Below are 96,167 nucleotides of genomic sequence, written 5' to 3' on the forward strand. Positions count from 1 at the left end.
TTATTTTTAAGGAATGTCTGGTAGCAATAGCGGAGAGGTCACACCTGTTCCCATGCCGAACACAGTAGTTAAGCTCTCCAGCGCCGATGGTAGTTGGGGCTTTGCCCCTGCAAGAGTAGGACGCCGCCAGGCCATTTCATAAACTGACCGTAAGTACTACGGTCAGTTTTTTGTTTATATAGACTAAGGTTTTTAAGCATATATATGGTGGGCATACCATATTTTGATATATATTATTTTATAAAATAAAACAGGAGGTGCGAAAATTTGGAGGAAATCCTAGATGACTTATTAGGTGAACATTTCTATCTCATTATGACACGTGTGTTAATTGCACTGGTTTTATCTGGATTAATTGGATTTGAAAGAGAGATTAAGAATCATTCAGCGGGTTTTCGCACACACATCTTAGTTGGTGTGGGTTCTTGTTTAATGATGCTTCTTTCGCTATTTGGTTTCGAATCATTTATGGAAGAATATGATCAAGTTCAATTTGACCCAGCGAGAATTCCTTCATATGTTATTAGTGGGATCGGCTTTCTTGGAGCGGGTACGATTATTGTTTATGGTGGAACCATTCGTGGTTTAACAACTGCTGCTTCTATATGGACCGTAGCTGGACTAGGTTTAGTAGTCGGAGCAGGAATGTACGCAGCAGCTGTTTTTACAACGTTGATTATTTTATTGAGTTTAATTTTTCTTAATAACTTTGAGCGATTGTTTAGACGTGGTGGCAGCTCGAATTTAATACAAATTGTTACATTACCTGGTTTACATGTAAATGAAGTTGTTGCTGCTTTTGAAAAATTTAATTTAACAATAAAAGAAGTAGAGATCATCAAAATAGAAAATGACTTGCGAAATATATTTATTAAAATCGAAAAAAAGCCAGACTTAGATCGTATATCATTATTCGAGGAGATCTCAAAGGTTGATCATGTTAAAAATATCACGGAACTTAAATAAGAAAGACTACAAAAAGAACCTTACAACATACAATAAGTTGTAAGGTTTTTAAAAAATTTAAGGATGATACCACTCTTAGGTTTTGTATCTTTGTTTTTTGTCAAAAATAAGCTTAGACAATGTATTTGCATCTTTAGTATTTTGCCGTATAATAAAGGTATAGTCAAAGATAGTCAAAGTCAAAGGATAATAATCTAAAAGGGGGTGGGCATATGAGTAATATATCAGATATAATTGAAAATTATCTAAAGCAAATACTCCAAGCAAAAGGGAAAAATGTAATTGAAATAAAACGAAGCGAGATTGCTGATCAATTTCAATGTGTCCCCTCACAAATTAATTATGTGATTAACACTAGGTTTACCGTGGAAAAAGGATATATAGTTGAAAGTAAACGTGGAGGCGGTGGATATATTCGAATCATGCGAGTTATTCATCAAGATAAATCGGATCTAATTGATGAGATTATTAGTATGGTCAATCCAACCGTCTCGCAACAAAAAACCATAGATGTCTTAGAAAGGTTATTAGAGGAACAAATTGTTACGCAGAGGGAAGCAAAGATTATGCTTAGTGCAATAGGAAGAGAAACGCTAGCTTTCCAACTGCCATTACGTGATGAGATCCGTGCACGCATATTAACTTCTATGCTTCGTACGTTAAAGTATTTAAATAAGTAAAGGGGGTAATCAGAAAATGAAGTGCCAGGAATGTCATGAGCGACCTGCGACACTCCATTTTTCCCAAGTAATTCAAGGGAAGAAAATGGAAGTCCATGTTTGCAATGTTTGTGCAAAGGAAAAAGGGTATATGAATTATCCTGAAGATGGTTATTCCTTGCATCATTTGTTATCTGGACTCTTTAACTTTGATACATCTAATATTGCAAGCGCACAAGGAACTACTTACCAGCAGGTAAATGAATTGCAGTGTCCAAAATGTGAATTGACTTTTTCTGAATTTAAACAGATTGGTAAATTTGGGTGTGCAGTCTGTTATGAAACGTTTAATGAACGTCTTGACCCTATTTTTCGCCGAGTACATGCAGGAAATACAAAGCATAATGGTAAAATACCGAAACGTCAGGGTGGGGACTTGCATAAAAAGAAACAGGTAGAAGCTTTAAAAGATCAATTAAAATCCTTAGTTGAAAATGAAGCGTTTGAAGAAGCTGCAAAAGTCCGAGATAAAATTAAAGCATTGAATCAAGACCAGGATAAGCCAGAGGCAGGTGATCAGTCTTGACTTTACAACAGTTTATGAATGAAGCGCTTAGCCCGTGGATGAGAAAAGAAGGCCCAGATAGCGATATTGTATTAAGCAGTCGGATTCGGCTTGCTAGAAACTTTGCAAATGTAGCTTATCCTATTCTTGCTGATCCAGATCAATTAGAAGAAATTCGCAATTTCTTTAAAGAGAAATATGAGAATCAATCTTTTGAGGAATATAAACAGTTTGCTTTTATCTCTATTCGAGATTTATCATCAGTAGAAAAACGGGTATTAGTAGAAAAACATTTAATTAGCCCTTTATTGGCAAAATATTCCGAATCAGCAGCCACTTTAATATCAGAAAATGAGCAAGTGTCATTAATGATTAACGAAGAAGATCACATTCGAATGCAATTATACTTCCCAGGTTTTCAGCTATCCAAAGCACTTAATAAGGCTTTTGAATTTGATGATTGGCTAGAAGAGAAAATTAATTATGCATTTGATGAAACAAGAGGGTATTTAACCAGCTGTCCTACAAATGTGGGTACCGGTATGCGTGCTTCTGTTATGATGCATCTTCCTGCACTCGTTTTTACAAAGCAAATTAATCGTATGATTCCAGCAATTAATCAATTAGGTTTAGTAGTTCGCGGAATCTATGGGGAAGGCAGTGAGGCTCAAGGTAATATTTTTCAAATTTCTAACCAAATAACCCTTGGAAAGTCGGAAGAAGATATTGTTGAGGATTTGCAAAGCGTGGTACAGCAGCTTATTGAGCATGAGCGACATGCACGGGAACAGTTAATGGATCAAATGCGTACAAAATTAGAGGACCGGATATGTCGTTCATATGGTGTACTAGAATATGCAAGAATTATTGAATCGAAAGAAGCTGCTCAATGTTTATCAGATGTTCGATTAGGGATAGACTTAGGATTATTAGGAAATGTTTCTCGAAATATATTAAATGAATTAATGATACTTACGCAACCAGGATTCTTACAACAATATGCCAAAAAAACGTTGACAGCAAATGAACGTGATGTGTTACGAGCGTCACTCATTCGCCAGCGATTAGAATTAGAGAAATAGATAGGAGGAATTATTATATGATGTTTGGACGTTTCACTGAAAGAGCACAAAAGGTACTAGCGTTATCACAAGAAGAAGCTGTACGACTTGGACATAATAATATTGGTACAGAACATATCCTTTTAGGACTTGTCAGAGAGGGCGAAGGGATAGCTGCTAAAGCCTTGCAATCATTAAACCTTGAAATATCTAAAATTCAAGAAGAGGTGGAGAAATTAATTGGAGTTGGCAAACAGCCAATGCAGTCGATTCACTACACGCCTCGTGCCAAAAAGGTTGTGGAACTTTCACAAGACGAAGCAAGGAAACTAGGGCATTCCTATGTAGGTACAGAGCATATTTTACTGGGACTTATCCGAGAAGGCGAAGGCGTTGCGGCACGCGTATTGAATAATTTAGGTGTTAGCTTAAATAAAGCGAGACAACAGGTGCTTCAATTGCTTGGAAGCAATGAATCACAGACAAATCGTCAAGGTCGTGGTCAGCAATCCAATGCAAATACGCCTACATTAGATTCATTAGCTCGTGATTTAACTGTAAGTGCAAAAGAAGGGAATATTGATCCGGTTATTGGACGTAGTAAGGAAATCGAAAGAGTAATTCAAGTTTTAAGTCGCCGGACAAAAAACAATCCAGTACTAATTGGAGAACCTGGTGTTGGGAAGACAGCTGTAGCAGAAGGGTTAGCCCAACAGATTATTAATAATGAAGTTCCGGAAATATTACGCGATAAACGCGTGATGACCCTGGATATGGGTACAGTAGTTGCAGGAACAAAATACCGTGGTGAATTCGAGGATCGGTTAAAAAAAGTGATGGAAGAGATTCGCCAGGCAGGAAACATTATTCTGTTTATCGATGAATTACACACATTGATCGGTGCTGGTGGGGCAGAAGGAGCAATTGATGCTTCCAATATACTTAAACCATCTTTAGCTCGTGGAGAACTACAATGTATTGGTGCTACTACATTGGATGAGTACCGTAAATATATTGAAAAAGATGCTGCTCTGGAACGTAGATTCCAGCCAATCCAAGTAGATGAGCCGACATTAGAGGAAACCGTTCAAATATTAAATGGTTTACGTGATCGTTATGAAGCGCATCACCGTGTAACGATAACAGATGAAGCAATAGAAGCAGCTGCTAACCTATCTGATCGCTATATTACTGATCGTTTTCTCCCGGATAAGGCAATTGATTTAATTGATGAGGCTGGTTCAAAGGTTCGTTTACGCTCTTATACCGTTCCACCAAACCTAAAAGAATTAGAACAAAAACTTGAAGAAGTCCGAAAAGAAAAGGATGCAGCTGTGCAAAGTCAAGAATTTGAAAAAGCGGCATCGCTTCGTGATTCAGAACAACGTCTTCGTGAAGAGTTAGAAGAAACAAAGAATGAGTGGAAAGAAAAACAAGGCCAAACCGATTCAGAAGTCACCATCGAAGATATTGCTAGTGTTGTTTCTACCTGGACTGGTGTGCCTGTTTCGAAATTAACCAAAGACGAAAGCGATCGATTATTAAATATGGAAGGAATACTACACAATCGTGTAATTGGGCAAGAGGAAGCTGTAAATGCTATTTCCAAAGCTATTCGAAGAGCACGTGCTGGATTAAAAGATCCGAAGCGGCCAATTGGTTCCTTTATTTTCTTAGGCCCTACTGGTGTTGGAAAAACAGAATTGGCTCGTGCCCTAGCAGAAGCAATGTTTGAAGATGAAGATGCTATGATTCGAATAGATATGTCGGAGTATATGGAAAAACACGCTACTTCTCGCTTAGTTGGTTCTCCTCCAGGATACGTTGGTTATGACGAGGGAGGACAATTAACAGAAAAGGTACGTAGAAAACCATATTCTGTTGTTCTATTAGATGAAGTAGAGAAGGCACATCCAGAAGTATTTAATATTTTATTACAAGTGTTGGAAGATGGTCGACTTACAGATTCTAAAGGGCGGGTTGTAGATTTTCGTAATACCGTCCTAATCATGACTTCTAATGTAGGTGCAAGCGAATTAAAACGAAATAAATATGTTGGCTTTAATCTTGAGGAGGAAGGCCAAGAATATAAAGATATGAAATCAAAGGTGATGGATGAGATGAAAAAGTCATTCCGTCCAGAGTTTCTTAACCGAATTGACGAAACCATTGTATTCCATTCCTTAGAGAAAAAGCATATGAAGAATATTGTAACCTTAATGGTAGAGCAGTTACAACGACGCCTTAAGGGCCAAGATATTGATTTCTCACTAACAGATAAGGCAGTTGAAAAAATTGCTAATGAAGGATTTGATCCAGAATATGGCGCTAGACCACTTCGTCGTTCCATCCAGAAAAACATCGAAGATTTATTATCAGAAGAACTGCTTAAAGAAACAATAACAAAAGGTCAAAAAGTGAAAATAGGTTTAAATAATAAAGGGGAATTTATTATTCTTCCTTAAATCCTATAAGGAAAAATGGTCTTCATGAGAGTAAGGTGCTCTTATGGAGACCCTTTTAGATATACTTTATAAAAAATGCAGAATGGAAGAAATGCCCTAATCGTATAACGTTCATCCGCACCATATGGTATGTTAAAATAGAAAAGAAAGATGAAATTCAAGTAGCTACGCTTCAAAACATATAAACTTCTTATTAAAGTGAAACCGATAGGCATGTAGAAACTCCATTGTAATTTCCCTCAAAACTATTCATTACTGATATGCCAGTCAACTAAATTGTGGCAAGACTATGGAAATATTTGATTAAATTGATAGGAACCTGTAACTTTCTTATTGCTAAAATCGTTTATAATAGATAAGTGAAGGGGTAGAGGAATTTGGCGAAACGAAAAACAAAATATGTTTGTCATGAATGTGGGTATGAATCCGCCAAATGGATGGGTAAATGCCCTGGTTGTAATAATTGGAATACATTCATTGAAGAAATTGAAGTTACTGGCGGCAGACATAAACAGTCTTTCCAAACAGGAGCAAGATCTGTTGGTAAACCAGAAAAGATTACGTCAATTGAAACAAAAGAGGAGCCAAGGATCACTACAACGATGAAAGAGTTCAATCGTGTACTAGGTGGTGGAATTGTTCCGGGATCTTTAGTACTTATTGGTGGTGATCCTGGTATAGGGAAGTCTACCTTGTTATTACAGATTTCATCGCATTTAGCGGATAAACAATTGCCAGTTCTTTATATTTCAGGTGAGGAATCGACAAAGCAAACAAAACTAAGAGCCGATCGCTTAGGTGTTAAATCAGGCTTATTATATGTGCTAGCGGAGACAAATTTAATGGATATAGCCAATCAAATAGAAGCAGTAAAGCCTTCTTTTGTGGTGATTGATTCCATACAAACCATCTTTCGCGAAGAAGTCTCAAGCGCACCGGGAAGTGTTTCACAAGTACGAGAATGTACATCCGAATTGATGAAGCTTGCAAAAACAAATGGAATTCCAATATTTATTGTGGGACATGTAACCAAAGAAGGGGCTATTGCTGGTCCCAGACTATTAGAACATATGGTTGATGCTGTGCTCTATTTTGAAGGAGAACGTCATCATACGTATCGGATATTACGCGGTGTGAAAAACCGGTTTGGCAGTACGAATGAGATGGGTATCTTTGAAATGAAAGAGGAAGGATTACGAGAAGTACTAAACCCCTCTGAGATATTTTTAGAAGAACGTTCACAGGGTGCTGCTGGATCAACTGTTGTTGCATCGATGGAAGGAACTAGACCTGTACTTGTTGAAATACAAGCATTAATATCTCCGACTGCTTTTGGAAATCCACGTAGGATGGCTACTGGTGTGGATCACAACCGTGTTCCGTTATTAATGGCAGTATTGGAAAAGCGTGTTGGACTAATGCTTCAGAACCAAGATGCTTATATAAAGGTTGCTGGAGGCGTGAAATTGGATGAACCAGCTATTGATTTAGCAATAGCTGTAAGCATTGCTTCTAGTTTTCGAGATCAACCTACAAAACCAGATGATATTTTTATAGGTGAAGTAGGCTTAACAGGCGAAATTAGGCGTGTGTCTAGGATAGAACAACGTGTTCAGGAAGCAGCGAAGCTTGGATTTAAACGGGTAATTTGCCCAAAAAATAATTTAGACGGTTGGACAACCCCTGATAATATTGAAGTCATTGGTGTTAATTCGGTACAAGAGGCATTGAATTTAGGTGTAAGTCGATAAATGGAATAATATTTATTGTAATATGTTTTTTTATTTGATATAATAATATGTTTATATATTTGAATTAGGATGATAGCTATGCTATGCTTTAATTGACATTATAATATTTTATTACTTTCGAAGGATTATTTTTTTTGAACCTCGGCAATAATATAGGTTAGGAGGTGGCAGTGGTGCTGAAAAAGATAGTTCATTTATTCTTTATTATATTAGGCGGTACCGTTGGGTATTTATATGTCCCTGATATCTTGACTTTATTAGATTTTACAGATGCAAATTGGGTGTTTTCACCATATGTAGGAACGGTAATTGGTGCAATTATTTTCTTTCTCCTTTCATATTGGCTTGTTGATTATATTGTCGGTTTTTTAAAGTGGGTAGAAGAAGCGCTTATAAAATTGCCTGTTGGTGATCTGTTTTTTGGAAGTTTAGGTTTAATGGCAGGATTAATTATTGCCTTTTTAGTTAATATACCATTAACGGATATTAATATTGAATTAGTATCTCAAGTACTTCCGTTGTTTACAACAATATTGCTAGGTTACTTTGGTTTTCAAGTTGGGTTTAGAAGAAGAGATGAATTTTTAAACTTATTGAATATCAATAAAAAGGAACGTGAAAAACGCAAGCCGGCTGAAAATGAGCAGCAACAAGTTTCTGCCATTTCACCGAAAGCTAAAATTTTAGATACGAGTGTTATCATTGATGGGCGTATTGCTGATATTTGCCAAACAAATTTTTTAGAGGGGACCATTGTAATCCCTCAGTTCGTTCTAGGTGAATTGCAGCATATTGCCGATTCATCCGATGTGCTAAAAAGGAATAGAGGCCGTAGAGGGCTTGATGTATTAAACCGTATCCAGAAGGAATTGCCTGTTAAAGTGGAAATTTACGAAGGTGATTTTGAAGATATACATGAAGTGGATAGTAAACTTATTAAGTTAGCAAAAGTAATTGATGGCATCGTTGTGACGAATGATTTTAATTTAAATAAAGTCTGTGATTTACAAAGTGTGCATGTGTTAAATATCAATGATTTAGCGAATGCGGTTAAACCAGTTGTTTTACCTGGAGAAGAACTTGTCGTCCAAGTCATTAAAGACGGTAAAGAACACAATCAAGGTATTGCTTACTTAGATGATGGTACTATGATTGTGGTTGAAGAGGGTAGAGATTATATTGGCAAAACCATAGAGGTATTAATTACGAGTGTGTTGCAAACATCTGCCGGTCGAATGATATTTGCTAAACCAAAATTACTTGAAAAAGCACTGTAAAAAAGGTATAACTTATAAAGGATAGATAAAGTGATAACATCGATTGTTATCACTTTTGTTATACTGAAGAGGGAAGTATAATTTTATTTAGAAATCATCTTAGACTATCACCGCAGTTAACGCAGGATGTAACGTTGCCTGTGCCATTAAAGCCGGATGAGTCTATTAGTTACTTATTTTATGTATTGATATAGAAAGGGGCAGAACCATGACAAACCAGGTTCGAGTACGTTATGCGCCAAGTCCAACTGGTCATTTGCATATCGGGAATGCACGTACAGCATTATTTAACTATTTATACGCCAAACATTTTAATGGGAAAATGGTCATTCGAATAGAAGACACAGACGATAAAAGAAACGTAGCTGGTGGGGAAGAAAGTCAGCTCAAATTTCTAAAATGGCTCGGTGTTGATTGGGATGAGGGAGCAGACATAGGTGGTGATTATGGCCCTTATCGCCAAATGGAACGACTTGACATCTATCAGAAATATGTAGACGAACTCTTAGAGAGGGGTTTAGCATATAAATGTTATATGACAGAAGAGGAATTAGATGAAGAAAGAGAGGAGCAGCGTGCAAAAGGACAAGTTCCTAAATATTCAGGTGCACACCGTGATTTAACAGCCGAACAGATTGCAGTGTTTGAAGAGGAAGGGCGTAAGCCAAGCATTCGTTTCCGTGTACCAGATAATACGACGTATACGTTTATGGATGTGGTTCGTGGCAAGATCACATTCGAATCCAGTGATTTTGGTGATTGGGTCATTGTAAAGAAAAGCGGAATACCTACGTATAATTTCGCAGTTGCCATTGATGATCATTTAATGGAAATTACAAATGTTTTGCGTGGGGAGGAGCATATCTCGAATACTCCGAAACAAATGATGGTTTATGAAGCGTTTGGTTGGGAGCCGCCACAGTTTGGACATATGACGCTTATTCTTAATGAAGAGCGAAAAAAATTAAGTAAACGTGACCAACATATTTTGCAATTTATTGAGCAGTATCATAATCTTGGGTACTTACCAGAAGCTCTCTTTAATTTCATTGCCTTATTAGGCTGGTCACCAGTTGGAGAGGAAGAGATCTTCGATAAAGAAACATTGATTTCTATTTTTGATCCAGAAAGACTTTCAACGTCTGCCGCAATATTTGATCGTCACAAATTGAAATGGATGAATAATGAGTATATAAAAGCAGCAGATTTAGGGGATGTAATTGAACTTGCAATGCCGCATTTAGTGGAAGCTGGTAAGCTATCAGCAAATATGGATGCAGCTACAAAGGAATGGGTAGAAAAGGTAATTGCGCTTTATAAAGATCAATTAAGGTATGGTGCGGAGATCGTGGAGTTAACCGATATGTTCTTTAATAAAGAGATCGCTTTTGATGAAGGTGCGATGGATGTTCTGCAAGAAGAACAAGTTCCAGAAGTGTTACAAGTATTCACAGATAAGCTTATCCACTTAGAGGATTTCTCAAAAGACGCTATTAAAGCACAAATCAAGGCAACGCAAAAAGAGACCGGACACCGCGGTAAACGTTTATTTATGCCGATTCGTGTAGCAACAACAGGTCAAACGCATGGTCCAGAGCTTCCGATGGCAATTGAATTACTGGGAAAAGAAGATGTGGTTGCTCGTCTTGATCAAGTTTTAAATAAATTAGATGCTTAATAATTCACATTCCGCATAATATATAATATAGTATTATTACAATATGGAACGATGAAGAGGGAAAGTAGGAAGTAACCCGCTTATACAGAGAGAATCACCTAGGCTGCGAGTGGTTTTAAGCATTGTTTCCGAAGTGCTCCTCAGAGTCTGTTATGGAAATTAGTACATAACGGCGGTTCTCTACCGTTATAAGAGCTAAGTTGGTAGGGGTTTGTGCTCTTTTCTCCCCCTTCAAACAGAGTGGAACCGCGCATAAGCGTCTCTGTGTATTGTACACAGGGACGCTTATTTTTGATATAAGCACTAGATATACAAATGTTAACGGTGAGGAGGATACGAAATTGGGGATATGGAAGCGGATGAGAGAAGATATGGATGTAGTTTTTGAGCAAGATCCGGCAGCACGAACGTATATCGAAGTTTGCCTAACCTATTCAGGATTACATGCCGTGTGGTCTCATCGCATTGCACATGCTTTTTATAAACGGAGAATGTTTTTTATTGCCCGTGTGATATCACAAGTGAGCCGTTTTTTAACTGGAATTGAAATCCACCCAGGAGCGATCATTGGCCGCCGTTTGTTTATCGACCATGGCATGGGGGTGGTCATAGGGGAAACATGTGAAATAGGAGATAATGTAACCATCTTCCAGGGAGTGACCTTGGGCGGTACTGGTAAGGAAAAAGGGAAGCGTCATCCTACCGTTAAAAACAATGCATTAATTGCAACTGGTGCCAAGGTGCTTGGGTCCATTACGATCGGTGAAAGTGCAAAAGTAGGTGGTGGTTCCGTGGTACTCCGAGATGTACCAGATCATGCTACTGTTGTAGGAGTTCCAGGAAAAGTAGTTAAGCAAAATGGGGAAAAAGTAAGAAGAGATCTGGACCATCATAAGATGCCGGATCCTGTTTCCAACCGCTGTGAATATTTACAAAACGAAATAGATGCGTTAAAAGGTGAAATTGCAGAATTGAAGGAAGGGAAAAAACATCATGTCGATTAAAATTTATAATACACTTACTCGCCAAAAAGAAGTATTTAAACCCTTAAATGAAGGCAAAGTAAGCATTTATGTATGTGGACCTACTGTATACAATTACATCCATATAGGCAATGCTAGACCGGCTATTGTGTTTGATACCGTTCGACGTTACTTTGAATATAAAGGTTTCACTGTTGATTATGTACTTAATTTCACAGATGTGGATGATAAATTAATTAAGGCTGCAAATGAACTAGGGGAAGAAGTGCCGGAGGTTGCAGGCCGATTTATTGATGCTTATCTTGAAGATGTTGGTGCGTTAGGAGTGAAGAAAGCAACAAGAAACCCACGTGTAACGGAGACGATGGATGATATTATTCAATTCATAGAAAAGCTTATTGAGAAGGGTTACGCATACGAGGCTGAAGGTGATGTATATTTTAAGCCTCGTCAATTTGATGGGTATGGTAAGTTATCACATCAATCCATTGATGAATTGCGGGCAGGTTCTCGAATTCAAGTTGGAGAAAAGAAAAAGGATCCATTGGATTTTGCTCTTTGGAAACAAGCAAAGGAAGGAGAAATAGCTTGGGATTCTCCTTGGGGCAAAGGGCGTCCAGGGTGGCATATAGAATGCTCTGCTATGGTAAAGAAATATTTAGGTGATACCATTGATATTCATGCTGGCGGACAAGATTTAGCATTTCCTCATCATGAAAATGAAATAGCACAGTCGGAAGCAATGAACGGAAAAACATTTGCTAATTATTGGATGCATAATGGATATATTAATATAGATAATGAAAAAATGTCTAAATCACTAGGGAATTTTGTGCTAACGCGAGATTTAATTAATCAGCATGATCCGCAAGTACTTCGTTTCTTTATGCTCAGTGTACATTATCGTCACCCAATCAATTTTACAGAAGAGTTGCTTAAGAGTGCAGAAAACAGTTTGGAAAGAATTACAACAGCATATGATAATCTTGCACATCGTAAAGCTTCCAGCATGGACTTAGTTGACCATAAAGATAGATGGATGGAAAAAATATCTAAATGGAAGCAGCAATTTGAAGATGAAATGGATGATGACTTTAATACTGCAAATGGAATATCAGTGCTTTTTGATGTTACAAAAGAAGCAAATGTTTATTTGCAATCACATCAAACATGCAGCCATGTAATTGAAGCATTTCAAGAGACGATACAGTCTTTCTTAAATGTGTTAGGTATTGAAATAAAAGAAGACCAGCCGTTACTTGATGAAGATATTGAGGCATTAATTGAAGAGAGGAATGAAGCTAGAAAAGCCCGTAACTTTGAACGAGCAGATGAGATTCGTGATATGCTAAAGGATAAAAATATTCTACTAGAGGATACACCTCAAGGAGTACGATGGAAGAGGGGCTAATATGAAGGACGATGTGAAACAGATGAAAAGCTTAGCCCTTGCTTATATGGGAGATGCTGTCTATGAAGTGTATATTAGGGAGCATCTCTTGCAACATGGTCAAGTAAAGCCGCAACAATTACACAAAGAAGCAATTAAATACGTTTCAGGGAAAGCACAGGCAAATGTTGTCATGCAGTGGTTGGAAATAGGGTATCTCAGTGAGGAGGAACAACGGGTAGTAGCTAGGGGCCGAAATGCGAAGTCTGGTTCGGTTCCTAAGAATTTAAGTGTCCAAGCCTATCGTTATAGTACAGCATTTGAAGCACTCATCGGGTATCATTACTTGTCAAAACATCAAGCGCGTCTGGATGAACTAATAGAGGATGCCATTAAAGTTACAGAAAGGAGTGAGGCTTAATGGATCAAGAATTAATTATCGGTAAGAACCCGGTGATAGAAGCATTGAATTCGGGTCGGTCAGTTAATAAAGTGTTAATTTCGGAACAATTGAATGCGACCACACAAGGTAAAATTATTCAATTCGGTAAAACTGCAGGGACAATTGTACAGAAAGTGCCAAAGCGTAAATTAGATCAGCTATCCAATGGTAATCATCAAGGGGTGGTTGCCTATGTAGCTTCCTATAGCTATGCTACGTTGGATGACTTGTTCCAGAAAGCACAGGAGCGGTCAGAATCACCTTTCTTTATCATCTTAGATGAATTGGAAGACCCTCATAACTTGGGTTCTATTCTCCGTTCTGCTGATGCTGTGGGAGCACATGGGGTTATTATTCCTAAACGTCGCTCCGTAGGATTAACAGCAACCGTTGCTAAAACTGCGGCAGGTGCAATTGAGCATATTCCGGTAGCTAGAGTGACCAATATTGCAAATACAATTGATGAATTAAAAGATCGCCATATATGGGTGGTTGGGACAGAAGCAAATGCGACGGAAGACTACAGGAAGCTGGATGGTACATTACCGATTGCGATTGTGATAGGTAACGAAGGAAAAGGGATGAGTCGTTTAGTTCAAAAGAAGTGCGATTGGACGGTCAGCCTTCCGATGAAAGGAAAAGTTTCCTCTTTAAACGCGTCCGTTGCCTGTGGGCTACTATTGTACGAGGTTTATCGCAAAAGGTTTCCTGTTGGTGAATAAAGATGATTGTAGTAATTGTTGATGGATATAACATAATTGGAGCATGGGAAGAACTTCAGAAACTAAAAGAGAAAGATGTTGGACAAGCTAGAGATCGCTTAATCGAACTAATGGCAGAATATCAAGCTTATTCGGGGTATCGAGTGATTGTTGTTTTTGATGCTTACTATGTTAGAGGAATTGCCAGTAAACTAAAGGCATACGATGTGGAAGTTATCTTTACTAAAGAGAAAGAAACAGCTGATGAATGTATAGAGAAGCTAGTAAAAGAAGTGAAAAACATTCAAACCCAAGTGTATGTTGCAACTTCGGATTACGCTGAACAACGTACAATATTTGGTAGTGGAGCTTTACGAAAGTCGGCAAGAGAGCTATTTATAGAATCGAAAAATATAGAAAAAGAAATAGAAGCAACAATCGATCTGCATCATAAAACCCAGGCTCATACGAAAATTGAGTTGGACCAAGCCGTTCTGGAAAAATTTGAGAAGTGGCGAAGGGGAGAAATGTAAAAATAGGGTTAAACCGCATCATTCTCCTCTTTTGCTGTGTTGACGATTATAAAGCGCTTCCTGTATAATAAGTTTTAAATTGACTGCGTGGTAGTCAGGGGGTCATCTTGGTGAGTGCCAACCATATGGAGATTGACGAGAAGCATTTGAGTATGTTGGATGATGAGGGGATATTGCAGCTTATCCATCAAGGAAATAGTCAAGCGCTGGATTATTTAATACATAAGTATAGGAATTTTGTACGGGCAAAAGCTCGAACCTATTTCTTAATAGGCGCTGATAAAGAGGATATTATTCAGGAAGGGATGATTGGCCTGTATAAGGCGATCCGTGATTATGACGGGGACAAGCTATCGTCTTTTAAAGCTTTTGCAGAATTATGTGTTACTAGACAAATTATTACAGCGATTAAAACCGCCACTCGGCAAAAGCATATTCCTCTTAATTCCTATGTATCTTTGGACAAGCCAATTTATGATGAAGAGACTGACCGCACTTTATTAGATGTGATTGCAGGATCAAAAGCCATAGACCCGCAGGAGCTTTTGATAAATAGAGAGAAGTTTGGGGATATGGAACTAAAATTATCAGAATTGTTAAGCGAATTAGAGAAGAAAGTGCTTCATCTTTATCTGGACGGCAGGACGTATCAGGAGATATCTGTGGATCTTAACCGGCATGTGAAGTCTATTGATAATGCGCTTCAACGAGTGAAGCGCAAATTAGAGCAGCTCATAGAAGGGAATGAGCTTACACATTAGGAGATATATTGACACGATATTGCAAGCGTGCTAGAGTTGATAGTAGATTATTCCCTCGTTTGAGGTGACGTTATGAACAAAAAGATAACTTTGGCATGTGCAGAATGTTCAAGTAGAAATTATACCACACATAAGAATGTATCCACACAACCTGCACGGCTGGAAGTGAAAAAATACTGCAAAGTTTGCGGTAAGCATACGCTGCACCGTGAGACGAAATAGACTCCGATGCGCTGAATATAGTATGGGGTTAGCTAGTAAGGGTCAAAAATAGATAAGGTGACCCACGATTTTCAGGTTAGGTAGGGGGTACAAGTATGTTTCGTTTCTTAAAAAATGTTTCAAGAGAAATGAAAAAAGTTAGCTGGCCAAGCGGCAAGGAATTAACTAGTTATACAATTACGGTTATTACAACAGTAGCTTTCATGGCATTATTTTTCTTTTTAATTGATCTTGGAATTACACAAATTTTGAATCTGTTATAATATTGATTGAATATTTATAGGATAAATATGCTATAATGAAGAATAATATACGACTTTTTAGAAAAACCCGGAGGAAAACGGGTTTTTTAAATTGGCAAATAAATGTAATGAGAATCAATTGAAAATTAAGGGGATATCCCCTCATTTCATATAAAATGACTAATAGTAAAAGGGAGGGAAGGACAAAGTTAGATTGTCCTAATAAAATGGAGAAAAATTGGTATGTCGTTCACACATACTCTGGTTATGAGAACAAAGTAAAAATGAATTTAGAAAAACGTGTCCAATCAATGGGGATGGAAGACAAGATCTTCCGTGTTATTGTCCCAGAGGATGAAGAAACGGAAATAAAAAATGGGAAGAAGAAAGTAACGAAGAAAAAGTTCTTTCCTGGTTATGTATTAACAGAGATGGTTATGACTGATGATTCTTGGTATGTGGTAAGGAATACACCTGGTGTAACTGGCTTTATTGGTTCAAGTGGCGGTGGAACGAAACCAACTCCATTGCTGCCAGATGAAGTAGAGAGTGTGCTAAAACGTATGGGTGTGGATGAAGCTGTCGTACAGTTTGACTTTGAATTAAAAGAAAATGTACGAGTAACAGATGGCCCCTTTACTGATTTCACAGGCAGTATTGAAAATATAGATACGGATAAACAAAAAGTGAAAGTTCACGTAAATATGTTTGGCAGAGAGACACCTGTAGAATTGGACTTCTCTCAAATTGAAAAACTATCATAAAACAACAAAAGAAAATTAGACAAACCTTGCATTATTTTAAAATCCATGCTAAAATTCTTTTGTTATTCATGTATCTACCCCATAGGTAGAACAAATTTGAGTGGGAGGGCACCACAAGGACCCTATTACCACATCACGGACTTTAAGGAGGTGTGTCTCGTGGCTAAAAAAGTAATTAAGCTTGTAAAATTACAAATCCCGGCTGGGAAAGCAAATCCAGCTCCGCCAGTAGGTCCTGCATTAGGTCAGGCAGGTGTGAATATCATGGGATTCTGTAAAGAATTCAACGCACGTACGCAAGATCAAGCGGGTATGATTATCCCTGTTGAAATTACGGTGTTTGAAGACCGTTCATTTACATTTATTACAAAAACTCCACCTGCAGCTGTGCTGTTGAAAAAAGCAGCTGGTATTGAAACTGCTTCAGGTGAGCCTAATCGTAATAAAGTCGCTACAATTAAACGCGATAAAGTAAAAGAAATCGCAGAAACAAAAATGCCTGATTTAAATGCTGCTGACGTAGAAGCAGCGATGCGCATGGTTGAAGGAACCGCACGCAGCATGGGTATCAACATCGAAGACTAATCATGATGACCTATGTGCAGTCAACAGTAGCTATTTAGCTTGTTGACTAGTCAGCATTCTTACTTTGCGAAGCCAATCTTTGCATTGGAATGTTTACTGAGAGTACGGTATAGGTTGCGGTTGGGTTGCCTCTCGCAACCTTTTTCGTGAAGATGATAATTCGGTTTGGTACCAAATTATCCTCTTAAGCTTTATAAAAGCCGGGTCGTGCTTTTATAAGTGGGAGGTATAACCGTTATAACCACATTAGAGGAGGAAATAAAATGGCTAAAAAAGGAAAAAAACATCAAGAAGCTTTGAAGCTTGTTGATCGTTCAAAATCATATGAAGTAGCTGAAGCAATTGCTCTAGTTAAAGAGACTGCAAAAGCTAATTTCGATGAAACAGTAGAAGCTGCTTTTCGTTTAGGAGTAGATCCGAAGAAAGCAGATCAGCAAATTCGGGGAGCAATGGTGCTTCCTCATGGAACAGGTAAATCACAACGAGTGCTTGTTTTCGCTAAAGGTGATAAAGCGAAAGAAGCGGAAGCTGCTGGTGCTGATTATGTTGGAGAATCTGACTATATCAACAAAATTAACCAAGGCTGGTTTGAGTTTGATGTAGTAGTTGCTACTCCAGACATGATGGCAGAAGTTGGTAAACTTGGACGTGTATTAGGACCAAAAGGTCTAATGCCGAATCCAAAAACAGGAACAGTTACATTTGAAGTAGAAAAAGCTGTTCAAGATATTAAAGCGGGTAAAGTTGAATACCGTGTAGATAAATCTGCTAACATTCATGTTCCAATCGGCAAGATTTCATTTGATAATCAGAAACTTGTTGAGAACTTTGAAGCTATTACAGATACGCTTGTTAAAGCGAAGCCTCAAGCTTCTAAAGGGACGTACATGAAAAATGCATCTGTCGCTTCAACGATGGGGCCTGGAATCCGTGTTGACGTTTCAAATATGGTTCGTCGATAAAAAGTTATTGACTTTTTATTAAGAATTCGTTATACTGATTTTTGGCGATAAAAGAATATGTTGTACCGTAGACAGCAGGGACGCGCAGACGTTTAATTCATCCTGCCGAGGTGTTTATAAATAAATTGGTAATCGACTGATGTGTGATTCCAATAAAAATAAGCTCCCATGTCTGCGTGGGAGCTTTTTTAATAACTATAATTGCTTTGAGAATACGGTATAATAAGTAACTTTTAGGAGGTGGAAGAATGTCTGATATTATCGAACAAAAGAAACAACTTGTCGAAGAAATTAAAGATAAATTCTTGGCAAGTGAAACTTCAGTAGTAGTAGATTACCGAGGTTTGAATGTTGCAGAAGTAACAGAGCTACGTCAGCAACTGCGTGCAGAGGGGATAGAATTCAAAGTGTACAAAAACTCTATGACTCGCCGCGCGGTAGAGGCTGCTGAATTAAATGATCTTAGTGAAACGCTTGTTGGACCGTCTGCTGTTGCATTTAGTAATGACGATGTAGTAGCTCCAGCAAGAGTCCTGAATGAGTTTGCTAAAAAACATGAAGCACTTGAAATCAAAGGTGGCGTAATTCAAGGGAATGTTGCTACAATTGATCAAATTAAAGAATTAGCAGATCTTCCAAATTACGAAGGTATGGTATCTATGCTTCTTAGTGTGCTTCAAGCACCAATTCGTAATCTTGCATATGCTACTCAAGCAGTTGCAGATCAAAAAGAGGAACAAGGCGCTTAATTGGACCGTTTCGGTATAAACAATAAATAATTTATAAAAATTAGGAGGAAAAATATCATGACTAAAGAACAAATCATTGATGCAGTTAAAGAAATGTCTGTATTAGAACTTAATGATTTAGTGAAAGCAATTGAAGAAGAATTTGGAGTAACAGCTGCAGCACCTGTAGCAGTAGCAGGTGGAGCTGCTGGCGGTGGCGAAGCTGCTGAAGAACAAACTGAATTTGATGTAGTGCTTAATGATGCTGGCGCTTCTAAAATTAAGGTTGTTAAAGCAGTACGTGAAATCACTGGTCTAGGTCTTAAAGATGCAAAAGACCTTGTTGATAATGCACCAAAACCAGTAAAAGAAGGCGTATCTAAAGAAGACGCTGAAGAAGTTAAAGGTAAGCTAGAAGAAGCAGGTGCAACTGTAGAAGTTAAGTAATTAATTTCAATATCTGGAGCTCGTCGTATTACTGCGGCGGGCTCTCTATATATCTTATAATAGAAGCTATGGAATATGCGGCTTTTAATAATAATGAATACAGCCTTCAATTTTTAATTAAAAGTAGGTGCCAAATGACAGAGCATTACTTTTCGCAAAAACCTCAAACAAAAAGTTCACCAGAAACTTGGGATTATCTATTAAACGGTAAAACTTTTACATTTACAAGTGACATCGGTGTGTTCTCTAAAAATGAAGTAGATTTCGGGAGTAAACAGTTGATTGAACAATTTAAAGAACCGGCTATTACAGGTGATCTATTAGATCTTGGTTGTGGTTATGGACCAATTGGTATCGCAATTGCAGACAAGTATAAAGATCGCCATCTTGTTATGGTTGATATTAATGAACGTGCAATTGCATTAGCTGAGCAGAACGCTTCTCGAAATCAAGTTACTAATGTTGAATGTATGGAGAGTGATCGTTTATCCGCTGTTAAAAACAGAAGTTTTGCAGCCATCCTCACTAATCCTCCTATACGGGCGGGTAAAAAAGTAGTACACCAAATGTTTGTGGAGGCTCAACAAGTATTGAAAGAACATGGTGAATTATGGGTGGTCATTCAAAAAAAGCAAGGAGCTCCCTCTGCCAAAGAGAAACTAGCAAGTCTGTTTGGTGAAGTTGAAGTGGTTGCAAAAAACAAAGGTTATTATATCTTTCGGGCCACGAACGTTTGACCCGCCACCTCACTTGTGATAAGATAGAAAAATGCTAACATGGGGGTTCTTATGTCAAGGATTTAATTCATGAATTCACTAGGTATATTTCATTGAACTTCGGAAACAATGGTAAAATCGGAAAAAATTGGCTTTTGTTTCGCTAATTTTAATAAGTTCATAAAGTGAGGAATTTGTTTCATGAATGATCTTTCTAACTTGTTATCAGATGAACCAATAGTATACGCTTGTAATGATAAAGTATTGCAAGTCTGTTAAGTATGTTTAGCGATTTATGTTAATCGATATTCGAAAAACCAAAGGGAGCTTTTGCTTCTATTTCGGTTTTTCTAATTATATTAAATTTGGAGTAGAATTACAATCTACGAAAAAAATGTATGATTTAAGGGGTGAAGCAGTTGACAGGACAATTAGTTCAGTATGGACGGCACCGCCAGCGTAGAAGCTATGCACGTATCAGCGAAGTATTAGAGTTGCCGAATCTAATCGAGATCCAAACCGCATCATATGATTGGTTTTTAGAAGAGGGTCTACGAGAAATGTTTCAAGATATTTCACCAATTGAAGACTTCACAGGTAATTTATCACTTGAATTTGTCGACTACAGTTTAGGAGAGCCTAAATATCCAGTGGATGAATCGAAAGAAAGAGATGTAACGTACAATGCTCCGCTTCGTGTGAAGGTTCGTTTAATTAACAATGAAACTGGTGAAGTGAAAGAGCAGGAAGTGTTCATGGGTGATTTTCCATTAATGACAGATACAGGTACTTTTGTAATTAATGGTGCAGAACGTGTTATCGTTTCGCAGCTCGTACGATCACCTAGTGTTTATTATAATGAAAAAATAGATAAAAATGGGAAGAGGGGCGTTGCTGCAACTGTTATTCCTAACCGAGGAGCTTGGTTGGAGTTTGAAACAGATGCCAAAGACGTTGTTCACGTCCGTATCGATCGTACACGTAAATTGCCAATCACTGTGCTCTTACGTGCACTTGGTTTTGGTACGGATCAGGAAATAATTGACCTGATAGGTGATAATGAGTACCTAAAAAACACACTCGAAAAGGATAACACAGAAACAACAGAAAAAGCGTTGCTGGAAATCTATGAGCGCTTACGTCCTGGAGAGCCACCAACTGTTGAAAACGCCAAGAGTTTGTTAGTTTCTCGCTTTTTTGATCCAAAACGTTATGACCTTGCACATGTAGGTCGTTACAAAATGAACAAAAAGCTTCATATAAAAAATCGCTTGTTTAACCAAGTGCTAGCAGAATCGGTTGTCGATCCAGAAACTGGTGAAGTATTAGCTGAAAAAGGTGACAAGTTAGAAAGAAAATTACTAAACAAAATCATTCCTTACCTAGAACGTGAAGAAGAAAAAATCGGTGAAAAAGTACTTGAACCAAAAGATGGAGTACTGGATGATGAGATTTTACTTCAATCCATTAAAATCGTTGACCCTACTGACCCGAGCGGAGAAAGAGAATTAAATGTAATCGGAAATGCGGGTATTGATGCAGGTGTTAAGAATATTACACCAGCTGACATTTTATCTGCAATCAGTTACTTCTTTAATTTACTTCATCAAGTAGGAGACACAGATGATATCGATCATTTAGGTAATCGTCGCTTGCGTTCTGTTGGGGAATTATTACAGAATCAATTCCGTATCGGCCTGTCTCGTATGGAGCGTGTGGTTCGGGAGAGAATGTCGATCCAAGACACATCGAGTATCACGCCACAACAGTTGATTAATATTCGTCCGGTTATTGCTTCTATCAAGGAATTCTTTGGTAGCTCGCAATTGTCACAATTCATGGATCAAACCAATCCGCTTGCTGAGCTAACACATAAACGGCGTTTGTCTGCACTAGGTCCTGGTGGTTTGACGCGTGAACGCGCAGGATTTGAAGTACGTGACGTTCACTATTCTCACTATGGACGTATGTGTCCAATTGAAACACCGGAAGGTCCGAATATTGGTTTAATTAACTCGTTATCAAGTTTTGCCAAGGTCAATAAATTTGGGTTTATCGAAACACCTTATCGCCGCGTTGATCCAGAGACAGGTAAAGTAACGGCACAGATCGATTACCTTACTGCTGATGAGGAAGATAATTATGTTGTTGCTCAGGCAAATGCCAAACTTACAGAAGATGGTCGATTTGCTGATGAAGAAGTAATTGCTCGTTTCCGTGGGGAGAACACGATTGTTCCACGTGAAAAACTTGATTATATGGATGTGTCACCAAAACAGGTGGTATCAGCTGCGACTGCTTGTATTCCTTTCTTAGAAAACGATGACTCTAACCGAGCCTTAATGGGTGCAAACATGCAGCGTCAAGCTGTACCGTTGATGCAACCTGAAGCACCGATTGTCGGCACTGGAATGGAATATGTAAATGGTAAGGATTCTGGAGCTGCAATTATTTGCCGTCACGAAGGTGTTGTAGAGCGCGTAGAAGCTAAGCAAGTACATGTTCGTAGAATCTCAAATGTAGATGGAAAAGAAGTTAAAGGTGATCTTGATGAATATAAAATGCAAAAGTTTATTCGTTCTAACCAAGGTACGTGTTATAACCAACGCCCAATTGTCAGTGAAGGTGACCGTGTAACGAAAGGTGAAATCCTAGCCGATGGTCCATCAATGGAGGACGGTGAACTTGCGCTTGGACGCAACGTTCTTGTCGGTTTCATGACATGGGAAGGTTATAACTACGAGGACGCCATTATTATGAGTGAACGACTTGTAAAAGATGATGTTTATACTTCCATTCATATTGAGGAGTATGAGTCCGAAGCACGTGATACGAAGCTTGGACCGGAAGAAATCACTAGAGACATTCCAAACGTTGGAGAAGATGCCTTGAAAAACCTAAACGAATATGGAATTATTCGCGTTGGTGCTGAAGTCTCTGATGGAGATATTCTAGTTGGTAAAGTAACACCAAAAGGGGTTACCGAATTATCAGCTGAAGAACGCCTCCTTCATGCCATCTTTGGTGAAAAAGCTCGAGAAGTTCGTGATACTTCATTACGTGTGCCTCATGGAGCTGGTGGTATTGTTTTAGATGTTAAAATCTTTAACCGCGAAGACGGTGACGAATTACCTCCAGGAGTGAATGAATTGGTTCGTGTATATATTGTGCAAAAACGTAAAATACACGAAGGAGATAAAATGGCCGGTCGACACGGTAATAAAGGTGTTATTTCAAAAATCTTACCAGAAGAGGATATGCCTTTCTTACCAGACGGTACGCCAATTGATATTATGCTTAACCCATTGGGGGTACCATCACGAATGAACATCGGACAGGTGTTTGAATTACATTTAGGTATGGCTGCAAGAGCTCTTGGTCTTCATGTTGCTACACCAGTATTTGATGGTGCGAGGGAAGAAGATGTTTGGGAGACACTTGAAGAAGCTGGCATGCCTAGAGATGCCAAAACCATTCTTTACGATGGAAGATCTGGTGAACCATTTGACAATCGTGTGTCAGTAGGTGTCATGTATATGATCAAACTTGCGCATATGGTTGATGACAAGTTACATGCTCGTTCAACAGGTCCTTATTCTCTAGTAACGCAACAACCACTTGGTGGTAAAGCACAATTTGGTGGTCAGCGTTTCGGTGAGATGGAGGTATGGGCACTTGAGGCTTATGGTGCTGCTTATACACTGCAAGAAATCTTAACAGTGAAATCGGATGATGTTGTCGGACGTGTTAAAACATACGAGGCAATTGTAAAAGGCGATAATGTACCAGAACCCGGAGTACCTGAATCCTTTAAAGTACTAATTAAAGAATTGCAAAGCCTTGGTATGGATGTCAAAATGCTGTCTAGCGATGAAGAAGAAATAGAAATGCGTGAATTAGAGGAAGAAGAAACACAGCAGGCAAGTAAGCTTAATATTGAAGTAGAAGAAAATTAAAAGCTAAATAGGTTGGCTTTACAGGAGTCAACCTAAAAGCTTTCAATTATAAATCAGATACATTGGTAGCTTGGTAAAATCGGACACTAAAAGGGAGGTTGGCCCCTTGCTAGATGTAAATAATTTTGAGTATATGAAAATAGGTTTGGCTTCACCGGAGAAAATTCGTTCATGGTCATATGGTGAAGTTAAAAAGCCTGAAACGATTAATTACCGTACACTAAAGCCTGAAAAAGATGGATTGTTCTGCGAACGAATTTTTGGGCCGCAAAAAGATTGGGAATGTCATTGCGGGAAATACAAACGAGTACGCTATAAAGGTGTTGTTTGTGACCGTTGTGGAGTAGAGGTAACGAAAGCTAAAGTTCGTCGTGAACGTATGGGTCACATTGAACTAGCAGCACCAGTATCCCATATTTGGTATTTTAAAGGAATCCCAAGCCGAATGGGTCTTGTTTTAGACATGTCGCCACGTGCGTTAGAGGAAGTAATTTACTTCGCTGCGTATATTGTGACAGAAACTGGGAATACACCTTTAGAAAAGAAACAATTATTGTCTGAAAAGGAATACCGGGCTTATTACGATAAATACGGAAAATCTTTTAAAGCCCAAATGGGTGCAGAAGCAATCCGTAAGTTACTGCAAGACATTGACTTAGAAAAAGAAGTAGATGTATTAAAAGAAGAGTTAAAAACAGCACAAGGACAGCGCAGAACACGTGCTATTAAGCGATTAGAAGTATTGGAGTCTTTCCGCCATTCTGGGAACGAAGCATCTTGGATGATTTTAGATGTTTTACCAGTTATTCCACCGGAAATTCGTCCAATGGTTCAACTAGATGGCGGTCGTTTTGCTACATCAGATTTAAATGACCTATATCGCCGTGTAATCAATCGGAACAACCGACTAAAACGTTTGTTAGACCTAGGTGCACCGAGCATTATTGTTCAAAATGAAAAGCGTATGCTACAAGAAGCGGTAGATGCATTGATTGATAATGGCCGCCGTGGTCGTCCGGTAACCGGTCCTGGAAATCGTCCACTAAAATCTCTTTCCCATATGTTGAAAGGGAAACAAGGACGCTTCCGTCAAAACCTATTAGGTAAACGTGTAGACTACTCTGGACGTTCAGTAATCGTCGTTGGGCCACATTTGAAGATGTATCAATGTGGATTGCCAAAAGAAATGGCGCTAGAGCTTTTCAAACCATTTATCATGAAAGAACTTGTAGAAAAAGGGATTGCACATAATATTAAATCGGCAAAACGGAAAGTTGAACGCGTGCATCCGGAGGTTTGGGATGTTTTAGAAGAAGTAATTAAAGAGCATCCAGTATTGCTTAACCGTGCACCAACGCTACACAGGTTAGGTATTCAAGCTTTCGAACCTACACTAGTGGAAGGTCGTGCGATTCGACTGCATCCGTTAGTATGTACAGCTTATAACGCCGACTTTGATGGTGACCAAATGGCTGTTCACGTACCGTTATCTGCAGAGGCGCAAGCAGAAGCAAGAATTCTTATGTTAGCTGCGCAAAACATCCTTAACCCGAAAGATGGGAAGCCGGTTGTTACTCCATCTCAGGATATGGTATTGGGTAACTATTATCTTACACTTGAACGCGAGAATGCTATTGGCGAGGGTTCTGTGTTTAATGATTTAAATGAAGCATTGCTAGCTTACCAAAATGGATATGTTCACTTGCACACTAGAGTGGCAGTGCACACTTCTGGATTAAGCAATAAATCTTTCTCAGATGAACGCCAATCTCAATTATTGATTACGACAGTTGGTAAGTTAATTTTTAACGAGATTTTACCAGAGTCGTTCCCGTATATTAACGAACCTACACAGGCTAATCTGGAGGAACGTACCCCAGAAATGTACTTTGTGGAAAAAGGAACAGACATTAAAGAGGTTATTCAATCTCGCGAAATCATAAAACCGTTCAAAAAAGGATTCTTGGGTGATATTATTGCTGAAGTCTTTAAACGGTTTAAAATTAGCGAAACCTCAAAAATGTTAGATAGAATGAAAGACCTTGGCTTTAGTTACTCTACAAAAGCGGGTATGACCGTAGGTATTTCTGATATCGTGGTACTTCCAGAGAAAGAAGAAATACTCGAAGAAGCACAAATGAAAGTAGATAAAGTCCTGAAACAGTTCCGTCGTGGTCTGATTACAGATGATGAACGTTATGATCGAGTTATTTCTGTCTGGTCACAAGCGAAAGATACCATTCAAGATAAGTTAATGCACTCACTTAGCAGTAGAAACCCTATCTTTATGATGAGTGATTCTGGTGCAAGGGGTAACGCATCTAACTTTACGCAGCTTGCCGGTATGCGTGGGCTAATGGCAAACCCAGCTGGTAAGATTATTGAATTACCGATTAAATCAAGCTTCCGTGAAGGGTTAACTGTATTAGAGTACTTTATTTCTACGCACGGTGCTCGTAAAGGTCTTGCTGATACAGCATTGAAGACGGCCGATTCTGGTTACCTAACAAGACGACTTGTTGATGTTGCACAAGATGTTATTGTTCGCGAACAAGACTGTGGTACGGATCGAGGGTTAACCGTATCTGCTTTACAAGAAGGTTCGGAAATGATTGAACCATTAATTGATCGTTTAATCGGACGTATAGCATTCTATGAAGTGAAACATCCTGAAACCAACGAAGTACTTGTTGAAGCTGACGCCTTAATTTCTGAGGATCAAGCGAAACAAATTACCGAAGCGGGTATTGAGAAGGTAACGATCCGCAGTGCGTTTACTTGTAACACCAAACATGGTGTTTGCCAAAAATGTTATGGTCGAAACCTAGCAACTGGTGCTGACGTTGAAGTTGGTGAAGCAGTAGGAATTATTGCCGCTCAATCTATCGGTGAACCAGGTACACAGCTAACGATGCGTACATTCCATACTGGTGGTGTTGCTGGAGACGATATTACTCAAGGTCTACCGCGTATCCAAGAATTATTTGAAGCGCGTAATCCGAAAGGGCAAGCGGTTATTAGTGAAATTTTCGGTACGGTACATGAAATCAAGGAAGTAAAAGACCGACAAGAAGTGGTTGTTCAAGGTGAAGTCGAACAACGTTCCTATACCGTTCCTTATAATGCTCGACTTAAGGTTACTGTGGGCGATGAAATCATTGCAGGTCAAGAACTAACAGAAGGTTCGATTGATCCAAAAGATCTCTTACGCATTCAAGGTGTAGAAGGCGTGCAAGACTACTTGCTACGGGAAGTTCAACGAGTTTACCGAATGCAAGGGGTAGAAATTGGTGATAAGCACGTAGAAGTAATGGTACGCCAGATGCTTCGTAAGATCCGTGTAACAGATTCTGGAGATACGAATGTACTGCCAGGATCGTTGTTAGAGCTTCATCAATTTAGAGATGCCAACCACACGGTGCTAAATGAAGGATATCAACCTGCTATTGGAAAACCGGTATTACTTGGTATTACAAAAGCATCTCTTGAAACAGATTCATTCTTATCTGCAGCATCCTTCCAAGAAACAACAAGAGTTCTTACCGATGCAGCAATTAAAGGTAAGCGCGATGAATTACTTGGTCTTAAAGAGAATGTTATTATTGGTAAACTTGTACCAGCTGGTACGGGAATGCAGCGATATCGTAAAGTACAACCAGCAACTGATGAACCAATAGAAGTTGAAGAAGTAGAAGAAACAACAGAAACTGTACAATAAGAAAATGACTCCTTGCATATCGTAATTGATATGTGAGGAGTCCATATAGTACAGTATAAAAAGGACAAGTGAGCTTGACGGAAGTGTAAAAATATCTATTTTTATATTGACATAAAAAAATGCCAGTGATAGAATATTCAAGGTGCTTCCGATTATACTTGTTGCTTTGGAGGATATGGAATGTCTTATGAAAAAGTAATGCAAGTTCAATCAAGGGTAATTATCGGATTAAAGCAAACACTTAAAGCCATGAAAAATGGTGAGATAAGTGAAGTGTTTATTGCTGATGATGCTGATCAACATATGACACAAAAAGTTTCAAGTTTGGCTAAAGAGCTTGATATCCCATGTCATTATGTGGATTCTAAAGAAAAACTCGGAGCTGCATGTGGCATTGAGGTGGGGGCATCAACAGTGGCAATTAAACATGGATAGTTTTGACGAAAAATCGTTAAAACTTTGTTTTTTGCCAAAAGATGAACCACCTGGATGTGTGGAATTAAACATCCCGCTAAGATCATTAGTTGAACAGATGATATAGATAAAGAAAGGAGGAAAATAGAATGCCTACTATTAATCAGCTTGTACGCAAAGGACGCGTAAGCAAACCAAAGAAGTCTGACTCTCCAGCACTTAATAAAGGGTACAATAGCTTCAAAAAGAAATTCACAGATCAAAATTCTCCACAAAAACGTGGCGTTTGTACTCGTGTTGGTACACTAACACCTAAGAAACCAAACTCAGCGCTTCGTAAATATGCACGTGTACGTCTTTCTAACAACATGGAAGTAACTGCATATATCCCTGGAATTGGTCACAATCTGCAAGAGCACAGTGTTGTACTTCTACGTGGAGGTCGTGTTAAAGACTTACCTGGTGTACGTTATCACATTGTTCGTGGTGCGCTAGATACTGCAGGTGTAGAAGGACGTAAACAAGGTCGTTCTAAATACGGTACGAAAAAATCAAAAAAATAAGTAAGTGACTATATACCAGACAGAAGAAAGGAGGAAGGACATATGCCACGTAAAGGACCAGTACCTAAACGCGATGTCTTGCCAGATCCACTTTATCAATCAAAATTAGTGACTCGTTTAATTAACCAAATTATGGTTGATGGAAAAAGAGGGAAAGCTCAAAAAATTCTTTATCGCGCATTTGAACTTGTTTCAGAAAGAAGCGGTCAAAATGCAATGGAAGTATTTGAGCAGGCAATGAAAAATGTAATGCCAGTTCTTGAGGTTCGTGCACGTCGTGTTGGTGGATCTAACTACCAAGTACCGATGGAAGTACGCCCGGAACGTCGCCAAGCATTAGGTCTACGTTATATCGTGAATTATTCTCGCCTACGCGGGGAAAAAACAATGGAAGAACGCCTTGCAAACGAAATTTTAGATGCTTCTAATAATACAGGCGCTTCTGTTAAAAAACGCGAAGAAATGCACAAAATGGCGGAAGCTAACAAAGCATTCGCACACTATCGCTGGTAATTTAAAACAAACCCAAGCTAGGAAGGAGAAGAATACATGGCTAGAGAATTCTCCTTGGAAAAGACGCGTAATATTGGTATTATGGCACACATTGATGCAGGTAAGACCACTACTACCGAGCGTATTCTTTTCTATACAGGACGTATTCATAAGATTGGTGAAACACATGAAGGTGCTTCACAGATGGACTGGATGGAGCAGGAGCAAGAACGCGGAATTACAATTACTTCCGCAGCAACGACTGCTGCTTGGAAAGAACATCGTATTAACATCATCGATACACCTGGACACGTAGACTTCACTGTAGAAGTTGAACGTTCTTTACGTGTACTTGATGGTGCAGTAACGGTTCTTGATGCCCAATCTGGTGTTGAACCACAGACAGAAACAGTATGGCGTCAAGCAACAACTTATGGTGTACCTCGTATTGTATTCATTAACAAAATGGATAAAGTCGGTGCTGATTTCCTTTATTCTACCGGAACATTAAAAGAGCGCTTAGGTGCTAATGCACATCCGGTTCAGTTACCAATCGGTGCTGAAGATGATTTTGAAGGTCTGATTGACTTGATCACCATGAAAGCATTCTATTATGAAGATGATCTTGGTACTCGTGCAGAATCACGTGAGATTCCTGCAGAATATAAAGATAAAGCTGAAGAACTTCGTGCTAGCCTAATTGAGGCTGTTTCTGAACTTGATGAAGACTTAATGATGAAGTATTTAGAAGGGGAAGAAATTTCTAACGAAGAACTTAAGCTGGCAATTCGTAAAGCTACACTAAATGTTGAGTTTTATCCAGTTTATGCTGGATCAGCATTTAAAAACAAGGGTGTGCAATTAATGCTTGATGGTGTTATTGATTATCTTCCTGCTCCAACGGATGTAGCTGCTATTGAGGGTATTGTACCTCAAACAGAAGAAGAAGTAACTCGTCCTTCTGATGATAATGCACCATTCTCTGCGTTAGCATTTAAGGTTATGACGGACCCGTATGTAGGGAAACTTACTTTCTTCCGCGTATACTCTGGGACATTAGATTCCGGTTCTTACGTGAAAAACTCTGTGAAGGATAAACGTGAGCGTGTAGGACGTATTTTACAAATGCATGCGAATTCGCGTGAAGAGATCTCTAGAGTTTATGCTGGTGAGATCGCAGCTGCAGTTGGTTTAAAAGATACATCTACTGGTGATACTCTTTGTGACGAGAAAAACCTAGTTATTCTTGAATCCATGGAATTCCCAGAACCAGTACTTGGTGTAGCAATCGAACCAAAAACAAAAGCAGACCAAGATAAAATGGCAATTGCTTTAGGAAAATTAGCCGAAGAAGATCCAACATTTAAAACGGAAACAGATGAAGAAACAGGGCAAACCATTATCTCTGGTATGGGTGAACTTCACCTTGATGTCATTGTTGACCGTCTAAAACGTGAGTTTAAAGTAGAAGCGAATGTTGGTGCTCCACAGGTTTCTTATCGCGAAACATTCCGTTCATCTGCTGAAGTTGAAGGGAAATTCGTACGTCAGTCTGGTGGTCGTGGACAATACGGTCACGTTTGGGTTAAATTTGAACCAAACGAAGAAGGCGCTGGCTTCGAATTTGAAAATAAAATTGTTGGTGGGGTAGTTCCTAGAGAATATATTCCTTCTGTACAAAATGGTATCGAAGAAGCATTGGAAAATGGTGTATTAGCTGGCTATCCATTAATCGATGTGAAAGCAACACTATATGATGGTAGTTACCATGACGTTGACTCAAACGAGATGGCGTTTAAAGTTGCTGGTTCATTAGCACTAAAAGCTGCTAAAAACAAATGTAGCCCAGTTCTACTTGAGCCTATTGCAAAAGTAGAAATTGTTATCCCAGAAGAGTACATGGGAGATATTATGGGTGATGTTACAGCACGTCGTGGTCGTGTAGAAGGAATGGAAGCGCGTGGACCACTTCAAGTTGTTAAAGGTTTCGTGCCTTTAGCTGAAATGTTCGGTTATGCAACGGCTCTACGTTCTAACACACAAGGTCGCGGAACATTCACAATGCATTTTGATCATTATGAAGAAGTACCTAAGAGTATTTCTGAAGAAATAATTAAGAAAAATGCAGGCGAATAATTGATTTTTTAATTAATCTAAAGTATAACTTGTATTAAAGGCTAAGAAATGATAGGAAGTATTGTTTCTTAGCTAACCATAAATATTAAAAAAACACTTTTACTTATTTAAAGGAGGAACTATAAATGGCTAAAGAAAAGTTCGATCGCTCTAAAAGTCACGTGAACGTTGGTACAATTGGACACGTTGACCATGGTAAAACTACGTTAACTGCAGCAATTACAATTGTAATGCACAAAAAATCTGGTAAAGGTACTGAAATGGCTTATGACCAAATCGATAACGCGCCAGAAGAGAAAGAGCGTGGAATCACTATCGCAACTTCTCACGTAGAATATGAAACTGACACTCGTCACTATGCACACGTTGACTGCCCAGGACACGCTGACTATGTTAAAAACATGATCACTGGTGCTGCTCAAATGGACGGCGCTATCCTAGTAGTATCTGCTGCAGATGGTCCAATGCCACAAACTCGTGAGCACATCCTACTATCTAAAAACGTTGGGGTACCTTCCATCGTTGTATTCCTTAACAAAACAGATATGGTAGATGACGAAGAGCTTCTTGAACTTGTTGAAATGGAAGTTCGTGACCTATTAACAGAATACGATTTCCCTGGTGATGATGTACCAGTAATCAAAGGTTCTGCCCTTAAAGCAATTGAAGGAGATGCAGAATACGAAGAGAAAATCGTTGAACTTATGGCTGCAGTTGATGAGTACATTCCAACTCCAGACCGTGACAAAGATAAACCATTCATGATGCCAGTTGAGGACGTATTCTCAATCACTGGTCGTGGTACAGTTGCTACTGGTCGTGTAGAACGTGGTGAAGTACGTGTTGGTGATGATGTTGAAATCATCGGCCTTAACGAAAAAGCTGCTAAAACTACTGTAACTGGTGTAGAAATGTTCCGTAAGCTTCTAGATTACGCTGAAGCTGGCGATAACATTGGTGCACTACTACGTGGTGTAGCACGTGATGATATCAACCGTGGACAAGTGTTGGCTAAACCAGGTTCAATCACTCCACACACGAAATTTAAATCTGAAGTTTACGTACTATCTAAAGAAGAAGGTGGACGTCATACTCCGTTCTTCCAAAACTATCGTCCACAATTCTATTTCCGTACTACTGACGTAACTGGTGTTATCACTCTACCAGAAGGTACTGAAATGGTTATGCCTGGAGATAACATTGAAATGACTGTAGAGCTTATTTCCCCAATCGCTATTGAAGATGGTACTCGCTTCTCTATTCGTGAAGGCGGACGTACAGTTGGATCTGGCGTTGTAACTGAAATTAACGAGTAATTAAATAAAAAAACCGTAGATGTAACATTCATCTGCGGTTTTTTATTATGTTGATTTCGTATTATTTTTTTGAACTTCTCAACAAGGTCTAAACCTATTTATAGCATGCTTTTTAGTGCAAGAAACCTTAACTCAGAAATGAAACTTGCAGATTGCTAAAAATTTCTGCTTACTACTAATAGAAAATTTCTTTCATCCCTTGCAATCACTAGCTATAACAAGTATAATACATAAATGTGCAATTACCTATAAATTATCGATAAAGGGTTGCATTGACCAGCTATATTCTATATAATAAGAATGTTGGTCATCAGAGGCGATGAAGCGGAAGGTTGTTGGCACACCCGGCCCCTTTGCCATGGCGAGTGGTTAAGAAATTTCCGCGGAGTATGTCTGTACGAAATATGGGCGAAAAAAGGAGGGAAAATAATGGCAAAAGAAAAAATTAGAATCCGTTTGAAAGCTTATGATCACCGTATTTTAGATCAATCAGCTGAAAAGATTGTAGACACAGCGAAACGTTCCGGAGCAAATGTTTCTGGTCCAATTCCGTTGCCTACAGAAAAATCAGTTTACACTGTATTACGTGCGGTTCATAAATACAAGGATTCACGTGAGCAATTCGAAATGCGTACACATAAACGTCTAATCGATATTGTTAACCCTACACCGCAAACGGTCGATTCACTAATGCGTCTTGACTTACCATCTGGTGTGGATATTGAAATCAAATTATAATTCTTTTTTATAAATAGGAGGTGTAACGGATGACGAAAGGAATCTTAGGTCGTAAAATCGGCATGACTCAGCTTTTCTCTGAAACTGGTGAATTAATTCCCGTAACAGTAATTCAAGCTGAGCCAAATGTTGTTTTGCAAAAAAGAACAATGGAAAATGACGGTTATGAAGCACTACAACTCGGTTTTGCTGATGTAAAGGAATCACGTACTAATAAGGCGGAAAAAGGTCATGCTGAAAAAGCAAACACAACCCCTAAGCGCTACGTTCGTGAAATCCGTAACGCAAATCTTGACGAACATGAAGTAGGTCAAGAAATCAGCGTGAATGTTTTTGAAGCAGGAGAAAAAATCGATGTTACTGGTACAACGAAAGGGAAAGGATTCCAAGGTTCAATTAAGCGTCACAACCAACAACGTGGCCCAATGTCCCATGGTTCCCATTTTCACAGAAGTCCTGGTGCACTTGGTTCTATTGACCCAATGCGCGTATTTAAAGGAAGACCTCTTCCGGGACGTATGGGTGGAGATCAAGTAACGATTCAAAACCTTGAGGTTGTAAAAGTAGACGAAGAAAGTAATCTTCTATTAGTGAAAGGGAATGTCCCTGGAGCGAAAAAATCATTTGTGAAAATAACAAGTACTATTAAGGCTAACTAATCATACACACGAAGGGAGGATATGTCATGCCTAAAGTAGCACTATTGAAACAAGACGGTACACAAGCTGGCGATTTAGAATTGAACGATGCTGTATTCGGTATTGAGCCAAATACGCATGTTTTACATGAAGCAGTAGTTATGCAAGGTGCATCTACACGCCAAGGGACGCATGCGGTTAAAAACCGTTCTGAAGTTCGTGGCGGTGGTCGCAAACCATGGCGCCAAAAAGGAACTGGTCGTGCACGTCAAGGATCTATCCGCTCACCGCAATGGGTAGGTGGTGGAACTGTATTCGGACCAACTCCACGCAGCTATAGCTATAAATTACCGAAGAAAGTACGTCGTTTAGCAATGAAATCTGCATTGTCTTCAAAAGTAAAAGAAGATAATCTTGTTGTTTTGGAAGGTATTGCAATGGATGCTCCAAAAACAAAAGAAGTAGTAAAAATGTTAGAAGCTTTGAGCATTGATACGAAAGCTTTGATTGTAGTTGCTGAGAAAGACGAAACAGTCATCCGTTCAGCAAATAATCTTCAATCAGTAACTGTATTAACTGTTGAAGAATTAAATGTTCTAGACTTGCTTGGACATGACAAGCTGATCCTAACGAAGGATGCAGCTGAAAAAGCAGGGGAGGTGCTTGCATAATGAAAGATCCACGTGATATTATAAAGCGCCCTGTCATTACGGAGCATTCAGCTGATTTAATGGCAGAAAAAAAATACACGTTTGAGGTAGCTCCAAAAGCAAACAAAACAGAAATTAAGAATGCTGTAGAATTAGTTTTCGGAGTGAAGGTTGTAAAAGTTAACACATTAAACCTAAAAGGTAAGTTTAAGCGTATGGGTCGTTACGGTGGATATCGCCCAGATCGTAAAAAAGCTATTGTCGAGCTTTCGGAAGATAGTAAAGAACTAGACTTCTTTGAAGCATAAAAAAAGAAATTCGTAAAAGGAGGGAAAAAAGATGGCGATTAAAAAGTTTAAACCAACGTCCAATGGTAGACGTAATATGTCCGTATCTGACTTTGCTGAAATCACTACAGATACGCCTGAAAAATCCCTTTTAAGCCCTGTTTACAAACGCGGCGGTCGTAATAATCAAGGGAAATTAACTGTTCGTCATCAAGGTGGCGGCCACAAGCGTCAATACCGTATCATTGACTTCAAACGTGATAAAGATGGTATACCAGGACGCGTTGCTACTGTTGAATATGATCCAAACCGTTCAGCTAACATTGCGTTAATTAACTATGCTGATGGTGAAAAACGTTATATCCTTGCTCCTAAAGGAGTAAAAGTAGGTCAGGAAATAGAGTCTGGCGAAAATGCTGATATCAAACTTGGTAATGCTTTGCCACTGGCTAACATTCCTGTCGGTACAATTATTCACAATGTCGAGTTGAAACCAGGTCGTGGTGGACAACTAGCACGTTCAGCTGGAGCGGATGCTCAAATTCTTGGACGTGAAGACAAATATACGTTGGTTCGTCTAGCATCAGGAGAAGTTCGTTTAATTCTATCTACTTGTCGCGCAACTGTAGGTCAAGTTGGTAATATTGAGCATGAACTTGTACGTGTTGGTAAAGCAGGTCGTTCTCGTTGGTTAGGCAAACGCCCAACTGTACGCGGATCTGTAATGAACCCTAATGATCACCCGCACGGTGGTGGTGAAGGACGTGCTCCTATCGGTCGTAAGTCACCAATGTCACCTTGGGGTAAACCAACACTTGGATATAAAACGCGTCAACGTAATAAGCCAAGTGATAAATATATCGTTCGTAAGCGTAAAAAATAGTTAAATCTAGTGGCGGGACATCACCCGTCTCTCAATTGCGAAAGGAGGTTTATCCATGGGTCGTAGTTTGAAAAAAGGACCTTTTGCAGATGACCATCTGATGTCAAAGATTGAAACGTTAAATGAAAGTGACAAAAAACAAGTAATTAAGACTTGGTCACGCCGTTCTACTATATTCCCTACTTTTGTTGGCCACACCATTGCTGTGTATGACGGACGCAAACATGTACCGGTTTACATCACAGAAGATATGGTTGGACATAAATTAGGAGAATTCGCGCCAACACGCACTTACAGAGGGCACGGTGGCGACGATAAGAAAACAAAACGCTAATGAGAGGAGGCACACAACATGCAAGCTAAAGCCGTTGCTAAATCGGTTCGTATTGCTCCTCGTAAAGTACGTTTAGTCGTTGATCTTATTCGAGGAAAAAATGTTGGTGAAGCAATTGCGATATTACGCCATACACAACGCGGTGCTTCTCCAGTCGTAGAAAAAGTATTAAATTCTGCTGTAGCTAATGCAGAACATAATTATGAGATGGATACAGACAATCTAGTGATTTCAGAAGCATATGTCAATGAAGGTGCTACTTTGAAACGTTTCCGTCCACGTGCACAAGGACGTGCAAGTAGAATCAACAAACGCACTAGCCACATTACAGTTGTGGTAACAGAAAAGAAGGAGGGATAGTCAGTGGGTCAAAAAGTAAATCCAACGGGTCTTCGTGTCGGTATTATTAAAGACTGGGAGTCTAAATGGTACGCAGGCAAAGATTATGCAGACTTACTACATGAAGATATTAAAATAAGAGAATATCTTGAAAACCGTCTATCAATTGCTGCTGTTTCTTCTATCGACATTGAGCGTGCAGCAAACCGTGTAAACATTACAATTCATACTGGGAAACCAGGAATGGTAATCGGTAAAGGCGGTTCAGAAGTAGAAGCGCTACGTAAATCATTGAACAGCTTAACTGGCAAGCGAGTTCATATCAATATCGTAGAAATTAAAAAAGTAGACTTAGATGCGACGTTAGTTGCTGAAAATATTGCTCGTCAATTAGAGAATCGTATTTCTTTCCGTCGTGCTCAGAAACAATCTATTCAACGTGCAATGCGCGCTGGGGCTAAAGGGATTAAAACACAAGTATCTGGTCGTCTTGGTGGAGCAGATATCGCTCGTGCGGAACATTATAGCGAAGGAACAGTACCACTACACACACTTCGTGCTGACATCGATTATGGCACAGCAGAAGCAGACACAACCTATGGTAAATTAGGTGTTAAAGTGTGGATCTATCGTGGAGAAGTCCTTCCAACTAAATCAGAAAAATAAGGAAGGGGGCAATGCATTATGTTAATGCCTAAACGTGTGAAATATCGTAAACAACATCGTGGTAAAATGAGAGGCCAAGCTAAAGGTGGCACTACTGTGGCTTTTGGTGAATATGGTTTACAAGCAACAGAAGCTACTTGGATCACTAGTCGTCAAATCGAAGCTGCTCGTATTGCAATGACACGTTACATGAAACGTGGCGGTAAAGTTTGGATCAAAATCTTTCCTGATAAACCATACACTGCAAAACCCCTAGAAGTTCGTATGGGTTCCGGTAAAGGTGCTCCTGAAGGATGGGTAGCAGTAGTGAAACCAGGAAAAATTATGTTTGAAATCGCAGGTGTATCAGAAGAGGTTGCTCGCGAAGCGTTGCGTCTTGCTTCTCATAAACTTCCGATTAAAACTAAGTTTGTAAAACGTGAAGAAATTGGTGGTGAAAGCAATGAAGGCTAATGAAATTAGAGAACTAACCACTGCCGAAATTGAACAAAAAGTTAAATCGTTAAAAGAAGAGTTATTTAATTTGCGTTTCCAACTTGCGACTGGTCAATTGGAAAATACGGCACGTATTCGTGAAGTAAGAAAAACAATTGCTCGCCTTAAAACTGTTGTACGCCAACGTGAACTTAGCGTAAATAACTAGAAATCTGAGAGGAGGTTACCCTCAAAATGACTGAACGTAATAATCGTAAACTTTACACAGGCCGTGTTGTTTCTGACAAGTCGGATAAAACAATCACTGTTTTAGTTGAAACTTATAAGTTTCATAAATTGTACGGTAAACGTGTTAAGTATTCTAAAAAATTCAAAGCACATGATGAGAATAACCAAGCAAAAACTGGTGATATCGTAAGTATCATGGAAACTCGTCCGCTATCAGCTACTAAACGTTTTCGTCTCGTTGAAATCGTTGAAGAAGCGGTAATTATATAATAAAGTTCGCTCGGAAGGTATCCGAAGGGAGGTCACAGCGATATGATTCAACAAGAAACTCGTTTAAAAGTTGCAGATAACTCTGGTGCACGTGAATTGTTGACCATTAAGGTGTTGGGTGGATCTGGACGCAAGACTGCTAATATTGGTGATGTTATTGTTTGTACTGTAAAAGAAGCAACACCAGGAGGCGTTGTCAAAAAAGGTGAAGTTGTTAAAGCTGTCATCGTACGTTCAAAATCTGGTGCACGCCGTAAAGATGGATCATATATTCGTTTTGATGAAAATGCAGCGGTAATTGTCCGTGATGATAAAAGTCCAAGAGGAACTCGTATCTTCGGACCAGTCGCACGTGAATTACGTGAAGCAAAATTCATGAAAATCGTATCTCTTGCTCCAGAAGTATTATAAGCTTAAAAATTAGCCTTGTTAGGAGGTGCGTTAAGCATGCATGTAAAAAAAGGTGATAAAGTAAAAGTTATTTCCGGTAAAGACCGTGGAAAAGAAGGCACTATCTTAGAAGCATTTCCCAAGAAGGATCGTGTGCTCGTAGAAGGAATCAACATGATTAAAAAACATGCGAAACCTTCACAAGAGAATCCGCAAGGCGGTATTCTGAATCAAGAAGCAGCTATCCATGTTTCTAATGTAATGCTAATAGACCCTAAATCCGGAGAACCAACTCGTGTTGGCCATGAAGAACGTGATGGAAAGAAAGTCCGCATCGCTAAAAAATCCGGTGAAGCGTTAGATAAATAGTTTCAGGCGAAAGGAGGGCCACATGATGAATCAATTGAAAACAAAGTACCAAGATGAAGTATTACCATCTTTAATGAATAAATTTAATTATGAATCTGTTATGCAAGTACCAGCAATCGAAAAAATTGTTATTAACATGGGTGTTGGTGATGCAGTACAGAACTCGAAAGCTTTGGATAACGCTGTCGAAGAGCTTGCGTTAATTTCTGGTCAAAAACCAATGATAACTCGTGCTAAGAAATCTATCGCTGGATTCCGTCTACGTGAAGGTATGCCAATCGGCGCTAAAGTAACCCTTCGCGGAGAGCGTATGTACGAATTTCTTCAAAAGCTAATTGCAGTATCACTTCCACGTGTACGTGACTTCCGTGGTATCTCTAAAAAGGCTTTTGATGGTCGTGGAAATTACACATTAGGTGTTAAAGAACAACTAATTTTCCCAGAAATTAATTATGATAAAGTAAACAAGGTTCGTGGTATGGATATTGTTATCGTAACAAGCTCTAATACTGACGAAGAAGCTCGTGAACTTCTGGCTCAACTAGGCATGCCTTTCCAAAAATAAGCCAAAGAGCTAATACAAGGAGGGAAAATTGTGGCTAAAAAATCCATGATTGCAAAACAAAAACGTCCACAAAAATATCAAGTACGTGAGTATACACGTTGTGAGCGTTGTGGTCGTCCACATTCTGTAATCCGTAAATTTAAACTTTGCCGTATTTGTTTCCGCGAACTTGCCTATAAAGGTCAAATTCCTGGTGTCAAAAAAGCAAGCTGGTAAACCCCGATTCGGGAAGGAGGTAATGATTAATGGTTATGACAGATCCAATCGCAGATATGCTAACTCGTATTCGTAATGCTAACATGGTAAAACATGAAAAGTTAGAGCTTCCTGCTTCTAAAATGAAAAAAGAGGTCGCAGACATCCTGAAACGTGAAGGTTTTGTTTCTGACTATGAGCTTGTTGAAGACAGCAAGCAAGGTATTCTGCGTATTTTCCTTAAATACGGTGTAAACGAAGAGCGAGTAATTACAGGTATCAAACGTATTAGTAAACCAGGACTACGTGTCTATGCAAAAGCTAATGAAGTACCTCGCGTACTTAACGGTTTAGGTATTGCTATCGTTTCAACTTCTAGAGGTGTGCTTTCTGACAAAGAAGCTCGTTCTCAAGCAGTTGGTGGCGAAGTAATTGCATATGTCTGGTAATTGAACATTTATTGATGAGGAGGTGCATGGGATGTCTCGTATAGGACTTAAACCGATTGAAATTCCCCAAGGTGTAGAAGTAAAATTCGATGGAACGGTAGTAACAGTTAAAGGACCTAAAGGTGAATTAACTAGAGATCTACATCCAGATATTAAAGTTAATATGGAAGATAACGTGATTACGTTAGAACGTCCAAGTGATCACAAAGATCACCGCGCTCTACACGGAACGACTCGTAGCCTTATCAACAACATGGTTGAAGGTGTAAGTAAAGGGTTTGAAAAATCTCTTGAAATTATCGGGGTTGGTTACCGTGCTCTAAAACAAGGCAATAAAGTTGTGATTAACGCGGGTTACTCACACCCTGTTGAACTAGATCCAATCGACGGAATTGAAATTGAAGTACCGAAGAATACACAAATCGTTGTAAAAGGTATTGATAAAGAATTAGTTGGCGCTGTTGCTTCTAACATTAGAGCAATTCGTCCTCCTGAACCGTATAAAGGTAAAGGGATTCGCTATGAAGGTGAATATGTACGTCGTAAAGAAGGTAAAACTGCTAAGTAAGAATAGTTAGGGAGCAGAAAGGAGTGACCTAAATGATTACAAAACCTGACAAAAATGTTGTACGTAAAAGAAGGCACGCACGTGTACGTAAAAGTCTTTTCGGCACACAAGAGCGTCCGCGTCTAAACGTATATCGTTCAAATAAACACATCTATGTACAATTGATTGATGATATAGAAGGAGTTACTGTTGCAAGTGCTTCTACGAAAGATAATGAACTGAATGCAGGCTCTACAAGCAATGTAGAAGCGGCAAAGCAGGTCGGAGAAATGATTGCTAAACGTGCTCAGGATAAAGGTTACAAATCGGTTGTTTTCGATCGCGGAGGCTACCTTTATCATGGACGTGTGAAAGCTTTGGCAGATGCTGCAAGAGAAGCAGGTCTTGAATTTTAATCGATAAAGGAGGGACATACATGAGTAAAAACATTGATCCGAACAAATTAGATCTTGAAGAACGTGTTGTTACGGTCAACCGTGTTGCAAAAGTTGTAAAAGGTGGACGTCGTTTCCGTTTTGCAGCTCTAGTAGTTGTCGGTGATAAAAATGGTCATGTAGGTTTTGGTACAGGGAAAGCTCAAGAAGTACCAGAAGCAATTAAAAAAGCAGTTGATGATGCAAAGAAAAATTTAATTTCAGTACCAATTGTTGGAACTACTATTCCGCATGAAATTCATGGTCAATATGGTTCAGGTAATGTATTATTAAAACCAGCAACAGAAGGTACTGGAGTTATCTCTGGTGGACCAGTTCGTGCAATCTTAGAACTTGCTGGTGTAGGTGATATTCTAACGAAATCACTCGGTTCAAATACACCGATTAATATGATCCGTGCAACATTAAATGGACTATCAAACTTGAAGCGTGCAGAAGATGTAGCAAAACTACGTGGAAAGTCTGTAGAAGAACTGTTAGGATAAGGAGGGAACTGTTATGTCTAAAAAACTAGAAATCACCCTCACGCGCAGTGTTATTGGTGGAACAGAAGCACAAAAGAAAACTGTTCAAGCATTAGGATTAAAAAAAATTCGTCAATCAGTTGTTCATGAAGATACTCCAGCGCTTCGCGGCATGGTAGATAAAGTATCTCATTTACTAACGGTTAAAGAAGTTTAATTTTAAAATCAGCGTAAAGAGGAGGTGCTCGAATGAAACTTCATGAATTGAAGGCTGCAGAAGGTGCACGTAAAAACCGTAATCGTGTAGGTCGCGGTATGTCATCAGGTAACGGTAAAACTTCAGGACGTGGACATAAAGGACAAAAAGCACGTTCAGGCGGTGGAACTCGCCCAGGTTTTGAAGGTGGTCAAATGCCACTATTCCAACGTTTACCAAAACGAGGATTTACAAACATCCATCGTAAAGAGTTTGCTATTGTAAACTTAGATACGTTAAATCGTTTTGAAGACGGCACAGAAATTACACCTGAGCTATTACTGGAAGAAGGTGTCGTAAGCAAACTAAAAGCCGGTATTAAAGTACTAGGCAATGGTGCTATCGAAAAGAAACTAACAGTAAAAGCTCATAAGTTCTCGGCTTCAGCTAAAGAAGCAATCGAGGCAGCGGGCGGTCAAACAGAGGTGATCTAATGTTCCGTACAATCTCCAATTTTATGCGCGTAGGTGACATTAGACGGAAAATAATCTTCACATTACTTATGTTAATTGTCTTCCGTCTAGGCACATTTATTCCTGTGCCGTTTACAGATAAGCAAGCACTTGATCAATTGATGAGCTCACAAAATGTGTTTGGTTTTCTAAATACATTTGGTGGGGGAGCACTACAAAACTTTTCAGTTCTTGCCATGGGGATTATGCCTTACATTACAGCGTCTATTATTATGCAACTCTTGCAAATGGATGTTGTACCTAAATTTGCAGAATGGAAAAAGCAAGGTGATGCGGGTCGGAAGAAATTGGCACAGGTTACGCGTTACGGCACGATCGTACTTGCATTTATCCAAGCAATTGCGATGTCAATTGGCTTCAATGCAATGGCAGGTGGTATGTTAATCTCAGACCCTGGCGTAATGAAGTTCCTTGTTATTGCAATTGTCTTAACAAGTGGAACAGCATTTCTGATGTGGCTCGGCGAACAAATCACTGCAAATGGAGTAGGTAATGGTATTTCCATTATCATTTTTGCAGGTATCGTTGCAGCTGTGCCAAATGGAGTGAAACAATTATACAGCCAGTATTTTGTAAATCCTGGTGATGATTTGTTTATTAATATTGTTATTGTTGCACTAATTGCTTTGGTAGTTGTAGCAGTGACGGTTGGTGTTATCTTTATTCAACAGGCATTGCGCAAAATACCAATTCAATACGCCAAAAAACTTGTTAATCGCTCTCCGGTTGGCGGACATTCTACACATTTACCATTAAAAGTAAATGCTGCTGGAGTAATCCCAGTCATCTTTGCGATTGCATTTATAATGGCACCAAGTACGGTTGCCGGTTTCTTTGAAGGTAATGAAATAGCGGCTACGATTCAGCGTATATTCGATTATACACAGCCAATTGGTATGGTTATCTATGTGGCATTAATAATTGCTTTCACTTATTTCTATACCTTTGTTCAAGTTAATCCAGAACAAATGGCCGAGAATTTACAAAAACAAGGTGGTTACATCCCGGGGATTCGCCCAGGTAAGAACACAGAAACGTATTTAACAAGAGTTCTTTACCGTTTAACGTTTGTAGGTGCATTGTTTTTAGCGGCTGTATCTGTACTACCTATTGCCCTTGGTGGAATGGCGAATCTACCTGCTTCTGTACAAATTGGCGGAACGAGTTTGTTAATCGTTGTAGGTGTAGCCCTGCAAACGATGAAACAATTGGAAAGTCAGTTAGTAAAGCGTCACTACAAAGGGTTTATAAAGTAATTTTTGCTGACAATGAGAGCGAGGGGAAATTTGTTGAACTTGATTTTAATGGGTCTGCCAGGTGCTGGTAAAGGTACGCAGGCTGAGAAAATAAATGAAAAATATAACATCCCTCATATTTCAACAGGAGATATGTTCCGTTTAGCTATTAAAGAGGGAACAGACCTAGGAAAGAAAGCAAAAGAATATATGGATCAAGGCGAACTTGTTCCAGATGAAGTTACGATTGGAATTGTCAGAGAGCGCTTGAATAAGGACGACTGTAAAAATGGTTTTCTATTGGATGGTTTCCCAAGAACGATCAACCAAGCCGAAGCCTTACAAGACTTATTACAAGATATGAACGAAACCATTGATTATGTACTTCATGTAGATGTACCAGAAGAAAAATTAGTGGAGCGTTTAACTGGTCGTAGAATTTGTCCGACATGCGGAGCAACTTATCATGTGGTTTATAACCCTCCTAAAGAGGATGGGATTTGTGATAAGGATGGTTCACAGTTAATCCAACGAGATGATGATAAAGCTGATACGGTGAAAAAGCGTCTATCTGTTAATATAGAACAAACAAAACCGTTATTAGATTTTTATGAGGATAAAGGATATCTTGTAACCGTTGATGGAAACCAAGATATTGATCAAGTATTTCGTGATATTCAATCCAAAATTGAGAAATAAGCATCTAAGCTGTTTTTAGCACACAAGGGATGCATTTCTATTTGCTAAAAGTTATAATTAGTTGTGAGTAACATACGCTTAAGACGTGTATTACTTTATAATATAAGTGACACAGGATAAAAAGTAGTAAACCTTTTTCCTATAAATAGTTGTTCTAATAGAGGTTAAAGTAGTGTGTCTAACGCTTGCTTCACCCTCTTGGGACATCATCTAAAAGGTAGCCATATAAACTATAGCCTAAGTGAAGGTGATCGTTGTTGAACGAAGATGATTCGATTCCGCTAATAGGTCAAGTTGTTCGTATTATGCAAGGACGAGAAGCGGGTCAATACGCAGTGGTAATTAAATTTATCGATGACAAGTATGTCCTTCTTGCAGATGGGGAAAAACGTAAATATGATCGACCAAAGAAAAAGAATATGCATCATATTGAATTAATGGATTACGTTTCTCCGGAAGTCCAAAACAGCCTTCTAGAAACTGGTCGTGTCACAAATGGTAAATTGCGATTTGCCATAGCAAAATTTGTCAATGAAGTTGTGACTGATTTGAAGAAGGGAGATCAACACGATGGCGAAAGACGATGTAATTGAAGTGGAAGGAACCGTAACAGAAACGTTGCCGAATGCGATGTTCAATGTTGAGCTAGAAAATGGCCATACCGTATTGGCCCATGTGTCTGGTAAGATTCGCATGCATTTCATTCGCATTCTTCCTGGCGATAAAGTAACGGTTGAACTTTCTCCGTATGATTTAACAAGAGGACGAATTACGTACCGTTATAAATAAGCTCTGCTCCATTTAAAGGAGGTAAAGATGATGAAAGTAAGAGCATCTGTAAAACCCATTTGTGAAAAATGTAAAGTAATTAAACGTAAAGGCAAAGTAATGGTCATTTGCGAAAATCCAAAGCATAAGCAAAAACAAGGATAATAAACAGGAGGTGTTTAAACGATATGGCACGTATTGCAGGTATTGATGTTCCACGTGATAAACGTGTGGTAATTTCACTAACATACATTTATGGAGTTGGTAAAACTACTGCACAGCAAATCCTTAAAGAAGCAGGCGTTTCTGAGGATACACGCGTACGCGACCTTACTGAGGATGAATTAGGTAAAATCCGTAAAGCAACGGATGAATATACAATTGAAGGTGACCTTCGTCGTGAAGTATCCCTTAATATTAAACGACTAATCGAAATTGGCTCTTATCGTGGGGTTCGTCATCGCCGTGGTCTTCCTCTTCGTGGACAAAAAACGAAAAACAACTCACGTACACGTAAAGGACCACGTCGTACGATCGCTAACAAGAAGAAATAACGAAAAAGGAGGTATATATAACCTATGGCACGTAAAACAAACACACGTAAACGTCGTGTGAAAAAGAATATTGAGTCAGGTATAGCACATATCCGTTCTACATTCAATAACACGATTGTTACGATTACGGATAAACAAGGTAACTCTATTGGATGGAGTTCAGCTGGTGCACTTGGCTTCAAAGGCTCTCGTAAATCTACGCCTTTTGCTGCACAAATGGCAGCTGAAACTGCTGCTAAGTCTGCAATTGACAATGGTATGAAAACACTTGAAGTAACGGTTAAAGGACCTGGAGCTGGTCGTGAAGCGGCTATTCGTTCACTTCAAGCAGCAGGATTGGAAGTTACAGCAATTGTTGACGTAACTCCAGTTCCTCATAATGGTTGTCGCCCACCAAAACGTCGTCGTGTATAATTATACCGTATATAATTTGTCACCCTGTCTATAATGGGTTATGATAGCTAAAAATGCAAAGGAGTGTATCCTTAGCGAACAGCATCCGAGAGACAAGAACGTACGAAAGAACTGCAGGTAGTGCAGAAACGCCAACTGCCTATTTGAGGAATTTCGGTTAGACAGTGGTCTAACCGGGGTTTCGACGTTTTAAAGGAGGGTTTTATTGAATGATCGAAATTGAAAAACCAAAAATTGAAACGGTAGAAATCAGCGATGATGCTACATTTGGAAAATTCGTAGTCGAACCGCTCGAACGTGGATATGGTACCACTCTAGGAAACTCCTTGCGTCGTATCCTACTATCCTCACTTCCAGGTGCTGCTGTTACATCAGTTCAAATTGATGGAGCGCTACATGAATTTTCAACAATCGAAGGTGTTGTTGAAGATGTGACAACGATTATTTTGAACCTGAAGAAGCTAGCTCTAAAAATTTACTCTGACGAAGAGAAAACATTAGAGATTGATGTGCAGGGAGAAGGAAAAGTTACGGCTGCAGACTTAACCTATGATAGTGATGTAGAAGTCTTAAATCCTGATTTGCCTATTGCTACATTAAACAGCAAAGGTAACTTGCATATGAAGATTACAGCAGAACGTGGACGTGGCTATCGTCCAGCTGATGCTAATAAAAGAGATGACCAACCAATTGGAATGATTCCAATTGATTCTATTTTTACTCCAGTGTCACGTGTTACCTATCAAGTAGAGAATACACGAGTAGGGCAAGTAGCTAATTTTGATAAATTAACAATGGATGTATGGACAGACGGAAGCATTCGTCCTGAAGAAGCCGTTTCTTTAGGCGCGAAAGTCTTTACGGAGCATCTTAATATTTTTGTAGGTTTAACAGATGAAGCACAAAACGCAGAGATTATGGTCGAGAAAGAAGAAGATCAAAAAGAAAAAGTGATGGAAATGACCATCGAAGAACTTGATTTATCTGTTAGATCTTATAACTGCTTAAAGCGTGCTGGTATTAATACAGTTCAAGAGCTTGCAAATAAATCTGAAGAAGATATGATGAAAGTTCGTAATCTTGGTCGTAAATCACTAGAAGAGGTAAAAGTTAAGTTAAATGATTTAGGTCTAGGCTTACGAGATGATGACTGATCATATAGACACCTAGATTAGGGCAATATGCTGAAATCACTATTATTCAAGCAGGTTGTTCGTTTAACTTTAGATTTAATCATAGTCATCAAGAAAGGGAGGGATAGTCCATGGCTAGAAAATTAGGTCGTACAACCGATCATCGTATGGCTTTGCTTCGTAACCTTGCTTCTGATTTAATTATTCATGAGCGGATCGAAACAACAGAAGCAAAAGCAAAGGAGCTAAAATCCGTCGTTGAAAAAATGATTACCTTGGGAAAACGTGGAGATCTTCATGCACGTCGCCAAGCTTCATCATTTTTATATAACCAGGAAGCTAACGAAAACGAAAGTGTAATTCAAAAGCTTTTCGATGATGTGGCTCCACGTTACGAAGACCGTCAAGGTGGATACACTCGTGTTCTTAAATTGGGTGCTCGTCAAGGTGATGGAGCAAACATGGCAATTATTGAACTAGTTTAATGTAACCACAACGACAAGGGCAGGACTGAATCTCTTCTACGAGGTGCATCCAAGCCCTTTTTTTGTAGTGGGAAGCGACTGTTTAGAGACGTTGCCATAAGTAAAAGGAATAACTCCGCTTCTTTTACTTATGGCCTCGGTTACATAAGATCCCAAGGTAGAGACGAGGAGGAGAAACAGATGAGAAGCAAATTAATCGAGTTTAGAAATGTGTCATTTCGATATGGAGAAGAACAGCCTTGGGTACTAAAAGATTGCTCATTTGAAATCTATGAAAATGAGTGGGTAGCAATTATTGGACATAATGGTTCGGGTAAATCCACGATTGCTAAGTTAATGAACGGTTTATTATTTCCTCAAAGAGGAGAAATATTCATAGATCAGAAGCCAGTTACACCAGATACGATCTGGGAAGTGCGTAAAGATGTAGGTATGGTATTTCAAAATCCAGATAATCAATTTGTCGGTACCACCGTACAAGATGATGTTGCGTTCGGTATGGAAAATAGAGGTTTTACAAGGACAGAGATGTTAACTCGCCTGGAGGAAGTATTGGCTGCTGTTGGCATGCCAGCATATCGACAAACAGAGCCTCATCGTTTATCGGGAGGCCAAAAACAGCGTGTGGCAATTGCGAGTGTCCTAGCAGTATCTCCCCAAGTAATTATCTTAGATGAAGCCACAGCTATGCTTGATCCAAAAGGTAGACAGCGTATTATGCAAACAATCAAAGATGTGCAGCATAGCAAAGATATTACGTTATTGACGATTACCCATGATTTACACGAAATCGTCCAAGCTGATCGTGTTATTGTGATGAATGATGGACAACTATGGGACGAAGGATTACCAAGAGAGGTATTTTCTAAAAAAGATGGGCTTAAAGAAATAGGATTGGATACGCCATTTATTTCCAGTTTAGCAGAAGAATTAAAGCTGGCTGGTATTTCTCTTACACAAGAACCATTAAATCACGAAGAACTTTTGGAGGACTTATGGACATTACATTCAAGAACGTAAGCTTTGTATATCAGCAACATTCACCATTCGCTCATCGTGCATTAGATAAGTTAGATTTGCATATTCCTTCTGGTTCATTTGTAGCTGTTGTCGGACACACAGGTTCTGGTAAATCTACGCTTATTCAACATTTAAATGGGTTAGTTCGTCCAACAGAAGGGGATGTGTGGATTGGAGATTTTCACCTGAATGCAGAACATAAACCAAAGAATATGAAGGAATTAAGAAGTAAAGTTGGTGTTGTATTTCAATATCCGGAGCACCAACTTTTTGAGGAAACGGTAGAAAAGGATATCCGATTCGGTCCCAAAAATTTTGGTGTTGGGGATAGAGAAATACAAAGGCGCGTGAAAGAAGTACTTCCATCTGTTGGTCTAACAGAGGATTTCTTGGACCGTTCTCCGTTTGACTTAAGCGGAGGGCAAATGCGCCGAGTTGCCATTGCAGGTGTGTTAGCTACCAAACCAGATGTCCTCGTATTAGATGAACCGACTGCTGGATTAGACCCACGTGGTCAAAAGGAAATGATGGAGATGTTTTATGCTGCACATCAAGAGCAAAAGCTAACCACGATTCTTGTTACTCATAGCATGGAAGATGCGGCAACCTATGCTGACCATGTGATTATTCTTAATAAAGGTACTAAATATATGGAAGGAAAGCCTGAAGCAGTTTTTGTTCAAAAAGAAGCATTGCAGCAAGTGCAATTAGATGTTCCTGAGGTTGTTCGGTTTCTTGATCTATTTGAGAAGAAGTTTGGAATGTCTATTCCATATAGACGGCAATCCGTGAAAGACATAGCTAAAGCTATTGAGAAGGTAATGACGGGAGGCAGCGGCCATGAATAATGCGCTCGTAATTGGTCAGTATGTTCCTGGAAATTCTCTCATTCATCGGCTAGACCCGCGTACAAAAATAACGATAATCTTTTTCTTTGTGTTTATTGTGTTCTTTGCGAATAACTTTTGGAGTTATGCTATATTAACCGTTTTTGCCTTGGCCAGTTTGTTCACATCGCGGGTACCTATTCGATTTATTCTAAAAGGGTTAATGCCAGTATGGTTCTTAATTATTTTTACTTTTATTCTCCATATGATTGTAACAAAAGAGGGAACGCCAGTCTTTAACATCTTTACATTCACTGTTTATTCCGGTGGTATTCTTCAGGGGTTTGCAATCTCGATGCGTTTTTTCTTGTTAATTCTAGTAACTTCATTATTAACGTTAACGACTACCCCTATCGAGATAACAGATGCAATCGAAGAATTGCTCCATCCATTAAAAAAGGTAAGGTTCCCTGTCCATGAACTAGCCTTAATGATGTCAATCTCCCTACGGTTTATCCCGACCTTATTACAAGAAACAGAGAAAATTTCAAAGGCACAAGCATCTAGAGGGGTTGATTTTCGAACTGGACCAATCAAAGAAAGGGTACAAGCAGTGGTACCATTATTAGTGCCTCTTTTCGTTAGCGCGTTTAAACGTGCCGAAGAACTAGCAATGGCGATGGAGGCAAGAGGTTATCAAGGTGGACAAGGTAGAACAAAGCTGCGTGAATTAAAAATCGGCAAGCGCGATATTTTTGTCTATTGCTTATTTATTGGTGTGGTTATCGGTCTATTGTTTATACGAAATTAAGAGAGAAAGGCTAGAGCAATATGGTTAGAGTGAAATGCATTATTAAGTACGATGGATCACAATTTTCGGGGTTCCAGATACAGCCTAAAAAGCGAACCGTACAGGGGCTACTTGAGCAGGCATTAACAAAAATGCATAAAGGAAAGCCTGTACGAATCCAAGCTTCAGGACGAACCGATTCAGGGGTGCACGCAAAAGGACAAACCATTCATTTTGATTCTCCCTATGATATTCCTTTATACAACTGGAAGCAGGCGTTAAATACGTTACTGCCAAACGATTTATATGTAAAGCAGGTGGCTTTTGCTTCAGATACATTTCATGCTCGTTACGATGTAGTTGAAAAAGAATATCGTTACTATGTATGGAACGAGAAGGAACCTGACGTATTTAAGCGTAACTATGCGTATTTCTTTCCCTATTCCTTGAATATAGAAGCGATCCAGGAGGCATGCGGCTATCTTGAAGGAATGCATGATTTTACCACTTTCTCTTCTGCAAAGGCATCAGCAAAAGGAACAAAACAACGGACGTTATACGCTGTATCTTGTGGAAAACAGGGCTCTGAGATCGAATTTATATTTCGAGGAAGTGGTTTTTTATATAATATGGTACGAATCATTGTTGGTGTCTTATTAGATATAGGCCAGGGAAGGCGTCAGCCGTCCGACATTCATGATTTACTAGCTAAGAAGGATAGAAGGCTTGTTGGGGAGACAGTGCCCCCAGAAGGGCTCTATTTGTGGAATGTCAGGTATGGGGAAGTTGACTAAGGGGATTTACAAAGAAATTGCAACTCATATGCATCAGAGCTTGACAAAAATCTAGTTATTGGTGTATTATGATCTATGGCATTTTATTTCTAAACCATGATTAGCCCCGGAAACTAATTATGTTGAAATAGACGAATGAATATGGAAAAATGATTTTTTAAATATGGAGGGAAACACTCATGCGCACAACTTTCATGGCAAATGAAAATAACATTGAACGCAAATGGCTAGTTGTTGATGCAGAAGGTCAGCGTTTAGGTCGCTTAGCGAGTGAAGTTGCTGCGATCCTTCGTGGAAAGCACAAGCCAACTTATACACCACATGCAGACACAGGTGACCATGTGATCATCATTAATGCAGATAAAATCGAATTAAGTGGTAAAAAAATTACGGACAAAAAATACTACCGTCATACAAGCTATGCTGGTGGATTAAAAGAACGTACAGCATATGAAATGCGTACGAAATATCCAGAGCAAATGCTAGAGCTAGCTGTAAAAGGAATGCTTCCTAATGGCTCTCTAGGTCGTAAAATGGCTAAAAAACTTCATGTATTTAGAGGTTCTGAACACAATCATCAAGCACAAAAACCGGAAGTTTATGAGCTTCGCGGGTAACTAAAAGGAGGTAATTAATTTGGCACAAGTACAATACTATGGTACAGGTCGTCGTAAAAAATCAACTGCACGCGTACGTTTAGTACCAGGCTCAGGTAATGTTACTATTAACGGACGTAATGCATCTGATTATTTCCCATACGAAACACAAATCTTAATTCTTAATCAACCACTTGCAGCTACAGAAACTCAAGGAACGTATGACGTAATGGTAAACGTTCATGGTGGAGGATTCACTGGTCAAGCTGGCGCTATCCGTCATGGAATTGCACGCGCACTACTTGAAGCAGATCCAGAGTACCGTTCTTCTCTTAAAACAGAAGGTTACCTAACTCGTGATGCTCGTATGAAAGAACGTAAGAAATACGGTCTTAAAAAAGCACGTCGTGCACCTCAGTTCTCAAAACGTTAATAAATCAACACTTGAAAATCCCTCAACCACGTGTGGTTGGGGGATTTTACTGTATATGCGGTGTTCTAAAAACAGGGGAAAATTCACACGTAGCATACACATATCATACAAGTAGCAGACAAATAATTTAGAGAAAAAGAAGCTGTGATTTTGAAATAAAGTTTGATACAATTCATTGATAAGATGGATTGGGATAGTGCAACAAACGGGCCAGTTAATTGAATAATTAGTTCTGGATCCTTATGAAATTTGCGATACTTGTTATCTGGTTAATGAAGCGCAGGTTGACCAAAGAGAAGCTCATATTATAGAGGGTTAATAAAACCCCATTTGAAAGTGGCCCCGATTTTGAGGCGCTTTTTAATTGTTGCCCAAAATTGAAACTGAAAAAGCAATAGTAAAATACAAAAATAGTTGTGCTAACCCAGTCTGAATTGTTTTACATATTAGTTTCACATGAAGTCCTTTGCATTCCTCATAGTTAACAGCTTTCTTAACCATCCCATACAACCTCTCCCGAAAATATTAATGAGTAAACTTTTCTTTTGTTTAAGAGTAAATAATTTATTTGACAAACAATAAATAAAACGATAATGTAAGTAAGTGATAACTTACATTGTGATCTGTGTTTTTACTTACAGGGGGGATGACAAATGAGGATACTAAAATTTATTGCGAACGGAATCGTGAAGTATCCAATCAGAGTGTTGACAATTACGATAGTCGTTATTTTATTGTTCGCCGTCGGAGCACAGCAGGTGGAATTGGCAACGGGCAACAACACACTTATTGAGGAGGATACCGAGGTTTATCAGAATAACCAAACATTGGAACAAGAGTTTGGTGGTGAATCGATAATTGTGCTGTATGAAGCTGATAATAAGTCCAGCCTATTGACACCTGAAACATTGCACCAAATGGAAAATCTTGAAAGCCAGCTGAGCAGTCAAGATGGTATTTATACAATTGTCGGTCCTCATACGGCAGTCGAAAACATATCGAAAAAAAAGGCGGAAAAATATAAAGAAGGCCTGACAGAAATGGCTGATGGGATGAACGGCATGGGTGAAAAACTTCAAGAAATCAGTGTAAACATCAAAGAAAATGCCACCGGACAGTCATTGCCGGATTTCGAATCAAAAATTTCCGAAATGGAAAAGCTCATCGGCAGGATGGTCGAAGGTCAGAAAAAACTTGAGCGGGGTTCAGGTGAATTGCTGGATGGCTATTCCAACATGGGAAGCCAGCTAAAAGATGTTGCAATGAAACTGCAGCAATCCGCAATACAAATGGAGAACAATGCTGAGGGCCCTGCCGGACATAAACAGGCTGCAAAGTTCAAACATTTTGGTGTGAAGCTTAATGCGATGGGAGATAAAATGATTGATGCATCCGTGAAAAGCGCTGGGCTTCCGAATGTATCGGGAAACACCATTAATGGTCTGCAAGGTCTGGACAAAGGTTTGAAGAATCAGCAGAGTCAGTTGCACGAAATAAGCGAGCGACAGGGTCAACAGCAAAAAGATCTGCAAGAACTTGCGGGCGGACTGGCAAAAATGGGAGAAAACCTTGTTTCCATGAGTGAAAATCTTAGGGAAATGATTGCTTTTTCTGACAGCATGTCCCCTGTCATCCCGAAAAAACTGAAGACACTTGAAAAAATGATTTATGAAGATGACGGATCACTTCGCAGCATATTTGATGACATGCTTATTGATGGACAATATATGACTTTCATGGTCAAGTTTACGGGTGATGCTACAGACACCAATAAAAGTAAAGCAGTTGCTTTTGTAAAGGATTATATGGAAGAGAACCCGATTGAAGGAATAGACACAATGGTGTCGGGAAAGCCGGTTTTGGATGATTCCATCCGGACAGAGATGAAAAATAGTATGCAAAAAATGATGGGTCTTTCGATTTTATTCATGATTATCGTGCTTGGACTTGTGTTTCGGGTGAAATGGCGCATTCTGCCACTTGTGATAATCTTGATTGCTGTAATTGGAACAGTGGGATTAATGGGATGGATCAGTGTGCCGATCACAATGGTTTCAATGGCGGTTTTCCCGATTTTGATTGGCCTCGGCATTGACTATGCTATTCAATTTCAGGCCAGGTATACAGAAGAAATGAAAGGGGGGAAACACTAAATGATGAAAAACAGAAGCACTGAAGGCGTCAAAAAAACTGTAACAAAGATGGCGCCTGCTGTTCTTACCGCTCTTTTGGCAACAGCAGTAGGTTTTTTATCCTTGTATACTTCACCGGTACCAATGATACAAGACTTTGGAAAAATGCTTACCATTGGTATGCTAATCAGTTTTATCGTTGGTTTGTTTATCCTGATTCCAATACTATTTACACGTGATTATTTTTTCACAAAATCGACGACAGAGAATGTAAAGATAAATACCGGGGAGTCAAAGGTGAACACCGGTTTTAGAAAAATCACTAATTCAATCATTAAACTCAGATGGCTAATCCTTTTTTTAGCAATTGTTACAGCAGCTTCCGGGATCTGGGGAGATATGTATACAGGTGTTGAAACAGATGTGGAAACTTTTATGCCTCAGGATACGCAGGAACTGGAGGATATCCACAAACTGCGTGATATTCTGGGTACAACCGATCAAGTTTCCATCATGTACGGCACAGACAATGTGCTTGATGAAAAAACATTGAAATGGTCGGAAGAAATGACTAATTCCCTTGAACAGGAATTCCCATCCGTTATAGTTGACACCAATTCCTTGTCAGCACTTTTAAAGAAAATGAATGAAGGTGAAATGCCGAATCAGAAAAAAACAGCTGACATTATTGAAGACATGCCGGAAGAACAGTTAAAACTATTTATAAACGAAGAAAGAAACAAATCTGTTATAAATGTTGGTATCAAGCACCTGGAAGCAGAGCAACTGCAGACTTTTATCACGGAAACAAAAGAATATGTTGCAGGTAATAAGCCAGATGATATCAGTGCGACAATAACTGGTAAAGCGGTTGTAGATGTGGAAATGGTAACTGCACTAACGACAGGCAGATATAAAATGACCCTGTTGGGCATGGGTCTTGTTTTTCTTGTCTTATTACTGATTTACCGGCACCCGATAAAGGCTTTCATTCCCCTGCTGCCAATTGTGTTTATAGTTGGCTGGTCAGGCGGGGTTATGTACTTGTTTAATATTGATTACACTCCTTTAACAGCAACACTTGGCGCACTGATTATCGGTATTGGAACAGAGTTTACGATCCTTATAATGGAGCGGTTTTACGAGGAACGCAAAAAAGGTTTCAAAAGCCGGGAAGCAATCTTAACAGCCAATGAAAAAATAGGTAAAGCTATATTTGCTTCAGCCTTCACAACAATTGGCGGATTCAGTGCTTTGCTTATATCTGATTTCGTGATTTTAAGCAATTTTGGTATGATGATATTAGTGAATATTTCCTTTGCCCTTTTGAGTACGATCATTGTACTGCCCACAATATTGGTAATCCTTGACCGATTTGTGCGTACAAAAAGTGATAAGGGAACAGAATTTGTAACGGGGTGAAATAGGTATGCGAGATAAAACGGATCAAATTTTGAATGCAGCAATCAAGGTATTCATTTCAAAAGGGTTCCTACAGTCCACCACTCAGGAAATCGCTAAGGAAGCCGAGGTGGCCGAAGTAACACTTTACCGCAAATTTTCTACGAAGCAGAAGCTCTTTGAGACTGTGGTGAAAAAAGCACTGGAGAATGAATTTCATGCCAAAGTCATGAAGTTCGCGGAAGAACCGGGAACAAAGGAATTTTTTAAACGCATTCTGGATGATCGATTTACAGCTTTGTCAAAAAACCATATGCTTGCAAAGACACTGCTTGCTGAAAGTTTTATGGGACATTTAGCTGACGAAATTAATTTTCCCGTTATTATTTTTAATGGATTAAAAAAAGGATTGGATATACACTTTGCCGGATTTGAAAATAAACCTGATACAAACCTTCTTGCAAGGCAAATAGGGGGTATTCTTCTCGGCAGTCTGACATTCCCGCCGGAAGTGCCTTATCATAAGCAGTCCATACAGCAAAAGGCAGAGCTGTTAAACGTGCAGGTGCATGCTTTGGAAACTTTTATCCCCCGTGGTAATTGAATGGTTGCAGGAACACACGAGAGACTGAGACATTATTGTTTTTTCGAGAGAGATACAAAAGTAACTGAAAACAAACTTGGGACATATTATGATTTTGTAATATATAATCACAAGAAAGGATTGAAGAATATGTCTCAGTATGAATATCCTTATTCCTACCCTTCAATTTGTAATTGTGGCAGGGTACCATATAGCTGGGGGGCAGCAAATGAATTTTATGCAAACCAACATTGGCCATACGCAGACCCCCGCAGCTATACGGGGCCCATGCTGCAGGATCATGGAAAAGAGCCATTTGTTCTGAATATAGATCAGGCTGCCAAGCAAAACAGTACTTTTCGTACAGCCATATGGACCGGGGATAACTTACAGGTTACATTGATGAGTATTGGAGTCGGGGAAGATATAGGTTTAGAAGTACATCCTGATGTGGATCAATTTTTACGTGTTGAAGCAGGCCAAGGAGTCGTTCAAATGGGAGATAGGAAAGAAAGTTTATATTTTCAGGATAGAGTTTTTGATGATTATGCAATTATGGTACCTGCAGGCGTATGGCACAATCTGATTAATACGGGTCGTACACCGCTTAAACTTTACACAATCTATGCCCCGCCTGAACATCCGTTTGGCACTGTTCATCGTACAAAGGCAGAGGCAATGGCTGCTGAGGAAAATTAAATCAGTTTTATTAGACGTGCAAACTTGAGAATGCTGATCAAAAAAATTGATTGCATGTCATTAAAAGTCAGGTTTCGACCGGGGGTGGATCTGGTCGTTGCCTGATCTTTTGTCTAAAACTTAACTTTTTCAAATAGGTTAGAGCACCGTTTTATTATTTTCATCAAGTTTTCATATTCATACTTTACTATGAATCATAAGAAAAAACCGGTTCAAGTGGAGGCGAAATCACCTCACCACCGCCTGCCGGTGAAAAGGATGATGTCAAAGAGATAGATAAGGTGGGGGTTTCAGTAGGACAAATTGCTCCGGACTTTAAATTAAAGATGCTCGAAGGAAAAATAGTGCGCTTGTGAAATTACCGGGGTGAACGTGTTATCGTCAATTTTTGGGTTACATGGTGTCCCTCTTGCAGAGCAGAAATACCTGATTTTCAAAAGCTCTATAAAAATAAGGATGTGGAAATATTAGCGGTTAATCTGACATCAACGGAAGAAAGGAAAGAAGGTGCAAAAAATCAAGTAGCATTGGTTATCACAAAAAAATGGGATATGCGCTTGACAAAATACCTGGCAGGGTATATAGTGTAACATGTAATGTTTTTAAAGGGGTTCAGCAAAAATGCGAACCCTATTATTAAACGGTATATAATACCCATACGGGTATTCGTAAATAAAAGGAGTTGAAAATTAATCAATGCAGGACAAAAAGAAAACAACAATTGTTTTGTTCAGTGGTGATTATGATAAAGCAATGGCTGCATATATTATCGCAAACGGCGCGGCAGCCTATGACCATGAGGTGACTATATTTCACACATTCTGGGGATTAAATGCGCTCCGGAAAGATAGTCAGGTTCCGGTAAAAAAGAATTTTCTCGAAAAAATGTTTGGAAAACTCATGCCGCGTGGTACAGATAAAATGGGCATATCCAAAATGAATTATTTGGGAATGGGACCAAAAATGATTAAACGTGTTATGAAAAAGCACAATGCTATGCCTCTTCCCCAATTGGTGGATATGGCTCAGGAACAGGATGTTAAACTGATTGCGTGTACCATGACAATGGATTTGCTCGGCCTTCAAAAAAAAGAACTTCTGGATGAAATTGAATACGGCGGTGTGGCTGCTTATGTTGGAGAAGCAGAAGAAGGCAATATCAGTCTATTTATTTAGAATAATTTAATACCCCTACCCATATTGGGGGTTGATTTAAGGATCAGTTAAATAACACTATCAAGGAGGTAAATTCAATTGAAATCAGTAAAGACGAACAAACTGGAAGAAAGAATCAAAAACAAAAGTGATGTAAATGTTATTGATGTACGCGAGGATGATGAGGTGGCACAAGGGAAAATAACGGGTGCGAAACACATTCCGCTTGGTGAGATTTCGGATCGAATCAATGAAATAGATAAAAACAAACACTATTATATGGTTTGCCGTTCGGGCGGCCGTAGTAGTAAAGCATGTGAAATTCTTATGAACCAGGGATTTGATGTAACAAATGTTGATGGCGGTATGCTCGCCTGGACAGAGAAAGTGGAGAAATAAATTAAAGGAGGCATTGATTCATGGGAATTACAGCAAATGAAACAGTGGATGCAAAGGGACTTGCTTGTCCAATGCCAATTGTCAAAACAAAAAAGGCTATTTCTGATTTGGCTCCTGGGCAGGTTATGGAAGTACAGGCAACCGATAAAGGATCCACAGCCGATATTAAGGCCTGGGCGGAAAGTACAGGTCACCAGTACTTGGGCACTGTTGAAGAAGATGACGTGCTGAAGCATTATTTGCGCAAAGCAAGTGATGATGAAGTGAAAAATGAAGCAAACTATGATGATGTGATTGATTTACAGGTGTTGCGGAATAAAGTCGATGGACTTGAAGATGTAACGATTCTTGATGTTCGTGAACAAGCAGAATATGCATTTAATCATATTCCGGGCGCAATCAATGTTCCGCTTGGGGAATTGGAAAACCGAATGGATGAAATAAATACTGACAAAGAGATTCATGTTATTTGCCGTACGGGGAGCCGAAGCGACCTTGCAGCCCAAAAGCTGTCACAAAAAGGTTTCAAAATCGTAAAAAATGTGGTGCCGGGCATGGCTGAATGGGATGGCCCAACGGAGAAATCCACAAAATAATTGAAGGAGGAATAAACAATGGAAAACAATAACACACGCGTAGCAATAATAGCAGCAAATGGTGGTATGTTCGATGCCTATAAAGTATTTAACATTGCAACAGCAGCCGCCGCATCGGATAAAGAGGTAGGGATATTCTTCACATTTGAAGGACTCAACCTGATTCATAAGGAGGCTCACAAAAACCTGGCGATGCCGGAAGGGAAAGAGCACTTCAAAGAAGGCTTTGAAAAAACGAACGTTCCATCCATCAGTGAGTTGTTGGAAATGGCTCAGGAAATGGGTGTCAAAATGATTGGATGTCAAATGACAATGGATGTTATGAATCTGGAAAAAGACGATTTTGTGGAAGGAATTGAAGTCGGCGGGGCAGCTTCATTCATTGAATTTGCCAAAGATGCTGATATTTCACTGACATTTTAAACAGTAGGAGGCTAATTGTATGACAAAAAGTATTACGACTGATGAACTCGCAAAACGGGTTGTCAACCGTGAGGAGACTCTCATCCTGGATGTTCGGAATACGGATGAGTTTGATGATTGGAAGATCGAAGGGGACAGCGTTGAAATAATCAATGAACCTTATTTCAATCTGCTCGATGGCGTTGACGCTATAGCGGATAACGTTAATAAAGATCAGGAAATAATTGTGGTTTGTGCCAAGGGGGGCTCATCAAAAATGGTGAGAGACCTTTTAGAAGAAGAAGGTTTTACACATGCTTATGACTTGGAAGGTGGCATGAAAGCCTGGAGTGAACATTTGGAGCCTGTCAAAATAGCAGACTTGAATGACGGTGGAAGTCTATACCAGTTTGTACGTCTTGGAAAAGGCTGCTTGTCATATATGGTCGTTTCCGACAAAAAAGCAGCGGTTGTTGATGCTAATCGTATGACAGGTATTTATGAACGTTTTGCTGAAGAAAAAGGTGTATCGATTGAGCATACGATTGATACGCATCTTCACGCTGACCATATTTCGGGTGGACGTCAACTCGCTGAAAATACCGGAGGCACGTATCATTTACCGGATAAAGATGCGGAAGAAGTAACATTTGATTATGCATCATTGGAAGAAGGAACAGATATTACTGTCGGCAACACAACTATTCAGGTACAGCCAATCTATTCACCGGGACACACAATTGGAAGCACATCGTTGATGATTGATAACAAATACCTGCTGACCGGAGATATTCTATTTGTGAAATCGATTGGCCGCCCTGATTTGGCTGGAAAGGCTGAAGATTGGGTCGGAGATTTGCGGGAAACGTTATACAGCCGTTATAAAGAACTGTCTGACGATCTGATTGTATTGCCCGCTCACTATTCATTTGTGGATGAACTTGGAAATGACGGAAGTGTCAAGGCACGGCTTGGTGATTTGTATCAGCGTAATTCAGGTCTGCAGGTGGAAGATGCACAGGATTTCCGGAAAATGGTAACGGAGAACCTGCCGCCGCAGCCAAACGAGCACGATAATATTCGTCAGACCAATATGGGTAAAATGAACCCGGAAGCTGAAAAACAGCGCGAAATGGAGATTGGCCCGAATCGCTGTGCAGTACACGGTTAATACATTTAACTGAATGGATGGGTCCAGAAACAGCACGGTGATTAAAAAATTACAAGGAGGAACTTATGATGGAAGCAGTAAAAGTATTAGATGCAAAAGGAATGGCATGTCCTATGCCGGTAGTAAAAACGAAAAAGGCAATCGAAGAAATTGAATCGGGTGAAATTCTGGAAGTTCATGCGACAGACAAAGGTGCAAAAAGTGATTTAACAGCTTGGACTAATTCAGGTGGTCACGAGCTGGTGGATCAAACTGAAGAAAATGACGTACTGAAGTTCTGGATTAAGAAATCCTAACGAGGGGCCCCTTATTCAGGGGTCTTTTCTTTTTATGAAAGGAGTATGGCTATGGAATACAGTTTAATGTTCATATTAGTCCTGTTTTTAATTGGATTTGGTGGTTCATTCCTATCCGGGATGGTTGGTATCGGTGGTTCCATTGTTAAATATCCGATGCTGCTATACATTCCGCCTTTATTAGGACTATCAGCGTTTACAGCGCATGAAGTTTCCGGCATTAGTGCCGTTCAGGTTTTGTTTGCTACAATTGGCGGGGTATGGGCATACCGGAAAGGTGGATACCTAAATAAAACACTGATTATTTATATGGGGATAAGTATCCTGCTTGGAAGTTTTATTGGTGGTTATGGTTCCCAGTTCATGACGGATGGCGGCATCAATTTTGTGTATGGTGTAATGGCTACCATCGCAGCCGTTATGATGTTTGTTCCTAAAAAAGGGATCGACGATACCCCGCTTGACCAGGTTACATTCAACAAGTGGCTGGCTGCATTTTTTGCATTTGTAACCGGTATTGGGGCCGGAATTGTAGGTGCGGCAGGCGCATTTTTATTGGTTCCAATTATGCTGCTTGTGCTGAAGATACCGACACGTGTGACGATTGCATCTTCACTTGCCATTACATTTCTTTCAGCCGTTGGTTCAACGGCAGGTAAAATAATGACGGGCCAGGTGTTACTTATTCCGGCTGTGATCATGATTATTGCTAGTCTGATTGCATCTCCGCTTGGTGCAAATGCCGGTAAGCGAGTAAATACGAGAGTATTACAAGGCATTCTTGCCGTTCTGATTCTGGCAACAGCTGTTAAAATATGGTCGGATTTTTTCTAGGATAACCAGTTACCTAATGGATTAGGAGGGAGTTGGATGGAAATTTTACAATGGATTTTTTTCATTATTATAATTGCATTTGTGGTGAACTTTTTTCTTCCGACAAAAGGAGTTTCGAATATAACCGCAAAAGAAGCAAAAGATAAGTTTGCGGAAAAAGATGTACAGTTCGTTGATGTAAGAACACCGGGTGAGTATAAAGCCAATCATCAGAAGAAATTTGCAAATGTGCCATTAGCCCATTTATCAAAACGTACCGGAGAATTGGATAAAAATAAAGAAGTAGTCGTTATTTGTCAAAGCGGTATGCGAAGCGCAAAGGCAGCCAAAATGCTTAAGAAACAAGGTTTTGAAAAAATATCTAATGTTAAAGGCGGAATGAATGCCTGGGTATGATGATTGATAATGAAGAAGTTTAACATTCCGTCGTATGGGTTAATATTAAACGTTGGATAAAAATTACCAAATATAATTTTATCTGTTTATGGCAGGTAACTTTTTATAAAAAGGGAGTTGTTTAAGGTTATGTTTCATTATACAGTTGAAACGGAAAAATCAATGGAGAAAGCGATTCATGCACTGGAGGAAAACCTAAAGGAAGAAAAATTCGGTGTGCTTTGGCAATTTGATGTTAAAGAAACGTTAAACAATAAAGGGTTTGATTTTGAACAAGCCTATCAGGTTTTGGAAGTTTGTAATCCAAAAGAGGCGAATAATGTATTATCTCAAAATCAGCTTATAGGTTATTTTCTCCCATGTAAAATGGTTGTGTACCAGGATATTGAAACAAACAAGGTTAAAATCGGCATGCCAAAGCCAACAGCATTAATTGAAATGGTTCATGATGCTTCATTACAAAAGTTTGCAGCTGATATAGAGGAACGACTGATTGTTTGTATAGATAAGACAAAATAATATCTAATTACGAAAAAATTTCATCTTTTTTTGTGAATTTTAATACCCCATCATGTATAATAGTGTAAAGGAAATGAATGTATAAAACTGGTTTATGTACAATACAAATACCAGATTCAATAGAGAAAAGGGGTGCCGTCCAATGGATTATGATGATCAGATGAAAAATCGAATGAAACGTATTGAAGGTCAAGTCAGGGGATTATTGAAAGCAATGGATGAAGGGAAAGAATGTCGTGATGTAGTGAACCAGATGACTGCTGCCAGAAATGCGCTTGACCGTACAGCAGCATTGGTTGTTAGCAGAAATCTGGAAGCGTGCATTCGTGAGGCGAAGGACTCCGGTGAAAGTTCGGAAGATCTTATTAAGGAAGCAGTAAACCTGCTTGTGAAAAGTCGGTAATTCTCCTGCAGATGTGTTGAGGGGAAGGAGATAACAATGACTGATAAACGCTTTAACCTAGAAAGAAAGAGCAGATAAGCTTATGAGTGTCGATCGCAGAAAAAACCACCGGAGGAAAATAATCCGGTATTTGGAATTAGATAAAAATGACACGGTTGGCGACCTTGGTAGCAGACACTGGGTTTTTCACGATTCCCATGGCTAAACAGGTACAGGAAGTTTTTGCGGTGGATATTGAACCGAAAATGCTAAGGATGTTGAAGGAAAATGCGGCGAAAGTGCAACTTGAAAACATTCACTATGTTGAAAGTGATCTGGGCCATATCCGGCTGGATTGTTGTTCATCATTGAGTGGGAAGCCGTTAAAACGGGTTCTGATCCGCCGCTTGATCACCGAATTCCTTCCAATGACATGGAGAATTCATTGTAAAATAACTGTTTCAAACCTGAACTTGATTCATTTGAATCCGGAAAATTACGCATTCAAGGCTGTATTGAAATAATAATCTGATAGGCAACAAGTGTTTTATTTTAGATATATGCTTGTTCCGTTAACGGGCGCGATTGTTTAACAACAAAAGGAGGAAAATGGTCAAACCTTTTTATAAAAATTGTATATCATTTCACAAAGAGAGAATCCATTTTGATCAATCCTTTTTTCAAAATGGATTCGTCTTGATTAGGGTATTATCCGGGCTTGTCATGCCTTTCTGTTCAAACTTTGTTTTAAAGCTACAAAAAGCAGCTTTCTTATAGCCTGTCAATTGCCATAAGAAGCTGCTTGATATCTTTATGCGTATAAACTTTATCAGTGATATCTTTAGCTGCGTGACCCATGATCCGTTTGATTGATAGTTTATTTGCATCAGCATTATCCATAAGGGTTGCGAAGGTATGTCTGCAATCGTGTGGTCTATGATTTAATTCTAGTTGCTGCATAATCTTTTTAAACTTCTCGTGATAATAAACATAATAACTCAACTTACTACCCTCAAAGTTTGTAATCAGATATTCATTATTAGGATCCATACGATTTTCAATTAATTTATGGATTTTTTTATGAATTGGTATGACCCTATTCGTCCCAGCTTCCGTTTTGAAGCCACCCCGAAAATACCTTTCATCTAATTGAATACTTTTATTTTTCACTTCCACAAGTTCCCCAGGGCGCAAACCAGTGTAAATCATAATTAAAACAGAATCAATGTCATCGAAGCGGTCGATGTTTTCCCAAAGAATATTAATCTCATCCAAAGTAAATGGTTTTCTGGAATTCTTTGTATCGTTTTTTGGGAGCTCGACAAATCTAGCATAATCTTTATGTGTTAAATCGTTTTCTAAAGCATGTTTATACATTTGATTAAATAATACTTTTATTTTTTTCTTTGTACCCCATGATTTATCACAGTTATCAATTACAGATTGTAGATGAGCCTTTCTTACTTCATTAAATTTCATATCGTGTAAAGGTTCGGATCTTCTAAAAGCCATTTCATAGCCAAGTTGATTTGACTTTGAAATTTTAAGGAAACGTTCTTTTATTAACCGTTCATATACTTCTTTAAATGTGAGCTTGCCAGCTGATAAATCATATGGGTTATTATTGTAATCAGCTAATGCTACCATTGCCTCTTTTCTACTTTTATAATATCCTAGATACTCCCGTCTTTGTTTTCCTTCGTCATTCCATCCAGTAGTGACTATGACCGCGAATGGTTTTCTTCGTTTACCGGATAATTTGCATACGGAGCCGTATCCATTTGGATTTTTCAATTTCCTTACCACCTTTCATATCAGCAGGATAGACATATGGGAATATATGTTCTATATATGTGTTAAAAAAAAGAATGCAATATTTGCATACCTACTTTATATGATCAATTTTTTTCAGATTGCACATTTCTTCTGGAACGCCATACGTTTGAGCTACTTCATTTATGGTAACGCTTGTATCTTTAAATTCATAAATACATTTATCTGGAATAAGCAATTCAACTGCAAATGTATTAGCCTCTACCTCATTTTTGTTTGTAGTAAAGAAGGTGTTCTTCTTTAAAAAAGGTGCATTTTCACTTTTATGCAATAACGAATGGCCTAATTCATGAGCACAGACAAATCTTTGCAATGTCTCATCTATATTATCATTAATATGGATAGATTGAATCCTTTTGTAGCACGTGTAGTATCCCAAAGATCCCCCCAGAGATTCAAAAATAATGATGATACCTTTACGCTCTGCTATTTCAAAAGGGCAATTTGTTCCATATTTATCAATAAGTTTTATTGCTGTATTCCTAGGCATTAAATGCGCCATAGAATACCTTATTTTTTATATTTGTTGGGGGTAAACTTTTGTTTTGCCATTCGTTTAGCCATGCGAAGTGAATTTTCCAATGAAGCAATTAGTAGTTCTCTATCTTCCTTATCCATTTCATCTATCGCCCTTCCATCGAATTGTGAGTATGCATCATCATTAGATAAGTTATTTATCATCTTTTCTAGATCCTTAGCTATATCACGCCCTTCCTTATCTGACAGCTCAGGAAGATCTTCCTCTTGCTTGGTGTTGTTTGGTTTGTAATAACCAGCCACCCTCATTATTTCATCATAAGGAATGGATAGTGCATCCGCAAGTTTTTGGATATTCTCGGCTTTGGGAATGCCTCTTTTTCCATTTTCGATTCTGGACAATTGCGCAGCGCTAATACCTGAATACAAAGAAAGTTGATTGATGGTGTAACCTTTTTCATCCCTTTTTGCTTTTAGATACTCTCCAAATTGATTGGTCATAGTTTTCTCTCCTAAACACTGATACCCTTCTACACTTATATTACTAAAAATAATTACCAAAAGGAAATTTATTTAAGAAAAATATAAAAAAGTATTGCCAAATGGTAATTGCTGATGTTAAGGTGTTACCATAAGGTAATTACCAAAAGGTAAAAGGAGGGTTCATTTGAAAGATGTAAATGTCATTTTAATTAATTTAGACTTTTTGAAGGCATATTTGAAAGACAAGGATATTTCTCAAAGTCAATTTGCGGATAAGGTAGGAGTTACGCAAACTACTGTTAACCGGATTATGAATGGCAAGAGAAATCCGGGAGGTAAGTTTATTGCAGGTGTTCTGCGGAGCTTTAACGATTTAAGTTTCGATGAAGTATTTTACTATGACAAAAGTATTGTCAACTGAATAAAAGATAAAACAATTCGTTTGGAGGGATTGATTTGGAAACAAGTATTGATGAGAAAGAAAGCATGAATATCAAAGTTTCTGAGGCAGCAAAGATCTTGGGGAAATCTGAACAATTTGTGCGAATTGGATTACAACGGGATATTTTACCAATTGGTATTGCAATTCAAATGTCTAGTAAATGGACATACCATATTTCACCAAAGTTACTCAAAGAGTATGTAGGAGGGGAAGTAAGCATCTAAATTGCCTGAAATTATTTAAACCTGTTTAATTCTGGAGGTAAAAAATGAGCAACATTAAATGGATTAAGTTAAGTACTGCCATGTTTGATGATGAAAAAATAAAACTTATAGAGAAGCTTCCAGAGGCTGATACCATTCTAATCATTTGGATTAAATTACTTTCACAGGCCGGGAGAACAAATGCCAACGGATATATTTATTTGAACGAAAATGTCCCATATACAGAGGAAATGCTTGCAACCATATTTGATAGGTCACTCAATACAGTAAGGCTCGCTTTAAAAACACTAAGGGAGTTCGGGATGATCTTTATTGATGATGATTCCTTTATTCGAATTTCGAACTGGGAAAAGCATCAAAATGTTGAAGGAATGGACCGTGTAAGGAAGTTGAATGCAGAGCGTAACAAAAGGTATCGCGAAAGAAAGAAACAGCAGCTACTTGAAAATAAAACGGATGACGTTAGCGAGACGTCACGTGACGGTACAGAAGAAGAACTAGAAAGAGATAAAGAACAAGGTATAGAAATAGAACAAGAACAAGATAAAGACGTTGCGAAGATTATTCAGTTTTGGGATAAAAATGGATTTGGTGTGAATAACATTCATGCAAAAAAACAGTTGTTGTTGTGGTTAGATGATTCTTCATTTAAAGATCCTAGCGAAGTCATTTTAAAGGCATTAAATATTGCTTGTGAAAATGATGCTAGACGACTTAAATATACGGAAGGCATCTTAAGGAACTGGGAAAACGAGTCCTTACTAACTGTTGAGGAAATTGATAAAAATTGCAAAAATCGAAATAAACAAACTGTAAGTCAAATAGATTACGATCCGAATAGAGATAGATTCTAGGAGGTGTTATCGATGGAAGCTATAGGAACGCTGCTTAAACAATCTTTACCTTTTAAAGAATGTCGTGAAAAGGAATGTGAGCAATGCGGAAATCTATACAAATTATACGAAACTCCTAAAGGCATTGTGGGAGCATGTAAACATTGTATGGATCAACAGTTATTAGAAGAACTAAACGTACCAACAAAAGAAGAAAGAGAAAGACTAAAAGAAAAGCGATTTATTGCCACATTTGAACGAGTTACACATGATTTGAAGCAAGCAACGATTGATTCCTATATACCGAAAGAAACATCGCAATACGAAGCAAAAAAAGCAGCCATGCAATATGTCAAAACCTTTGATGGTGTTCATTCACTTCTGTTTAGTGGAGATTGCGGTCTTGGAAAAAGCCATTTATCTTTTGCAATCTCAAAGGAATTGCGAAAACAAGGATATAAAACGCTCTATATCAAGGTCACTGATCTATTTGATTTTATTAAAAACACATATAAACCGGATTCAAGCATAAGTGAAATGCAGATTTTCCAAATGATAGATGAATTAGATTTGTTGGTGCTTGATGATATTGGCTCTGAATATGTGAAAGCGAACGAATATGGACATGAAAGCTGGGCATCTGATGTGCTGTATAAAGTATTCGATATGCGACTCAATAAATCAGTCATTTGCTCAACGAATTATTCTGAGAAAATGCTTACTGAAAAATATGGGAATCATGGCAATCGTATTATTGATCGGATGATGGATTTAGCAAAAGCAATCCGACTTGAAGGAGAAAGTTACAGACGAAAGGAGAGGTTTTAAATGTGGCAAGGAATGAAAAGTGTAATGGTATTTGACCCTAAGGACAGTCAAGAAGAAACAGAACATAAATGGATGGAGTGGAACAGGCATAAAAGTGCTGTTAGCTACAAATATGTACCAACGGCAGAAGAGACTAAAAAAAGATTAATAGAACAGGAACGTCACAATAAAAGATATGCCTAGTATCTCTGCAACGTTCCCGACTTACTCATAGATATTATAGCATTCATTGAAGGATAGTTAAATGCGATATATGCGGTTAAATGAATTTGGGGAGGTATCGTTTTGCAAGCTATAAATCGTACTAATAAAAAGGAAATTAATATACATGCAAGTTATTCAGAGGCACATTTTATTGGTGAAGCACTTTCATCATATCGGTTAGTTATGCAAAAACTCTATGGAGTAAATAGCGAGGAAGAAAAGTACATTGGAGAGCTGTTGCATGCAATTCGAAATCCATCAGTAAAAAATAGAAAGCACGTGAACGAGAGAGATAGCTTAGAAAGGGGAATTTGAAGGATGGAGGCTGGAACAACATGATTGATGTGAATGCACAAATGCATGTTTATGAATACCTAGGGAAAGAAAATGATCCCCTTTATAACAATATAACGCAATTAAAGGTCAATCAGTCTATCCAGATTCCTGAAACAAAAATGCAAATAACAAAAACTAGATTTGGGATTTATGAAATTGTATCAACTGAACAGCACGAATGTTATTCATCGGCCCAATCTTTATATGAACAAATTAATGCTTTACTGAATGCCATTTCACTTGAAAGGTTATGAAAAGATTTTAGTAGATAGAGTGGGATTTTTACGATAATAGCGAAAGGATGATGATAAATGAATTTTGCTGCTGATATTGAAGGGGTTTTTACGAAAGAAGAGATTGAATCATTTTTAAAAGACGAACAACAATTTTACATCGAATATGCGGAAGAAAACTGGCTTGATCGTTATTTCAAAATAAAGGCGATGTCGCAAAGAACACATGTACCGAGCATTACTTCCGTTATATCTGATACACCAGGTAGTTCAAATCTTAATCACAGTAAAATAGAACAATTTGCATTGAAATCCATTCAAGCGAGTGAATGGTTAGACACACTGTTTTATGCAGTGGAATCACTTACTCCAGCTGAACAGAAATTAATAGAATTAAAGTACATGAAGAAGCGTAACGATGGTTCGAGATACTGTGATGAAGTGATTTATCCTCAGCTGTTTATCGGAAAGACAAGATACTATGAACTGAAAAAAGAGGCTTTAGAAATGCTGGGCAGAAATTTATATGGTTTATTTAGCGAAAGAGGTTGTTCGTAATGATGGCTTTGGCAAAGGCGGTGAAGAAAACAGTATTAGTTATATTTTTGCTAATACTGTTTATCGCTTTCTCCACTTTATGTGGAATTGTATTTCTGGCTATTTTCCAGTGGTTTATGCATACTGATTTTTATTTAGGATTGGTTGGTTCTGTTGAGTTTTGGATATGGGTGTTAGGAATTCCGGTTATTATTCTCTTTTTTGCGTTTTGTGCAAATGTTGCTTGAAAGTCTGCTGAATAAAGTTGTATCATAATACCCCTTTGGATATAATTGTCTAAAGGGATTTTTTATGTTGAAGTAACATATCAGTTTGCAACAATCAGGCCAGGTTGATCATTTGTTACAATTTACCTAAAGTTGAATAAGTTTCACAAGCACAATTTTGGAGTGAGAAAATGAAAATAAATGAATTGAATTATGAAAATGTACATGGTTCTGGTAGTTTTGCAGTCATACAGCGTTACAAGGATCCTAACACTAAAATAAAATATGCTGTAAAAAAGTTAAAGAGAGATTATGTAGGAAATCCAGATTATGTAGAAAGATTTATTAAAGAAATAGAATATACGAAGAGGCTGAGTCAAAGTAAAAATATAATAGAAATTTTCGGAGAAGAAATAAACCATGAAACTAAATCATTTTATTATATTATGCCGTTTGCTAATTATAATCTTAATGAATACATTACCAACAATAATAGTGACTTAACCTTTCAACAGAGAATTTATATATTCGATCAAATCCTAGATGCGATTAAATATGCACATGGGAGAAATATTTGGCATAGGGATTTAACTCCAACAAATACTTTGGTTTTTTTTGATGAAAATAAGAAAGAAATAATAAAAGTATGTGATTTTGGATTGGGGAAAGATCCGGAAAGTTTGTCCAGAATGGCAAATTCATCTATTGCGGGACATGGTCAATGGATGTATGTTGACCCTGATCAACTTGATTCATTAAAGAATGGTAATAATTTAAGTGATGTGTTTTCACTAGGAAAGATCTTGTATTTTGTATTAACTGGTAAAAACCCAATAGTGTTAAAGAACTGCAAGTTTGAGAAAGTTATAGAAAAGGCAATTAATAAAGAATACAGTAGCATTTTAGATTTTGAAGAGGATTTCAATAAAATGAGGGGTATTTATGTTCAATTGGAAAACTCGGAACCTTTGACTTTACTTGAGTACATTGAAACAAATATTCAAAATTTAAATTGGAATGAATTCCATAGAATATCTTTAAGAGCAGCCACTGTAGAGCATTATTACGATGACTTTATGGCGCCTGCAATGAAAGTTTTAAATGACGCAACACAAGTTAGGAAATTTTTAGATACTATTGGTAGTGACGATCAACTATTTATTAATAAATTTGTTGAGGCACTACACCATTGTCATAGTAGTATTGGTTGGCCATTCAATCAATTAGATAATTTTACAAGGTTTTTAGTAAGGTTTGCACATGAGAGTACTAGTCAAGACGTAAAATTAATGTGTTTAAAGGAAGCATGGTACATTGCTGCTGTATGTGATCAATGGTCATCACAGGATTTATTAATAACTACATTAGAGAAACATCATTTTTCAGAGAACATCGATGAGGGATTTGCCTCTTATATTTTAGAAGTTGGTAAATCGTTTAGTAAACTGGAGAGATTGAACTTAAACTCGGTCAAATCCCATAGAATTAAAAGGGCACTGGGAAATTTAAGAGAAAATACCTAAGGTTTTTATGAGTTTTATTTATTAATAATCGAGTGCAGTTGTTAAATAGATGTTGCGTTTCAATCGGGTCAAGATTGTTTAAAACATGTTGGGTAGCATAAGTACTGCTTTTCTTTCGATTAAATTACTTAGTAGTTTTACGTCTTTAAAGATAGGGGAGCGCGAAATGAGTTCTATACAAGAGTGGGGAAACAAAGTTGATTGGAAAAAAAGGGTTAAAGCTGTTTGCAAACCGTGTTGGGAACTTAAATATTGTCCGTATGGACCACTTGTTGAGGAGTTTCCAGTCAAGGAAAAAGAAGATGATCATAAATGTAGAATCTTCGGTCATGATTGTCCGGTTTTCTACGTAGCTGAACCTTTTACAGAGACCAAAGAACTTAGAGATATTAGCAGAAACATTCCGCGCCCCGTTCAATTTAGAGTATTGAAACGTGATAATCAAATATGCCGGCAATGTGGACAAGCTGTTCAAGATGAAGAAATAGAATTTGATCACATTATTCCTTTTTCTAAAGGTGGCAGTTCAGATGAAAATAATATAAGACTTCTCTGCTCAACATGTAATAGAAAAAGAAGTAATAACTTTGAAGATGAATATCTTGTAAGAGATTCAAGAGACCATATCATGAAACCGAGTAATATAGAAATTATTGATTTTTTACTGGATCTTATAGATTTTTATCATGAATTTGTTCGTGATAATCAAGAGAAACCTAGTCTTTCTGATTACGATGAATTTACAGATAACGACACTGAACTAACAAACGCAATTACTAGTATAGCTAAAGATATAATAATTTTTTTTAAATCTGAAAAGCCAAAAGAAATGAGAAGTAATCTTTTTAATGCACTTAAATACAGATGGGGATTTGTTGACAGTTTCTTGTACTCAATAAATGAAGTGTCTTTAAAATTTGAAGTAGATTTAGAAAAAATAATAATTGAAGAGAAGTACTTTATTCAACTAATTGGGTGGAACATACCATTGAGTAAGGGCAATAAAAAAAAGTGGGAAACAAAATAATATCAACTATTTAATTAAAACGCACGATTGCGGAATAATAAATGTAACCTTGATCAGAAAATATTAGCGAACTTTTCACGAACATTTACCGAACGAACAACGAACAAAATTTCATAAAAGCGGTGTTAAAGTATTAGTATCAGGAAGTTTCGGACTTCCGATGATGAACTCTTTTCTTTTGCGAGAAAAGGGTTTTTATTTTGCTCTATTTTAGGAGGTGAAATGAATTGTCTAATTTTACACAGCAGGGAAATCAAGAAGCGAAAACATTAAAAGGAAACGAGGATAAGAAAAATAAGCCTGATGCGCCAAATAAAGCTTCAAGGCCAAAAAAGAAGAAGCCAGCGAAACCAGCCAGCTTTAAAGAATTTGAAGCATTGGCAATCGAAATTGTTGAAGCGAATGGCGGCTCCTATTACGAATGGCTTCATAAGCAGCATCAGGAAATTATCTTGAATTTTAATGTTCATAATCAAAAACAAATAAAAGAGGTAGCAAAACAATCTTAAAAACAGCTATTTAAAGGAAAGGGGTTGAGAATCTATGCAGGATGCAATTCAAACAATCACAAATATCACGGACGGCATTAAACCAATTGCACCAGTTCTTGCTGGACTGGTGCTTGTTGTCATTGGTCTGCTTTGGACTTTTGCAAAAGATCCTCAAAAGAAAGAGATGTATACCGGATGGATGGTTAATGTTGCTATCGGTTTTGGTATTGTTTACTTGGCAGCAAGCCTTGTCAGCTGGCTTGGTGGTCGTGTCGTCGGGTTTTAATATAATTTACTCTATTCATTTACCTGGGAGGTGGAGCAATGGCGAAAGAACATAAGTACTTTGTCAGTTACGTTTATTCCGAAGGGTGGGGGAACATTGATGTTACTTTACCTGAACCGATACAAAATATTGATGATATACGATCTATGGAACAAGCGATTGCTGAAAATCAAGAGTTGGATGAATCGGTTTGTGTACAAAATTTCCAAGCATTATAAGGAAATTATTTTATAGGCTTCTCTTTATAATGGGGGAAGCCTACTTTATTTAAATTGGAGGTAGTGCAATGAATACAAAAGAACTTGCAAACAAATATGCTGAGTTACTGGCTGCAAAAGACAAGGTAACAATGCACCCTGAGGATAAAGGCTATGAATGGAAATATAATCAATTAAGTACGTTTTATCAAGATGCGGTATTAAAAACAAAATTGCCAAAGGAAAGGTTAGCTGAAATTGAGAAAGAAGGAGAATTCTTGCATGAACAATACGAAAGAGAACAAGAGGAAGCTAATCAATTTAAAGAAACGTATAAAAATAATGTGCTAAACAATCTGGAAGGTTCAAAAGAAGAACAAGCCTTCAAAAAAGCCTATAAACATAAGGTATTAGCATTTCTTGATAAGGAGCAGGATGAAAAGCAAGAAACAGGAGTGAACAAAGATAAAAGGGATCAACAAATGGAAGCATTTGAATCGAAATATGGTTATGAGAAAGTGTATGCATTGAAAAAGGAAGTATTGGATGATATACGTGAAATGAATTTAACGGCTTCACAACGCGAAAGACTGAGAGAAGTAGAACGAGATCTAGAGGACGAAAAGAAAATCAAGCTAGGAAAAAATAAGAAAAAGGATACAGAAGTTGAGATGGAGATGTGAGGTGATTAAATGGCATTAAGAACGTTGAAAACCGATAACGCTATTAACTCTTTTACAGCGTTTCAAAATCGTTTTCGTAAAGTAATGTGTGATTCATCGAAAAGAGACATTCCATTAAAACTAAATGATGAACAGTTAGAAGCCCTTTACAATGCGTTCACGCCTGTTATTGAAACAAGCATCTATGCAGAAATGGAACATGTGATGAATGCTATACGAACTAGTTTTGATGCTGTGACTGATGGAAAGGATGAAAATATAAAGCCAGATGCATATATGAGTAATGATAAACATTTTAAAAGGTTCATTACACATATAGTAACGAATTATCAATCATTACAAGCCCAACGGATTAACATAATAATGGTTTACAATAAAGCGTACCAGAGACTAGAGGATGGTTTGTTTGGGGAAACTTTTGTTAGTGAAAATGGGTTTCAAACAGCGTACGAGCTTCATAACCAATTAATCCAAGCATTTCATGATGGCTACCATGACTTATTGTTTGAAGGCACAATACTAGATACAGGTAAAAAAATAGAAGAGAAAGTCATTGAGCCGGTTGTCCAAAGATATGACGTGAAAATGCAGGAGTTGTTAGAAGGTGGTGAAGATGGATAAACAAGACTTGTACAAAAAATTGGTTTATCAAAATATTGAGGATGCGCTATCTGAGTTGAATGCAGAAGATAAAGGACGATATTATATCTGTAATTGTCCTGAATGCAATGAACATGAGGCGTTCATATACAAGAACAATACAAACTTTATTCAATGCAACCGTGAGAATCATTGTGGTGAACGGATGTTATTGCAATTTCATGAGAAAGAGAATGTACATCCCGAAAGAGAAAAGATACAAAAAAACTTTCCAAGCCTTTCAGATGACCAAAAAGAATCACTAACTTGGTCGATGAGGCTTTTTTCTTTTGCAAAAACAGGAACAAAAAGTGAAGTCCTGGATAATGGCTACCGTGGTTTATCAAAGGAAAACGCTAGGAAACATATTGTAGACTTACAAAATGAACAGGTGACAAGTTACTTTTTTAACAAAACAAGCAGCTTGTTAGGAAAAGATTACTCTAAAAATAGTTGGGTGTGCAAACGAAATTTAGTTTTTCCTCTATATGATGAAAACAATATTTTGAATCGAGTGTTGCTTCGGTCTAGTTTGGATCCAACACTGGAACCCAAAGAAATACAGTTAATCATGAATCCTTCCAAAGAAACGAGGGATTTTTTTATGGAGATTCCAGATAAGGCGAAGATGGTTGTATTTAGTGAGTCGTTGCTGGATGCTCTTTCTTTTCGTGAAATAGATCCAAATTGTGGTTTTGTAGCATTAACAGGTGCTTCTAAAACACGGCAGGTGCAAGCATATATTAAGGAGAAAAAAGGCGCGTTTACAGATAAACATATTCTAATGGCAATGGATGATGATAAGGCAGGTTGGAAGGCAGCACAAAAACTGGTTGACACAATGAGAAAAGAGGGCTTAGAGGAAAATATCTCGATGTTCCGTTATAGCGACGGTTTTAAAGATGCCAATGAATTTTTACAAGGCAACAGAACGCAATTTGCAAAAAGATATTTACAAGATACCAAACAATTGCATCGGACAAAACAAATTCAACATGAAATGTCATAAAGCATTCCGTTTGGTGCATGCATAGGAGGGAGCTGTTTATGTATTCCAATGATAAAAGATCATTAACAGAACGTTTAAGCAACTGGAAAATGATGAGTTTATTTACCGTTTGTATCACTGTTATAGGCTTTTTCGTTGGCAATTTCCTACTGCACTTTTTGCAGCAAGTACTATATTTGGTGGAAGGTTTTGCAACGAATCCTGAAGAGGTGAATTTCCATACGTTCTCTGTTGATTGGCACTACTTCTTCATTTTCCAGCGGCATAAAGGGGCTATGAATATGTTGAGTTATTATAGTAATCTTTCTTCAGAGGTATACGATATAGATAAATACATTGGTCTTTCATTTGATGATGTGGAATTTTATAGTGACAGATTAGCTTCCTGTAAGGGGGAAAATCGTGAGCCGGGAGTTGGGACGGGTCGAGTGTAATCGGAATTTTATTTTACGGCCTACTTGTTGCTTTTAGAGGTGTTATATTATCTCTTCGATATAATGGTCATTTTATTGAAGAAAGAAGGGGAATAGAAGGGGATGTTTCTATATAATGCATGTTGCGATTTAAGAGGGATTTTAATATCGATACCTTACGTCAACTAGTCTTTCTTCATCGCTATCACTGATGTAAGCAATGTATGCGAACCTATTTAAAAATTCTGCAAAAGCTATTGACAAAGCTGGGAAGCTCCTATAAAGTGATTATTAAATTAAAATGATATACAATTATTTCCTTATAAAGAGTCGGGGGAGGAATCTGGTCTTTTGATCCCGCAGCAACCTCATGTTAGAGATGAAGGTGCTAAGTCCAGCAGACAAATTGTCTGGAAGATGAGGGTAAATGATCATACCTAAGCCCTTGTCCTTTGAAGGATAAGGGCTTAAAATTTTTTTAATTATAAACCATACTATATTGATCGGAATACTTTAATTAAAAGGAGTGTGTTGCAGCTTGAGAAAATTAATCATATTCTCACTCGTTGGTTTTTTTGCCCAATTAATTGATGGATCGTTAGGAATGGCATTCGGTTTAACATCCTCGTCTTTACTACTAGCATATGGAGTAGCCCCTGCAATCGCATCAGCTTCCATTCATATGGCGGAGATTGCTACTACAGCGGCATCGGGGATTTCCCATTATAAATTTGGCAATGTCGATAAAGGAATTGTATTTCGCTTGATGATTCCTGGAATGATAAGTGCGTTTTGTGGGGCAGCTTTTTTAAGTAGTATACCTGGAGATTTGATTAAGCCTTATATTTCTGGCTTCTTGCTTCTCTTAGGGATATATATCCTCTTCCGTTTTTTAATAATAAAGACAGATACGGGATCGAATGGGAAGCATCGGCAATTGAAGCATCGTTTTTTATATCCTCTTGCTATGATTGCGGGTTTTTTTGATTCCGTAGGTGGTGGTGGCTGGGGGCCAATAAATACCCCTGTGCTCCTTTCCCGAAAAGGAGCAGTGCCTCGTAAGGTAATTGGTACGGTGGATACAAGCGAATTTGGTATTACTATTTCTGCTACGTTAGGCTTTGTAATGTTTTTAGGATGGGAGCAGATTAATTGGATTTGGGTGTTAGCGTTTGTCATTGGTGGCGTATTTGCAGCACCACTTGCTGCTTGGCTTGTTCGGAAAATCCCATCCTTTATCCTTGGCGTATTAGTAGGAGGTTTTATTATTCTAACAAATGCCAATACGATATTAACAGAGATAGCTGTTGCTTCTAATATAACTACAATTATTTATGCAATAATGATTATCGGTTGGATTATTTCGATTGTTACGGTGGTTCGAAGAAATAGCAAATCAGCCAATCAATTCCAAAATGTGGGATAGCAACCAAGATACCCACCGAGTAGGTTTTGGCGGGTATCTTAGTTTATTCCTCTTCCATCATTCCATAAGTGAAACTGTTTTCTAATGTGAACAATTTGTCCAATATGGTATGCGTTATGCATGGTTATATGCGCAATGGTTTCTTCCCAGTCATGGAGGTGTATCGATTCTTTCACTACGCTTTCCCATTCGGAGTATAGGCTGTCGATTTTTAAAAGCGCTGCATCCCAGGAATGATTTTCATTATTATGAAACGTTTCCTTGATTGTTTGTAATGGATGATCCTTGTCCTCCATTTGTTTAAAGCGGTTTAGATGTTTCTCGTTGTAGTAAATTAAATGATTGATAATCTCCCGAATACTATTGGTTTCATCCATGCTTATCTTGGAAGCATCTTCTTCTGTCAGGTCCTTCACTGCAGTTTGGAAGGACACAAACCAGCCATCCGTATCATGGACAGCCTTCAGCTGTACTAATAGTAATTCCTTTGGAGTCATTAAACGTACCTCCTTTTTTAGTATCATAACACATATTTGGAAGTTATCGGAAGATTTCAGCAATAGAAGTAGAATGATAAAAGCAAAGGAGGGGAGAGGAAGCAAAAGGTTACAAAAAATGAAAGGCATGAGTCCGATTTGATTGTGAACTCATGCCCAACAAATTTCCTAATCCGTGGAAAGTTGTACGAAGTATTAATTTACTATTTGAACTGGTAATTCTTTCACTCCAAACTCTAATGCATCATCTAAATCATTCATATAAACATCTAATCTATCTCCTGTAATTGCTCCACCCCTATCTTCGCAAGTAAATGTTTTGTCAAAATATGGTATGGAAATTTTGGTCCCAAAGGATAAGTCTGGCGGGCAAGCAACCGTTTGCCCTTCTTGTACTTCAGCACCTGAAGCTGTTATACCATAACCAGGGTCACCTGGTTCTTTCCCCGTTGATTCATAGCCAGCTGTATAGGCTGTTACTGTATACGTTTCGCCCTTCACATCCGGAATGGTTAGCGTTTGACCAATAAATATTTTATCTGGATCGGTAATAGCAGGATTTGAATTAAGTAGTTCATCCACACTTACATTGTGATCCATTGAAATTTTTGATAGGGCATCTCCCGATTCAACTGTATACTTTCCACTAGCATGTGCTTCGGTAGAAAATAAAAATAAACCTAAAGTTAGTAATGTTACTAAAGTTATGTACTTCATCTTAATACCTCCATTAATTGTTTTAAAAACTGGAATGTTTTTATATGCTTTCGTATATCAATCTACTTTTCCAACGGACTTTAATAGAATTGAAAAATTGTAATCGAATTTTAATAGGGAATGTAGGTTCGGGTATCGATGATAAAAAGAGCTATTCCTAATAAGTGGTCCCGGTTTAGGTGAAGGTTCTAATTGCGGAAGTTAAGGGAAGGTGGTTATTATTATTTTTACTAAAAACAATAATAAAAAGGCATGAGCCCAGCGAACTTCCGGGCTCATGCTAATCAAATCTGATAAGAGATGCTGTAGAATCAGTTGAAAGCTTTTATGATGAGTTTGTATCATGGACGTACCAAATAAAGACGATTGATGAATATTTACCAATATCATAATCTAGAAGGTTAATTAGAAGAAATAGATCGATGTATTCGCTTAATTGTTTCCATATGTAATGCTTCATGGTAAAAGCTAAATAAAAATGCTTCACCAACCGTGTAAAATGTAACTCCTGCCTTGTTTGTAAATGGCGTTGGCAGCTTTTCATACAAACGCCCTTCAATAAAGGATTCTATCCTCGTTTTTTGTTCCGTCAAGACCTCAGCAATCTCTACAAATGAAGGTGGTGCTTCCTCCCAGTTTGCCGGTTTCGTTCCAGCAGCAAAAAAACGTCCAAAGTCTTTAGGAATGTTCATTTCTTCCTTTAAAAGACCAAAGACAAGCTTTTCTTGTATAAATGCGATATGTCCGAAGTTCCAACGAATATTATTGTTAAAACCTTTCGGAATAAAGTCCGACGTTTCCTCTGGAATTTTCTTCATCGCCTGTTCGGTAATGCTGCGTACGGTTTCCATATGTTTAAAAATGGTTTGTTCCAAGAAAAACCCTCCCATATTCATGATCTCTGTTAGTCATTTCGTCATTATTATCCTTTTTTCCTGCTAGATAGTAAGAGATTATATCTATAGAGGACGGTATGATGATGAAATATTAAGAACTTTTCATTCGTCGCGATCGACGTTCCATTGCTTCATAGTAATCAAGCGTACATTCAATTCGTTGCAAGTATTTTTTTCGTTCGGCAATTTCTATTTCTACTTTTTCTTTATGGCTTTGAATCAGCTCTTTTCGATGATGGATGGTTTCTTCCCCTTGATGAAATAATTTTACGTATTGCTTAATATCGATAATAGGCATATTGGTAGATCGAAGTACCATAATAAACTGAATACATTCTAAATTCGTCTCATTATATACACGTACGCCATTTTTATCTCTTTCAATGACAGGAATTAAACCTTCTTTTTCATAATAGCGTAGTGTAGACGGGGACAGGTTAGTCATTTCTGATATTTCATTAATAGAATAATAGGTCATTATTATTTCTCCTTAAGGCATTATAGTTGCGTTAAAGTGTACTTTAACGGATATGATGAAGATGATCAACTATTAAACGTTAAGGGGGATAGAAATGAGTAACAAGATACTTGTTGTCGTAACCAGTTTTGAGAAGTATCCAGATCTAAACCGGGCAACTGGCCTATGGCTAGGTGAAGCGGTTCATTTTGTTAAAAAGGTAACAGAAGCGGGATATAAAGTAGATTACGTCAGTCCTAAGGGAGGATATACTCCAATTGATCCTCATAGTTTAGAAATGGCAGAACCAGTAGATTGGGATTGGTACCAAAACAAAACGTTTATGAACGAGTTAGGTTCTACCATGAAGCCCGAGGAAGTAAGACCTGATGACTATGCGGCTATTTATTTTACTGGTGGCCATGGGGTGGTATGGGATTTCCCTGAGAACCACGAGTTGCAAAAAATAAGTCAACAAATTTATAGAAATGGAGGAATTATTTCTTCCGTCTGTCATGGTGTAGCGGGGTTGCTTAATATAAAGAATGAAAAAAATGAATTTCTCATTAAAGATAAAAAGGTAACAGGTTTTTCCAATGAAGAAGAAAAACTAGCTGGAGTAGATGAATATGTCCCATTTCTTACCGAAGATGAAATTGTCAAACGCGGGGCTAACTATCACAAGGCAGAAAAAGCCTATGATGCGTATGCTATAGAAGATGGGAGAATAATAACTGGCCAAAATCCTGCGTCAAGTGAAGACGTGGCAGTTCTTGTATTAAATCAGTTAAAGAACGGGTAAATATCTATTGGAATATTTCATTTTATAAGGAGGATGAAGATGAAACAACAGCAACTTATTTTACATGAACGACCGAATGGTTTACCAGATGATAACACTTTTCAATTTAAAGAGGTAGCAGTAGGAGAGCCTAAAGAAAATCAGTTGTTATTAAAGACATTATATGTGTCTGTAGATCCCTATATGAGAGGGAGAATGTCTGACGGGCCATCCTATATTGAGCCTTTCCAAGTAGGTGCTCCTTTGAATGGAGGTATTGTGTCTCAAGTGGTGGAATCGAGGAGTGAATCGTTTGAAAAAGGTGATATTGTAACTGGGCAGCTCGATTTTCAAGCGTACCATGTTGTTGAGCCAAAACAGGTTCGTAAAGTAGACACTTCTGGTTTAAGTCCGAGCACGGCGCTGGGACCGCTTGGGATGCCAGGATTAACTGCTTATTTCGGAATGATGCATATTGGTGAACCGAAAGAAGGAGAAACGGTAGTCATTTCGGGTGCTGCAGGGGCAGTTGGCCAGGTGGCAGGTCAGCTTGCGAAACAAGCAGGTGCGCATGTTATTGGCATCGTTGGTTCAAAAGAGAAGGCTGACTATATAACTAAAACATTGGGATTTGAAGGTGCTGTTGAGTATAAGCAAGGAAATGTTTATAAACAATTAAAGGCAGCCTGCCCGAATGGCATCGATGTGTATTTTGAGAATGTAGGTGGAGAAATCTCTGATGCAGTCTGGCCGTTGTTAAACACTTTTGCGCGTGTACCCGTTTGTGGTGCTATTTCATCCTACAATTTAAAAGCAGGCGAAAAGGATATCGGTATTCGCGTACAACAGTATCTGATTAAAGCAAGGGCTAAGTTACAAGGCTTTCTCGTAGCAGATTATGCGAGCCATTATAAAGAGGCTTATCAAGTTTTAGGCAATGGCATATCAAAAGGTGCAATAAAGTATGAGGAAACCATCCATGAAGGATTCCACGCAATTCCTGATGCGTTTCTTGGATTGTTTTCGGGACAAAACATTGGGAAACAGCTTATAAAAGTGGCAGATGCTGAATAAAACACCAATACTTGCCTTAAAGAATAATGATAATGGAGGTTTGTAAATATGGCGGATTGGAAAGGTAAGTCCATCGTAATTACAGGAGCAAGTAGTGGAATTGGTGAAGCGACAGCGGAACGTTTTGTTAAAGAAGGTGCAAATGTTGTTTTAGCAGCAAGAAGAGAAGATAGACTAGCTGAGATTCAAAGCCGCTTACAACCTTATGCTGGGGAGGTAAAGATAAAAGCAACGGATGTTACTTCCCAGCAAGAAGTAGAAGCGTTAATACAATATGCCATTCGTGAACATAATCAAGTAGATGTGTTGTTTAATAATGCCGGTTTAATGCCACTTAGTTTCATGAAGAATACGAAGGTGGATGAGTGGGATCGAATGATTGATGTAAATATTAAAGGTGTGCTGTATGGAATAGCAGCTGTCCTACCACATATGCTAGAGCGAAATGAAGGTCATATTCTCACCACATCTTCTATTGCGGGACATGAAGTAATGCCTTCTGGAGCTGTATATTGTGGAACTAAATTTGCTGCGCGTGTAATTATGGAAGGTTTGGGCAAGGAGATAGCAAAAAGCAATGTCCGTACGACTACCATTTCCCCAGGTGTGGTTGAAACAGAACTTACCAATACGATTACAGACCTAGAAGTTCAAGAAATGATGAAACAAGGTTTTGGTGAAGGAATGGTTCCTCTTGAAAGCTCGGATATAGGAGAAGCTGTCTTTTATGCTGTAAACCAACCACAAAATGTCGATGTGGGTGAAATCATTGTTAAGCCAACAAATCAACAATAATTAAATAGTAGTGATAGGAAGCAGGCACATAAAACGTGCTTGCTTTTTTTCTTTTTTAAGGAAAAAACGCTCTTACTTTTGTAATTCCAGGCAAAAAGGATACAATAGCTGTGAAAGGAGTTTATGCATGACTACGAACTATGAAATACCAGAAAACATTACAAAATTAGTAAGTACGTATAAACGGAATCAAGATTCTTACAATGAATTAATTCGTAATGGCGGCTATCTACCGCCAAATCAAGAATTATTGATAGATGCGATTACAGCATTAAGCATGAGAAAGAATATCTTATTAAAAGGACCAACTGGAGCAGGAAAGACAAAATTTGCTGAAACACTCTCTAGTCTTTTTCAACAGCCGATGTTTAATGTTAATTGCTCTGTAGACTTGGACGCTGAGAGTCTATTAGGGTTTAAGACCCTTGCTTATGAGGGAGATAAACAAGTAATTGACTTTGTACCTGGGCCAGTAATTAATGCAATGCAACATGGCACCTTCTTATATATTGATGAAATTAACATGGCCAAACCAGAGACGTTGCCATTAATTAATGGTGTGCTTGATTACCGAAGAACGATTACCAATCCATTTACGAATGAGATTGTAACCGCAAATGAAGGGTTTAATGTAATTGCAGCAATTAATGAGGGGTATGTAGGCACGGTCCCATTAAATGAAGCACTGAAAAATCGGTTTGTGGTAATTGAGATTCCATATATTGAAGGAGAACAGCTGAAGCAATTAATAGAAACGAATACACAATTAAAAGACAGAAAAACCATTGACTTATTTGTTAAATTATCAAGTGATTTAATTCAAGCAGTCTACCAAGGCAAGGTAGCTGAAGATGCTGCTTCCATTCGTGCTTTATTGGATGCTTGTGATTTGAGCACGTTTATTCCAGCAAGACGCGCGATACAACGAGCGATCATTGATAAACTAGATGAAGATCGCGAACGTGAATTTGTATTGAACTTAACGGAAACCCTTTTCTAGATAGGAGAATGAGTATGTATCGTTTTCATGATTCGAAAGTAGATACGAATTTATTTCGACAGTTACAAGACCTTACTACTGTACTCTCAGGTAATTCAGAGTTAACGTTTGAATACAGTTTTGGGTCGTATATGGATTTAGTCGACATGAAAGTGACAGCAAGTAGGACATGGGATACGGTTCAAGCAGATATGCAAGCAGCTGGCCTAAAAACCGATGTATTGCTACGAACGATTGGGTCATTTCGATATGCAAACATACCAGCAATGAAAGACTTTCTGGAGATAGCAGGTGAATCTTCATTACCAAAATTCGCTACTCAATTATTTGCTTTGTTTGAAGATATTCGGTTAGAAGAAACGATTAAACAAGAACGACCTGGTACACGGCGGTTATTTGAAGTACGAAAAAACTATTATCGGCATAAATTTGAAAATGAGCGAGCTGCTCATGTAACGAGGGGGCTGCCACTAGATGAATTGTTTTGCTTAATTTATTTAACACTTCAATCGAATCGTCCAGACCCGAGTTTTCCTGGAGCAACCGACGAGCAACTTGAGCAATTAAAAAAGTTGAACACCCTCATTTATTCCGTATTTGAAGCAAGAAACACGTATCAGATTTCGCAAATTGCGGCAACTATTGTTACCCAATTACAACAATTATACAAGGATACTGTTCATCAGTATTTTGTGTTTCCAATTATGCATATTGATAATTATGAGAAAAACACCCTATTCGATGAGTTAACGCGCACAGATGAGCTAGCAAATGATGATAAAGAAGAACTAAATGAGGATAAGAATGAGTATATTGACGAACAGTTCTCTACATGGCATAGGGAAAATGAAAATAGTGATCGGAAGCAAACCTTTCTCCAATTTGAACTGGAAGTTGGTACAAAAACAAATGTTTTGGGAAATGGAGCCAGGGAAACCGAAGATGGGGATCAAGCAATGGGTACGATTCAAGGATCGTCTGGACAAACTAACAATAATGATTATTCGGATTTAGAATCACTAGATAAGCAAGAGACGAAGCAAGGAAGCAGCGGAGAAAATAGATACGGAGAAGAAAATAAAGATGCTGTTAAACTGGAAAAAGAAGCAGATCCGCCAACAAAAGAACAGATGGATTTATATCACGAGTATATGCTTGAGGTTGAGCCGTTTAAACGAAAATTATCCAATGTGATAAAGAAAACAATCGAGCATAAGGTGAATGCTCCGAGAAAAGATTTGATGGTTGGTAGACTATCCAAAAAATTATTACCAATCGTACTTGATGAAAAACCACGTCTGTTTTATAAAAAAAACCAAGAATCGAAAGAGTTTGATGCCGCATTTACATTATTAGTAGACTGTTCTGCTTCGATGCAAGGTAAGATGGAGGAAACGAAACGTGGGATTGTATTATTTCATGAGGTTTTAACCTCCTTCCATATTCCTCATTCCATTGTTGGTTTTTGGGAAGATGCAATGGAAGTGAAGGAGCATTATCAACCGAATTATGTCCACCGAATTCACTCGTTTTCTGACTCTTTCTATGAATCTCAGGGGGCGAAAATGATGCAATTGGAACCCCGGGAAGACAATCGTGATGGATTCAGTATTCGGGTAGCAACAGAAGAATTAGAGAAGCGCCGTGAAAAGAATAAGTTTTTACTTGTTTTTTCAGATGGCGAACCTGCTGCTGCGAATTATAATCAAAATGGGATAGTCGATACAAACCTTGCTGTACTTGAAGCTCGTAAGAAAGGAATAGAGGTAATTGGGATATTTCTTGCTGATGGTGCAGTAGATGAATCAGAAGACCAGTTAATGCGTAATATTTATGGGAAAGAGCGGGTTATTGTACCTAGTGTTTCAGAACTTCCAGAGCATTTTGCTCCGTTATTGAAAAAGTTATTATTAAAGGTTATTTGATCATTTAATGATTACCAACGAAAGTGAAGTGGAAAAATGAACCTCCAAATCCGAGAGGTGAGTAAAGATAATTGGAAGACGATCGCTTGCCTGTCTGTTAGTCAAGAGCAAGAAGCGTTTATCGAAAGCAATTCATTCTCGATATTACAATCTATCTTTGAGGAAGAATGGTATTCCGTAGGATTGTATGTTGACGATAAAGCAATTGGATATGCGATGTATGGAGAGGATAAGGACAGCGGTGATATTTGGCTTGATCGTTTTATGGTGGATAGGCATGCTCAAGGCAACGGATATGCAGCAAAACTATTGCCTAAACTATTATCGCTTATTGAAAAGCAGTATGATTATCCAGCTCATATTTATTTGAGTGTCACATCAGATAATATTCACGCACAACAGTTTTATAGGAAGTTCGGTTTTCGTTTTAATGGGGAACAAGATAATAATGGTCTGATTCCCGGAATGATAATGGTCCGATATAATCAGTCATAAACTATAACGTTCTGGTTTTCGATTTTTTTCGGAGCCTGAACGTTTTTAATATACGTATTGTTGGAAGCATTCATCTTTTCGCTGAAAATCCGACAGGAATCCGTTTTTTGCTAAAAAGTTGTAATAATATGGAATCTTATTAGCAATCATTTACAAAAATAATAGATTTTTATCTGATTCTGCGATAAAATTGAGGAAATATTTGAAATTATGATAACTGAGATACAGAAAAGGGATGTAGCGGATGACATATCGTAGCAACGTGTTTAAATTTCTTTTTTCCACGGAGGATCATTTATTTCGAATAAAGAAAGCAGAGAAATTACATAATCTGTGGAAAATGAATAGTCTACTTCTATTGAGCGCAGTCATCTTATATGCGTGGATGGCGTATTTGGGAATAGGAACAAATTTTCTTTCCAATGGCGCTGTAGGGCTCACCCCGCTGGAATATGAACAACAGAAGTTCTGGTTCTTAATAGGAAGGGTCCTATACGCCTTATTAATTGCGGCCTTTATATTATTTATTCCTTCGTTGATTTATTATGCTATTACAGGTATCCCTTATCAAAAACTAGTAATCTTGCAACAAGTGGTACTACTAGTTATGTTATTGGAGCGGTTGATTTGGATTCCCCTTGCCCTTTTTAATGGCTTGGACTGGTACGTTTCCCCATTGTCTTTGGGTATTATTGCTTCCTACTTATTCGATCATGCTTATCCTATTTACTTTTTTGGAGCAATTTCATTGTTCCAGATTTGGATAATTTGGTTTCAAGTTACGTTTATAGGTTATTTATCAGAAATAAAAAAGCGATGGCTATGGGTAATTATCGTCGGATTACATATTTTTTATTGGGCACTTGCCGCTTTATTAGCATTTGCTGATCAATACATCATAAATGGGTGGTTTGGGTAATGCGAAAATATAAAAAGCGTTTCCTGCAAGCAGCAGTTATCTTATTTATTGGTTTGAACTTTATTCTAGTCTATATCGATAAGGAAGAAAAGGTTGATCGAATTGCCTATATATCGGAGTGGTCAAAGGCTTTTCAAACAGATTTAGAAGAAAACCTTCATACTTCAGGAGTCTTAACAGCAGTGGATGAGAATTATGTGTACTTTGATGAACAGGCAGGGAGTTTTGCTGAGTTTTTAGTTGAAAAGGGGGACCAAGTAACTAACGGTGACCCCCTGTTTTCTTATACAGTAGATAATTATTATGAAGCCGAATCGCAGTTACTACAAGCAATCACGCAACTAGAAGGCGAAATAACAGCAATTCAACAAGCTATTTCGCAAATGAATGCTGTCCAAATTCCGCAGACGAATACAGAAGCCCCGCCATCTTTAGAAATTACCGAAGAAGAAATACAAGTAGAATTTCCGCAAGACCCAATACAAGCTGCAATTGTGAAGGAGCAATACCTTGTTGAGAAAGAGAAAGAGCTGGCTCAAAAAAATGCTGCATTAACGAGCATGGAAGACCAGTTAACAGAACTTCAATCAACTGGAGATACGATCACAGTAGAAAGTCCATATTCAGGAAGTGTAGCTGCCATTTCACCAGAATTAAAAGACCCTATTATGATAATCGAAAGTCAAGAACTGCAAGCAGAAGGGGAATTATCTGAACAAGATCGAGCAGCAATCGAAACTGGTCAGCCCGTAGAAATAGAAGTAGTTGAGAAGGATATTCATTTACAAGGAACGATTGAACAGGTAAGTGATAAGCCAAAAGATACACCTACTGTAAATGATGCTAGTATTTATCCGTTCATTGTAAGCTTACAAGATGATGGTCATGATAGTGGAACAGCAGAAGCTACACTACCATCAGACGAATCAGCAGATGAAACCGTGCCTACTGAAGGTAGAGATACCCAGGATAACCAAACAGACCTCCCAGAAAAAGAAGTAGACAAAGAAAACAACGTTGATCAGCAGTTGCCAGAAAAAACAAATTTGTTACCTGGTTATCATACGAGACTAGTGATTACAACGAAGTCATCTATGCAAGCGACTGCCCTTTTTGAAGAGATGGTTCATCAAAATACAGTATGGAAAATGACAAATGAAGGGAAGATTATGGAACAGCAAATCGAATCAGGGATTTTGATGAATAAAATGCTTGAGATAACTTCCGGTGTCCAACCTAATGAATGGGTGGCGGGAAATCCTGAGAGTCAACTTCGTAATCAAGCTGCTTTTATTACACCGTTAAAATGGGGTAATGGGTTTAGAAGCACAATAAACCCTAAGGAAATAAAATGGTACGAACCACTCCTTACTGGGTTGGTATCAAGGTAAAAAGAAATCGGTTCATTGCCGATTTCTTTCTGTTATAATGATGAAACATTCGTAGTTTCATCGTATATATTCGATTGTCGAGAGTGAGAAATAACATTAATAATGGCACCACTCATAAAAATCATACCCGTTAGAAAGAACCAAATCATAAGAATGATAATTCCACCTAAGCTACCATAAGTTGCGGAGTAGTTACTGAAATTGCTAATATAGAAAGAGAATCCGAACGAAATAAATTGCCAAAGAATACTAGCTGTAATAGCTCCTGGTAAGATATGTGTAAAAGGAAGCTGTTTATTTGGTGCAAATCGATACAAAATAAGTAAAAAGCCAGTTAAGATGGTTAGACTTATTAACCAACGTAAAGTCTGGAATAAAATTCCCATCCCAAGGGAAAATCCAAGTAATGAATCCAAAAATTGTAGTATAACATCTCCGAATACAGGAACGATAATAGCGATGACTAATGCAGCAATCATGCTTAAGGTTAGTCCAAGTGCAATTAGACGTATGAAGGCAGCGTTTCTTGTCTCTTTGATTTCATAAGCTTCATTACTTGCCTTAATAAAAGCGTTCATAGCTGCCGATGCGGACCATAAAGCCCCAATAATACCAATTGTTAATATACCACCATGTGGTGTTTCAACAAGGTTTATAATATTATCTTCTAAAATGGTAGCTAGTTCATTTGGCAATGCCGTTTCAATAAAGGTAACTGCATCATGGGGGTTAATATTAAAATAGGGTATTAACGAAAAACATACTAAAAATAGCGGGACGATAGATAACAGAAAATAATAGGCTAATCCAGCTGATAACAAAGGTACATTGTCCGTTTTAAATTTTGACCGGAATAATCGAGTATACGCTTTTAATTTTGACATATTTAATCCTCCAGGATAGGGTTTGTTATGGTATACCCGACTCAAAGAGGCTTTAATCATTGAAAGGCTTGAAACGTTTTATTCCCAATGACAAGTGGTATAATGCAAGTATAGAAAGGGGGAGTTATTCATGGAAGAAATATTATATATAGCTATCATTATCGTTGCTATTGCTTTTGCTTTAACTGCAATCTACATAGCCTTTGTATTACATCGTGTATCAAAATTATTAAGATCAGTTGGAATTACATTAGGAGAATTGGAACAGGAAATGCAGCAGATAACTCCGGAATTAAAGGAGAGTTTACACCAAACAAATCAAATGCTTGATGACATAGACGATAAACTAAAGGCAACCGATTCTGTGTTTGATACTATTGATAACATGGGCAATTCTGTAAGTAATGTGAATCAAGCCATCAGAAAAAATAGCGACAAACTAACAGATGTTGAAATGGCAGAGAAAACTAAACCTTATATTGAAGGAATTCGTTGGTCGGAGGCTGCTACGTATTTATATAACAAGTGGAAGAAACGGACAACCAACGGGGATAAAAGGCAAGAAGTAAATACACCTATCGCAGGAAGTAATCATATTAGGAGAGAGGGATAATTATGTTAACAGGAATTGGAGTACTATTAATTGGCATTGCTTGTTTGGTTATTGCCGTTTTTATTGCTCATGTGTTGAATAATTTAGCAGGGGTACTTAGAGGTGTGGAGAAGACGGTTAATCAGCTACCTGACCAAATGAATTCCATTTTTAGTGAAACTAGCGGGCTGATCAAAGAAAGTAATCATACATTAGCTGATATTAATGATAAAATGAAACAGTTAAGTCCGTTATTCTATATTGTCAGTGATGTTGGGAATGTTACACGAAAGTTTTCTTCTTCTTTAGTAAACGTAACCGATACATTGAAAACCAAAACGGGAGATACGAAGGACGTTGCTAATAAGAATAATGCAGGTGGTTTATATGGCACGTTTGCTCTTGGTTACTATTGGTTGCAAAAAAAGAGACAGCAAAAGAAGAATCAACATGAAGGGGCACCAGTAAATGGCGAGGATAATAAGTAGGAATGTCGGTTCTATTTCCGCAGGAACGATTATAGGAATTGCTGTTGGTTGGGCATCTAAGAGTTATGTGAAAAGGCGCAATCAACGAGATGAAAACAGGTCGCTGGTTGAAACAATAAAACGCTTCGAACGAAGATTATATGAAGCTGGGCATATTCGTGCAAAGAAAATCGACCAGCTTAAGACCGATATTAATAAAAAGATATCATTATAAATAGCCAGATGGAAGGCATATACGATAAGTATATGCCTTCCATCTCTTTGTACGATATGTAGAATAATCAGCTTTTACTAACTATCCTTTGCTGCAATTATGACATATCTATTGTTTTGCGATTTTTGCTTGTTTGAATCATAAAGTAAACTAAGGTCATCATACCATACAAACCTTCTAAGTGATTTCTGCTTGTAAATACATTCCCTTCAGACTTATCCTCCCTCACTTTCATTACGACATCTGCCATTGATGAGGAAGCATGATTAGCTGCTCTTGTCGCATCCCCGAGCATGTAGAAAATGGGGCTTAGCTCCTTCACTTGTTTATTCACAGTTTGTAGGGTATCATTACCTGCACTCAATGTATTTCTCGCTTGGCTTGTTAAGTCCTCTACCTGGTTAGGTAAATTTTTAGTGCTCTTCTGTAAATTACTTAAAACGGCAGCTAGCTTATTTAATGGTCTGATTAATAATAAAACGAGAATTAATAATGCAACGCCGATAATCGAAACTCCAATTCCTAACCAATCCATATTCTCCATCCTTTCTTTTTATGCAGCACCTATGTTCTAGGTAATATCTCAAATTATATGAGTACTGACTTTTCTTTAATATACCACGAAATGGGTATTTGTAAACGAAGAAGCGGTAGGTAAATACTGACTTGAGACATATTTCCAAAGCGTGTCCCATAGAATAGAACAGCATTATTTATTCTAGAAAATGTGAAGTAAAAAACGGCTATATGGAATGGAAAAGGGGACGAGGATAGATGAAACAAGCATATAAATGGATGTTGTGGGGAATAGGTGCACTGATATTATTATATTTAATTCAAATGCCGATTCAACAAAATGAGTCAAGCTGGGTGGGCACATCATTCTCTTTGCCTTTATCTGGAAAGACGATTGTAATCGATCCTGGGCATGGGGGTCCAGATGGTGGGGCTGTTGGGAAGGATGATACACAAGAAAAAGACATCGCTCTAGAAGTGTCGAAGAAATTACAGAAGTACTTACAGCAATCAGGTGCTTTAGTTTATTTAACGCGGGAAGAGGATACCGATCTGGCTGCAAAAGAAACGAAAGGATTAGCACGTAGAAAATCGGAGGATATTCGCAACCGATTGAAATTCATAAAAGATAAAGAAGCTGATTTATTTATTACCATGCATTTAAATGCCTTATCTTCAACACGCTGGAGTGGAGCACAAACATTTTACTATCCAGGTAAAGATGAGAACAAACATTTAGCGAAAATGATACAAGCTGAGATTATTCGTAATTTAGAAAATACAACACGTACTGCGCTTCCAATAAATAGTGTTTATTTATTAAAACATGCGAACATACCAACTGCTTTAGTCGAGATTGGTTTTTTGTCAAATGAACGTGAACGAGAATTGTTAAAATCAGGAGATTATCAACAACAGATGGCCGCGAGCATTTATGAGGGAATCTTACGCTATGCAACCGAAGATATTCCAGAAGAGGAAGAAGAGCAATAACTGTGCCCTCTTTTAAGCTATTGCATATTACTTAGAAATTTCATTTTTTATGTTATACTAGCGTTGTATGCATTTACAAGAAGCATTAGCTGATAAAGGGATGGTGAATTATTATGCTTACAAAAGAAGAGATTATAGAACTGCTTCATCCTGTTAAAGATCCATTTTTACATATAACCCTCGAAAAAACAGACGGTATAAAAGAAATTACAATTAAAGAAGAAAAGAAACATGTCAGTGTAAAGATAGCAATTGCTAAAACCAATACGGCTGAACAGATGCAGCTTCAACAAGAGATTGTAGGTATTCTAAAGAAAAATGGAGCATCTACGGTAGGGTTGCGTTTTGAACAATTACCCGATGAGATGATACAAAAATATCAACCTGCAGCAGAAAAAGAACAAGAAGCGGCATTGATGGGAGGGAATACGAATACCAATTTTATTGCTGTATCAAGTGGTAAAGGTGGTGTTGGTAAATCAACGGTTACTGTCAATTTAGCCATCTCCCTAATGCGGTTAGGTAAAAAAGTCGGAATCATTGATGCAGATATTTATGGTTTCAGTGTACCCGATATGATGGGAGTCGAAGAGCGCCCACAAGTTCGTGGTGAAAAAATTATCCCTGTGGAACGTTTTGGTGTTAAAGTCATCTCCATGGGTTTCTTTGTAGAAGATAACTCTCCGATTATTTGGAGAGGGCCGATGCTTGGGAAGATGTTGAATAGTTTCTTTAAAGAAGTTGAGTGGGGAGACCTTGATTACTTATTACTTGATCTTCCTCCAGGCACGGGCGATATTGCAATGGATGTCCATGAATTACTTCCAACTTGTAAAGAAGTAATTGTCACTACACCACATCCAACTGCTGCTTTCGTTGCGGCACGCGCCGGTCAAATGGCGTTAAAAACGGAGCATGAAATTTTAGGTGTTATCGAAAATATGGCATATTTTGAAAGCAAAACCACTGGAGAGAAAGAATATGTCTTTGGTAAAGGCGGCGGCCAGAAACTAGCAGAAGTACTGAAAACAAAAGTACTCGGCCAATTACCTTTACAACAACCTTACGAAGAAGAGGATGAGTTTGCTCCATCTATTTACCAGCAGGATCATCCAAATGGACAAGCATACCATAAAATTGCTTCAAAAATTTTAGCCCAAATGGTAGACTAAGCAAAAGCGGACGCAATGAGCGTCCGCTTTTTTAGCCTCCTCCACTGGATTCACCGGCTCCGCCGCCGCCTTCACTACCCTGCTCTTGATTACCTTGCCCATTACCACCACTACCGCCGCTTTGTTTTGCTTGCTTTTCAGCAGCTTTCAGCAATGTTTCTTGCATTTTTTGTTGGAATGTTGGTGTTTCCAATGTTTGTTGTATGGTTTCTTCTAAATGAGCACGGAACTGTTGGCTTTTTACTACCTCCAGCATTTGCTCCGTTATTTCAGGGTTTTGTAATAGTTCCAGCATTTGTTTTTGATATTCTGCATCATTCATTAAATTCTTAATAAGTTTGATATGTTCTTCTTTCATCGATTTAGTATATTCTTTTACAAAATCATTATCTTGAAATAATGTGGTCCACATTTCTTTCCCTTTCTCTGAAACAAGGGCTTCGTTAATGGAGTTTTTCACTACATCTGATTCCATGATGAGATCTTGTTTCATTGCCTCATCTTTCATAATTTCACGTAATGCTTTTTTTCCATCTTCTGTTTGTAGTATATCAACAACCATTTTCTTTGTTGTATCATAATCTCCTTTTTGTTCAGAGGCATTTCCATTGTTGCAGCCACTGACGATTAGGATGACAGATAACATCATTACGGTGATATACATGGACCGAATCATACGGAAATCCTCCTTCCTTTTCACCTTTAATATGCGTGCTAATAAAGAAAATTATTCGCTAATAGGAGGAAAAATTAGGCCCTTCGTGATAAAATACCAATGGAAAGCATTATCAAGGGATAGTTAATAAATGGTATTTTACATAGTAGTGGGAGGAAGCTATTTTGAATAGTCGAAAATTAGTGCATTTCTTTTTCAAAACGTTGTTTATTGGTGGAATTGCAGGACTTGTTACTAGCTTTTTTGTGAAAGCGGATGATTATGCTGCATTTCTAAATCCGTTTGATTTAATGGAGATTTTTGGACTTGTTATATTTTTTATTGGTATCGGATTTGTGTTTAGTGTCGTCAGCCAAACAGGATTTTTTGCTTATTTATTCATTCATCGATTTGGTCTAGGAATGTTTCGTTCATTTTGGCCAACAGTACAAGTGCTACTCATTGCTTTTGTCGTTTTTGATTTAGTTTACTTTCCATATAAAGCTACAGATGGTGAAGTTGCTTTATACTGGTATATCCTCATGTCGGCGGCAATTTTAGGGTATGGTTGGATTGTGGCAAAGATTAAAGCGAATGAAACAAACAAACAGGCGTTTATTCCTGCTTTATTCTTAATGGTCGTGATAACAACGATTGAATGGGTACCGGGGTTACGAACAGAAGGAACTGATTACGCATGGTTAATGATTATTCCGTTATTAGCTTGCAATACATATCAGCTTTTAGCATTGCATAGAATCAATAATCGTGTCGATGATAAGAGTAAAAAATCAACATCAAACACTTTAACGAAAGATAAAATCCAGACAAGCAAAGGATAATAAACGTCGATAAGAGTGATACTCTTATCGACGTTTTCATATAAGAAAATTTATTCTACAAGCTTGGGTTCAGCATGTGCTTGATTAATCAACTCTGTAATGGATACAAATGAAAAACCTTTATTTTTCAAACCAGGAAGGATTGTTTTTAATGCATTTGCTGTTTGTTTTGCGGAATCAGAAGCATGAAGTAACAGGATATCCCCATTCGTAGTAGATTTCATAACAGTGTCTACGATGGTATCTGTACCAGGATTTTTCCAATCATTCGTATTGACATTCCAATGAATCACCTTATAATCCATATTTTCGGCCAACTCAATTACTTCTTTATTAAAATGTCCGCTTGGTGGCCGCAAAAGATCTACATCTTCATAGCCTAGTTTATCAAATGCTTCCCTTGCTTTTCTTAAATCTGCCTTAACTTGATCTATATTTTGATCTAAGTAACTCTTATATTGATAACCAAGAATGCCGAGGTCGTGTTTATCTTCTGTGATTTTTTCTAAGATATCTGGATGCCTTTCTGCCCACTCCCCATTCACGAAAAACGTAGCTTGTACATTTTTTTCATTAAGTTGATTTAATATATCGTGAACTCTATCTTCTCCCCAGCTTATATTAAAGGTTAAAGCAATATTACTTTCATTTGCATTTCCTTTTGTCATTGCGCTTGGTTGATTATTGGAAAATACCGAAAAGCTTCCATCTCTTTCAAACCAAATAAATGTAGCTGTAAATAAAGCAAATAATACCACAACAAGCCATCGCTTCCATTTATTAAATCTCCATACATAAAAATGCTGCATCTTTTTCCCTCCTTTATACAACTTGTCCTTAATAAATGCATATGAGCTTATATGAGATTTAAGAACAAAAAGATATAAAAGTAGAAAGATGATGGATGAAAAAACGGTCTTTAAGGAATAGTATATAGTAGTTAAATGTTAGCGAAGAACCGACAAATTTTTAGTTTTATTGCGAATACATTTGATAGAACGATTTTTCAACAGTATCCCAATTGATTAGAAAAACACGAGGTGAACGTAGTGCTTGGCTTATTAATTAATGAGATAGAACAGAAGGAAATGGAATATCTATTAAGACGAGAGTTAGAAGAAATATTAATGGATTTAGAAGATCAACGTATTGACCATATGGTAAAAAGAGCCATGAAAGAGAGATATAATATTCTATTTCAACTATTCCGTAGGGTGGCAAGTGAGAGTGAATGCATAAAATATATGCCAAAACGTAGCGAAAATCAATAACGGATAAAGTGAATTTCCTAACGTGCTTTAATTTTGGAGATTCACTTTTTATGCTTATTAAAGCATATAGCATTTTTTGACGAAAAATTATATTTTTTTATTTTCACCTATTGATCTCCATAAATTTATATGCTATATTAGTTTCTGTTGTCAACAAGGCATGGCAACAACCCAATGAAGTATTTAATTAAATAACTTAAAAAAAGTTATTGACAAACACTTCGAATCATGATAAATTATATCTTGTCGCAAAAAACGACAAAACAATTATTTGCTCTTTGAAAACTGAACAAAACAACCAGTATGTCAAGAAAAACAGGTAACCTGTTATTTCTATAAAACAACCAGAAGGCAACTTCTGGAGAAGCTAAGAAGAATGATTAACGGTGTTTAATCATAAACAAA

Annotated in this window: 124 protein-coding genes, 1 rRNA gene, 2 pseudogenes, 1 riboswitch and 2 other annotated features; of the genes and pseudogenes, 116 read left to right on the forward strand and 11 right to left on the reverse strand. The window is 38.1% G+C overall.

Translation table 11 applies throughout. The features are described 5' to 3' along the window. Window positions 1-16: 16 nt before the first annotated feature. The 82 genes and pseudogenes from rrf to JKP73_RS19940 all read left to right on the forward strand — a co-directional run bounded on the left by rrf (window position 17) and on the right by JKP73_RS19940 (window position 63,361). A 5S ribosomal RNA gene (gene rrf / locus JKP73_RS19535) occupies window positions 17-132 on the forward strand. Window positions 133-267: 135 nt separating this feature from the next. Continuing rightward, the gene (locus tag JKP73_RS19540; RefSeq protein ID WP_021292741.1) at window positions 268-966 is read left to right on the forward strand and encodes an MgtC/SapB family protein; all 699 of its coding nucleotides are present in this window, start codon (window positions 268-270) and stop codon (window positions 964-966) included. A gap of 212 nt (window positions 967-1,178) precedes the next feature. After that, the gene (locus JKP73_RS19545) at window positions 1,179-1,646 is read left to right on the forward strand and encodes a CtsR family transcriptional regulator (RefSeq protein WP_021292740.1); all 468 of its coding nucleotides are present in this window, start codon (window positions 1,179-1,181) and stop codon (window positions 1,644-1,646) included. 16 nt (window positions 1,647-1,662) lie between these two features. Then, entirely contained in the window at window positions 1,663-2,211 is a 549-nt protein-coding gene (gene mcsA, locus JKP73_RS19550) for a protein-arginine kinase activator protein McsA (protein WP_021292739.1), read from the forward strand. After that, window positions 2,208-3,272: a protein-arginine kinase McsB gene (gene mcsB, locus JKP73_RS19555; protein ID WP_021292738.1), complete on the forward strand. Its 1,065-nt coding sequence runs from the start codon at window positions 2,208-2,210 to the stop codon at window positions 3,270-3,272. Before mcsA ends, mcsB begins: the two co-directional genes overlap by 4 nt. Before the next feature lie 17 nt (window positions 3,273-3,289). Then, window positions 3,290-5,716 carry an ATP-dependent protease ATP-binding subunit ClpC gene (gene clpC, locus JKP73_RS19560; protein ID WP_021292737.1) on the forward strand — a complete coding sequence of 809 codons (2,427 nt, stop codon included), beginning with the start codon at window positions 3,290-3,292 and terminating at the stop codon, window positions 5,714-5,716. A gap of 377 nt (window positions 5,717-6,093) precedes the next feature. Then, window positions 6,094-7,467, forward strand: a complete 1,374-nt coding sequence (radA, locus tag JKP73_RS19565; protein ID WP_160807642.1) for a DNA repair protein RadA — start codon at window positions 6,094-6,096, stop codon at window positions 7,465-7,467. A gap of 173 nt (window positions 7,468-7,640) precedes the next feature. Further along, window positions 7,641-8,744, forward strand: a complete 1,104-nt coding sequence (locus JKP73_RS19570; protein ID WP_021292735.1) for a PIN/TRAM domain-containing protein — start codon at window positions 7,641-7,643, stop codon at window positions 8,742-8,744. A 208-nt stretch (window positions 8,745-8,952) separates the two neighbouring features. Continuing rightward, the gene (gene gltX / locus JKP73_RS19575; protein WP_038245932.1) at window positions 8,953-10,422 is read left to right on the forward strand and encodes a glutamate--tRNA ligase; all 1,470 of its coding nucleotides are present in this window, start codon (window positions 8,953-8,955) and stop codon (window positions 10,420-10,422) included. A gap of 42 nt (window positions 10,423-10,464) precedes the next feature. Then, window positions 10,465-10,689 (forward strand) — a binding site (T-box leader). Window positions 10,690-10,781: 92 nt separating this feature from the next. Further along, window positions 10,782-11,426: a serine O-acetyltransferase gene (gene cysE / locus JKP73_RS19580; RefSeq protein WP_038246158.1), complete on the forward strand. Its 645-nt coding sequence runs from the start codon at window positions 10,782-10,784 to the stop codon at window positions 11,424-11,426. Next, window positions 11,416-12,816 (forward strand): cysteine--tRNA ligase, encoded by a 1,401-nt coding sequence (gene cysS, locus JKP73_RS19585; RefSeq protein ID WP_200411710.1) that lies wholly within the window; start codon window positions 11,416-11,418, stop codon window positions 12,814-12,816. The genes cysE and cysS overlap by 11 nt, the downstream gene beginning before the upstream one ends. Window position 12,817: 1 nt before the next feature. Continuing rightward, window positions 12,818-13,216, forward strand: a complete 399-nt coding sequence (locus JKP73_RS19590; RefSeq protein WP_021292731.1) for a Mini-ribonuclease 3 — start codon at window positions 12,818-12,820, stop codon at window positions 13,214-13,216. Beyond that, window positions 13,216-13,959, forward strand: coding sequence for a 23S rRNA (guanosine(2251)-2'-O)-methyltransferase RlmB (gene rlmB / locus JKP73_RS19595; RefSeq protein ID WP_160807641.1), 744 nt, complete (start codon window positions 13,216-13,218; stop codon window positions 13,957-13,959). Before JKP73_RS19590 ends, rlmB begins: the two co-directional genes overlap by 1 nt. A 2-nt stretch (window positions 13,960-13,961) precedes the next feature. Beyond that, window positions 13,962-14,471, forward strand: coding sequence for an NYN domain-containing protein (locus JKP73_RS19600; RefSeq protein ID WP_021292729.1), 510 nt, complete (start codon window positions 13,962-13,964; stop codon window positions 14,469-14,471). A gap of 125 nt (window positions 14,472-14,596) precedes the next feature. Beyond that, on the forward strand, window positions 14,597-15,232 hold the full coding sequence (gene sigH, locus JKP73_RS19605) for an RNA polymerase sporulation sigma factor SigH (protein WP_038246152.1): 636 nt from the start codon (window positions 14,597-14,599) through the stop codon (window positions 15,230-15,232). Window positions 15,233-15,304: 72 nt separating this feature from the next. Next, complete coding sequence (gene rpmG, locus JKP73_RS19610; protein WP_074436695.1) at window positions 15,305-15,454, forward strand: 50S ribosomal protein L33; 150 nt, start codon at window positions 15,305-15,307, stop codon at window positions 15,452-15,454. 95 nt (window positions 15,455-15,549) lie between these two features. After that, on the forward strand, window positions 15,550-15,717 hold the full coding sequence (gene secE / locus JKP73_RS19615; protein WP_021292727.1) for a preprotein translocase subunit SecE: 168 nt from the start codon (window positions 15,550-15,552) through the stop codon (window positions 15,715-15,717). 206 nt (window positions 15,718-15,923) lie between these two features. Then, window positions 15,924-16,460 (forward strand): transcription termination/antitermination protein NusG, encoded by a 537-nt coding sequence (gene nusG, locus JKP73_RS19620; RefSeq protein WP_021292726.1) that lies wholly within the window; start codon window positions 15,924-15,926, stop codon window positions 16,458-16,460. Window positions 16,461-16,619: 159 nt separating this feature from the next. Continuing rightward, window positions 16,620-17,045, forward strand: a complete 426-nt coding sequence (gene rplK, locus JKP73_RS19625; RefSeq protein ID WP_021292725.1) for a 50S ribosomal protein L11 — start codon at window positions 16,620-16,622, stop codon at window positions 17,043-17,045. Window positions 17,046-17,308: 263 nt separating this feature from the next. Further along, complete coding sequence (gene rplA / locus JKP73_RS19630; RefSeq protein WP_038245928.1) at window positions 17,309-18,007, forward strand: 50S ribosomal protein L1; 699 nt, start codon at window positions 17,309-17,311, stop codon at window positions 18,005-18,007. A 47-nt stretch (window positions 18,008-18,054) separates the two neighbouring features. Beyond that, window positions 18,055-18,206, forward strand: a sequence feature (ribosomal protein L10 leader region). Between the two features lie 49 nt (window positions 18,207-18,255). Next, the gene (gene rplJ / locus JKP73_RS19635) at window positions 18,256-18,756 is read left to right on the forward strand and encodes a 50S ribosomal protein L10 (protein ID WP_021292723.1); all 501 of its coding nucleotides are present in this window, start codon (window positions 18,256-18,258) and stop codon (window positions 18,754-18,756) included. Window positions 18,757-18,810: 54 nt separating this feature from the next. Next, on the forward strand, window positions 18,811-19,182 hold the full coding sequence (rplL, locus tag JKP73_RS19640) for a 50S ribosomal protein L7/L12 (protein WP_222860455.1): 372 nt from the start codon (window positions 18,811-18,813) through the stop codon (window positions 19,180-19,182). Between the two features lie 134 nt (window positions 19,183-19,316). Beyond that, window positions 19,317-19,919, forward strand: a complete 603-nt coding sequence (locus JKP73_RS19645; protein ID WP_021292721.1) for a class I SAM-dependent methyltransferase — start codon at window positions 19,317-19,319, stop codon at window positions 19,917-19,919. A gap of 398 nt (window positions 19,920-20,317) precedes the next feature. After that, a complete protein-coding gene (gene rpoB / locus JKP73_RS19650) occupies window positions 20,318-23,854 on the forward strand; it encodes a DNA-directed RNA polymerase subunit beta (protein ID WP_021292719.1) in 3,537 nt (1,178 codons plus the stop codon). 106 nt (window positions 23,855-23,960) lie between these two features. Beyond that, window positions 23,961-27,572 carry a DNA-directed RNA polymerase subunit beta' gene (rpoC, locus tag JKP73_RS19655; protein ID WP_021292718.1) on the forward strand — a complete coding sequence of 1,204 codons (3,612 nt, stop codon included), beginning with the start codon at window positions 23,961-23,963 and terminating at the stop codon, window positions 27,570-27,572. Window positions 27,573-27,752: 180 nt separating this feature from the next. After that, window positions 27,753-28,007 carry a ribosomal L7Ae/L30e/S12e/Gadd45 family protein gene (locus JKP73_RS19660; protein WP_021292717.1) on the forward strand — a complete coding sequence of 85 codons (255 nt, stop codon included), beginning with the start codon at window positions 27,753-27,755 and terminating at the stop codon, window positions 28,005-28,007. A gap of 128 nt (window positions 28,008-28,135) precedes the next feature. Further along, window positions 28,136-28,549 carry a 30S ribosomal protein S12 gene (gene rpsL, locus JKP73_RS19665; protein ID WP_021292716.1) on the forward strand — a complete coding sequence of 138 codons (414 nt, stop codon included), beginning with the start codon at window positions 28,136-28,138 and terminating at the stop codon, window positions 28,547-28,549. Window positions 28,550-28,591: 42 nt separating this feature from the next. Then, window positions 28,592-29,062, forward strand: coding sequence for a 30S ribosomal protein S7 (rpsG, locus tag JKP73_RS19670; protein ID WP_021292715.1), 471 nt, complete (start codon window positions 28,592-28,594; stop codon window positions 29,060-29,062). A gap of 36 nt (window positions 29,063-29,098) precedes the next feature. Further along, window positions 29,099-31,177: an elongation factor G gene (gene fusA / locus JKP73_RS19675; RefSeq protein WP_021292714.1), complete on the forward strand. Its 2,079-nt coding sequence runs from the start codon at window positions 29,099-29,101 to the stop codon at window positions 31,175-31,177. A 125-nt stretch (window positions 31,178-31,302) separates the two neighbouring features. Continuing rightward, window positions 31,303-32,493 (forward strand): elongation factor Tu, encoded by a 1,191-nt coding sequence (tuf, locus tag JKP73_RS19680; RefSeq protein ID WP_021292713.1) that lies wholly within the window; start codon window positions 31,303-31,305, stop codon window positions 32,491-32,493. A 429-nt stretch (window positions 32,494-32,922) separates the two neighbouring features. Further along, complete coding sequence (gene rpsJ, locus JKP73_RS19685) at window positions 32,923-33,231, forward strand: 30S ribosomal protein S10 (protein WP_021292712.1); 309 nt, start codon at window positions 32,923-32,925, stop codon at window positions 33,229-33,231. Between the two features lie 29 nt (window positions 33,232-33,260). Then, the gene (rplC, locus tag JKP73_RS19690) at window positions 33,261-33,890 is read left to right on the forward strand and encodes a 50S ribosomal protein L3 (RefSeq protein WP_021292711.1); all 630 of its coding nucleotides are present in this window, start codon (window positions 33,261-33,263) and stop codon (window positions 33,888-33,890) included. A 26-nt stretch (window positions 33,891-33,916) separates the two neighbouring features. Beyond that, a complete protein-coding gene (rplD, locus tag JKP73_RS19695; RefSeq protein WP_021292710.1) occupies window positions 33,917-34,540 on the forward strand; it encodes a 50S ribosomal protein L4 in 624 nt (207 codons plus the stop codon). Then, window positions 34,540-34,827, forward strand: a complete 288-nt coding sequence (gene rplW, locus JKP73_RS19700) for a 50S ribosomal protein L23 (protein WP_021292709.1) — start codon at window positions 34,540-34,542, stop codon at window positions 34,825-34,827. The genes rplD and rplW overlap by 1 nt, the downstream gene beginning before the upstream one ends. Window positions 34,828-34,858: 31 nt before the next feature. Beyond that, entirely contained in the window at window positions 34,859-35,689 is an 831-nt protein-coding gene (rplB, locus tag JKP73_RS19705; protein ID WP_021292708.1) for a 50S ribosomal protein L2, read from the forward strand. 55 nt (window positions 35,690-35,744) lie between these two features. Continuing rightward, entirely contained in the window at window positions 35,745-36,023 is a 279-nt protein-coding gene (gene rpsS, locus JKP73_RS19710; protein ID WP_021292707.1) for a 30S ribosomal protein S19, read from the forward strand. An 18-nt stretch (window positions 36,024-36,041) separates the two neighbouring features. Continuing rightward, a complete protein-coding gene (gene rplV / locus JKP73_RS19715; protein ID WP_021292706.1) occupies window positions 36,042-36,383 on the forward strand; it encodes a 50S ribosomal protein L22 in 342 nt (113 codons plus the stop codon). Window positions 36,384-36,386: 3 nt separating this feature from the next. Continuing rightward, window positions 36,387-37,028 carry a 30S ribosomal protein S3 gene (gene rpsC / locus JKP73_RS19720; RefSeq protein WP_021292705.1) on the forward strand — a complete coding sequence of 214 codons (642 nt, stop codon included), beginning with the start codon at window positions 36,387-36,389 and terminating at the stop codon, window positions 37,026-37,028. A gap of 18 nt (window positions 37,029-37,046) precedes the next feature. Then, a complete protein-coding gene (gene rplP / locus JKP73_RS19725) occupies window positions 37,047-37,481 on the forward strand; it encodes a 50S ribosomal protein L16 (RefSeq protein WP_021292704.1) in 435 nt (144 codons plus the stop codon). Next, complete coding sequence (gene rpmC, locus JKP73_RS19730) at window positions 37,471-37,671, forward strand: 50S ribosomal protein L29 (protein ID WP_021292703.1); 201 nt, start codon at window positions 37,471-37,473, stop codon at window positions 37,669-37,671. Before rplP ends, rpmC begins: the two co-directional genes overlap by 11 nt. Window positions 37,672-37,697: 26 nt before the next feature. After that, on the forward strand, window positions 37,698-37,961 hold the full coding sequence (gene rpsQ, locus JKP73_RS19735) for a 30S ribosomal protein S17 (protein WP_021292702.1): 264 nt from the start codon (window positions 37,698-37,700) through the stop codon (window positions 37,959-37,961). Between the two features lie 42 nt (window positions 37,962-38,003). Then, a complete protein-coding gene (gene rplN, locus JKP73_RS19740; RefSeq protein ID WP_021292701.1) occupies window positions 38,004-38,372 on the forward strand; it encodes a 50S ribosomal protein L14 in 369 nt (122 codons plus the stop codon). Window positions 38,373-38,408: 36 nt separating this feature from the next. Next, window positions 38,409-38,720 carry a 50S ribosomal protein L24 gene (gene rplX, locus JKP73_RS19745; RefSeq protein ID WP_021292700.1) on the forward strand — a complete coding sequence of 104 codons (312 nt, stop codon included), beginning with the start codon at window positions 38,409-38,411 and terminating at the stop codon, window positions 38,718-38,720. A gap of 25 nt (window positions 38,721-38,745) precedes the next feature. Beyond that, window positions 38,746-39,285, forward strand: a complete 540-nt coding sequence (rplE, locus tag JKP73_RS19750; RefSeq protein ID WP_031335901.1) for a 50S ribosomal protein L5 — start codon at window positions 38,746-38,748, stop codon at window positions 39,283-39,285. Window positions 39,286-39,315: 30 nt separating this feature from the next. Then, window positions 39,316-39,501, forward strand: a complete 186-nt coding sequence (locus JKP73_RS19755) for a type Z 30S ribosomal protein S14 (protein ID WP_019375521.1) — start codon at window positions 39,316-39,318, stop codon at window positions 39,499-39,501. Between the two features lie 29 nt (window positions 39,502-39,530). Further along, window positions 39,531-39,929, forward strand: a complete 399-nt coding sequence (gene rpsH, locus JKP73_RS19760; RefSeq protein WP_021292698.1) for a 30S ribosomal protein S8 — start codon at window positions 39,531-39,533, stop codon at window positions 39,927-39,929. Between the two features lie 31 nt (window positions 39,930-39,960). Further along, window positions 39,961-40,497, forward strand: a complete 537-nt coding sequence (gene rplF / locus JKP73_RS19765) for a 50S ribosomal protein L6 (protein ID WP_021292697.1) — start codon at window positions 39,961-39,963, stop codon at window positions 40,495-40,497. A gap of 32 nt (window positions 40,498-40,529) precedes the next feature. Next, window positions 40,530-40,892: a 50S ribosomal protein L18 gene (gene rplR, locus JKP73_RS19770; RefSeq protein ID WP_021292696.1), complete on the forward strand. Its 363-nt coding sequence runs from the start codon at window positions 40,530-40,532 to the stop codon at window positions 40,890-40,892. Between the two features lie 20 nt (window positions 40,893-40,912). Then, entirely contained in the window at window positions 40,913-41,416 is a 504-nt protein-coding gene (gene rpsE, locus JKP73_RS19775) for a 30S ribosomal protein S5 (RefSeq protein WP_021292695.1), read from the forward strand. Between the two features lie 13 nt (window positions 41,417-41,429). Beyond that, on the forward strand, window positions 41,430-41,612 hold the full coding sequence (gene rpmD, locus JKP73_RS19780) for a 50S ribosomal protein L30 (protein WP_021292694.1): 183 nt from the start codon (window positions 41,430-41,432) through the stop codon (window positions 41,610-41,612). 32 nt (window positions 41,613-41,644) lie between these two features. After that, window positions 41,645-42,085 carry a 50S ribosomal protein L15 gene (rplO, locus tag JKP73_RS19785; protein ID WP_021292693.1) on the forward strand — a complete coding sequence of 147 codons (441 nt, stop codon included), beginning with the start codon at window positions 41,645-41,647 and terminating at the stop codon, window positions 42,083-42,085. Then, window positions 42,085-43,380 (forward strand): preprotein translocase subunit SecY, encoded by a 1,296-nt coding sequence (secY, locus tag JKP73_RS19790; RefSeq protein WP_021292692.1) that lies wholly within the window; start codon window positions 42,085-42,087, stop codon window positions 43,378-43,380. Before rplO ends, secY begins: the two co-directional genes overlap by 1 nt. A gap of 33 nt (window positions 43,381-43,413) precedes the next feature. Then, entirely contained in the window at window positions 43,414-44,058 is a 645-nt protein-coding gene (locus JKP73_RS19795; RefSeq protein WP_021292691.1) for an adenylate kinase, read from the forward strand. Window positions 44,059-44,315: 257 nt separating this feature from the next. Continuing rightward, window positions 44,316-44,651 carry a KOW domain-containing RNA-binding protein gene (locus JKP73_RS19800; RefSeq protein ID WP_021292690.1) on the forward strand — a complete coding sequence of 112 codons (336 nt, stop codon included), beginning with the start codon at window positions 44,316-44,318 and terminating at the stop codon, window positions 44,649-44,651. After that, window positions 44,629-44,847 carry a translation initiation factor IF-1 gene (gene infA, locus JKP73_RS19805; protein ID WP_010095735.1) on the forward strand — a complete coding sequence of 73 codons (219 nt, stop codon included), beginning with the start codon at window positions 44,629-44,631 and terminating at the stop codon, window positions 44,845-44,847. Before JKP73_RS19800 ends, infA begins: the two co-directional genes overlap by 23 nt. 30 nt (window positions 44,848-44,877) lie before the next feature. Next, window positions 44,878-44,991 carry a 50S ribosomal protein L36 gene (gene rpmJ / locus JKP73_RS19810; RefSeq protein ID WP_010095733.1) on the forward strand — a complete coding sequence of 38 codons (114 nt, stop codon included), beginning with the start codon at window positions 44,878-44,880 and terminating at the stop codon, window positions 44,989-44,991. Window positions 44,992-45,014: 23 nt separating this feature from the next. After that, entirely contained in the window at window positions 45,015-45,380 is a 366-nt protein-coding gene (rpsM, locus tag JKP73_RS19815) for a 30S ribosomal protein S13 (RefSeq protein WP_021292689.1), read from the forward strand. Between the two features lie 24 nt (window positions 45,381-45,404). Continuing rightward, window positions 45,405-45,794 (forward strand): 30S ribosomal protein S11, encoded by a 390-nt coding sequence (gene rpsK, locus JKP73_RS19820; protein WP_021292688.1) that lies wholly within the window; start codon window positions 45,405-45,407, stop codon window positions 45,792-45,794. Between the two features lie 209 nt (window positions 45,795-46,003). Continuing rightward, window positions 46,004-46,948: a DNA-directed RNA polymerase subunit alpha gene (locus JKP73_RS19825; protein WP_021292687.1), complete on the forward strand. Its 945-nt coding sequence runs from the start codon at window positions 46,004-46,006 to the stop codon at window positions 46,946-46,948. A 110-nt stretch (window positions 46,949-47,058) separates the two neighbouring features. Beyond that, on the forward strand, window positions 47,059-47,412 hold the full coding sequence (gene rplQ, locus JKP73_RS19830; protein ID WP_021292686.1) for a 50S ribosomal protein L17: 354 nt from the start codon (window positions 47,059-47,061) through the stop codon (window positions 47,410-47,412). Between the two features lie 180 nt (window positions 47,413-47,592). Next, complete coding sequence (locus JKP73_RS19835) at window positions 47,593-48,432, forward strand: energy-coupling factor ABC transporter ATP-binding protein (RefSeq protein WP_021292685.1); 840 nt, start codon at window positions 47,593-47,595, stop codon at window positions 48,430-48,432. After that, complete coding sequence (locus tag JKP73_RS19840) at window positions 48,408-49,280, forward strand: energy-coupling factor ABC transporter ATP-binding protein (RefSeq protein ID WP_021292684.1); 873 nt, start codon at window positions 48,408-48,410, stop codon at window positions 49,278-49,280. The genes JKP73_RS19835 and JKP73_RS19840 overlap by 25 nt, the downstream gene beginning before the upstream one ends. Next, window positions 49,273-50,070 (forward strand): energy-coupling factor transporter transmembrane component T family protein, encoded by a 798-nt coding sequence (locus JKP73_RS19845; protein WP_021292683.1) that lies wholly within the window; start codon window positions 49,273-49,275, stop codon window positions 50,068-50,070. Before JKP73_RS19840 ends, JKP73_RS19845 begins: the two co-directional genes overlap by 8 nt. A 20-nt stretch (window positions 50,071-50,090) precedes the next feature. Continuing rightward, window positions 50,091-50,843, forward strand: coding sequence for a tRNA pseudouridine(38-40) synthase TruA (truA, locus tag JKP73_RS19850; protein WP_160807638.1), 753 nt, complete (start codon window positions 50,091-50,093; stop codon window positions 50,841-50,843). 179 nt (window positions 50,844-51,022) lie between these two features. Continuing rightward, a complete protein-coding gene (gene rplM, locus JKP73_RS19855; RefSeq protein ID WP_021292681.1) occupies window positions 51,023-51,460 on the forward strand; it encodes a 50S ribosomal protein L13 in 438 nt (145 codons plus the stop codon). Between the two features lie 13 nt (window positions 51,461-51,473). Next, a complete protein-coding gene (gene rpsI, locus JKP73_RS19860) occupies window positions 51,474-51,872 on the forward strand; it encodes a 30S ribosomal protein S9 (protein ID WP_269778090.1) in 399 nt (132 codons plus the stop codon). A gap of 1,172 nt (window positions 51,873-53,044) precedes the next feature. Next, window positions 53,045-54,214: pseudogene (locus JKP73_RS23655) on the forward strand (MMPL family transporter); the annotation flags it as partial. Window positions 54,215-54,700: 486 nt separating this feature from the next. Next, window positions 54,701-55,426 (forward strand): MMPL family transporter, encoded by a 726-nt coding sequence (locus JKP73_RS23250; RefSeq protein WP_234447146.1) that lies wholly within the window; start codon window positions 54,701-54,703, stop codon window positions 55,424-55,426. A 7-nt stretch (window positions 55,427-55,433) separates the two neighbouring features. Beyond that, entirely contained in the window at window positions 55,434-56,009 is a 576-nt protein-coding gene (locus JKP73_RS19875; protein ID WP_010652061.1) for a TetR/AcrR family transcriptional regulator, read from the forward strand. Window positions 56,010-56,138: 129 nt separating this feature from the next. Continuing rightward, window positions 56,139-56,687, forward strand: a complete 549-nt coding sequence (locus tag JKP73_RS19880) for a cupin domain-containing protein (protein ID WP_044477091.1) — start codon at window positions 56,139-56,141, stop codon at window positions 56,685-56,687. Window positions 56,688-57,058: 371 nt separating this feature from the next. Continuing rightward, a pseudogene (locus JKP73_RS19885) lies at window positions 57,059-57,277 on the forward strand (TlpA disulfide reductase family protein); the annotation flags it as partial. A 106-nt stretch (window positions 57,278-57,383) separates the two neighbouring features. Then, entirely contained in the window at window positions 57,384-57,863 is a 480-nt protein-coding gene (locus JKP73_RS19890; protein WP_089060883.1) for a DsrE/DsrF/DrsH-like family protein, read from the forward strand. A gap of 78 nt (window positions 57,864-57,941) precedes the next feature. Further along, the gene (locus JKP73_RS19895) at window positions 57,942-58,241 is read left to right on the forward strand and encodes a rhodanese-like domain-containing protein (protein WP_010652058.1); all 300 of its coding nucleotides are present in this window, start codon (window positions 57,942-57,944) and stop codon (window positions 58,239-58,241) included. Between the two features lie 20 nt (window positions 58,242-58,261). After that, complete coding sequence (locus tag JKP73_RS19900) at window positions 58,262-58,837, forward strand: sulfurtransferase TusA family protein (RefSeq protein ID WP_200411713.1); 576 nt, start codon at window positions 58,262-58,264, stop codon at window positions 58,835-58,837. 18 nt (window positions 58,838-58,855) lie between these two features. Further along, a complete protein-coding gene (locus tag JKP73_RS19905) occupies window positions 58,856-59,260 on the forward strand; it encodes a DsrE/DsrF/DrsH-like family protein (RefSeq protein WP_010652056.1) in 405 nt (134 codons plus the stop codon). Between the two features lie 19 nt (window positions 59,261-59,279). After that, a complete protein-coding gene (locus JKP73_RS19910; protein ID WP_010652055.1) occupies window positions 59,280-60,410 on the forward strand; it encodes an MBL fold metallo-hydrolase in 1,131 nt (376 codons plus the stop codon). Between the two features lie 68 nt (window positions 60,411-60,478). After that, window positions 60,479-60,706, forward strand: a complete 228-nt coding sequence (locus tag JKP73_RS19915; protein WP_010652054.1) for a sulfurtransferase TusA family protein — start codon at window positions 60,479-60,481, stop codon at window positions 60,704-60,706. A gap of 51 nt (window positions 60,707-60,757) precedes the next feature. Beyond that, window positions 60,758-61,540: a sulfite exporter TauE/SafE family protein gene (locus tag JKP73_RS19920; protein ID WP_010652053.1), complete on the forward strand. Its 783-nt coding sequence runs from the start codon at window positions 60,758-60,760 to the stop codon at window positions 61,538-61,540. A 36-nt stretch (window positions 61,541-61,576) separates the two neighbouring features. Then, window positions 61,577-61,936 (forward strand): rhodanese-like domain-containing protein, encoded by a 360-nt coding sequence (locus JKP73_RS19925; RefSeq protein ID WP_010652052.1) that lies wholly within the window; start codon window positions 61,577-61,579, stop codon window positions 61,934-61,936. A 129-nt stretch (window positions 61,937-62,065) separates the two neighbouring features. After that, window positions 62,066-62,455 carry a DUF302 domain-containing protein gene (locus JKP73_RS19930; protein WP_010652051.1) on the forward strand — a complete coding sequence of 130 codons (390 nt, stop codon included), beginning with the start codon at window positions 62,066-62,068 and terminating at the stop codon, window positions 62,453-62,455. A 142-nt stretch (window positions 62,456-62,597) separates the two neighbouring features. After that, entirely contained in the window at window positions 62,598-62,858 is a 261-nt protein-coding gene (locus tag JKP73_RS19935) for a metal-sensitive transcriptional regulator (RefSeq protein WP_010652050.1), read from the forward strand. Window positions 62,859-63,013: 155 nt separating this feature from the next. Then, window positions 63,014-63,361 carry a class I SAM-dependent methyltransferase gene (locus tag JKP73_RS19940; RefSeq protein ID WP_200411714.1) on the forward strand — a complete coding sequence of 116 codons (348 nt, stop codon included), beginning with the start codon at window positions 63,014-63,016 and terminating at the stop codon, window positions 63,359-63,361. 247 nt (window positions 63,362-63,608) lie between these two features. Here the strand turns inward: JKP73_RS19940 and JKP73_RS19945 are convergent, their stop codons facing one another. The 3 genes from JKP73_RS19945 to JKP73_RS19955 form a co-directional block, all read right to left on the reverse strand. Next, window positions 63,609-64,631, reverse strand: coding sequence for a tyrosine-type recombinase/integrase (locus JKP73_RS19945; protein ID WP_200411715.1), 1,023 nt, complete (start codon window positions 64,629-64,631; stop codon window positions 63,609-63,611). A gap of 91 nt (window positions 64,632-64,722) precedes the next feature. Further along, window positions 64,723-65,172, reverse strand: a complete 450-nt coding sequence (locus JKP73_RS19950) for an ImmA/IrrE family metallo-endopeptidase (protein WP_153835219.1) — start codon at window positions 65,170-65,172, stop codon at window positions 64,723-64,725. An 8-nt stretch (window positions 65,173-65,180) separates the two neighbouring features. Beyond that, window positions 65,181-65,648 carry a helix-turn-helix domain-containing protein gene (locus JKP73_RS19955; protein ID WP_200411716.1) on the reverse strand — a complete coding sequence of 156 codons (468 nt, stop codon included), beginning with the start codon at window positions 65,646-65,648 and terminating at the stop codon, window positions 65,181-65,183. 166 nt (window positions 65,649-65,814) lie between these two features. On the opposite strand from JKP73_RS19955, the gene JKP73_RS19960 reads away from it, so the two are divergent. The 19 genes from JKP73_RS19960 (at window position 65,815) to JKP73_RS20050 (ending at window position 77,188) form a co-directional block, all read left to right on the forward strand. Next, a complete protein-coding gene (locus tag JKP73_RS19960) occupies window positions 65,815-66,051 on the forward strand; it encodes a helix-turn-helix transcriptional regulator (protein ID WP_077356198.1) in 237 nt (78 codons plus the stop codon). Between the two features lie 35 nt (window positions 66,052-66,086). After that, window positions 66,087-66,296 carry a hypothetical protein gene (locus tag JKP73_RS19965; protein ID WP_200411717.1) on the forward strand — a complete coding sequence of 70 codons (210 nt, stop codon included), beginning with the start codon at window positions 66,087-66,089 and terminating at the stop codon, window positions 66,294-66,296. Between the two features lie 44 nt (window positions 66,297-66,340). Next, complete coding sequence (locus tag JKP73_RS19970) at window positions 66,341-67,150, forward strand: phage replisome organizer N-terminal domain-containing protein (protein WP_200411718.1); 810 nt, start codon at window positions 66,341-66,343, stop codon at window positions 67,148-67,150. 12 nt (window positions 67,151-67,162) lie between these two features. Then, window positions 67,163-67,957, forward strand: a complete 795-nt coding sequence (locus JKP73_RS19975) for an ATP-binding protein (RefSeq protein WP_200411719.1) — start codon at window positions 67,163-67,165, stop codon at window positions 67,955-67,957. After that, window positions 67,958-68,140, forward strand: coding sequence for a hypothetical protein (locus JKP73_RS19980; protein ID WP_200411720.1), 183 nt, complete (start codon window positions 67,958-67,960; stop codon window positions 68,138-68,140). A gap of 102 nt (window positions 68,141-68,242) precedes the next feature. Beyond that, on the forward strand, window positions 68,243-68,476 hold the full coding sequence (locus JKP73_RS19985; RefSeq protein ID WP_200411721.1) for a hypothetical protein: 234 nt from the start codon (window positions 68,243-68,245) through the stop codon (window positions 68,474-68,476). A gap of 20 nt (window positions 68,477-68,496) precedes the next feature. Continuing rightward, on the forward strand, window positions 68,497-68,751 hold the full coding sequence (locus JKP73_RS19990; protein WP_200411722.1) for a hypothetical protein: 255 nt from the start codon (window positions 68,497-68,499) through the stop codon (window positions 68,749-68,751). 57 nt (window positions 68,752-68,808) lie between these two features. After that, on the forward strand, window positions 68,809-69,288 hold the full coding sequence (locus JKP73_RS19995) for an ArpU family phage packaging/lysis transcriptional regulator (RefSeq protein WP_200411723.1): 480 nt from the start codon (window positions 68,809-68,811) through the stop codon (window positions 69,286-69,288). Further along, window positions 69,288-69,515 carry a hypothetical protein gene (locus tag JKP73_RS20000; protein ID WP_200411724.1) on the forward strand — a complete coding sequence of 76 codons (228 nt, stop codon included), beginning with the start codon at window positions 69,288-69,290 and terminating at the stop codon, window positions 69,513-69,515. Before JKP73_RS19995 ends, JKP73_RS20000 begins: the two co-directional genes overlap by 1 nt. A gap of 170 nt (window positions 69,516-69,685) precedes the next feature. Continuing rightward, window positions 69,686-71,017 carry a protein kinase domain-containing protein gene (locus JKP73_RS20005; protein WP_200411725.1) on the forward strand — a complete coding sequence of 444 codons (1,332 nt, stop codon included), beginning with the start codon at window positions 69,686-69,688 and terminating at the stop codon, window positions 71,015-71,017. 166 nt (window positions 71,018-71,183) lie between these two features. Next, a complete protein-coding gene (locus JKP73_RS20010; RefSeq protein WP_200411726.1) occupies window positions 71,184-72,044 on the forward strand; it encodes an HNH endonuclease in 861 nt (286 codons plus the stop codon). A 227-nt stretch (window positions 72,045-72,271) separates the two neighbouring features. Next, on the forward strand, window positions 72,272-72,553 hold the full coding sequence (locus tag JKP73_RS20015; protein ID WP_200411727.1) for a hypothetical protein: 282 nt from the start codon (window positions 72,272-72,274) through the stop codon (window positions 72,551-72,553). A 34-nt stretch (window positions 72,554-72,587) separates the two neighbouring features. Further along, complete coding sequence (locus JKP73_RS20020; RefSeq protein ID WP_058950435.1) at window positions 72,588-72,821, forward strand: pilin; 234 nt, start codon at window positions 72,588-72,590, stop codon at window positions 72,819-72,821. 38 nt (window positions 72,822-72,859) lie between these two features. Continuing rightward, on the forward strand, window positions 72,860-73,039 hold the full coding sequence (locus JKP73_RS20025; RefSeq protein WP_079708052.1) for a hypothetical protein: 180 nt from the start codon (window positions 72,860-72,862) through the stop codon (window positions 73,037-73,039). Window positions 73,040-73,107: 68 nt separating this feature from the next. Beyond that, window positions 73,108-73,701 carry a hypothetical protein gene (locus tag JKP73_RS20030; RefSeq protein ID WP_200411728.1) on the forward strand — a complete coding sequence of 198 codons (594 nt, stop codon included), beginning with the start codon at window positions 73,108-73,110 and terminating at the stop codon, window positions 73,699-73,701. 9 nt (window positions 73,702-73,710) lie between these two features. Next, the gene (locus JKP73_RS20035; protein ID WP_200411729.1) at window positions 73,711-74,322 is read left to right on the forward strand and encodes a hypothetical protein; all 612 of its coding nucleotides are present in this window, start codon (window positions 73,711-73,713) and stop codon (window positions 74,320-74,322) included. Then, complete coding sequence (locus JKP73_RS20040) at window positions 74,315-75,349, forward strand: toprim domain-containing protein (protein ID WP_200411730.1); 1,035 nt, start codon at window positions 74,315-74,317, stop codon at window positions 75,347-75,349. The genes JKP73_RS20035 and JKP73_RS20040 overlap by 8 nt, the downstream gene beginning before the upstream one ends. Window positions 75,350-75,387: 38 nt before the next feature. Then, entirely contained in the window at window positions 75,388-75,783 is a 396-nt protein-coding gene (locus JKP73_RS23255) for a hypothetical protein (protein WP_234447143.1), read from the forward strand. A 296-nt stretch (window positions 75,784-76,079) separates the two neighbouring features. Next, window positions 76,080-76,186: riboswitch (SAM riboswitch) on the forward strand. Between the two features lie 114 nt (window positions 76,187-76,300). After that, window positions 76,301-77,188: a sulfite exporter TauE/SafE family protein gene (locus JKP73_RS20050; RefSeq protein ID WP_200411731.1), complete on the forward strand. Its 888-nt coding sequence runs from the start codon at window positions 76,301-76,303 to the stop codon at window positions 77,186-77,188. Window positions 77,189-77,226: 38 nt separating this feature from the next. On the opposite strand, the gene JKP73_RS20055 is transcribed toward JKP73_RS20050, so the two are convergent. From JKP73_RS20055 to JKP73_RS20070, 4 genes are all read right to left on the reverse strand, one after another. Beyond that, on the reverse strand, window positions 77,227-77,685 hold the full coding sequence (locus JKP73_RS20055) for a DinB family protein (RefSeq protein WP_200411732.1): 459 nt from the start codon (window positions 77,683-77,685) through the stop codon (window positions 77,227-77,229). A 195-nt stretch (window positions 77,686-77,880) separates the two neighbouring features. Continuing rightward, window positions 77,881-78,402, reverse strand: a complete 522-nt coding sequence (locus JKP73_RS20060; RefSeq protein WP_021292662.1) for a LysM peptidoglycan-binding domain-containing protein — start codon at window positions 78,400-78,402, stop codon at window positions 77,881-77,883. Window positions 78,403-78,803: 401 nt separating this feature from the next. Continuing rightward, on the reverse strand, window positions 78,804-79,277 hold the full coding sequence (locus JKP73_RS20065; RefSeq protein ID WP_200411733.1) for a DinB family protein: 474 nt from the start codon (window positions 79,275-79,277) through the stop codon (window positions 78,804-78,806). A 112-nt stretch (window positions 79,278-79,389) separates the two neighbouring features. Continuing rightward, a complete protein-coding gene (locus JKP73_RS20070; protein WP_021292660.1) occupies window positions 79,390-79,776 on the reverse strand; it encodes a MerR family transcriptional regulator in 387 nt (128 codons plus the stop codon). Between the two features lie 94 nt (window positions 79,777-79,870). Between JKP73_RS20070 and JKP73_RS20075 the strand changes: the two genes are divergently transcribed. The 8 genes from JKP73_RS20075 to JKP73_RS20110 all read left to right on the forward strand — a co-directional run bounded on the left by JKP73_RS20075 (window position 79,871) and on the right by JKP73_RS20110 (window position 88,135). Beyond that, window positions 79,871-80,557: a type 1 glutamine amidotransferase domain-containing protein gene (locus JKP73_RS20075; RefSeq protein ID WP_021292659.1), complete on the forward strand. Its 687-nt coding sequence runs from the start codon at window positions 79,871-79,873 to the stop codon at window positions 80,555-80,557. Window positions 80,558-80,596: 39 nt separating this feature from the next. After that, a complete protein-coding gene (locus JKP73_RS20080) occupies window positions 80,597-81,610 on the forward strand; it encodes an NADP-dependent oxidoreductase (RefSeq protein WP_021292658.1) in 1,014 nt (337 codons plus the stop codon). Between the two features lie 48 nt (window positions 81,611-81,658). Beyond that, window positions 81,659-82,405 (forward strand): SDR family oxidoreductase, encoded by a 747-nt coding sequence (locus tag JKP73_RS20085; RefSeq protein WP_021292657.1) that lies wholly within the window; start codon window positions 81,659-81,661, stop codon window positions 82,403-82,405. A gap of 127 nt (window positions 82,406-82,532) precedes the next feature. After that, complete coding sequence (locus JKP73_RS20090) at window positions 82,533-83,405, forward strand: ATP-binding protein (RefSeq protein ID WP_021292656.1); 873 nt, start codon at window positions 82,533-82,535, stop codon at window positions 83,403-83,405. Window positions 83,406-83,419: 14 nt separating this feature from the next. Next, window positions 83,420-85,330, forward strand: coding sequence for a vWA domain-containing protein (locus JKP73_RS20095; RefSeq protein ID WP_021292655.1), 1,911 nt, complete (start codon window positions 83,420-83,422; stop codon window positions 85,328-85,330). A gap of 57 nt (window positions 85,331-85,387) precedes the next feature. Continuing rightward, window positions 85,388-85,825 (forward strand): GNAT family N-acetyltransferase, encoded by a 438-nt coding sequence (locus JKP73_RS20100; RefSeq protein ID WP_234447144.1) that lies wholly within the window; start codon window positions 85,388-85,390, stop codon window positions 85,823-85,825. A 262-nt stretch (window positions 85,826-86,087) separates the two neighbouring features. Beyond that, window positions 86,088-86,744, forward strand: a complete 657-nt coding sequence (locus tag JKP73_RS20105) for a hypothetical protein (RefSeq protein ID WP_234447145.1) — start codon at window positions 86,088-86,090, stop codon at window positions 86,742-86,744. Then, window positions 86,744-88,135 (forward strand): efflux RND transporter periplasmic adaptor subunit, encoded by a 1,392-nt coding sequence (locus JKP73_RS20110; protein WP_160807627.1) that lies wholly within the window; start codon window positions 86,744-86,746, stop codon window positions 88,133-88,135. The genes JKP73_RS20105 and JKP73_RS20110 overlap by 1 nt, the downstream gene beginning before the upstream one ends. Window positions 88,136-88,167: 32 nt before the next feature. Here JKP73_RS20110 and JKP73_RS20115 read toward each other — a convergent pair whose 3' ends face one another. Then, on the reverse strand, window positions 88,168-89,019 hold the full coding sequence (locus JKP73_RS20115; protein WP_160807626.1) for a YihY/virulence factor BrkB family protein: 852 nt from the start codon (window positions 89,017-89,019) through the stop codon (window positions 88,168-88,170). Between the two features lie 130 nt (window positions 89,020-89,149). Here JKP73_RS20115 and JKP73_RS20120 point away from each other — a divergent pair, with 130 nt between their 5' ends. From JKP73_RS20120 to JKP73_RS20130, 3 genes are read left to right on the forward strand one after another with little or no spacing between them, the layout of a single operon-like run. Beyond that, window positions 89,150-89,632 (forward strand): DUF948 domain-containing protein, encoded by a 483-nt coding sequence (locus JKP73_RS20120; RefSeq protein ID WP_021292650.1) that lies wholly within the window; start codon window positions 89,150-89,152, stop codon window positions 89,630-89,632. A 2-nt stretch (window positions 89,633-89,634) separates the two neighbouring features. Then, on the forward strand, window positions 89,635-90,099 hold the full coding sequence (locus JKP73_RS20125; RefSeq protein WP_021292649.1) for a DUF948 domain-containing protein: 465 nt from the start codon (window positions 89,635-89,637) through the stop codon (window positions 90,097-90,099). Next, complete coding sequence (locus tag JKP73_RS20130) at window positions 90,080-90,313, forward strand: hypothetical protein (RefSeq protein ID WP_021292648.1); 234 nt, start codon at window positions 90,080-90,082, stop codon at window positions 90,311-90,313. The genes JKP73_RS20125 and JKP73_RS20130 overlap by 20 nt, the downstream gene beginning before the upstream one ends. A 97-nt stretch (window positions 90,314-90,410) precedes the next feature. On the opposite strand, the gene JKP73_RS20135 is transcribed toward JKP73_RS20130, so the two are convergent. Next, window positions 90,411-90,848 (reverse strand): DUF948 domain-containing protein, encoded by a 438-nt coding sequence (locus tag JKP73_RS20135; RefSeq protein ID WP_160807625.1) that lies wholly within the window; start codon window positions 90,846-90,848, stop codon window positions 90,411-90,413. A gap of 239 nt (window positions 90,849-91,087) precedes the next feature. Here JKP73_RS20135 and cwlD point away from each other — a divergent pair, with 239 nt between their 5' ends. Both cwlD and salA read left to right on the forward strand, forming a co-directional pair. Beyond that, the gene (gene cwlD / locus JKP73_RS20140; protein WP_021292646.1) at window positions 91,088-91,822 is read left to right on the forward strand and encodes an N-acetylmuramoyl-L-alanine amidase CwlD; all 735 of its coding nucleotides are present in this window, start codon (window positions 91,088-91,090) and stop codon (window positions 91,820-91,822) included. A 113-nt stretch (window positions 91,823-91,935) separates the two neighbouring features. Further along, complete coding sequence (gene salA / locus JKP73_RS20145; protein WP_200411734.1) at window positions 91,936-92,994, forward strand: iron-sulfur carrier protein/transcriptional regulator SalA; 1,059 nt, start codon at window positions 91,936-91,938, stop codon at window positions 92,992-92,994. A gap of 31 nt (window positions 92,995-93,025) precedes the next feature. Here salA and gerD read toward each other — a convergent pair whose 3' ends face one another. Then, window positions 93,026-93,670 (reverse strand): spore germination lipoprotein GerD, encoded by a 645-nt coding sequence (gerD, locus tag JKP73_RS20150; protein ID WP_021292644.1) that lies wholly within the window; start codon window positions 93,668-93,670, stop codon window positions 93,026-93,028. Between the two features lie 164 nt (window positions 93,671-93,834). Between gerD and JKP73_RS20155 the strand changes: the two genes are divergently transcribed. Further along, complete coding sequence (locus JKP73_RS20155) at window positions 93,835-94,491, forward strand: KinB-signaling pathway activation protein (protein ID WP_160807623.1); 657 nt, start codon at window positions 93,835-93,837, stop codon at window positions 94,489-94,491. Between the two features lie 50 nt (window positions 94,492-94,541). On the opposite strand, the gene pdaB is transcribed toward JKP73_RS20155, so the two are convergent. Then, on the reverse strand, window positions 94,542-95,300 hold the full coding sequence (gene pdaB / locus JKP73_RS20160; RefSeq protein ID WP_021292642.1) for a polysaccharide deacetylase family sporulation protein PdaB: 759 nt from the start codon (window positions 95,298-95,300) through the stop codon (window positions 94,542-94,544). 240 nt (window positions 95,301-95,540) lie between these two features. On the opposite strand from pdaB, the gene JKP73_RS20165 reads away from it, so the two are divergent. Next, window positions 95,541-95,762, forward strand: a complete 222-nt coding sequence (locus JKP73_RS20165; protein WP_021292641.1) for a hypothetical protein — start codon at window positions 95,541-95,543, stop codon at window positions 95,760-95,762. Window positions 95,763-96,167: the final 405 nt, after the last annotated feature.

It is taken from the genome of Virgibacillus salexigens, from assembly GCF_014905415.1.
Lineage (GTDB): Bacteria > Bacillota > Bacilli > Bacillales > Amphibacillaceae > Virgibacillus > Virgibacillus salexigens.

Coding starts and splice junctions, on each gene's coding strand:
- JKP73_RS19545 (WP_021292740.1), top strand. CDS start 1,179: ATGAGTAATATATCAGATATAATTGAAAATTATCTAAAGCAAATACTC.
- mcsA (WP_021292739.1), top strand. CDS start 1,663: ATGAAGTGCCAGGAATGTCATGAGCGACCTGCGACACTCCATTTTTCC.
- clpC (WP_021292737.1), top strand. CDS start 3,290: ATGATGTTTGGACGTTTCACTGAAAGAGCACAAAAGGTACTAGCGTTA.
- gltX (WP_038245932.1), top strand. CDS start 8,953: ATGACAAACCAGGTTCGAGTACGTTATGCGCCAAGTCCAACTGGTCAT.
- cysE (WP_038246158.1), top strand. CDS start 10,782: ATGAGAGAAGATATGGATGTAGTTTTTGAGCAAGATCCGGCAGCACGA.
- cysS (WP_200411710.1), top strand. CDS start 11,416: ATGTCGATTAAAATTTATAATACACTTACTCGCCAAAAAGAAGTATTT.
- JKP73_RS19590 (WP_021292731.1), top strand. CDS start 12,818: ATGAAGGACGATGTGAAACAGATGAAAAGCTTAGCCCTTGCTTATATG.
- rlmB (WP_160807641.1), top strand. CDS start 13,216: ATGGATCAAGAATTAATTATCGGTAAGAACCCGGTGATAGAAGCATTG.
- JKP73_RS19600 (WP_021292729.1), top strand. CDS start 13,962: ATGATTGTAGTAATTGTTGATGGATATAACATAATTGGAGCATGGGAA.
- sigH (WP_038246152.1), top strand. CDS start 14,597: ATGGAGATTGACGAGAAGCATTTGAGTATGTTGGATGATGAGGGGATA.
- rpmG (WP_074436695.1), top strand. CDS start 15,305: ATGAACAAAAAGATAACTTTGGCATGTGCAGAATGTTCAAGTAGAAAT.
- secE (WP_021292727.1), top strand. CDS start 15,550: ATGTTTCGTTTCTTAAAAAATGTTTCAAGAGAAATGAAAAAAGTTAGC.
- nusG (WP_021292726.1), top strand. CDS start 15,924: ATGGAGAAAAATTGGTATGTCGTTCACACATACTCTGGTTATGAGAAC.
- rplA (WP_038245928.1), top strand. CDS start 17,309: ATGGCTAAAAAAGGAAAAAAACATCAAGAAGCTTTGAAGCTTGTTGAT.
- rplJ (WP_021292723.1), top strand. CDS start 18,256: ATGTCTGATATTATCGAACAAAAGAAACAACTTGTCGAAGAAATTAAA.
- JKP73_RS19645 (WP_021292721.1), top strand. CDS start 19,317: ATGACAGAGCATTACTTTTCGCAAAAACCTCAAACAAAAAGTTCACCA.
- JKP73_RS19660 (WP_021292717.1), top strand. CDS start 27,753: ATGTCTTATGAAAAAGTAATGCAAGTTCAATCAAGGGTAATTATCGGA.
- rpsL (WP_021292716.1), top strand. CDS start 28,136: ATGCCTACTATTAATCAGCTTGTACGCAAAGGACGCGTAAGCAAACCA.
- rpsG (WP_021292715.1), top strand. CDS start 28,592: ATGCCACGTAAAGGACCAGTACCTAAACGCGATGTCTTGCCAGATCCA.
- fusA (WP_021292714.1), top strand. CDS start 29,099: ATGGCTAGAGAATTCTCCTTGGAAAAGACGCGTAATATTGGTATTATG.
- tuf (WP_021292713.1), top strand. CDS start 31,303: ATGGCTAAAGAAAAGTTCGATCGCTCTAAAAGTCACGTGAACGTTGGT.
- rpsJ (WP_021292712.1), top strand. CDS start 32,923: ATGGCAAAAGAAAAAATTAGAATCCGTTTGAAAGCTTATGATCACCGT.
- rplC (WP_021292711.1), top strand. CDS start 33,261: ATGACGAAAGGAATCTTAGGTCGTAAAATCGGCATGACTCAGCTTTTC.
- rplD (WP_021292710.1), top strand. CDS start 33,917: ATGCCTAAAGTAGCACTATTGAAACAAGACGGTACACAAGCTGGCGAT.
- rplW (WP_021292709.1), top strand. CDS start 34,540: ATGAAAGATCCACGTGATATTATAAAGCGCCCTGTCATTACGGAGCAT.
- rplB (WP_021292708.1), top strand. CDS start 34,859: ATGGCGATTAAAAAGTTTAAACCAACGTCCAATGGTAGACGTAATATG.
- rpsS (WP_021292707.1), top strand. CDS start 35,745: ATGGGTCGTAGTTTGAAAAAAGGACCTTTTGCAGATGACCATCTGATG.
- rplV (WP_021292706.1), top strand. CDS start 36,042: ATGCAAGCTAAAGCCGTTGCTAAATCGGTTCGTATTGCTCCTCGTAAA.
- rplP (WP_021292704.1), top strand. CDS start 37,047: ATGTTAATGCCTAAACGTGTGAAATATCGTAAACAACATCGTGGTAAA.
- rpmC (WP_021292703.1), top strand. CDS start 37,471: ATGAAGGCTAATGAAATTAGAGAACTAACCACTGCCGAAATTGAACAA.
- rpsQ (WP_021292702.1), top strand. CDS start 37,698: ATGACTGAACGTAATAATCGTAAACTTTACACAGGCCGTGTTGTTTCT.
- rplN (WP_021292701.1), top strand. CDS start 38,004: ATGATTCAACAAGAAACTCGTTTAAAAGTTGCAGATAACTCTGGTGCA.
- rplX (WP_021292700.1), top strand. CDS start 38,409: ATGCATGTAAAAAAAGGTGATAAAGTAAAAGTTATTTCCGGTAAAGAC.
- rplE (WP_031335901.1), top strand. CDS start 38,746: ATGAATCAATTGAAAACAAAGTACCAAGATGAAGTATTACCATCTTTA.
- rpsH (WP_021292698.1), top strand. CDS start 39,531: ATGGTTATGACAGATCCAATCGCAGATATGCTAACTCGTATTCGTAAT.
- rplF (WP_021292697.1), top strand. CDS start 39,961: ATGTCTCGTATAGGACTTAAACCGATTGAAATTCCCCAAGGTGTAGAA.
- rplR (WP_021292696.1), top strand. CDS start 40,530: ATGATTACAAAACCTGACAAAAATGTTGTACGTAAAAGAAGGCACGCA.
- rpsE (WP_021292695.1), top strand. CDS start 40,913: ATGAGTAAAAACATTGATCCGAACAAATTAGATCTTGAAGAACGTGTT.
- rpmD (WP_021292694.1), top strand. CDS start 41,430: ATGTCTAAAAAACTAGAAATCACCCTCACGCGCAGTGTTATTGGTGGA.
- rplO (WP_021292693.1), top strand. CDS start 41,645: ATGAAACTTCATGAATTGAAGGCTGCAGAAGGTGCACGTAAAAACCGT.
- secY (WP_021292692.1), top strand. CDS start 42,085: ATGTTCCGTACAATCTCCAATTTTATGCGCGTAGGTGACATTAGACGG.
- infA (WP_010095735.1), top strand. CDS start 44,629: ATGGCGAAAGACGATGTAATTGAAGTGGAAGGAACCGTAACAGAAACG.
- rpmJ (WP_010095733.1), top strand. CDS start 44,878: ATGAAAGTAAGAGCATCTGTAAAACCCATTTGTGAAAAATGTAAAGTA.
- rpsM (WP_021292689.1), top strand. CDS start 45,015: ATGGCACGTATTGCAGGTATTGATGTTCCACGTGATAAACGTGTGGTA.
- rpsK (WP_021292688.1), top strand. CDS start 45,405: ATGGCACGTAAAACAAACACACGTAAACGTCGTGTGAAAAAGAATATT.
- JKP73_RS19825 (WP_021292687.1), top strand. CDS start 46,004: ATGATCGAAATTGAAAAACCAAAAATTGAAACGGTAGAAATCAGCGAT.
- rplQ (WP_021292686.1), top strand. CDS start 47,059: ATGGCTAGAAAATTAGGTCGTACAACCGATCATCGTATGGCTTTGCTT.
- JKP73_RS19835 (WP_021292685.1), top strand. CDS start 47,593: ATGAGAAGCAAATTAATCGAGTTTAGAAATGTGTCATTTCGATATGGA.
- JKP73_RS19840 (WP_021292684.1), top strand. CDS start 48,408: ATGGACATTACATTCAAGAACGTAAGCTTTGTATATCAGCAACATTCA.
- JKP73_RS19845 (WP_021292683.1), top strand. CDS start 49,273: ATGAATAATGCGCTCGTAATTGGTCAGTATGTTCCTGGAAATTCTCTC.
- truA (WP_160807638.1), top strand. CDS start 50,091: ATGGTTAGAGTGAAATGCATTATTAAGTACGATGGATCACAATTTTCG.
- rplM (WP_021292681.1), top strand. CDS start 51,023: ATGCGCACAACTTTCATGGCAAATGAAAATAACATTGAACGCAAATGG.
- JKP73_RS23250 (WP_234447146.1), top strand. CDS start 54,701: ATGCCGGAAGAACAGTTAAAACTATTTATAAACGAAGAAAGAAACAAA.
- JKP73_RS19875 (WP_010652061.1), top strand. CDS start 55,434: ATGCGAGATAAAACGGATCAAATTTTGAATGCAGCAATCAAGGTATTC.
- JKP73_RS19880 (WP_044477091.1), top strand. CDS start 56,139: ATGTCTCAGTATGAATATCCTTATTCCTACCCTTCAATTTGTAATTGT.
- JKP73_RS19890 (WP_089060883.1), top strand. CDS start 57,384: ATGCAGGACAAAAAGAAAACAACAATTGTTTTGTTCAGTGGTGATTAT.
- JKP73_RS19900 (WP_200411713.1), top strand. CDS start 58,262: ATGGGAATTACAGCAAATGAAACAGTGGATGCAAAGGGACTTGCTTGT.
- JKP73_RS19905 (WP_010652056.1), top strand. CDS start 58,856: ATGGAAAACAATAACACACGCGTAGCAATAATAGCAGCAAATGGTGGT.
- JKP73_RS19910 (WP_010652055.1), top strand. CDS start 59,280: ATGACAAAAAGTATTACGACTGATGAACTCGCAAAACGGGTTGTCAAC.
- JKP73_RS19915 (WP_010652054.1), top strand. CDS start 60,479: ATGGAAGCAGTAAAAGTATTAGATGCAAAAGGAATGGCATGTCCTATG.
- JKP73_RS19920 (WP_010652053.1), top strand. CDS start 60,758: ATGGAATACAGTTTAATGTTCATATTAGTCCTGTTTTTAATTGGATTT.
- JKP73_RS19925 (WP_010652052.1), top strand. CDS start 61,577: ATGGAAATTTTACAATGGATTTTTTTCATTATTATAATTGCATTTGTG.
- JKP73_RS19930 (WP_010652051.1), top strand. CDS start 62,066: ATGTTTCATTATACAGTTGAAACGGAAAAATCAATGGAGAAAGCGATT.
- JKP73_RS19935 (WP_010652050.1), top strand. CDS start 62,598: ATGGATTATGATGATCAGATGAAAAATCGAATGAAACGTATTGAAGGT.
- JKP73_RS19950 (WP_153835219.1), bottom strand. CDS start 65,172: ATGGCGCATTTAATGCCTAGGAATACAGCAATAAAACTTATTGATAAA.
- JKP73_RS19955 (WP_200411716.1), bottom strand. CDS start 65,648: ATGACCAATCAATTTGGAGAGTATCTAAAAGCAAAAAGGGATGAAAAA.
- JKP73_RS19970 (WP_200411718.1), top strand. CDS start 66,341: ATGAGCAACATTAAATGGATTAAGTTAAGTACTGCCATGTTTGATGAT.
- JKP73_RS19975 (WP_200411719.1), top strand. CDS start 67,163: ATGGAAGCTATAGGAACGCTGCTTAAACAATCTTTACCTTTTAAAGAA.
- JKP73_RS19980 (WP_200411720.1), top strand. CDS start 67,958: ATGTGGCAAGGAATGAAAAGTGTAATGGTATTTGACCCTAAGGACAGT.
- JKP73_RS19990 (WP_200411722.1), top strand. CDS start 68,497: ATGATTGATGTGAATGCACAAATGCATGTTTATGAATACCTAGGGAAA.
- JKP73_RS19995 (WP_200411723.1), top strand. CDS start 68,809: ATGAATTTTGCTGCTGATATTGAAGGGGTTTTTACGAAAGAAGAGATT.
- JKP73_RS20000 (WP_200411724.1), top strand. CDS start 69,288: ATGATGGCTTTGGCAAAGGCGGTGAAGAAAACAGTATTAGTTATATTT.
- JKP73_RS20005 (WP_200411725.1), top strand. CDS start 69,686: ATGAAAATAAATGAATTGAATTATGAAAATGTACATGGTTCTGGTAGT.
- JKP73_RS20010 (WP_200411726.1), top strand. CDS start 71,184: ATGAGTTCTATACAAGAGTGGGGAAACAAAGTTGATTGGAAAAAAAGG.
- JKP73_RS20020 (WP_058950435.1), top strand. CDS start 72,588: ATGCAGGATGCAATTCAAACAATCACAAATATCACGGACGGCATTAAA.
- JKP73_RS20025 (WP_079708052.1), top strand. CDS start 72,860: ATGGCGAAAGAACATAAGTACTTTGTCAGTTACGTTTATTCCGAAGGG.
- JKP73_RS20030 (WP_200411728.1), top strand. CDS start 73,108: ATGAATACAAAAGAACTTGCAAACAAATATGCTGAGTTACTGGCTGCA.
- JKP73_RS20035 (WP_200411729.1), top strand. CDS start 73,711: ATGGCATTAAGAACGTTGAAAACCGATAACGCTATTAACTCTTTTACA.
- JKP73_RS20040 (WP_200411730.1), top strand. CDS start 74,315: ATGGATAAACAAGACTTGTACAAAAAATTGGTTTATCAAAATATTGAG.
- JKP73_RS23255 (WP_234447143.1), top strand. CDS start 75,388: ATGTATTCCAATGATAAAAGATCATTAACAGAACGTTTAAGCAACTGG.
- JKP73_RS20055 (WP_200411732.1), bottom strand. CDS start 77,685: ATGACTCCAAAGGAATTACTATTAGTACAGCTGAAGGCTGTCCATGAT.
- JKP73_RS20060 (WP_021292662.1), bottom strand. CDS start 78,402: ATGAAGTACATAACTTTAGTAACATTACTAACTTTAGGTTTATTTTTA.
- JKP73_RS20070 (WP_021292660.1), bottom strand. CDS start 79,776: ATGACCTATTATTCTATTAATGAAATATCAGAAATGACTAACCTGTCC.
- JKP73_RS20075 (WP_021292659.1), top strand. CDS start 79,871: ATGAGTAACAAGATACTTGTTGTCGTAACCAGTTTTGAGAAGTATCCA.
- JKP73_RS20080 (WP_021292658.1), top strand. CDS start 80,597: ATGAAACAACAGCAACTTATTTTACATGAACGACCGAATGGTTTACCA.
- JKP73_RS20085 (WP_021292657.1), top strand. CDS start 81,659: ATGGCGGATTGGAAAGGTAAGTCCATCGTAATTACAGGAGCAAGTAGT.
- JKP73_RS20090 (WP_021292656.1), top strand. CDS start 82,533: ATGACTACGAACTATGAAATACCAGAAAACATTACAAAATTAGTAAGT.
- JKP73_RS20095 (WP_021292655.1), top strand. CDS start 83,420: ATGTATCGTTTTCATGATTCGAAAGTAGATACGAATTTATTTCGACAG.
- JKP73_RS20110 (WP_160807627.1), top strand. CDS start 86,744: ATGCGAAAATATAAAAAGCGTTTCCTGCAAGCAGCAGTTATCTTATTT.
- JKP73_RS20115 (WP_160807626.1), bottom strand. CDS start 89,019: ATGTCAAAATTAAAAGCGTATACTCGATTATTCCGGTCAAAATTTAAA.
- JKP73_RS20120 (WP_021292650.1), top strand. CDS start 89,150: ATGGAAGAAATATTATATATAGCTATCATTATCGTTGCTATTGCTTTT.
- JKP73_RS20125 (WP_021292649.1), top strand. CDS start 89,635: ATGTTAACAGGAATTGGAGTACTATTAATTGGCATTGCTTGTTTGGTT.
- JKP73_RS20130 (WP_021292648.1), top strand. CDS start 90,080: ATGGCGAGGATAATAAGTAGGAATGTCGGTTCTATTTCCGCAGGAACG.
- JKP73_RS20135 (WP_160807625.1), bottom strand. CDS start 90,848: ATGGATTGGTTAGGAATTGGAGTTTCGATTATCGGCGTTGCATTATTA.
- cwlD (WP_021292646.1), top strand. CDS start 91,088: ATGAAACAAGCATATAAATGGATGTTGTGGGGAATAGGTGCACTGATA.
- salA (WP_200411734.1), top strand. CDS start 91,936: ATGCTTACAAAAGAAGAGATTATAGAACTGCTTCATCCTGTTAAAGAT.
- gerD (WP_021292644.1), bottom strand. CDS start 93,670: ATGATTCGGTCCATGTATATCACCGTAATGATGTTATCTGTCATCCTA.
- pdaB (WP_021292642.1), bottom strand. CDS start 95,300: ATGCAGCATTTTTATGTATGGAGATTTAATAAATGGAAGCGATGGCTT.